We start from the raw sequence: 112865 nt of genomic DNA on the forward strand, positions 1-112865 counted from the left end.
TCCAGATCGGCCGCCCAGTCGTCGACGGCGGGACCCAGGCCGTCGGGCAGGTCACGAGAGGTCATCCGCTGGGCGGCGCTTACCGAATCCAGTGTCATGTCCTGTTGTTCGGAGCCGACCCTGTCGTGGATACCCCTCACCTCGAATCTTTTCGATGAGATGCGGCACACCGGCGTCCCGCACCCGGAGCCGCTGATGTCCACGGTGTCACACGGCCACACTATCGCGGCCCGGAAATGCACGAAGACCCCCGCTTGTGGCGGGGGTCTCGCGTGCCAGATGATGGATTCGAACCAACGTAGGCATAAGCCGACGGATTTACAATCCGCTCCCTTTGGCCGCTCGGGCAATCTGGCGTGCACCCTTGAAGGCGCTAGGACACGATACAACGCGTGTGACCCCCGGTGCCAAATCGGGGGCCGGCGGGGTGGCCCGGGCGGATGTCACGGCCGGGTAGCCTGGCCGGGATCGTCCCCCACCTCAGAGAAGGAGCGCGTCCATGGCCTCGGAGTCCTCGTTCGACATCGTCTCGGAGTTCGACCGCCAGGAGGTGGACAACGCCCTCAACCAGGCCGCCAAGGAGCTGGGCACCCGTTACGACTTCCGCGGTACCGACGCCGGTATCGAGTGGAAGGGCGACGACGCGGTGGAGATCGTCGCGGCCTCCGAGGACCGTGTGTTGGCGGCCAAGGACGTGTTCATCGAGAAGCTCGTCCGCCGGGGCCTGAGCATGAAGGCGCTGGAGGTGGGCGACCCGATGCCGTCCGGCAAGGGCTTCCGCCTGGTCGGTTCCCTCAAACAGGGCATCGACAAGGAGAACGCCAAGAAGATCACCAAGCTCCTGCGCGACGAGGGCCCCAAGGGCGTCAAGGCTCAGATCCAGGGCGAGGAGATCCGGGTGTCGTCCAAGAAGCGCGACGACCTGCAGGAATGCATGGCGCTGCTCAAGAAGGCCGATCTCGAGGTCGCGCTGCAGTTCACCAACTACCGCTGAGCTGACAGTGTCGCCTCCGGCCGGTAGGGCGACAGGGTTGTCCGCCGACGCAACAGACCCCCGCTGGGCACCGGTCGGCGAGCCGCGCCGCACAGGCGCCTGACGTGAGGACCCCGAGATGACTGCCGTGTACACGTGGGACGTCTTCTGCACCCTCGACGGCTACGGCTCCTTCGGCCCCCAGGGTGACTGGGGTGGTTACTGGGGCAAGCAGGGCCCCGAGCTCCTCTCCCACCGCGCCTCCCTGTTCGACATCGAGCAGCGGATGGTCTTCGGGGGCACCACCTTCCGGGAGAACGCCGCCATCCTGATGCCCGGCGACGATCCGCACAGCCGGGACGAGTGGAACCTCAGGATGCTGCGCACGCCGGCGACCGTCATCTCCTCCACGTTGCGCGACACCCTCGGCTGGCCGGACGCGACGATCGTCAGCGGCGACGCCGTAGACATCGTCGCCCGGCTCAAGGAGGAGTCGGACCTGCCGCTGCGCTCGCAGGGCAGCCTGTCGCTCAACTGGGCACTCCTTGCCGCGGGCCTGGTTGATCGCCTGCAGGTGACGATCTTCCCCGTCATCTCCGGGCGCACCGGCACCTCCCCGATCCTCGCCGGCGCCGGCGACCTCGATCTCGTGCTGCTGGAGAGCCGCGTACTCGACGGGCACACCCAGGAACTCGTCTACTCCCCCTCCGGCCATTGAACTGCCAGCATCCGGACCGAATTTCGGGCCGCCCGGTGGCGCGTCTGTTCCGCACCGCGCCTGGTGTCCGGGTGGTGGCGGCGGCCGTCGGACTGTCACTGCTCGCGGGATGTGCGCCCGCGGGCGACCGCGACGAGGCGTCGCAGCTGCTAACGGTCTTCGCCGCCGCCTCGCTCACCAGCGCGTTCACCCGCATCGCCGAGGACTACGAGCGTCAGAACCCCGACGTGGAGGTACGGCTGTCCTTCGACGGATCCTCCGGGCTGGTCGACCAGATCGCCGGCGGCGCGCCCGCCGACGTGTTCGCCTCGGCGGATGCCGCGAGCATGGACCGAGCACTGGCCGAGGGACTGATCTCCGGTGAGCCGGCGGTGTTCGCGATCAACACGCTGACCCTCATCACCCCGCCCGGCAACCCCGCCGGCATCACCGGCCTGGACCGTTCTCTCGACGGCACCCGGTTGGTCGTGTGCGCTGACGGTGTGCCCTGCGGCGAGGCTGCACGCGCGCTGGCCGCGGCAGCCGGGGTGGAGTTGCGACCGGTGAGCGAGGAATCCAAGGTCACCGACGTGCGCGGCAAGGTCACCTCCGGGGAGGCCGATGCCGGGATCGTCTACGTCACCGATGCTCTCGCCGCCGGGGACCGAGTGGAGCAGATCGCGATCCCCGCAGCGCGGACCGATCCCAACCGCTATCTGATCGCGGAGATCGACCGACCCGGCCGCAGCGGCGCGGAGTCCGATGCGGCCCGGCGCTTCCTCGACGCGGTCACCGGGGACGCGGGCCGCACCGTGCTCGCCGACCACGGATTCGGTCCGCCGTGACCCGCCCCCCGCTCCCCCGGTGGCTCCTCGCGCTGGCGGTGGTAGCAGTGGCCCTGGCCGCGGTCCCACTGCTGGGCATGGCCGTACGCATCCCGTGGGCGGCCGTGCCCGCCCTGCTGACATCGGAAGCGGCCCGGGAGGCCACTCTGCTGAGCCTGCGCACGTGCGCGGTCTCGACGCTGCTGTGTGTGCTGCTGGGCACCCCCCTGGCGGTGTTGCTGGCACGCAGCGACGGCCCGCTGGCCGCGCTGGCGAGGACGGTCACCGCGCTGCCGATGGTGCTGCCGCCCGTGGTGGCGGGGCTGGCCCTGCTCACCACCCTCGGGCGCACGGGAGTGGTCGGTCGGCCCCTGTCCGTGCTGGGGATCGAGATCGGCTTCACCACCGCGGCCGTGGTGGTAGCCCAGACCTTCGTGGCCATGCCGTTCCTGGTGATCGCCGTGGAGGGCGCACTGCGGTCGGTGGACGCCCGGCTCGAGCGCACCGCCGCCTCCCTGGGCGCGTCACCCACCCGTGTGCTCGCCACGGTCACGCTGCCGCTGGTCCTGCCCGCCCTTCTGGCCGGCGCCGCGATGTCCTTCGCCCGCGCGCTCGGGGAGTTCGGCGCCACCCTGACCTTCGCCGGGTCCCTGCAGGGCACCACGCGCACCCTGCCGCTCGAGATCTACCTGAGCAGGGAGGCCGACACCGACTCCGCCCTCGCGTTGGCGCTGCTGCTGATCGTCGTGGCCGCGCTGTTGATGGCAGTCTCGGCGGTCGTGGCGCGACGGGCGGTGGTGGGCCGTGGCTGAGCACCCGCCCGCTCATCACCCGCTGCCCGGGGGGCCTCGGGGCCGATCCGTGGAGACGGGGTCCGCCACCGGCCCGGCTGCCGCGCTCGACTGCCGCGTCGACCACCGGGAGGTCGAACTCCGACTCGAGGTGCCCACCGGCCGCCGCCTGGCGATCGTCGGCCCCAACGGAGCGGGCAAGTCCACTGCCCTGGCGCTGCTGGCCGGACATCTACGCCCCGACTCCGGCCAGGTGCGGCTGCACGGCGGGACGGTCAGCTCGCCGGGACTCCACGTGCCCGCGCATCGCCGCCGGGTGGCCTCGCTCGAGCAGCGGCCCGGGCTCTTCCCCCACCTGTCCGCGCTGGACAACGTGGCGTACGGTCCCCGGGCCCGCGGCGTGCGCAGGCGCTCCGCCCTCGATCGCGCCCGCGCCGAGCTCGAGGCCGTGGGCTGCGCCGGCCTCGCCGACCGCAGGCCCCACGAGCTGTCCGGGGGGCAGGCCCAGCGCGTCGCACTGGCCCGGGCCCTGGCCGTGGATCCCGAGCTGGTCCTGCTGGACGAGCCTCTGGCGGCACTGGACGTCGAGGTCGCGCCCGGGATCCGGCGACTCCTCGCGGACCGGCTCACCGGCCGCACGGTGGTCATGGTGACCCACGATCCTATGGACCTGTGGGCGCTGGCGGACGACGTCGTCGTCGTCGCCGGGGGCCGGGTCGTCCAGTCCGGCACGGTCGAAACCGTCCTGTCCCGCCCCGGGTCCGACTTCGCCGCGCGACTGGCGGGGGTGTCGCTGGTGGAGGGCACGGTGGTCGACGACGACGAGCTGCGCACCCCCGGCGGCGACGCCGTCACCGGCTACCGCCCGGACGCGGAGTCCGGAGAGGTGCCGGGCTGGGTGACGGGGAGTCGCGCGATCGCGACCGTCGATCCACGAGCGGTGGCCGTCCACGCGGACGGATTCGCCCCCCGCGACCTGTCCAGCCCACGAAACGCCTGGCCGGCGCGCGTGGTGGGGCTCGCCCCGTCGGGGGCGCTCACCCGGGTGACCACCGAGCTCCGCGACGGCCAGCGCCTCGACGCCGAGGTGACCAGTCGATCGGCCGCGGAGCTCGCACTCGCGCCGGGAGTGGACGTGACGCTGGTGGTCAAGGCCGCGCAGGTCGCTCTCTACCCGCGCGGCTGACGTCGGGCACGACCTCGCCCCGCAGCCGTGCGGGTCCGCAGGCGCGGGTGCCCGGCGCGGCGGTCAGCTCACGCGGTCGACGGTGAACCGGACCAGCCGCCGCAGCGCCTCGTTCGCGGGACCGGCGGGCAGCGCGTCCAGCTCGCGCATGGCATCCGCCACGTACTGCTCGAGCGTGGCCCGCGCGCGGCGCATGCCCTCGGAGGCGCGGAGGAGGTCGAGCGCCTCGTGGACCTCGGAGTCGTCGGTCAGCGGCTGCGCCAACAGTTCCCGGAGGCGCTCGCCGTCGGTGGAACCGGCCTCGAGCGCGTAGATCATGGGCAGCGTGTGCACGCCCTCGCGCAGGTCGGTGCCGGGGGTCTTGCCCGAGTCGGACGACGGCGAGGCGATGTCGATGATGTCGTCGGCGATCTGGAACGCGATCCCCACGGCGTCTCCCAACCGTCGCAGACTCTGGATCTGCTCGTCGGAGGCTCCGGAGTACTCGCCACCGAACTGGGCGGCTGCCGCGATCAGCGACCCGGTCTTCTCCCAGATCACGCGGAGATAGTGACCGGCGGCATCGGCGGCGTTCCCGCCGTCGCCCGGACCGACCGTCTCCCGCATCTGTCCGGTGACCAACTCCGCGAAGGTCTGGGCGATGAGCTGGACCGCGGCCGGGCCGAGGTCGGCCAGGAGCATGGAGGAGTGGGCGAAGAGGAAGTCCCCGGCGAGGATCGCGGTGGAGTTGTCCCAGCGGCTGTTGGCGGACTCCACGCCGCGGCGCACGGCCGCCTCGTCCATCACGTCGTCGTGATAGAGCGTGGCCAGGTGGATCATCTCGCACACCACGGCGGCCTTGACCAGGCGCTCATGGTCGGGTTCCGGACCGAGCTCGCCGGTGAGCAGGGTGACGACGGGCCGGAAGCGTTTCCCGCCGGCGGTGACCAGGTGCAGGGCGACCTCGGTGAGGAAGTCCTCCCCGCTCTCGAGTCGGCTCACCAGGAGTTCCTCGACCTCCATGAGCCGGGCCCTCAACAGGGCAGCGAGGTCCGCGTCGCCGACGTCCACGCCCGCCACCACATGGTCGGGCGCCGTCTCAGCGGTGCCGGTCGTCACAGAATCGCTCGACATCCTCATTCGTCCTCGTCGCCTGGTGCGGACCGGCATCGACCGACCCTGACGACAGACTACGGTCCCCACCCGGGGGCTGCGGCACCCCACCCCGGCCGAGGTCGGCGCCGACCGGTCCGGCGCGGACCTGCCACCATGGAGCGCATGGACCCACGGCCGCGCCCTCCCGCCTCGACCGATGTCCTCGTGGTCGGCTGCGGCCCCGCCGGTTCGGCCACCGCCACGTGGCTGGCGCGGGCCGGACGCGAGGTCACCGTGCTGGACGCCGCGGAGTTCCCGCGGGACAAGACCTGCGGCGACGGCCTGACCCCGCGCGCGATGGGAGAGGTGGACCGGCTGGGTCTGGGCGACTGGGCGCGCGACCGGATCACCATTCAGGGCCTGGAACTGCGGGGCTTCGGCCACGAGCGGCGCGTGCCGTGGCCGGCCGGGGATCACGGCGGGGCCGCCTCGGCGGTGCGCCGCACGGTGTTCGACGACCGCCTGCGAGAGACCGCCGTCGAAGCCGGGGCGACGGTGGTCGACGGGGTGCGCGTGACCGACGTGGAGAAGGGCGACGACGGCGAGGTGGTCGCGGTCCGGGCCGGGGCCGACCGCATCGCGTGCCGGACGCTCGTCCTCGCGGACGGTGTGCGCTCGCCCGTGGGTCGGTTGCTCGGCCGGACCTGGCACCGCGACTCGGTGTACGCCGTGGCGGCCCGGTCGTACGTGCGTTCGTCCAGGCACGATCATCCGTGGATCGGATCCGATCTGGAACTCCGTGACGAGGCGGGGACCATTCAACCCGGCTACGGCTGGGTGTTCCCGCTGGGCGACGGTGAGGTCAACCTCGGTGTTGGAGCCCTGGCCACGTCGTCGCGGCCGGCGAACGTCGCGGTCAAGGACCTCCTACGGCACTACGCCCGTAGCGTCCGCACCAGTTGGGCCCTGGAGGGCGACCCGCGCGCGGTGACGTCGGCACTGCTGCCGATGGGCGGCGCGGTCTCGGGGCTGGCCGGGCGGAACTGGGCGGCGGTGGGTGACGCGGCGGCCTGTGTCAACCCGCTCAACGGGGAGGGCATCGACTACGCCCTCGAGGGCGGTCGGCTCCTCGCGGACCTGATCGTCGCCGGCGGCCCGGGCGGTGACCTGACCCGGGCGTGGCCCGAGGTGCTGCGCACCAACTACGGGGAGGCGTTCGCGATCGCGCGGGACGCCGCCCGGCTGCTCACCTACCCCCGGTTCCTGCCGTTTGCCGGGCCGGTGGGGATGCGTTCGCAGACTCTGATGTCGGCGGCCGTGCGGTGTATGTCCAACACGGTGGCGGAGTCGGATCGCGACATCGTCGCCCGCGGCTGGAGGGCCGCCGGAGCGGTGGCCCGCAGGTTCGACCGCCGCCCGCTCTTCGCCGACTGACACAGGCCCGCGGAGAACGACGAGCCCGCGCAACCGGCGCGGGGTGCTGGTGTGCGGGGCGGGCGGGTCAGGCCGGGCGGCGGGCCAGGTGGATCGCGGCGATCCCGCCGGTGAGATTGGTGACGCTGCAGCGCTCCCAGCCGCTGGACTCCACCAGCGAACGCAGGGCCTGCTGGTCCGGCCAGTCGCGGATCGACTCGGCGAGGTACACGTACGCATCGGGGTTCGAGGACACGCTGGTGGCGATCCTGGGCAGCGCCCGCATCAGGTAGTTCATGTAGACCGCACGGAAGGGCGGGAAGACCGGGGTGGAGAACTCCACCACGGCCAGCCGCCCGCCCGGCCGGACGACCCGCGCCATCTCGCGCAGGCCCGCCGCGGTGTCCTGCACGTTGCGCAGTCCGAAGCTGATGGTGGCGGCGTCGAAGGACTCGTCGGCGAACGGCAACCTCATGGCGTCGCCGGCGACCTTGGGCACGTCCCGCCCGGCGCCGGCACGGAGCATGCCGAGCGAGAAGTCGGCGGCGACGCACCATGCGCCGGACTTCGCCAGCTCCACCGTGGAGACCGCGGTCCCGGCGGCCAGGTCGAGGATGCGTTCCCCGGGACGGGGTGCGAGCAGCGACCGGGCCCGGCGGCGCCACACGTGGTCCATGCCCCCGGAGAGGACGGTGTTGGTCAGGTCGTAGCGCTTCGCCACACCGTCGAACATCGACGCGACGTCGCGGGGCTGTTTGTCGAGATCGGCACGGGACACGCCGTCGACGCTACCCCGCTGCGGGGCGGCGGACCGGCTCAGGCCACCACTCGCGTGGCTCGTCCGGTGCCGACCCCGCCGGAGGTCGAGCGGGCGCCGGCGGCACGGTAGTGGTCGAACAGCTGGCCACAGACGGCGTCCCAGGTGCGTCCCACGACGGTCGCCCGGGCGTCCGCCGCCAGCCGCGCGTGGTCGGCCAGCACCAGATCCACGGTCCGGGAGATCTCCGCAGCGTACCGGCGGGGGTCGAGGAGATATCCGTTGACCCCCGACCGGACCAGATCGCGCGGACCACCCTGGTCGGGGCCCACCACCGGCACCCCGGAGGACTGGGCCTCCTGGATGGACTGGCAGAACGTCTCGAACTCACCGGCGTGGCAGAACACGTCGAGGGTGGCGTAGGCCTGCCCGAGCTGGTCACCGTGGAGTTCGCCGGTGAAGATCGCGTGGGGCATGGCGGCCCGGAGCGCAGGGCGGTCGGGACCGTCTCCGACGATGACCAGCCGGAGGTCCCCGTCCGGGCCCGACCTGTCGGCGAGTGCCTTGAGCCGCTCGACGTGCTTCTCCGGGGCCAGGCGCCCGACGAATCCGACGACGGGCCGCCCGTCCGGGGACCAGAGATCGTGGAGGGCCTGGCTGCGGTGGGAGGGGGAGAACCTCTCCGAGTCGACGCCCCGCCCCCACCGGTACAGCCGCGGGACGCCGTGCGCCGCCAGGTCCTCCATCGCGGCGGTGGACGGGGCCAGGGTGCGGTCGCAGGTCGAATGGACGGCCCGGGTCCACGCCCAGGCCGCCTCCGCCATGGCGCCGATCCCGTAGGAGGTGGAGAACCCGGCGACATCGGTCTGGTAGACCGCCACCGACGGGACGTCCAGCGCGCGCGCCGCGGCCGCACCGGCCGCGCCCAGGACGAACGGCGAGGCCAGGTGGACCACGTCGGGCGAGAAGTGCCGGAGGGCGTTGTACACGCTCGGGCTGGGCGCGCCCACGGGGAGCGAGGACACCACCGGAACCCTGACGGCGGTGACCCGGTGGACCGGATAGCCGAGGTGGTGGTCCGGTCCGGGCGCTCCGGCCGTGCCGAGCAGGGGGGCCATGGCGCTCACCAGCGGGTGGGCCCGGACCGCATCGGTGGCCCCGCGGCGCAGGCCGACGTTAGCGGACGGCGCGACCACCAGACAGTCGTGGCCGTGCCGACGTGCGTACTCGAGGACCCTCAGGACGGAATTGGTGACGCCGTTGACGCTGGGCAGGAACGATTCGGTGACGATGGCTACGCGCACACCGTCACTGTCTCCCGCCCGGACCACCGGACGGTGATCAGCGCGGGTCGGTGCGGGGAACTCGTGGTGTCAGCCGGTGAACCCCTGGTGACGCGACGGCATACGCGAGCGCGGCGAGCGGGACGGCCACCGCGGGGATGGACAGGGCGGGCAGCACGGCGACCGTCCAGCTCCGGCCCGAGACGCGCACGAGGTCGGGGTTCGCGCGCCGGAACTCGACCTGGACCCGCTGGCCCTCGATCAACCCGACCGGGTAGAACACCCCCGTCACCGGGCGGACGTGGTGGCCGCCACCGGCGTCGAACTCCACCGCGGCCCGGCGATCGGTGACCTCGGTGACGGTGGCGGTGGCACTGCCCATGTCCCGGTCGATGCGCTGGTCGTTGACGAAGCAGGCCAGCAGGATCAGCGCGGCCGTCAGCAGCGAGAAGGCGGCGGTGACGACGGCGGTGGCCCGCACGATCCGCCGGGTCCGGACCGCACGGCGGGCCCGCCTGGCGGCGACCGTCATGCTCACCCGTCGTCCCCCGGACCACCGGGCTTCGGGGCCTGCGTCACCGGGGACCCCTGCGGAGCCGACAGCGCCTCGTCCCGCATGGCCCCGTGGAGTTCGCGCAGGCCGGCGCGGTCGGTGGCCACCCGGACGACCCGCAGCCCGGCGGGCACGATGTCGCGGTGCGCGACGGCCGCCTCGGAGAGCAGCACCTCGAGCCCGGCCGGGTCGGTGTCGGTGAAGGGCACCCCGAACCCCGCGCAGAGGGCGGCGAGATCGGCCCCGTGCGGGGTGCCGAACACGCGCTCGAAGTCGGTCGCCAACCGTGGATCGCCCTGTTCGAGCAGGGCGAAGATGCCGCCACCGTCGTCATCGGCCACCACGATGGTCAGGTCGTCGGGGTGCTTCTCCGCCGGCCCGAGCAACAGCCCGGACACGTCGTGGAGGAAGGTCAGGTCGCCGAGCAGCGCGATCGTCCGCCCCGGCGCGGACAGCGCGACCCCGATCGCGGTGGACACGGTGCCGTCGATCCCGGACGCGCCCCGGTTGGCGTACACGGCCACGTCCGGGTCCAGCGGGCCCACCAGCGACAGGTCACGGATCGCGTTGGAGGCACCCACCACGAGATTGTCGCCGCCCCGCACCCCGCGGGCCACCGCCCGGGCCACGTGCAGGCCGGTGGGCGCCGCGGTCTCGAGGTGGCGGTCCAGGATCCGGTCGACGGCGTCCCGCGCGCGGGCGTCGGCGCGCCCGGTGACGGCCGTCCACGCGTCGTCGACGCCCCATCCGGTCAGCACGGAGTCCGCGAGTTCGGCCGCACTGCCGGTGGGGTTGGGGGCGTGCGGACCTGCGTCGAGGATCACCAGGTCCACGTCCGGGTCCGAGAGCAGCCGGGTGACAGAACGGTGCAGGGTCGGCCGCCCGGTCACCACCACCTGGTCGGGCCGCAGCCCGGGGACCGCCAGGGGATGCACGGGGTGCAGCGGGACCGGGGCACCGGGTTCCGCCACGGTCGGCACCCCCACGAGTCCGGCCACCGGCCCGGCCCCGGCGCCCGAGACGACCAGCGTGGGGCGGGTGAGGTCCACGGCCACCGCGGAGGCGGCGGGTGCGGAGTCGACGCCCGCGCCCGCCCGCTGGACCCAGGGTCGACCGTCCGGACGGCCGGGCGGGAGTCCGCCCGACCTCCCGTCGGGGCCCGCCTCGTCGTCGTCGCCCGGGTCCGTCCCGCCCGCACCGCCCACGACGTGGTCCTCGTCGCCCTCGGCCGGGACCAGCGGCTCGCGGAACGCGATGTCGACCTGCACCGGACCGGGGTGGCCCGGGGCCGTGGCGGTGAGGATGGCGCGGCCGATCGCGCTGCGCCAGTGGCGGTGCTCGACGTCGGGGTCGCCGGCCGCGCCCAGCTCGATGACGGCGCGGGCGTGCGGGCCGAACAGCCCCACCTGGTCGATGGTCTGATTGGCTCCGGTCCCGCGCAGCTCCGGCGGGCGGTTTGCGGTGAGCGCGAGGATCGGCACGCCCGAATGGGCGGCCTCGACCATGGCCGGGTGGAGATTGGCCACCGCGGTGCCGGAGGTGACGACGACGGGGACCGGTCGCCTGGAGCCCGCGGCCAGCCCCAGTGCGGTGAAGGCCGCCGCACGCTCGTCGATCCGCACGTGCAACCGCAGTCGACCGGTCCGCTCGGCGGCGGCGAGCGCGAGCGCCAGGGGTGCGCTGCGCGAGCCGGGGCACAACACCGCGTCGGTGACCCCGTGGCGGATCAACTCGTCGACGACGACGCGGGCCTGCGCTGTGCTGGGGTTACTCGGGCCCGGGGTGCCGGCGCGCGGCGTGCCCGGGGTGGCCTGGCTGGGGTTCATCGCCTCCAGCCTAGTTGCCGCCCCCGGTGGTCGCCGGGCGGTCGTGGTCGGGTTCCACCGGACCGGCCGCGCGGGCCAGCCGTGCCGCGATCGCCGCGAGATGGCCGCGCAGCGAGTCCGGGGACTCCACGACGAACGGCCCGGGCAGCCGCCCCAGGTACCAGGCCAGCTCGTCGAGCTCCGATGCTCCGGTCTCCAGTCGGCAGGCCGGTCCGTCGGGGTGGTCGGCGGGCCGCAGCTCCGTCACGGTGCCGTACGTGGGCGGGAAACACTCGAGCACCTCCTCGGCGGGCGCGTGGACCACGACGCTCGCGAGATGCTCGTACGGCGCGGTGGTCACCGAGTGCTGGACGTGGGTGGCCGGGTCGGGCACGTCCGGGCGCGGGGTGAAACGCCAGCGACTGCGGTGCACCGCCCGGATACGGTCCAGTCGGAAGGTCCGCCAGTCCGCGCGTTCGAGGTCGTAGGACAGCAGGTACCAGCGTCGGCCCAGCACGACGATCCGGTAGGGCTCGACCCGGCGTTCGGTGTCGCGGCCGGCGCGGTCACGGTAGTCCAGCCTCACCTGCTCACTCCCCCGCACCGCGTGGCCGAGCTCCATGAGCAGCTCCGGCTCGACGGGGGTGTCGGTGCCGGGGACGGCCACCATCGACTCGCTCACGTCGGCGACCTTCTCCCGCAGCCGTCCCGGCATGACCTGGTCGAGCTTGGTCAGGGCGCCCAGTGCGTGCTCACCGACGCCGGCCACGGCGCCCCCGGCCGCCAATCGCAGGGCGATCGCCACGGCCACGGCCTCGCGGTCGTCCAGCAGCAACGGCGGCAGCCGGCGGCCCGATCCCAGCCGGTACCCGCCGCCCGCGCCGCGTTCGGACTCGACCGGGTAGCCCAGGTCGCGCAGGCGGTCGACGTCCCGGCGCACCGAGCGGGTGGTGACCCCGAGCTCGGCCGCGAGTTCGGGCCCGGTCCACACCGTGCGCCGCTGCAGCAGGTCGAGCAGTCCCAGCACGCGCTGGGTCGTCGGCATCTTGTCCTCGGTCACGTCGTCCACTCTCGCACCGGCAGAGGACACGATCTGTCCTGATCACCTGAGAGTCTGCTGTCGGACCGCGAGAGAGCGGTCCGACCGTCGGCCGACCGCCCCCACCACCGGGAGACCACCATGACCACAGCCCGCACCATCGACTGGACCGACCAGCTCGCCGACCAACTCGACTACCACTGGAACGGCCACCTCCGGCCGCGCCTGGAGGGACTGACGGACGACGAATACCACTTCTCCCCCGCACCCGACGACCGGACCTGGGGCGTGCGCCCTCGGGGCACCGGTTCCGCGCAGGTGCAGGCCGGGAGCGGCGACTTCACGATCGACTTCGCCTACCCCGAACCCCGGCCCGCACCGCTGACGACCATCGCGTGGCGGATCGGCCACGTGGTCGTGGGAGTGCTCGGGGCCCGGTGGCACGACCACTTCGGCGGCCCGCCCCACGACTACATGACCCACGAGTTCGCCGGTGACGCCGAGGGCGGACTCGCCCAGCTCGACCGCACCTACGCGGGCTGGATGGAGGGGGTCCGCGGGCTCGACGACGATGCCCTCGCCGCGCCCGTCGGGGAGGCCGAGGGCCACTGGTCCTCCGCCCCCATGGCGACCCTCGTCCTGCACATCCACCGCGAGGTCATCCACCACGGCGCGGAGCTGTGCCTGCTCCGCGACCTGTACGCCCACACCCGCCCCTGATCCGCGGGCCGCGACACTCCGGCCCGAACCCCTGAGGAGAAGCCATGCCACTGTTCCCCGCCACCCACCCCACCGAGCGCGAGACCCTGCTCGAGTGGATCGACGACGCGCTCGTCAACGCCCGCTCCATCGTCCACGGACTGACCGCCGACCAACTGCGCACGCGCCCGGTCGAGTCGAGCGACCTCACCCTGGGATGGCTCATCCTGCACATCGGCCAGGTCGCCGAGGGCTGGCTGGGCCGGGCCGCGGCGGCGCCGGACCCCCTGGAGACGGGACGCTCGCTGCCGGAGGCCTTCGAATGGGCCGAGGCCGTCAACCGGGTCGACCCCGACGCGACCGCCGAGGAGATCCTCGCCGAGTACGACCGCCGGTGCGCCGCGGGACTCGCCCATCTCCGCGACGCCGATCTGGACGCGCGGGTCCCCGTCCCCACCGAGATGCCGTGGTTCCCGTCGGACCTGGCACCGTTCAACGGCCGCTGGTGCGCGCATCACGTCCTGACCGAGATCAACCGGCACAGCGGGCACGCCGACCTCCTGCGCGAGGCGGTCGACGGGCGCACGATGTACGACCTGATCGCGGAGGACCAGGGCATCGACATGTCCTACATCGGAGCGTGGTTCGCCGCGCACCCGGAGGTCCCGGCGCCGGCGTGGTGAGGCGGACCGATTCCGCGGGTGTCGACGCGCCGGCCGATCAGTCGCCTTCGTGCCAGCCGGCGAACGTCGCGAACTTGTCCTCGATCATCCCGGCCACCTCTCCCGGCTCGGGAACGAGTTCCGCGTCGGTGGCGATGCCCACCGAGACCGTGCCGTTGTAGCTGAAGATGCAGATCCCGAAGGCCTGGTCGCCGCTCATCGGAACCCAGCCGAGTATCCCCTCGACGGGAGTACCGGCGATCCGAACCGTGGAGACCGGCCCGGGGACCGACGTGAGCTGACCGACGGTCTTGTTGGCGAGCAGGTCGACCACCGCGTGCGCCACCGGGCCGGGAGTGACCGCCACGCCGAGCATCGTGGCGAAGTTGACGTGCGGTTCGAACGAGTAGCGCACCCGGGACATGGACGTGGCGATCGCGTCGATGAGCTCGTCGGCGTCGTCGATCCCCAGCGGCAGGCGCATGAGGATGATCGTGAGGTGGTTGCCCAGCTCCTCCGGCAATTCTTCGCCCACCGGCTCGATGGACATCGGCACCATGAGGTTGATGTCCGAGACCCGACGATCGCCGTGGGCGTCGAGGTACTCGGTGAGCGCCCTGGACACCGCCGCGAGCATCACGGTGGTCACAGTGGTGCCGTGCGCCGTCGCCACCCTCTTGATCGCAGCGAGGTCCAACCCGGAGATCCAGGAGACCTTCTTGCGGACATGGGCGTGACCGCTCCAGGACAGCTCGGGCGATCTGGGTTCGAACAGCAGCCGGAAGGTCGAACGATAGGTGTTGGACACCCTGTTGGTGGGGTCGACGTTGTCGGCGAGGGATTCCACGACCCGCGTGGGCACCCGGGTGAGCCCGCGGCCCGGGGCCACCACGTCCCTGACCAGCCGCGTGAGGGTCCACGGGAACGTCACCGTGGCGCCGAGGAGACCGCGGGCGATACCGAACGAGTCCCTGACCACCCCCACCCCGGCGCTGCCGACCGTCCCGAGGAACCCGCCCCCTCCAGTGGAGAGGGGGCGGCCCACCGGGGGGAGCGCGGTGTCGCCGTCGCTGTCACACAGACCGAGCACCAACTGGGTTAGCCGGACGCCGTCGACCATCCCGTGCTGGACCCGGAACAGGACCAGCGCACCCTCCCGCTCGGCCTCGTGGCCGTGGTAACCCTCGAGCAACTCGGCACGCCAGAGTGGGCGGTCGTCAGGGAGCTGGATGCTCATCTGCTCGGACACGTACTCCTCGGCTTCGGCCCGCCCGCCCGGCGCAGGGAGCCGCCCGCGGATCAGATGGTGGGAGAGGTCGAAATCGAGATCGTCCTCCCAGTACCACCGCCTGCCCTCGCGCACCGGGACCCGACGGAACACCGGGTGGGGGTCGACCATCCGGGTGGCGACCGCCTGGGTGACCGCGTCCCAGTCGGGGATCTCCGCGAACCACACCAACGACGTGATGTACATGAGGTTGTCGGGGCGGTCCATGTGCAACCACAACTGATCCCGCAGCGGGATCCTGACTCTCGCCGTCTCCCCCATCGTCCCGACGCCTCTCCCGTGGCCGCGCTCGCGCACCGGGTCATGCGCTCATTTACAGGCTAGAGCAGGAATGACAGAGATCAGATGAGTTTTCCCGGTTCCCCACGTCTGCCGGGGTCACCGCGCCCGCGTGGTGAGGCGCGACGAGAAGGAGAGGCGCGACGACGGCGACGGCGGTCCTCAGACCCGGGCCTCCCAACCGTCGAACGTCGCGAACTGCTCACCGATCATCCGGGCGACCCGGCCCGGGTCCGGCACGAGCTCCGCATCGGTCGCGATGCCCACGGAGACCTCGCCGTCATAGGAGAAGATGCAGATGCCGAGTGACTGGTCTCCGCTCATCGGGACCCATCCGAGCATCCCCCCGACCGGCGTGCCTCCGAGCCGCACCGTCGACGCCGGCCCGGGAACGGACGTGAGCTGACCGATCGTCTTGTTGGCGAACACATCGATCACCCCGCGGGCCACCGCCCCGGGGACCGCCGCCATCGCGACCAGCGCGGCGAAGGTGACGTGCGGTTCGAAGGAGTGACGCGCGCGGGTCATGGACGTGGTGATCTGGTCGAACAGCTCGTCCGGGTCGTCGATCCCCAGTGGCAGGCGCATGAGGATCAGGGTGATGTGATTGCCCAGTTCCTCGCTCGCCTCGTCCCCGGCCGGCGCCACGGACACCGGGACCATCAGGTTGATGTCCGAGACGCGGGGGTCGCCGTTGCCCTCCAGGTACCGGGTGAGCGCCTTGGACACCGCGGCGATCATCACCGGGGTGACCGTGGTGTCGTGCACGGAGGCGATCCTCTTGATGGCGGCGAGGTCTAGCCCGGAGACCCAGGAGACCTTCTTCCGGGACTGCGCGCGGCCGCTCCAGGACAGATCCGGCGTACTCGGTTCGAACAGCAGTCGGAAGAGGGAGCGACAGGTGTTGACCACCTGGTTGGTCGGGCTGATGTGGTCGGACAGCGACTCGACGACACGCGTCGGGACCCGCGTCATCCCCCCTCCCGGGGCCGCGACGTCCCGGGCCAACCGCGTGAACGTCTCGCGTGGCTTCGCCGTGGCACCGGCGAGTCCGCGGACCACACCGAACGAGTCCTTGGCCACCGCGGCGCCCGCTCTCCCGACCGCCCCGAGCGCCCCGCCGCCCCCCGGGGACAGGTCGCGGCCCACGCGCGGCGGCGCGCTGTCCTCGTCGTGGTCGCACAGTCCCAGGACCAGCTGGGTCAACCGGATGCCGTCGACCACACCATGCTGGACGCGGAACAACAGCAGTGCGCCCTCGCCCTCCGACTCGTGACCGTGGTAGCCCTCGATGTACTCGGTGAGCCAGAGGGGGCGGTCGTCCGGCAGTGGCTGGCCCATCCTCTCGGCGACATGCGCCTCGGCCTCGGCACGCCCGCCCGGGGCGGGGAGACGGCTGCGGACCAGGTGATCGGCGATGTCGAAGTCGGGGTTGTCCCGCCAGTACCAGCGACGGCCCTCACGGACCGGGGTCCGACGGAACACCGGGTGGGGCTCGACCATCCGGGTGGCGATCGCCTCGGTGACCTGGTCCCAGTCGGGGACCTCGGCGAACCACATCAGGGAGTTGATGTACATGAGGTTGCGGGAACGGTCCAGCCGCAACCACAACTGATCCCGAAGCGGGATCCTGGCTTCTCTCTCGCTCATCGTCCCCGACCCCCGTCGCTCGACCCGCCCATCGTCCGCGCCATGTGTGCGCCGCTCCAGGCTAGAGCAGCTATGACCGGGATCACACCTCCATCTCGGGGTGGCAGCACGGACCCGGCGTTCGCGGCCGCAGCGGGTGCCGGGGCGGGCTCAGAGCAGGCCGTGGCAGCGGCGGACCCGGTCCAGCCACCACCCCCACCGGTCCGGGCTCGCCTGCAGGCCCTCCAGCCTCGCCCGGTCCGGGACCACCTCCACGACCGGGAAATGGCCTTCCACCAGTTCGAACACGCCGGGGTCGACCACGTCCTCGAGGAAGAACCCGCCGGTGCCCAGTCCGGCGGCGGGGATCTCGTCGTCGTCATCGGGCAGCGCCGCGGCCGCCGCGACCCCGGCCGCGACGCCCACCGCCGAGTCCAGCGCGCTCGACACGGTGACCGGCACTCCTAGTTCCGCGGCCACGGCCAGCAGACGACGCGGCCCGCCCAGCGGCGCGACCTTGACCACGGCCCGGTCGGCACCTCCGGCGCGCACCACGCGAAGCGGGTCCTCGGCGCGGCGGATGGACTCGTCGGCGGCCACGTCCACGTGCACCCCGTCCGCCGCCAGCCGGGCCCGCAGCCGCACGAGTTCCTCCACGGTGGCGCACGGCTGCTCGACGTACTCCAGGCCCTGGCCGTCGAGGGAGACCGGCCCCGTGCCCGGGGCGCGGGTGCAGTCGACCGCGCGGACGGCCTGGTCCAGGACCCGGACGGCATGGGCGGCCTCGGCGACCGTCCAGGCCCCGTTCGCGTCCACCCGGATGCGGGCGTCGGGGCGGGCCTGCAGGACCGCGGCGACCCGCGCGACGTCGTCGACGAGTTCCTGCCCGGTCTCCGCCACCTTGACCTTGACCGTGGTGCACCCGGGGAAGCGGTCGAGGATCCCCGCCACCTCGCTCGCGGCGACCGCCGGGACGGTGGCGTTGACGGCGACCCGCGACCGCAGGGCCGGCGGCGGCCCCTGCCACGCCATCTCCAGGGCGGACTGCAGCCAGTGGGCGGCCTCGGGGTCGCCGTACTCCGGGAAGGCGCCGAACTCACCCCACCCCGCCGGCCCCTCGACCAGCGCCACCTCCCGCTCGGTGACGCCGCGGAAGCGGACCCTCATCGGCAGGGCCACCACGTGGACGCGGGCGAGCAGATCGTCGATCGACTCGGGGCCCGGTACGGATGTCATGGCTCCACGCTAACGTCGAACCCATGACCGAGAGCAGCGCAGCGCAGGGCGAGACCGGTAACCCGTTCGATCCGACCCAGTGGCGGGAGGTCGAGGGCTTCCGGAACGGCGAGGACCTGACCGATCTGACCTACCACCGCCACGTGGGCGAGGGCCGGGCCAACGGGATCGTCCGGATCGCCTTCGACCGCCCCGAGGTCCGCAACGCCTTCCGCCCACACACCGTGGACGAGCTGTACCGGGTGTTCGACCACGCCCGCCGCTCTCCCGACGTGGGCACCGTGCTGTTCACGGGGAACGGACCGAGCGCCAAGGACGGCGGCTGGGCGTTCTGTTCCGGTGGCGACCAGCGCATCCGCGGCCGGTCCGGGTACCAGTACTCCACGGAACATGACTCGGACGTGGCCGGTGCGACCGCCGACAAGGTCGACGAGGCCCGCGTCAAGGCCGAGGGCGGCCGGCTGCACATCCTCGAGGTCCAGCGGCTCATCCGCACCATGCCCAAGGTCGTGATCTGTCTGGTCAACGGGTGGGCGGCCGGTGGCGGGCACTCGCTGCACGTGGTGAGCGACCTGACCCTGGCCTCCCGCGAGCACGCCCGGTTCAAGCAGACCGACGCCGACGTGGGCTCCTTCGACGCCGGTTACGGCAGCGCGTACCTGGCCAAGCAGGTGGGGCAGAAGTTCGCACGGGAGATCTTCTTCCTGGGTCAGGCGTACACGGCCGAGGAGATGTTCCAGATGGGCGCGGTCAACCGGGTCGTCGACCACGCCGAGCTGGAGAACACCGCGATCGAGTGGGCGCGACAGATCAACGGCAAGTCGCCCACCGCGCAGCGGATGCTCAAGTTCGCGTTCAACCTCACCGACGACGGACTGATGGGTCAGCAGGTGTTCGCCGGCGAGGCCACACGCCTGGCGTACATGACCGACGAGGCGGTCGAGGGCCGGGACGCGTTCCTGGAGAAGCGGGCCCCCGACTGGGACGACTTCCCCTACTACTACTGACGGCGTCGGCCCCGCCCGTGCCCGCCACCCGCGACCTGCGCACCCTGCCTGTCCCCGGCGGCCCGGCCGTCACCGCCCTGTTCCCCACGTTCGAGCAGCTCCTGACCGGCCGTGGCCCCGCGCTGCTGCCCGTTCCGGCCGACGACCCCGCTCGGACGCGCCTGCTCGTCGACGCCATGCGCCCCGGCGAGCCGATCGACGACCGGGCGGCTCTGGTGGTGAGCACCTCCGGCTCGACGGGCACTCCCAGGGGAGCGATGCTGTCCGCCGCCGCGTTGGCCGCGTCGGCGTCCGCCACCGACGCGTTCCTCGGCGGACCGGGGCGCTGGCTTCTGGCGTTGCCCGGGCACCACATCGCGGGACTGCAGGTGATCCTGCGCAGCCTGAGGGCCGGTCACGAACCGGTGGTGATGGACGTGTCGCGCGGGTTCGACCCCGCCGCGCTGCCCGACGCGGTCGCCGCCTGCACGGATTCGCAGACCAACGCGGGCGGGACCGCGCGCGCCTACACCTCCCTGGTCCCCGGCCAGCTGACCAAGGTCCTCGACGAGGGTTGTCCCGACGCCGTGGCCGCCCTGGCCTCGCTCGACGCCGTGCTGCTGGGCGGGGCCGCGGCCGCCCCGGAGCTGCTCGCCCGCGCGGCCGATGCCGGCATCCGCGTGGTCCGCACCTACGGCATGAGCGAGACGGCAGGCGGGTGCGTCTACGACGGTCTGCCGCTCGACGGGGTGGAGATGGAGATCAACAACGACGAGGGGCGCGTCTGGCTGGCCGGCCCGCAGCTGGCCCTGGGGTACCGGAACGCACCCGGCCACCCGGCGTTCGCCCGCGAGGGGTGGTTCCGTACCGACGATGCCGGGCGGATCGGGAAGGACGGCAGACTGCGCATCCTCGGCAGGCTCGACGAGGCGCTGAGCGTGGGCGGGCTGACCCTCCTCCCCCAGGCGGTGGAGGACTCGCTCCGCCGGCACCCCGCGGTGGTCGACGTGGCCGTGGTGGGGATCCCGGATCCCCGACTCGGCACCCGGCCCGTCGCGGCGGTCACCCTGCGGTCCACCGCGACGCCGGACGACCTCCGCGCGCACGTGACCGCGCGACTCGGAGCGCACTCGGCGCCCGCCGCGGTGGCCGTGGTTGACGCGCTCCCGCTGCTCCCCGGTGGCAAGGTCGACCGGCGGGCGGTCGCGGCGCGGTTCCTCGATGGGACAATCGGGGGATGACCCGCGAGACCGACTTCTCCGACGCCACCGAGCCCGCCGAGCCGCCTGCCCGCCCCGGCGGCGCCACCCTGTCCGACTGGCTCGAGGGGGCGCGTCCCCGCACGTGGCCCAACGCGTTCGCGCCGGTGCTGGTGGGCTCGGCGGCCGCCGCCCTGGCAGGGGGGTTCGTCTGGTGGAAGGCGCTGCTGGCGCTGGTGGTCGCGTGGTCGTTCATCGTGGGCGTCAACTTCGCCAACGACTATTCCGACGGCATCCGCGGCACGGACGACGACCGCGTGGGCCCGCTGCGTCTCGTGGGTTCGGGACTCGCCCGACCCGGGGCGGTGAAGTGGGCGGCATTCGGATTCCTCGCCCTGGGCGGTCTGGCCGGGGTGGTCCTCAGTGTCACCTCGACGCCGTGGCTCATCGCGGTGGGCCTGCTGTGCATCCTCGCCGCGTGGTTCTACACGGGCGGCAGGTCCCCCTACGGCTACCGCGGCCTCGGTGAGGTGGCGGTGTTCGTGTTCTTCGGCCTGGTGGCCGTGACCGGCACTCAGTACACCCAGCTCGGCTCCGTCACCTGGTACGCGGTGATCGCGGCCGTGGCCGTCGGCAGCTTCTCGTGCGCGGTCAACCTCACCAACAACCTGCGGGACATCCCGTCGGACACCGAGGCGGGCAAGATCACGCTCGCCGTCCGCCTGGGGGATTCCCGGACGCGGGGCCTGCACGCGGTGCTGGAGTTGTTGGTGCCGCTCCTGGCCACGGTGGCGCTGGTCCCCGCGACGCCGTGGGCGCTCCTGGGTCTGCTGGCCATGCCGGTGGCGTGGAAGGCCAACGCACCGGTGCGGGCGCGGGCCACGGGCGCCGGTCTCATCCCCGCGCTCGCGGTGGCCGGGCTGGCCATGCTCGCGTGGAGCGCGCTGGTCAGCGCAGGGCTGCTGATCGCTTCGCTGTAGTCCCGTAGGTGGGCCGGCTACCCGGTCTACTTGCCGAGCGAGCCGTCGGGCACGGTGTTCCAGGCGGCCTGGATGCCGTCGTTGATCGCCAGCGCGGCGCCGCGGAGGGCGTCCTTGACCGGCTCGGGCAGGGGCAGGCCCTCGATATCGGCGATGGTGATGGTGCCGGGCGCCGGGGCCGCTACGGGCGCCGGGGCGGGTGCCGGAGCGGGAGCAGGCGCCGGAGCCGGGGCCGCGGCTCCGCCGCCCGCGCGCCCGGTGATGGTGACGGTGGTGGACTCGGTCCGCACGGGGATGCCGCCGATGTAGGCGGTGGCCACGGGCCGGTAGACACCCGGGGTGGTGGGCACGCCCTTGATGGCGGTGGTCCGAGGATCGTAGGTCAACCCCGGGGGCAGGCCCTGGAACTGCAGGGTCGCACCGGGCGGAAGGGTCACCTGGTCACTGACGCGGTTCTCCGTGTAGACGCCCACCGGGAAGGTCAGCGACGGCAGCGCGGCCGGGGCCAGCTCCGTGGCCTCCACCACCACGGGGGCGGCATCAGGGGAGTCGACCTGCCCCGACGCCACACCGATCGCGGCCATGGCGGAGAGGGCGGCGGCGGAGGCGGCGACGGGACGGGAGATACGCATGCATGCCTTTCGGGGGTCACTGTGGGAGCCGGGTGGGGACCCGGCCACCGTAACCCACGAATGCACGTCACCCCGAGGCCTTCTCATCATGTGAGAGGACCTCGGGGTGGACGTGGTCACCGGCGACCTGCGCGGCCGCCGGGAGTTCGTGGGCCTCAGCCGCGGCCGTTGGCGACCGTCGGACCCGGGGCCTGGACGGTGCTGGGGGCGCCCGCCGCGACGGTCGGGGCCGTCGAGCCGAGGGATCCGCCCCCGGTGTCACCACCGTTGCTGGAGCCGCCGGTGGACGTGCCCGGCAGTGCCGGCAGGAACGAGGTCGAGCCCGGGATCGACGATCCGCCGCCGAGCGCCAGGCCGAGTCCGGCCAGGCCGAGCAGGGCGATACCCGTGAAGGCGAGCCCGGGGGCCAGGTCCCCGAGGGAACCGGTGTCCACGGGCGACGACGAGCCCGGGACCTCGACCTGTGCGACGGTGTTCAACCCGCCGCCGGTGGTGAGGTCACCTCCGGTGGTGGTCTCACCGTCGGTGGTCGAGCCGGTCTGACCGCCGGTGTCGAGCAGCGAACCCAGCGGCCCCAGGCTCTGGGTGTCGAGCCCGCCGGTCACCTCGCCGGCTGCTTCTCCGCCGGCGTTCCCGGTCGAGCCCGACTGGACCGGTGATCCGGTGTCGGGGGTGTTGGTGCCGCCGTCCGGGGAGCCGCCGGCCAGGCTGCCGAGGTCGATCTGCCCGTTGGCGTCGCTGCCGATCGGCGCGGAGGGGGTCTGTCCCGGAGCATCGGGGGCCGTCTCGCCTGTGCCGAGCGACCCGGTCACCATCTCGGCCGCGGAACCCCCACCGAGCGAGGTCACGATGCCCACGACGGCTCCGAGGATGGCATCGGTGCCGGCGGAACCCGTGGTGATCTGACCGCCGGCCTGGGCCTCGCCTCCGAGGCTGCCCTCGACACCGGCCGCCGAGCCGGCCTCGGCGCCGACCGGGGCGGTGCCGTCGGGGTTGTTGACCGTGAGGGTCACCGGAATCGTGACGACCTGGCCGCCGAGTGTTCCGACGACCGACACGGTGTACACACCCGCGGCCACGGCGGTACCGGAGATGATGCCGTCCGCGTAGGTCAGCCCCTCGGGAAGCCCGTTGACCTCGGTGATGACGATGCCGCTCCACTCCCCTGCCCCGACGAGGCCCTGGATGTCGAACGAGTAGGAGGCGCCGGCGTTGAAGGCCGGGGCGGAGACGGCGACGGTCTGGACGTCACCGCGGACGGTGGGGGCATCGGGGGCGGCGACGACGACGCCGCCCACCAGGGCGACCGCCGCTGCGGCTGCGACGGGGGCGACAAGGCGACCCCGGACGATACGACGAGGGCGGGCGAGGCGAGCACGCATCGGCTGGTTCCTTCCGGAGGGGTTCGGATCGCTCACTCCCCGGATATGGGAGCGCAGACCATTTCTAGAGTCACTCTAACCTCATGCACATCAAGTGTCTACTCCTGTCGCAATTGTCACAGAAATCTCTGTAGTATCACTGGTAACACACCCCAGGGGTATTTACGGCACTGTGGGCGCCCGTTTAGCGACACCCGCTTGGCGGGTGGCGGTTCCGGCCCGCGGGACGACTACGGCCCGGCCCCCGTCAGGGGACCGGGCCGTAGGGCTCGGGAAGGGCGGGGGTCAGGCGCCGGGAGTCGGAACGCTGGTCGGCAGCGCGACCGCGCCGGTCCCCGACTCCGTGCCGCCTCCGGCCGCGACGGAGACCGGGCTGGAGCTCTGGGTAGAGCTCGGGGTGGACGCCTCCGCGCCGCTGCCACTGCCGCTGCCGCCGATGCTGCCGGTACCGGTGCCCCCGGGGGCGACGGTGCCGGTGACGGTCGTGACGGGGTTGCCGTCCCCGTCGACGATCACAGTGACCGGCGGCAGCACCATCTCGCCGCCGAAGACGGACGTGCACAGCGGCTCGGTGAGCGACCCGGTCTGCCCCACCAGGTTCGCTCCCCCGCCGGGTCCCGCGACCACGTCGAGCAGGTTGGGGAAGGTGCCCAGTGCGGAGGTGACGAAGTCGAGGACCGCGGTCGGCACACCCGAGATCCCGAACAGCGGATAGAACTTGGCGACCGACCCGCCGAGATCGGGCAGTTCGCACCTCGCCTCCGACTCGGGCACGAGATCGCCGACGCTGGTGTCGTCCGCGCTCGAGGTGTCGAGGCTGCCCTCGTCGCCGGCACTGCCGTCGCTCGAGCCGGCTTCCCTGGACCCCGCCGCGCCGGAGCTGCCCGTGTCGCCCCCGGACCCCTCGCCGCTCCCGCCGGGAAGGCTCCCGCTCTCGCCGCCGCCCATCAGGCTGCCGGCGTCCAGGCTGCCCGTCGCGGAGCCCGAGGGCCCGTCGTCTCCGACCTGGGCGCTGACGATCGGTACGGAGAGTGCGGCCGCGATGAGTGCGGCGGCGGAGGCGGTGACGACCCTACGGGTGGACATGGCGTGGGAACCCCTTAGATGGCGACGGACCAGAGTGCGACGGACGCTGTCACGCGCCACCACTGATCAGCGGCGCCTGCTGTCGACATCAGGACTGTATCCCGCCCGCCCGTCCGCCGTGGGGGCTTCCGCGGTGCGTCTACCGGTCAGTCTCCGAGACTGCCGGCACCGGTGGTGAACATCCCGAGCAGCGCGGACGGGGCACTGCCGAGCGCCTCGCCTCCCGTGGCCTCGGTGTCGGTGTCGCCGAGGGACTCCCCGCCCAGCAGCGACGGCGAGAGGGTGCACAGGAACTGTCCGGCCGATCCCAGGTTCTGCATCGAGCCGCTCTCGCCGAGAATCGACGGCAGCATGCCGACGACGGCGTTGACCAGGACCAGGAGCAGTCCGGAGGACGCGGAGTCCTCGTCACCGGTGAGCGCCGGCAGCAGGGTGGCCAGGGAGGCGCCGTCCATCTCGCCTTCACCGAGAACCGCGCAGAGGTCGGGGGTGGTGCCCACCTCGTCGTCGTCACCTGTCGGGTCGAGGTCGGACCCGTCGGGCTCCACGGCGTCGGCCGCCGGGGAGCCGGGAACGGCCGAGAGGGTGGGGTCGGGCTGCGCGGTGGTGGTCGCGGTGGTGGTCGCGGTCGCCGGAGCGGTCGTGGTGGTGGGATCGGTCATCGGGTCGGGATCGATGGCCTCGTCATCACCGGAGGTGCCGTCCGCCCCGGCCTCGTCGCCGGATTCCGCGGTGGTGGTGGCGGTCGCCGCGGCGGCGCCGGACGGATCGACCACGGTGACCGTGAGCTTCTCGGATTCGGAGACGGCGCCGTTGGAGACGGTGACCAGCACGTCGTAGTCGCCCGCGCGGGTGGGCGTCCCGGAGATCACCCATCCGTCCTGGGTGAGGCCGTCGGGCAGTCCCGTGACCTGGATGGTGGTGCCGGCCGGGATCGCTCCCCCGGCGGCGCGGGCCACCACGGGCTCGAGGTCGAGGTTCACCGGGACCCCCAGTTGCATCTCCTGGGTCGTCGCGTCCTGGGCCGTCTCGTCCTGTCCGGTGGCGTTCTGCGCCAGGAGGATGTCGCCGGCGGCGACGTCGGTCGGTGCGGACACGGCGACGACGGTCCCTCCCCCGACCACGGCGAGGGCGGCCAGGGCGCCACCCAGAGCCAGTGAACGGGTGCGGGGGGCGGGGCTGTGGGGGCGGCGCTTGAACATGGATTCACCTTGTCGTCCGGGGGGCGGGGCACGACCGGGGCAGCCCAGTCACTAGAGCACCATACGTCACATCAGTCACACGAGCCACAGGTTCGGCCGGGGTGTCGGCCGGTCAATACACTCATCGGCGGATGCCGTGGCCGACGAGGCCGGGGCCGTGCTGGATGGAAGGACCCCCGTGACCCCACCCCCCGAGATCGCGATCCGGGCCCACGGCCTGCGCAAGACCTACTCACGCGCCTCCGTGGAGGTCCGGGCTCTCGACGGCGTGGACGTCGCGGTGGACAAGGGGCGCTGGACCGCCGTCATGGGACCCTCCGGCAGCGGCAAGTCCACCCTCATGCACTGCCTGGCCGGTCTCGACACCCCGGACCACGGCTCGGTGTCGATCGGGTCCACCGAGGTCACGCGACTGGGCGACGCCGGCCGGACGCGCCTTCGACGTACCCGGGTCGGGTTCGTGTTCCAGTCCTTCAACCTGGTCCCCTCGCTCTCGGTGAGCGAGAACATCGTCCTTCCGGTCCGGATGGCGTTCCGCCGCCCGGACCGCGCGCGGCTCGACGGCCTGGTGGGCGAGCTCGGGATCGGCGACCTGCTCCGCCGACGGCCGCACGAGCTCTCGGGCGGCCAACAGCAGCGGGTGGCGATCGCCCGCGCCCTGCTGCCCCGGCCCGACGTGGTCTTCGCCGACGAGCCCACCGGCAACCTCGACTCCGAATCCGGTGAGGCGGTGCTCGCACTGCTCGGAGCCTGTGCGCGCGAGACCGGTCAGACGGTGGTCATGGTCACCCACGACACCCATGCCGCCGCGTACACGGACAGGGTGCTGGTGCTGGCCGACGGGCGGATCGCCGACGAGGTCGACTCCCCGACCCAGGACACCATCGACGCCGCCATGCGCACCCTCGCCGGCCGCCGCGCGGCCACCGCGTGAGCCCCCGGCTGATCCTGGGCCAGCTCCGCGCGAACGCGGGCCGCTACCTGGGCACCGTCCTGGCCATCGCCGTCGCCGTGGGGTTCGTCCTGGCCTCGGTGGGAGTGCTGCGCACGATCTCGGCCAGCGCGGACGCCACCTTCGGCCTGCGCTACGCGGCCACCTCGGTGCTCGTGCAGAACCTCGGCGACCGCACCTCCGCCGGCACCGACGCCGGCCGGGAGGAGGCCGCCGAGGCGCAACGGCTCGGCCTGGAGGCCATCGCCTCCACGCCCGGGGTCCGCGCGGTCACGGTCGACACGCAGTCGTACGTCCGGGTCCGTGTGGAGGGACGGGCCCAACAGATGACGACGGCGACGGCCCTGGCCACCGACGACGACCTGCGCTGGCAGAGGCTAGTATCCGGGCGCCTGCCCGCCGGGCCCGGCGAGGTGGCCGTGCGCGCGGACTCCGACGTGCCCCTGGGTGCGACGTTCGAGGTCCAGCCGTCCGGTCGCGCCGACCCCGCCCCCGTCACCGTCGTCGGTCTGTTCGACCTGTCGGGCCAGCCGGACCTCGAGGCGGCGTTCCCGCTGTACACCGTCGACGAGCAGGTCCAGCAGTGGTCCACGTCGGGGGCCGGCGGGGACGTGCGCGTGGCCGGGGACGGCTCGGTGCCCGACACCGTCCTCGCGGGGCGGGTCACCGAGCGACTGTCCGACGTCCCGGGCACCTCGGCCGTCGAGGTCTCCACCGGCGCGGCCGAGGCCGAGGCGCTCGCCCGGTCGTTCGTCGGTGGCCGCGACGTCTACACGCGCGCCCTGCTCGCCTTCACCGTCCTGGCCGTGGCGGTGGCCGCGCTCGTGATCGGGACGACCTTCGCGGTGGTGTTCGCGGCCCGCGTCCGCGAGACGGCCCTGCTGCGGTGCCTGGGCGCCTCGCGGCTGCAGCTGCGACTGTCCGGGGCCGCCGAGGCACTGGTGGTGGCCGTGGTCGCCACCGCGGCCGGGCTGGCACTGGGCCGCGCGGGCGTCTCGGCGGCCTCGGATCTGGCTCCGCGGCTCGGGGTGACGATCCCTCTGCAGGAGGTCACCGTGCCGCCGGGCGCCTTTGCGCTCGCCGGGGCGGTCGGGGTGGGGATCACCCTGCTCACCGCCCTGCCCGCGCTGTGGCGCGCCACCTCGGGCAGCCCCCTCGGAGCGCTCAGACCCGCCGATGTCCGCCCCGACCCGTGGTGGCGTCGACTCGCGATGGTGGTGGCGGGCTCCGCCGTCGCGGTGGCCGGATGGACAGCGATGCGATCCGCGGTGGACTCGCGCTCGGTGGTGGAGGCCGGCGCCTGGGGCGTGCTCACGTTCCTGGGCGTCCTGGCGGTGACGGCAGGGGCCCTGCCCACCCTGCTCGGGATGATCGGCACGGTCATAGGACCGGTCCTCGGGCCCGTCGGCCTGCTCGGCGCACGCAACACCGCGCGCAGTCCGCGCCGCACGGCCGCCACCTCGGCCGCCGTTCTGGTGGGCGTGACCCTCACCTCGACCATGGTCACCGGGATCGCCCTGCTGGGGCCCGCCATCGAGTCGCGGCTGGTGGACCGCGTCCCGCTGGACGTGGCCGTGACCGCACCCGACGGGATACTGCCCGCCGGGCTGTCCGAGCAGCTGGCGGGTCTGGACGGGGTGGCGGACTCCCTCGTCGTCGTCGACATGTACGCCCGCGACGACGACGGAAGGCGCACGGTCCTGCGCGTCGCCGACCCGACCCGGGTGGCGCAGCTGATGCGCCGCGAGGTCACCCTCCCCGGCCCGGGCGAGATCGTGCTGCCCGAGTCCTCCCCCGTCGCCGCGGACGCGCGCGACGGCGACACCGTCCGGTTCCGCTTCTTCACCGACGACGACGGACGGGACCTCGTCGTGCGCCGATCGTCCGACCAGTGGGCCCTCGCCGCCCCGGGCAGCGTGCCCGAGTGGCCCGTGGCGCAGCTGCCGGACGGATCCCCCTGGCCGGAGGGTCAGGAGATACCGCAGCAGTTCGTCCCGCGCACCGAGCAGTGGCTCCGGATGGACGACGGCCTCGAGGGCGAGCGACTGGAGAACGCGCTCGACGGCGTGAGGTCGGCGGTGGTGGACGCCGACCCGTCGCTGGCGGTCACCGAGACGTTCGCCTCCCGCGAGCAGATCGCGGGTGCCGTCCGGACCGTGCTCACGTCCAGTTCGCTCCTGCTGGCCGTGGCGGTGGCACTCGCACTGGTGGGAGTGGTCAACACGCTCACGCTCGCTGTCCGGGAGCGGGCGCGCGAGATCGGGTTGCTCCGCCGCGTGGGCGTCACCCGGACCGGCGTATGGCTGATGCTCGTGCTGGAGACCGCGCTGGTGTCGGCGAGCGCCTCGGCGCTGGGGGTGCTCCTGGGTGCGGCGTTCGGCAGGCTCGGCGCGGTCGCCATGGTGGGCCCCGGGAACACCGGTAACATCGCGCTGCCGGTGACCGATCTCATCACCGTGGGGATCGGTGGCGTCGGGGCCGCCGTCCTCGCGGCCGCCGTGGCCTCACTCGGCGCGGTCCGTACGCGGGCGGCCGACATCTGACCCCCGGTATGACGCTGTCCACAGCGTCGACCGGTAGCCATCCTTTGACGGAACTGAGACACTATTGTTATGCAAATTCGGGTGCTCTTGTCCGCCGGCGCGATTGCGCTGGTGGCGGCGTCGTGCGCACAGCCGGATCCGCAGGTCCTCTCGGAAGCCCCGCGGTCCGCCTCTGCCACCGAACTGACCTCCGCGGCCGAGCCGACCGAACGGGAGACCCAGCCGGGCCGGTTCATCGCCCGGTGCGCGACCGAGGCCGACGGCGGCACCCCGGGGATGACCGTCTTCACGGACGGCAGCCAGAGCGTCACCGACCACTGCCTCAGCCGGTACTACATCGGAGTCCAGCCCGCACCGGGTGCGCTGTACGTCGCCGACGACGAGACGGGCACCTATGCCCCGCCCCGCCAGCCCGAGGCGGTCACCCCGACCACCCAGTGGACTCCGGCCCAGCCGCGGACGGACGTCGGCGTGCAGGATCCGTGGTTCGACGCCGACCAGCCCGACGAGGACCCGGGCGAGCCGACGGAGAACGGGCCGGGCGACGGCACCACCGAGGAGACGACACCGGGCACACCGGTGACCCCGCCGGAGGGGACGACCCCGCCGACCACCTCACCGACCAGCCCGCCCACCTCTCCCGGAGGCACGGAGCCCTCCGCCCCGGGCGAAGTCGAGACCACGACCGAGGGACAGGTCAGCCAACCCACCAACGGATCAGCGGAACCGACGCCGACAGAGGTGCCGACCGGGACCGGGACCGTCGAGCCCGAACCCCCGGCGCCCCAGAACTCGGTCCTGCCTCCGTTCGGGTGGAGGGGATCGTTCGGCTCGGAGCAGCTCCCGGCGCTACCCTGGCCCGCTCCGGCCAGCTAGGTCAGGCCCGGAGCAGGTCGACCCTGGTGTAGGTCAGGCCTCGTCCATCCGACGACGCAGGTCCTCGCGCTTGGCCCGACGGTCGGCGTCGACCGCCGAGATGTCGGAATTGATCTCCGCGCGCAGGCGGGTGAACAGGATCATCGACAGCGGGAGCGCGACCACCACGGAGAGAATCGCCGCGACGAGCACCGGGACGTCCACCCCAGCGAGGCGGCCGATCCCGATGATGACCAGGGTCAGCGCCACGACCATCAGCAGTCTCAACACGGTGTAGAACATCATGTTGCGGGCCAGTCGTGCGCCTGGCCTGGTTCCGGTGGGCGCCTGTGCCGGGATCGCTGACTCGTCTCGCTCGCTCATGAACACCAGGATACGTATCGTGGTGTGAAGGAGGTTCGAGTGATCTGGCTGTTCGCACTCATCGGTGTGGTGACCGTGGCAATCCTGCTGTGGCGGGCCTTCGGGCCCGGTTCACGGCCGGCCCCGCCGCGCGTGATCGCCCCGGACGACGACCCTGATTTCCTACGGGATCTCGACGGGCGTAAACCACTGGACCCCTAGCGGGCCAGGAGATCGACGATCGAGTCGACCGCGTGGCTGATCTGCGCCCCGGTCCGGTCGAAGACCTCGGGCTCGCGGCCGATCGGGTCCTCGATGTCCCACGCCGGGTCGTCGGTGTCGACGCCGAGTCGGGCCCGCGCCAGGCCCGACCGGGTCAACGCCCGGTCGGCGTCCGCCAGGTGGGCAGCCTCCAGCAGCGTGTAGGTCTTCTTCCACAGCAGCGGGGCCATCTCCTGCACGGCGTCGCGGTGGGCACGTGTCGCGGTGAGGACCAGGTCGTGGCCCTGCAGGAGTCGCGGCGTGAGCAGACGGGAGGCGAATCCCTCGGCGTCGCCGCCGTGGGCCTCGAGTACCCGACGGGTCTCGGGATGGATCGCCACACCGTTGACCGCCCTCGTCCCCGCGGAATCCACGACCACGTCGACCGACGCGTGCGCGGCTCGCGCGGCGAGCAGTCGCTCGGCCAGCGGTGACCGACACATGTTGCCGGTACAGACCGTCATCACCGAGATCGCCATGGCGCAGATCCTAGTGCGGGTCCCCCACGAGGGCGGTCCGGCAGGTCACCGCGCGGACCATCCTGGCGGGTGTCACTCGCCGCGCCAGTGCGGGGCGCGCTTGTCCAGGAACGCGGTCATGCCCTCCTGGGCGTCGCACGTGACCGCGTTGGTGGCCATGGTCTCGGACATCTCGCGGTACGCCTCGCCCTGCTGGAGGTCGATCTGCCGGTAGAAGGCCTGCTTGCCGATCTGCAGGGTCAACGGGCTGGCGTCGGCGATGCGGGTGGCCAGCTCGTCGACACGGGCCCGGAGCCGGTCGGCGGGGACCGCCTCGTTGACCAGGCCCCACTCGACCGCGGTGGCGGCGTCGATCGTCTCACCGGTCAGGAGCATCTGGAGTGCGCGCTTGCGGCCGATGTTGCGCGAGACCGCCACCATGGGGGTCGAGCAGAACAGGCCGATCTTCACGCCCGGGGTGCCGAACCTCGCGGTGTCGACGGCCACCGCGAGGTCGCAGGTCGCCACGAGTTGGCACCCGGCGGCGATGGCGTGACCCTGCACCTCCGCGATCACGGGCTGCCGGATGGCCTGGATCGACTCCATGAGCTCGACGCAGGTGTCGAAGACCTCGCGCTCCTCGTCGAGGGTGCGGTCGACCATCTCGCCGATCTCGTGCCCGGCGGACAGCGCCGGGCCCGACCCCGTCACCACCACCACGCCGCACGACGGGTCGTCACCGAGGTCGCGGATGGCGGCCGTGGCCTCGCGCATCATCTGCAACGAGAGGGGGTTGCGGCGCTCGGGCCGGTCGAGGGTCACGCGTGCGATCGGGCCGCTGCGCTCGACGAGGACGTACGGGGTGCTCACTGGGGCCTCCGGGAGGGACGGGAGTGCGTGTCCCCCGGTTCTACCCCGCCGGACGGGTCCGTGGCGCAGGAGTGGGGACCGACGCCCCCGATGGAGGTCGGGCCCGCGGCGTCCTCGCCGGGACTACCGGGCCGCGGCCGGGTGCTCGCCGTCGCACCATTTCTCGGCGGGCACTGCGGCCTTGACCTGGTCGACGTGCTGACCACAGCCGTCCCAGGTGGTCTTGCCGCAGACGGGACAGGCGACGGCATAACACATGGCGTCCTCCTTCACAGGGGTTGTCGACCCGACAAGGTGCCGTTCGATACCCCCTAGGGTATGTCAATCGGCGTCCGGGCGCCACACCTCGTCGACACGCGCGGTGGCCTCGCGCAGACGCTCCACGTGCGCCTCGCAGTCCTCCCAGCGCGGTAGACGACCCGAGGCCGCGACGTCGAGCAGACCCGGGGCGTCGCGGTCCTTCTGGCTCATCACGTGCGTGATCGGGGTGCCGTCGAGCGCCACGGAGGGCCAGTCGATCGCGAGATGCGAGTCGAACGCGTCCACCGCGTGCTCCGCACCCGGTCGCCACCCCTCCGAGCACAGGTACATCACCGTGGACTGCGGCTCCAGCGAGAGGAATCCGTGCGCCACGCCCTCGGGGACATAGATCGCCCGCTGGTCGCTCGAGTCGAGGATCACCCCGGACCACTCGCCGAACGTGGGCGAGCCCACCCGCACATCCACCACGACGTCGAACACCGTTCCGGACGGGCACATCACGTACTTGGCCTGCCCGGGCGGCACATCGGCGTAGTGCAGGCCGCGCAGGACGCCCTCACCCGAGACCGATACATTCACCTGCGCCAGGTCGAATCGGTGCCCGGTCAGACGGCGGAAGGCCGGGTCGGTGAACGCCTCGTGGAAGACCCCGCGGTCGTCCGAGATCCGGCGGGGGGTGATCTCCCACGCCCCCGTCACGCTCAGCTCGCGTAGCTGCACCGGCGGTCCCGCCTTCCTGGTCACCTGACTTCGATCCCGCCCACCCTAGCGGGACACGCCGTAGCCGCCCGAGTGCGTCAACCCCTCATGGCGCCGACGATCTGGCCTGCCGTCCACTCGCCGATCAGCAGGCAGTCCATCGCCGAGTCGTGCAGGGCCGCGTCCTCGCGCCACCCGGTCACGACGAACTGGAAGACATAGGTCGCCTCGTCGTCGCTCCATCCCACGATCAGGCTCGAGGTGGCCATCTCGCCGGGCTCGGCCGTGTAGGTGCCGCGGAGGTAGCGGTAGATGCTGCGTACGGCGCCGGCGTCCTCGTCCCCCTCGCCCGCGACCTCCTCCAGCACCGTCCAGTCGGACAGGACCTCCGCGGTGGCGACGATCATGGTCACCGCGTCGTCGGTGGACATTGCGGGCGCCACGCGGGCGCAGGTGGCCACGGCGTTGGGCGAGAAGCCGTCGCGGTGGGCCCCCGGGTCCACGTAGATCACCGCCGACGGCTCCGGCGACTCGATCCGCTGCCACGGCGGGTTGTCCACCCACGTCAGCGGTTGCGCGGCCACCGCCATCGGGGGGCTCGCCTCGAGCGAGCGGCCGGTCGAGGCGCAGAACTCCTGGATGGAGGCCATGTCAGCCCTGCAGTCCCGCGCCGACGATGTGCGCCCCGCCGTCCACGACGAGCGTCTGCCCGGTGATCCAGTGGGCGTCGTCGGAGAGCAGGAACGACACCGGGCCGGCGATGTCGTCCGGCACCCCCAACCGGCCCGCCGGCAGTGCCGCGGACATCTGCTCCTCGCGGCCGGAGTAGAGGGCCTCGGCGAATCGTGTCTTGACCACCCCCGGCGCCACCGCGTTGACGCGGACGGCGGGGCCGACCTCCACCGCGAGTTCCTGCGTCAGGCGCATGACCAGTGCCTTGGTGGCGCCGTACCACCCGATGCCCGGCGAGGGTGCCAGTCCCGCGATCGAGGCCACGTTGACCACCGCCCCGCCGCGCTCACCGAGACCCGAGTGATAGACCTTCTGCGTCCACGCCAGGGTGCCCAGCGCGTTGACCTCGGTGATCTTGCGGGCGGCCGCCAGGTCCACGTCGACCGTCCGACCGAAGACGGGATTGATGCCGGTGTTGTTGACCAGCAGGTCCACCGGCCCGAACGCCTCCTCGGCCCGGGCCACCACCTCGCGCTGGTGATCCTCGTCGTCGGACTTCCCCGCCACCGCGAGCACCCGGTCCGGCGCACCCAGTTCGGCGACCGCCTCGTCGAGGCCCTCCTGCCCGCGGGCGGTGATCACCACGGACGCACCCTCGGACAGCAGTCGCCGCGCGATCCCCAGACCGATCCCACGGCTCGCGCCGGTGACTAGAGCGGTCCTGCCCGCGAAGCGGTCGGGGACGACGGGGCCGGTGCGGGGGGCGGGAAGGGGGGAAGGGCTCACGTGTCGTCTCCTGGTGCGGTTCGGGGCTCTCGGGTGTGCACTGCCAGCCTAGAGGCCGTGTCCCCGTCATACGTTCACGGGATTTTCTCAGCCCGCCCCCAGGGAATACCGGCCGACGGGCGGGACGGGAGTTACAGTCGTCGTCAGGACTCAACCGGCCGTCACGCACGGCGCAACTACCCCAGGGCGTGCCCATGTCACCACTTGATCCACGCGGTGCGGCGGACACCCCCGTGTGCTCGATCCTCGACATCCCGGGGCCCCGCTGGTTCCACCCGGGCGACCCGATCTGGCGTGTCCACGGCGACGCGGCCACCCCGATCGGCGTGACCACCGGACTGCTCATGCTGGCCGCCAACCCCGCCTTCGCGGCCGCGCTCACCGCCGCTGACGCGGTCGAGAACCCCTGGTCCGCGGACGGCTACCTGCACGACCTCATCGAGATCACCACGTTCGGCACGGTCGACGACGCCATGGTGACGATCGAGAACTCACACCGCGACCGCTCCACCTTCTCCGGCACCACCGAGCACGGCCAGTACTACTACGGTTCGGATCCGGAGCTCATGGAGTGGGCGCACGCCGCCATCACGTGGGCACTGCTCGCCGCGTACCAGCGCTTCGCGGCGCGGCCGCTCACCCCGGCCGAGTCCGACCGATACGTCAGCCAGACGGCCGGCATCGGGCACCTGCACGGCTGCCGCGTCTCGCCCACGACCGTCCGCGAACTCGAGCAGCTGCTCCGTTCCTCCCGGGACCGCGCCCGTGCGACCTCCGCTGGTCAGCGGGCCGCGACCCGGCTCCGCGAGACGGCTCGCGCGTGCAAGGGGCTCGTCGGAACGTCAGTCACGGCCCACCGCTCGTGCATCACGGTGGTCCACGCCGCCGCCAGTCTCGTCCCCTCCGACGTGCGTCGGGCTCTCGACCTGCCGCACCGCCCCATGGACCGCACCGCCGTCTTCGGCCGGATCTCGAGGGCCCACGAGGGGCTGGGGGCTCCGATGCTCACCACCCGCGCACCCATCGCCGCGCCGTCCGCCATGCGAGCGCGACCCGCCTGACCCGCGACCCGGCCCGCGCACTGGCGCCATCTACGGCCGCCAACAACGGCCGCCACCAGTCGCCGCTACCAGTGACCGTTGACCCGGCCCTTGGCGAACCCCGCGATCTCCCAGACCAGGTGCACCGGGAGCATGGGCCAGTCGATGCGCTCGATCGGCGTCATCCGCACCTCCATTCCGGTGGCGGCGCGCATCCACCGACCGGCCCGCAGTGTGTGCGGACGATTGGTGACGACGAGGATGCGCTCCCAGCCCCGGGCCCGCGCGATCGCGGCCACCGCGTGGGCCTCCCCCCACGTCGTCCGTGGCTCGGGGGCGAAGCACACCACCTCGGCCCCGTCGGGGCGATCCGCGCCGGTGCACAGCCGGCGGGCCCTGCGCTCGGAGTCGCCACCCGGGTTGGACACCAGCAGCGTGTCGGCGTACCCCGCCTCCACCAGGTCTCGGGCATAGGCGTGCCGTCCGTCATCCGCGCCGGCGAGCATGACCACGGCGTCGGCGCGGACCGGATCCTCCCCGCGGGGCTGCAGCAAATACACACCCCAGGCGGTGAGGGCGAGGGCGGCGGTGAGGCCGATCGCACCTGCCGCGAGGGCCGCGCGGCGGAGATGCCGGCTCACCTCGGAGCGTCACCCTCCGGCGCGGGACGGTGCGGTTCCGACGACGAGGTGTGCCCCTCCGGTCTCGTCGCCCAGTCGCGGGTCGATACGAGATAGCTCATCCCGGGAACGAGATCGCGTCGCCAGTCCCTGGTCGGACTCAGCCCCAGTTCCCTCCAGGTCCGATCGGCGAGAACGGAAAACTCGGGGCGCGGCGCCGGCCGGGGGAACTGCTCGCTCGTACAGGGGCGCACTCTCTCCGGGTCGGCCCCGAGCTGCCGGAAGACCGTGCGGGCGAGTTCGAACCATGTCGCCCGCCCGCCGCCCGTGGCGTGGTGTGTCTGACCGCGGCGGTCGACTGTCCCCCCTTTCTCGGCCGAAAGGAGACAGAGGAGTTGCTCCGAAAGGGACCCGACCGAGGTGGGTGAGCCCCACTGGTCGTCCACGACCTCGATCGTGTCTCGCTGTGATTCCAACCGGATCATGGTGGCTACGAAGTCACTGCCGGGAATCTCGTCGAGCACCCGCCACGGGCCGGTGTACAGCCACGCCGTGCGCACGACGGTCGTCTCCGGGTACACCTCGAGCGCGGCCCGCTCCCCCGCGAGCTTGGTGCGACCGTAGACCGTCACCGGCTCGGTGGCGTCCGTCGGCTCGAGTCCGCGTGCGGTCGCCGGATCCGAACCCTCCGGAATGGCGCCGGAGAAGACATAGTCGGTGCTGATGTGGAGGAGCCGGATCCCGCGATCCCGGCAGGCCACCGCCAGGTCGCGAACGCCGTCGGTGTTGACCGCCCGCGCACCCGCCTCATCGGCCTCGGCGCCGTCGACATCGGTGTACGCAGCCGCGTTGATGACCACCTCCGGCGCGTACCGGTCCAGCGTCGCAGCGATCGAGTCGGGCGCGGTGAGGTCGAGCTCAGTGCGTGCTGGAGCATCGGCCACACGGGACAGAGCCCGCCCGAGCTGCCCGCCTCCGCCGGTGACGAGGATCCGCGGCAGCCCGGCGGGGCGGAAGGGCTCACGCGCCCCCTCTGCATCCGCTCCCCCCGATGCACTCCCGCGTGCACCGCTGCTCAGGCGGGCGTGCATCGGGGGGAGCGGCTGTGCAGGCTGATCGCCCGGAGGGCCGCCGCTCACCACTGCCGACCCTTTTCGCGGCGGAGCACGTCGAGCAGGTAGGCCCCGTACCCCGATTTCCTGAGGTCGTGGGCGCGGTCGGTGAGCTCGTCGTCGTCGAGATACCCCATCCGCCACGCCACCTCCTCCGGGCAGCCGATCTTCAGGCCCTGCCGGTCCTCGATGGTCCGGACGTAGTTGCCCGCGTCGAGCAGAGAGTCGTGGGTGCCGGTGTCCAGCCAGGCGGTTCCACGCGGGAGCACTTCGACCTGTAGGCGGCCGGCCTCGAGATAGTGACGGTTGACGTCGGTGATCTCGTATTCCCCGCGCGGCGACTTCTCGAGGTTCCGCGCCACCTCCACCACGTCGGCGCTGTAGAAGTAGAGGCCCGGGACGGCGAAGTCGGAGGACGGGTTCTCGGGCTTCTCCTCGAGGCTGATCGCGCGGCCGGCGGCGTCGAAGTCGATCACCCCGTAGTCGCCCGGGTTGGACACGCGGTAGGCGAACACGGCGCCGCCGTCGAGGTCGGCGAACCGTCGAAGCTGCGTACCCATCCCGGGGCCGTAGAAGATGTTGTCGCCCAGGATCAGCGCCACCGGATCGTTGCCGATGTGGTCCGCACCCAGGACGAACGCCTGCGCCAGCCCCTCGGGGGCGGCCTGCTCGACGTAGCTCAGGGTGATGCCGAACTGGCTGCCGTCGCCCAGGAGCCGCCGGAACTGCGGCGCGTCCTCGGGCGTGGTGATGAGCAGGATGTCGTGGATGCCCGCCAGCATGAGCGTGGACAGCGGGTAGTAGATCATCGGCTTGTCGTAGACCGGCATGAGTTGCTTGCTGGTGCCCAGCGTGAGCGGGCGCAGACGGGTGCCGCTGCCGCCGGCCAGGACGATGCCCTTCACAGCACCTTCTCCGTCCGGGCGTACTTCGCCTCGACGCGCTCCTTGACCGGCTCCCACCAGTCGCGGTTCTCGCGGTACCACTCGATGGTCCGGGCCAGCCCGTCCCGCAGGTTCGTGTGCTGCGGCTCCCACCCGAGCTCCTCGCGGGTGGCGGTGGCGTCGATCGCGTAGCGCAGGTCGTGGCCGGGGCGGTCGGTGACGTGGTCGAAGCCGGGGTCGCCGTCGGTGGCGGTGGCGCCCATCAGCTCGCAGATCATCTGCATGACCTGCAGGTTGGAGTGCTCGCCGTCGGCGCCGATGAGGTAGGTCCGCCCGATCTCACCTCGTGCCAGGATCCGCAGGACCGCCGAGTTGTGGTCGTCGACGTGGATCCAGTCCCGGACATTGGCACCACTGCCGTAGAGGCGAGGGCGCTGCCCGGTGAGAAGGTTGGTGATCTGCCGCGGGATGAACTTCTCGACGTGCTGGTAGGGGCCGTAGTTGTTGGAGCAGTTGCTGATCGTGGCGCGGACACCGAAGCTGCGGACCCACGCGCGCACCAACATGTCCGCGCCCGCCTTGGTGGCCGAGTACGGGCTCGACGGGTTGTACGCGGTGGCCGGGGTGAACCTGTCCGGATCGTCCAGCTGCAGGTCGCCGTAGACCTCGTCGGTCGAGACGTGGTGCAGGCGCACGTCGTGGCCGCGGCAGGCCTCGAGCACGGCGTAGGTGCCCACGATGTTGGAGTGCACGAACGGCCACGGGGTGGCGAGCGAGTTGTCGTTGTGGCTCTCGGCGGCGAAGTGCACCACCGCGTCGTCAGGCCCCGTGAGCTGCGCGACGAGCCGGTCGGTGACGGCGGGGTCCGCGCAGTCGGCCTCCACCAGCTCGACCCGATCCGACGGGAGTCCGGCCAGACTCGCGCGATTGGCGGCGTAGGTCATGGCGTCCAGCACGGTGACGTGGGCGTGGGGGTGCTCACGGACCACGGTGTGGACGAAGTTGGCGCCGATGAACCCGGCTCCCCCGGTGACGACGAGGCGCATGCGGCCAACCCTACCGTCGTGGCGGTGCCGCTCCGGTCGTCTCCCCGGCCTCGGCATCCGCCTCACCGGCCGCCACCTCATCAGCGGAGGTGTCGACGTCGACGAGGGCCGGATCCCGGCGCAGTTCCCGGTAGTCGGCGAGCATCGTGGCCCGCCGGCGCGCGAAGAAGTCGCTGGCCGTCGTGTCGCGCGGGGTCACCTGCACCGTCTCCTCGGCCGGAATGCCGGCCCGGAGTTGGCGGATACGCAGCACCTCGGTGTCCAGTCGCGCGCCGTAGAGCACCGCCATGTTGACCAACCACAACCACAGCAGGAACACGATGATCCCCGCCAGCGATCCGTACGAGCGGTTGAAGTTGCCGAAGTTGGAGACGAAGAAACCGAAACCGGCGGTGGCGACACCGATGATGAGCAGGGCCGCCGCCGCACCCAGCGAGACCCAGTGGAATTTGCGTCCGGCCACGTTGGGAGCGAACCGGTAGAGGATCGCCAACGCGAGGATGGCGGAGATCAGGGCCCCCGGCCACTTGGCCACACTCCACACGGCCAACGCGGTCTCGCCGAGGCCGATCCACCCACCCACGGTCTCGGCGATGGGGCCGGTGAACACCAGCGCCAGGCCCCCGACGGCCACGAGGACGATGAGCAACGCCGTGAGCAGCAGGCCGACGGGCAGCAGCCGCCACGGCGGCCGACCCTCCTCGACGCCGAGTATCAGGTTCATCGCTCGACCCAGTGCCCAGACGTAGCGGGACGCGGTCCACAGCGCGATGGTCGCGCCCACCACGAGCGCCGTCCCGGCGGCTTGCGTGGTGACGACCGCCTCGACGGGTCCGCGGATCGGGTCCAGGACCTCCGGCGGGGCGATGTCGGAGAGCATCTCCATCATGGCGTCGACCGTTCTCTCCCCCTGTCCGAACACGCCGAGCAGCGAGACCACCACCAGGAGCGCAGGAAACAGCGAGAGCACCCCGTAGAAGGTGAGCGCCCCCGCCTGGTCGGGGCCCCGGTCGCGGAAGAACTCGCCCACCGAGCGCTCGAGGACCAGACGAACGGTGCGCAGACGTCGTCGTGCGGTCGACGCGGTCCCGCCGGAAGTGGTCATCCCCCGATTGTGGCCGGTCGACCGCGCGTGGCGCCTCCCGCCGCGCCCACAGACCGATCACAGGTCACCCGCGGCGGGAGTTACGCCTGAGGATCACCGCCCGACGCCCCGCCAGCAGGTAGAGCCCGACGCCCGACGGCCCGCTCGGCGACGCCCGACTCAGTGGGGGTGACGCGCCTGCTCCGCCTGGGCCTCGCGGCGGACGTCGGCGGCGTCGTCGATGGTCTTCTGCCGCTTCTCCTCGGCCTTGTCACTGGCGGTGGTGTCGCGCGGCGGGAGCTGGATGGTCTCCTCGGCGTGCAGTCCGGCCTGCAGCTCGCGGGCCCGCTCCACCTCGGCGTCGACCTCGGCCCCGAACAGCAGCGCGTTGTTGGTGATCCAGAGCCAGAGCAGGAAGATGATCACGCCGGCCAGCGATCCGTACGTGGCGTTGTAGCTCGAGAAGTTGGACACGTAGAACACGAACCCCGCCGTGGCGACCGCCCAGACCAGCAGCGCCACGATCGCGCCGACGGAGACCCACCGGAACCTGGGTTGCTTGACGTTGGGCGAGAACCCGTAGAGCACGGCCAGGATCACGACGACGACGAGGACCAGCGCCGGCCACTTGGCGATGCCCCACACGGTCACGGCGGTCTCGCCGAGGCCCACGAGGTCACCCACCCAGGCGGCGATCGGCCCGCTGACGACCAGCATGAGCCCGGCAAGGCAGACGAGGAGGAGGAGCACCGCGGTCAACAACACCATGGCGGGCTTGAGCTTCCAGAAGGGGCGACCCTCCTCGACCTCGTAGATGCGGTTCATGGCCCGCCCGAAGGCGCCCACGTACCCGGACGCCGTCCACAGCGCGCCCAGCAGACCGGTGACGAGGGCGAGTCCGGCGGCGGGGGTGTTGACCAACGATTCGATGGGACCCCGTAGCGCGGCGAGGGTCTCCTCAGGCGCGGCGCCCTCGAACAGCTCCATCACGGCGTTGACGGTCTCCTGCCCCTGCCCGAACACGCCGAGCAACGACACCACGGCCAGGAGCGCCGGGAAGATCGAGAGCACCGCGAAGTACGTGAGCGCGGCGGCCAGGTCCGTGCACTTGTCCTTCGAGAACTCGGCGGCGGCACGCTTCAGGCCGACCTTCCAGGTCCCGGATTTCAACGAGGTGGGCGACTCGGGTTTCCCCGAATCCGGGTCGGCGTCCGGGTCAGGCTTGTCGGTGATGTCGCGACTGCTGTTCGGGCTCATGGAAGTGACTGTCCCACCGGCGGCCCGTGCGCGCATCCTGTGGGGTCGATCTCCCCGGGGGTGGAATGCCCGACGTGTGCGTTACCCTCCTGGGTGTCACATCACCAAAGAGTCACTTCACCTGTGTCGCAGCACTCGCGACCCCGACCCCCACAGGAGCACCCATGAGCCTGTCCAACGCCATCCTCCGCGGAGTCACCGGCGCGTTCGTCCTCAACTCGGGACTGTCCAAGCGCAACCTGCCCACCGAGGCGGCCCAGGGCCTACAGGGATTCGCCGCCACCGGCGTCCCGCAGGTCACCAAGCTGGAGCCGGACACGTTCGGCAAGTTCGTCGCCTACTCCGAGATCGGGATCGGCGCGGCACTGCTCACGCCCGTGGTCTCGCCGCGCCTCGCGGGCGCCGCGCTGGGCACCTTCTCCGCCGGCCTGCTGGCGATGTACTTCCGCAACCCCTCGATGACCGAGTCCGACGGCATCCGCCCCTCCCAGGAGGGCATGAGCCTGGCCAAGGACGCGTTCATGGCCGCCATTGCCGGAGCCCTGGTCACGAGCAGGTGACCCGCCCCGGGGCCTGACCCCTCACGCCGAGGCGATGGCCTCCAGGATCGCCTCGGCCAGGTCCGCGCGGCACACCACCAGATCCGGCAGGTAGGTCTCGGCCACGTTGTACTCCAACGGGGAACCGTCCACGCGCACCGCGACGAACCCCCTGGCCAGGGCCACCCCGGCCGGTGCGGCCGAGTCCCACTGGTACTGCCCACCGGCGTGGATGTAGGCGTCGGCCTCCCCGCGCACCACGGCCGCGGCCTTGGCCCCGGCAGACCCGAGCGGCACCAGGTCCCCGCCCACGGACTCGGCCACGGCCTCCGCGAACGCCGGCGGGCGGGATGCCGAGAGCACGATCCTCGGTCGTGGGCCCGAGCGGGGCGGGAGGAGGCCTCCCCCGTCCACGCCGCCGTTGCCCACGGGTGCGGCGTAGACCTCGTCGTCGTCGGTCCCCAACACCACCCCGAGAGCCGGCAACGAGACAGCGGCGGCGGTGAGCCGCGACCGCGCCGGATCCCCGGCCCGCTCCCACAGCGCGACGTGGACGGCCCAGTCAGGACGATCGCCCAGACCGTACTCCCGCGTGCCGTCGACGGGGTCGATGATCCACACCCGATCCGCGTCGACGCGGGCGAGGTCGTCGCTGGACTCCTCTGACAACACCGCGTCCCCCGGCCGCTCGGCGGCGAGCCGCTCCAGGAGCAGGGCGTTGGCGCGGCGGTCACCGAGATCGCCCAGCGCGCGCTTGGTGGGGCCCGAGGTCCGCAGCTGCACCAGCAGGCGACCGGCGTCGGCGGCCAGTTCGGCGGCGAGCTGTTGATCCGTGGAGCGCGTGGGGGCTGTCATGCCCTCCACACTAGGAGGCCCGGCGCGAGAGCGAACACCAGACGCCTATCGCCGGCGCAGGCGCAGGCCTCTGCGCCGGCCGCTGCCGTAGCCCCGGACCACACGGGCCGGCTCATCCGGGCAGCGGTGGGCGTCGGCCGCGACCCGTGCCGCCCCGCGCGAGGGCAGCACCCCGCTGGTGGCCCCACATCGATGACACCCCCAGGTCGCGCCGTCGGCGGCCTCCTGGACATAACACGACCGTTCGCCGACCCCGTCCATCCCGCCCCCCAGCGCAGAGCACCGACCCGGAGCCGGTGCGAATGCCGCAATTGTGTCACAAAATTCTCATCTTGACACGACATCTTCATCACCTCGGCACCGCGTAGACAGATCGGTCTGGACTTGCCGCCCAGTTAATGTCTACTGTGTTGGTCTACTTAATCCACACACAAGATAATCGGAGCACTCGTGAAGACACTGATCGTCCTGGGCGTCGTCGGCGCCATCGCCCAGCTCATCGACGGCTCCCTGGGGATGGCCTACGGCGTCACGTCCACGACGCTGCTGGTCGCGGCCGGGATCGCGCCCGCCGCGGCCTCGGCGTCCGTGCACTTCGCGGAGATCGGCACCACCCTGGCCTCAGGCATCTCCCACCACAAGCTGGGCAACGTGGACTGGCGCATCGTGTGCATCCTCGCGGTCCCCGGCGCCATCGGGGCGTTCGCCGGCGCCACCATCCTCACCAACCTCCCGGCGGACGTGGCCAAGCCGGTGGTCGGGGCGATCCTCCTGACGCTGGGCCTGTACGTGCTGTACCGCTTCCTCGCACTGGGTGGGCGTCGTCCGGAGTTCAAGGGCCGCGTGCGGACAGGGTTCCTGGTCCCCCTCGGACTGGTGGGCGGCACCCTCGACTCGCTCGGCGGCGGCGGGTGGGGCCCGGTCGGCACCACCTCGTTGCTGTCCTCGGGCCGGGTCGAGCCGCGCAAGGTGGTCGGCTCCATCGACACCTCCGAGTTCGTGGTGGCCGTGGGTGGCTCCCTCGGCTTCCTCATCGGCCTGGGCGCGGCCGGCATCGACTGGGGCTACGCCGCCGCACTGCTGGTCGGCGGCGTGATCGTGGCACCACTGGCGGCCTGGCTGGTCAAGCACCTGCCCGCGCGCGTGCTCGGCACCGCGGCCGGAGGCCTGATCGTGGTGACCAACTCGCGCACCCTTCTGGTGTGGGCCGAGGTCCCGTCCTCCACCACCACCCCGCTCCTGCTGACCCTGGTCGCCGTGTGGATCGCCCTCGTCGCCTGGGCCGTGCGTGCGGAGAAGGCGCTCCGTGACGACGACGAGACCCGCGATCCCCCGGCCGGGCCCGCCGTGGCCCACGACCCCGTGCCCGCGCGGGGATAGGGGGCCCGCCCGGCGCCCCTCGCCACTCCCCCGCCCGGCGCGCGAGGCGCTCTGGGAGACTGTCCCCATGAGGGTCACCGCGAAATCGGACTACGCGCTGCGGGCGCTCGTCGAACTCGCGAACGCGCAGCGGGATCACGGTGGCGACGGCCCCCGCGAGAACCCGATCAGCGCCGAGGAACTGGGGCGGCTGCAGGACATCCCGCACGGGTTCCTCCAGTCCATCCTGTCGGACCTGCGGCGGGCCGGCATCGTGGCCAGTAGGCGGGGCAAAACCGGCGGCTGGACGCTCGCCCAGGACGCGGGGGCGGTCACCGTCGCGGACGTCCTGCGCGCGGTCGACGGCCCCCTCGTCAGCGTCTACGACGTACGCCCCGAGGCGGTCGACTACAACGAGCGCGCCGCTGTCCTCCAGCACGTGTGGATCGCCTCGAGGGCCTCCCTGCGGCGGGTCATGGACGCGGTGTCGCTCTCGGATCTGGCCGAGGGCCGGCTGCCCCCCGACGTCCACGCGCTCACCCTCGACGACGACGCCTGGGAGCCCCGCTGACGGACGGGGCCCGGATCCGCTGACTCACCGGTGGCTCCCACCGCGGTCAGATGTTAATGTCTACTGAACAGCTCGGTTTAATGCCTTAATGGCCGGAGGGTCTCTCCCTCCGCCCGACAGGCGGCCACCGGGAGTGACAGTGTCATCGACCGACGTCGGAGGATCCCCCCGTGCCCACCCTGATCGTCCTCGGCTTCGCCGGACTCCTGGCCCAGCTGGTCGACGGCTCGCTCGGCATGGGATACGGCGTCACCTCGACGACCATCCTCGTGGCAGCCGGGATCGCCCCCGCCGCCGCGTCCGCCGCCGTGCACTTCGCCCAGATCGGCACCACGCTCGCCTCGGGGATCTCGCACCACAAGTTCGGGAACGTGGACTGGCGCATCGTCGCGATCCTCGCCGGACCGGGTGCGGTGGGTGCCTTCATCGGCGCGACCGCGCTGACCCGGCTGTCCAGCGCGGCGGCCAAGCCCATCGTCGCCTCGCTCCTGCTCGTGCTCGGCTTCTACGTCCTCTATCGCTTCCTGCGACTCGGCGGCAGGCGACCCCAGTTCTCCGGCCAGATCTCGGCGCGCTTCCTCGTCCCACTCGGCTTCGCCGGCGGAACCCTCGACGCGTTCGGTGGCGGCGGATGGGGCCCGGTGGGAACGACCACCCTGCTCTCGTCGGGTCGGGTCGAGCCCCGCAAGGTGGTCGGCTCCATCAGCGCCTCGGAGTTCGTGGTGGCGGTGAGCGCGTCCATCGGCTTCCTCTTCGGCCTCGGAGCCGCCGGCATCAACTGGGCCTTCGCGGCCGCGCTGCTGATCGGCGGCGTGATCGCCGCGCCGTTCGCCGCCTGGATGGTGCGCCACCTGTCGCCGCGGGTCCTGGGCACTGCCGCCGGCGGGCTCATCATCATCACCAACACGTTCACCCTGCTCAGCGCCGCCGACGCGTCGGCCATCGTGATCGCCCCCGTGCTCGGGGCGCTGTTCCTGGTGTGGATCGCACTGGTGGCCCACGCCGTCCGGGCGGTCCGCCGTGAGCGGACCCCCGATCCGGTGCTCATCACGACCACCTGAGCAGACCGCCGGGCACGACCCCCACACAGCAGAATCGGGACTGGTGGTGTGGGGCGGGATCGGTCAGACTCGGGACCGGGGGCGCGCGGTCGGCTCATCGAGGTGCACCGAGTACCTGCGCACCAGCGCCCGCCACACCAGCGGCCCCACCGTCACCAGCACCAGCGCGATGGCGCCGATCAGGGCCGGCGACGCCCCGAGCATCGCCGAGGCGGTGACCGCCAACACGATGGTGATGCCCCGCCGGACCAGGCCCTGCGGCACCCGGCCGGCGAACTTGGACCCGAAGAACGTCCCGATCGCCCCGCCGATCAGCAGGGGCACCAGCAGGTTCCAGTCGACGCCGGTCACCATGACGTGCCCGATCGCCGCCGCGATCACCAGCGGGACCGCCTGCACGAGGTCGGTGCCCACCAGCCGCAGCGCGGCCAGGGTCGGGTACAGCAGCATGATGCACATCATGATGACCGTGCCGGAGCCCACCGAGGTGATGCCCACCATCAACCCGCCGATCACACCGACCAGCAGGGTGATCAGCGGCTTGACGGGCGGATTCGGGTCGCTGCCCGTACGGATCTTGCCGGCCATCTCGAAGAACGCGCGCAGGAAATAGGCGGAGGACGCCACGATGAGCGTGGCGCCGATGGCCTTCTTCAGCAGCCCCTGGACGTCGTCGGCTCCCACCGCGTGGACCAGCCAGGCCCCCAGGTACGCGGTCGGGACCGAACCCAGGATCAGCCAGAACGCGATCCTGAGATTGGGTTTGCCGTGCTTCCAGTGCACGCCGGCGCCGATGACCTTGTTCACCGCGTTGACCACCAGATCGTTGGCCACGGCGGCGGTGGGCGGGATCCCCACGAGGATGAGCGCGGGCGTCATCAACGCCCCGCCGCCCATCCCCGTCAGGCCTATGACCACGCCGATCACCGCGCTGACGACCAGCAGACCCAGCGAGTCGTAGGTCCAGAGCGCCTCGGGCACCGTCTCAGACCCCGAGGATCGAGGTGACGATCCGCTGTGCCACCTCTTCCGCGGTGCCGTCTTCCGGCCGGATGTGCAGGTCGGGGGTCAGCGGCGGCTCGTACGGCGCGGAGACGCCGGTGAACTCGAGGATCTCTCCCGCCCGCGCCTTGGCGTACAGCCCCTTGGGGTCGCGCGCCTCGCACTCGGCCAGCGGGGTGTCCACGAACACCTCGGTGAAGGGCAGGTCGGCCGCGGCGTGGACGCTGCGCGCCTTGTCGCGGTCGGCGCGCATCGGCGAGATGAGGGAACAGATGACGACGACGCCGGCGTCGGCGAACAGTGCCGCCACCTCCGCGGTGCGGCGGATGTTCTCCGCCCGGTCGGAGGCCGAGAACCCGAGGTCGGCGTTGAGGCCGTGCCGCAGGTTGTCGCCGTCGAGGATGTAGGCGGGGTGCCCGGACTCGATGAGCAGCCGCTCCACCTCGGAGGCGACGGTGGACTTGCCCGAGCCCGACAGGCCCGTGAGCCACAGCGTGCGACCCTGCCCCCGGTCTCCGCGCTGGACGGCGCCGGCGTGCCAGACCACGTTGGAGCCGGTGGTGGCGGGCCCGATGATCATGCCCGCGCCCACGGTGTTGCCGGTGAGCTCGTCCACGAGGATGAACGCGCCGGTGTCGCGGTTGCGGCGGTAGGGGTCGTACATGAGCGGTGTCTGCGTGCGCAGGCCGATGCGGCCGATCTCGTTGAGCCCCAGCTCGGTGGAGTCGGGGTCGCGGTGCAGGGTGTTGATGTCGAGCCGGTACTCCAGCCCCGTGACGATCGCCTTGGTGTCGCGGGTGGTGTGCTTGACGACGTACCGCCTGTTGGGCGTGAGCGTGGAGTCGTCGGCGAACCAGCAGACCATGGCCTCCAGCTCGGTGCCCTGGTGCGGGCGGTTGCCGGGTCGGGCGATCATCTCGCCGCGGACGATGTCGATCTCGTCGTTGAGCGCGATGGTCACCGCGGCCGGCGCCGCCGCCTCGTCCAGTTCCGCACCGCCCGGGCCCCAGATCGCCTTGATGGTGGACTGCCGACCGGACGGCATGACCACCACCTCGTCGTCGACCTTCATGATGCCCCCGGCGACGGTGCCGGCGAAGGAACGGTGGTCCAGCCCGTCGGCGCGCTGGGGGCGGATCACGTACTGCACCGGGAACCGGACGTCGGTCAGGTTGCGGTCCGAGGCGATGTGCACGTTCTCGAGATGGTCGAGCAGAGCGGGCCCTGTGTACCAGGGCATGGAGTCGGTGCGGTCGACCACATTGTCGCCCTTGAGCGCCGACAACGGCACGAACGTCACGTCGTGGACCTCGAGCTTGGCGGCGAAGTCGGTGAACTCGGAGCGGATGGCCTCGTAGGTGGCCTCGTCGTAATCGACCAGGTCCATCTTGTTGACGGCCACCACCAGGCGCGGGATGCCCAGGAGCGCGGACAGGAACGCGTGCCGGCGCGTCTGCTCCAGCACCCCCTTGCGGGCGTCGACCAGGATGATCGCCACGTCGGCCGTCGAGGCACCGGTGACCATGTTGCGCGTGTACTGCACGTGGCCCGGGGTGTCGGCGATGATGAACTTGCGGCGCGGGCTCGAGAAGTAGCGGTAGGCCACGTCGATCGTGATGCCCTGCTCGCGCTCGGAGCGCAGCCCGTCGGTGAGCAGCGCGAGGTCGGTGTACTCGTCGCCGCGCTTGGCCGAGGTGGCCTCGATCGAGGCGAGCTGGTCCTCGAAGATCCCCTTGGAGTCGTAGAGCAGTCGCCCGATGAGGGTCGACTTGCCGTCGTCGACCGAACCCGCCGTGGCGATGCGCAGCAGCTGGGCGTGCTCGGACATGGTGCTCAACTGCTCCGGGGTGAGAGTCGATGCCGTGGTGGCGGTGCTCATCAGAAGTAGCCTTCCTTCTTGCGGTCTTCCATGCCGGCCTCGGAGATCCGGTCGTCGGCACGGGTGGCGCCGCGCTCGGTGACGCGGGTCCCCGCGACCTCGGCCACGACGGCGGCGTTGTCGGCGGCATCGGACTCCACACAGCCGGTGCAGGTGGCGTCGCCGACGGTGCGGAAACGGACGAGCTCGGTGCGCGCCTCCTCGCCCGGGAGGGTCTCGAGGAACCGGGTCTTGGCCAGGAGCATCCCGTCGCGCTCGATCACCTCGCGCTGGTGCGCGTAGTAGATCGGCGGCAGGTCGATGTCCTCCCGCTCGATGTACTGCCAGATGTCCAGCTCGGTCCAGTTGGACAGCGGGAACACCCGGATGTGCTCGCCCTTGCGGTGGTTGCCGTTGTACAGCTTCCACAGCTCGGGGCGCTGAGCGCGCGGGTCCCAGGCGCCGAACGCGTCGCGGAAGGAGAACACACGCTCCTTGGCGCGGGCCTTCTCCTCGTCACGGCGGGCGCCGCCGAACACTGCGTCGAAGCGGTTCTCCTGGATACCGCGCAGCAGGGCGGCGGTCTGGAGGCGGTTGCGGCTGGTGCCGACGCCGGCCTCCTCGACCACGCGGCCCGCGTCGATGTCGTCCTGGACGTACGACACGAGTAGCTGGACCCCGGTCTCCTCGACCACCCGGTCCCGGTACTCGATGACCTCGTCGAAGTTGTGCCCGGTGTCGACGTGCATGAGCGGGAACGGCATGGGCGCGGGCCAGAAGGCCTTGCGGGCCAGGTGGAACATCACCACGGAGTCCTTGCCGCCGGAGAACAGCATCCCCGGGCGTTCGAACTGCGCGGCTACCTCGCGGAAGATGTGGACGGACTCGGCCTCGAGTGCGTCGAGGTGCGAGAGCGTCACCGCCGTCCTCGCTGTCATGCGACCTCCAATGTCGTGGGCTCCTCCGGCGTGACCGGACAGCAGACCGCAGACAGGTCTGTCTGCGGTCCGGCTCGGAGACCATCGTGCGCCCCCGGGGCCCCGATTTCCATCTCGGAGAGGGCAATCCCGGGCGGTTCGTCCGCATATCGACATAGGGTGTCGGATATGCGACACGAACCCACCCATCGCGTGCTCTCCGTGATCGAGGCACTGTCGATCGAGGGCCCCCCGTTGCCCCTCGCCGAGATCGCCCGGGCCACCGGGGCCAGCCGATCGACCCTGCACGCCGTGCTCGCCGAGATGCAGGACGAGCAGTGGGCCGAGAAACTCGACGGCGGGTGGCGAGCCGGGCCCCGGATGCGCCTCGTCGCCGCGTCGCTGTCCGCCGAGGTCGACCTGGCGCGGGCCGCCAGGCAACCGCTGGAGCGGCTCGTCGACGCCACGGGCATCGCCGCCGTGGTCTTCGAGACCTGCGACGGCATGAGCGAGGTCGTAGACGCGGTCGGGGCGGGCATGCGCACCGCCTCGCGACCGGACATCGCCGTCGGTCACGTCGTCCCGGTGCGGGCACCCTTCGCCCGCGAGCTCGTCGCCCGGCTGCCCCTGGTCGACCAGCGGCGGTGGCTGTCGGACTCCGGCGGGCTCACCGGGGCGGCGAGGGAGCGGTTGGAGGTGGTGATGCCACAGATCGCGCGGCGCGGCTGGTCCATCGAGCGACTCACCCCCGCGCGCCGCGAGCTGTTACGGATGGCCGACTCCCTGGAGTCCTCGGGCGTGGGGGCCCTGGTGCGCGACCGCGTCTCCGAGCTGTTCGTGGAGCTGTCCGAGATCGACGTGACCGACGCCGAACTCTCCTCCGCCGCCGACCTCGCGGTGACCTCGGTGGCCGCCCCCGTGCTGCGGGCCGACGGCCGGGCCGTTGGCTCGGTGGCCGTGACCCCGGGGCGCCGCATGACCGGCCGGGCCGTCGCGCGCGCGGTCGAGGCCGTGAGCAGGTGCGCGGGCGAGGTCTCCTCCCGCCTCGCCGCCCATCCGCGTCCCGCCCGCGCGCCCGGGCTGCCCGCGCACCTGGTGCATCCGGCCCACGCCGCCCGGAGCAACTGAGCCACTGAGCCACTGAGCCACTGAGCCGCACGAGCCCTGGGATCGCACTGCCGACCGCTTGCGTATGGTGTGAGTCACACCCCTCATCCGGCCGGAGGTGCCCCGTGACCCAGACAGTCCACTCCTCCCCCGTCGCGCCCGGCGAGGACCCGGTGGACCTGTCCTGGCGCCGGTCCGCCTCGTGCGGACTGACCCCGAAGAGCGCGCGCCCCGGCGCCCCCGATCCGCACGCGTCCCGGTCCCACCGACTCGCCGAGGCCGCCCGCCCGGTGATGGACGACCTCGACGAGGTCCTCAAGGACACCGGAGCCATGCTCCTGCTCGCGGACCGCGAGGGCCGGGTCATCCGCTCGGTGCGCGACAACGCCCGGATCTCCCGCATGCTCCTGCGGCGGGGAGTGGACGACGGGGCCACCCTCACGGAGGACGCGGTGGGCAACAACGGCATCGGCACGGCGCTCGAGACCCGCGCCGGGGTGTTCATCCACGGCGAGCAGCACTTCGCGGAGGTCCTGCGCGACTTCGCCTGCTACGGGCACCCGATCGTCGACCCGCTCACCCGCCGCCTGGTCGGGGCGGTGGATCTGACGGGCATGAGCGCCGACGCCTCCCGCATGTTCGCCCCGTTCGTGCGGAAGATCGTCGCGGACATCGAGGCCCGCTACGTCGACACCGCCCGCGCGGACGACCGCGAACTCTGGCACCGCTTCGTCGAACGCACCCGATCCTCCGACACCGCCACCTGCGCGTTCGGCGACGAGGTGGTCCTGGCGTCGCACTCGAGCCTGGAACGTCTGGCCTCCCGGGACATCGCCCGGCTCCGGCGACTGGTGGAGCAGGACGAGGTGGGCGACGTCGTGGAACTCTCGGTGGGCACGGTCGGGGTGCTGTCCAGCCGGGTCGGCCGCCGCGGCCACCTGCTCGACCTGACCTTCCCGGACCAGCACCCCGCGCCCACGCTGCGGAGCACCTCCACCCCGCGCGCCGGCTCCACCCCGAGCTCCGCCCCGGACTCCATTTCCACGCAGGGCACCACGTCCGCGCCCGGTTCCACGAGTCCGGCGGGTACGTCGGGTCCGGTGGCCGGTGTCGGCACCGAGGGTGCCACCGCCCGATCCCACGCCGTGGTGGGTCCGTCCGGATCGGGGCGGTCGACGACGGCGAGGGAGCTCGCCGGCCCGGACAGCGTGCACGTCCGGCTCGCGGAGGCAGACAGCGCGGACGCGGCATGGCGCGAACTCGCGGTGCCCGCCCTGCGCGAACAGAGCCGCCCCGAAGTCCCGCGCGGCGGGGGCGACACGGGCAGGTCGCTGATCCTGGACGACATCGACCTCCTCGACGACGCCGACCTGCGCCGCCTGGCAGCCCGCCTGGGGTCAGCGGGGGCCGGCCTCGTCGTCGTCACCACTCGCGAGGACCCCCGCGCGGCGGTGACGGAGGTACTCGACGCCTGCGGGGCGAGGACGGTCCTGCGCCCGTTGCACGAGCGCGGTTCCGAGAGCGGCGAGATCGTGCGCGGGATGGTCGCGGAGCTGGCCGACGGGCGCGGGGTCGGGGCGCCGACCGTGACCGTCCGGTTCGTCGACGCCGTCTGCGCACTGGACCTGCCCAACGGGCTGGTGTCATTGCGGTCCGTCCTGGGCGACTGCCTCACCCAGACCACCAGGCGAGGGTCGGCAACCCTCGACGTGGACTCACTGCCCTCCCGCGCCCGTTCCGTCCGGCCACCGCGCGCCGGTGAGCTCGCGCGGGGCGAGTACGACGCGATCGTGGCCGCGTTGGCGGACTGCGACGGCGTCCGGTCCCGCGCCGCCAAGCGATTGGGCATCAGCCGGACGACCCTCTACGCGCGGATGCGGGAGTTCGGGCTCTCCTAGAAGGTGTCCAGAAACTGAACACTCCGGGCCCCGTCCACGACCCCATGATGGGTTGTGACCGGCCTCACACCTGAGCCGGTCGGGATTCTTGGAGGACACAATGACCGGCACACTCTCCCGGGACACCGGCGCCACCACCCAGGTCGACGAGCGACTCGGCGCCGAGGCCCGCGACTTCCTCGGCCGCCCGCACCAGCTCTTCATCGACGGGCAGTGGGTCGACGCGGCGGACGGCCGCACCTTCGGCACCTACGACCCCGCCACCGGCGCCGAGATCACCCAGGTCGCGCACGGCGGACCCGAGGACGTCGACCGGGCCGTCGCCGCCGCGCGCCGCGCCTTCGACGACGGCGCCTGGGCGACCATGAAGCCCAACCAGCGCGAGCAGATCCTGTGGCGCATCGGCGACCTGCTGGACGCCAAGGCCGAGCTGTTCGGGCAGATCGAGGCACTGGACAACGGCAAGTCCGTCGCGATCGCCACCGCCGTGGACGTGGCGTGGGCGGCCGACGTGTTCCGCTACTACGCCGGCTGGTCCACCAAGATCGAGGGCTCCACGGTCAACGTGTCGATGCCGTTCGCGGGCGACAAGCAGTTCCACGCCTACACCCAGCGCGTCCCCGTGGGCGTGTGCGGGCAGATCATCCCCTGGAACTTCCCGCTCCTCATGGCCGCGTGGAAGCTCGCCCCCGCCCTGGCCACCGGCAACACCCTGGTCCTCAAGCCCGCCGAGCAGACGCCGCTGACCGCGCTGCTGCTGGGCGAGGTCATCGCCGAGGCCGGCGTGCCCGCCGGCGTGGTCAACATCGTCACCGGTTTCGGCGACGCCGGCGCCGCCATCTCCGCCCACGACGACGTGGACAAGGTGGCCTTCACCGGCTCCACCGAGGTGGGCAAGCTGATCGTCGACGCCGCCAAGGGCAACCTCAAGAAGGTCTCCCTCGAGCTGGGCGGCAAGAGCGCCAACATCGTCTTTGCCGACTGCGACTTCGACGCCGCGGTGGCCGGGTCCGTGGCCGCGTGGATGTTCAACCACGGCCAGGCCTGCACCGCCGGTACCCGCCTGTACGTCGAGGACTCCATCTACGAGAAGTTCACGCAGGCCGTCGCCTACGCCGCCGCCCAGGCCACCATCGGCCACGGTCTGGACCCCGCCACCGAGCTCGGCCCGCTGGTCGACCAGGACCAGTTCGACAAGGTCTCCTACTACCTGCGCGCCGGTATCGAGGACGGCGGGCGGGCCCTGACCGGCGGCGGCCGACACGGCGACACCGGTTACTTCGTCCAGCCGACCGTGTTCGTGGACGTCGAGCCCGACCACCGGGTGGTGACCGACGAGATCTTCGGCCCCGTCGTCTCGGCCCTGCGCTTCACCGACGTCGACGACGCGGTCCGGCAGGCCAACGACTCGATCTACGGCCTGGCCGCCGGAGTGTGGACGAAGGACATCTCCAAGGCGCACAAGGTCGCCAGCCGCCTCCACGCGGGCTCGGTCTGGGTCAACCAGTACAACGGCTTCGACACCGCGATGCCGTTCGGCGGGTTCAAGCAGTCCGGCTGGGGCCGCGAGCTGGGCCAGGGTGCCCTGGACCTCTACACGCAGACCAGGTCGGTCAACATCCAGCTCTGACCTGGTCCGGTCCGGACTCCCTCCGACCCGGACTCCCTCCGACCCCGCGACCGGGACCCGGCGTCCTCGTGCCTCTTCCGGGGACGCCGGCGACTCCCCTTCTCCGCGACATCTCCTGACGTCCCACACCCCTTCTCTCCCCCCCCTCCCCGCCCCCTCCACACCCCCTCTCCACTTCCGCTCACCCGCTCCCCGAAAGGAACACCGCCGTGAAGACCAAGGCAGCAGTACTGTTCGACCTCCACCAGCCGTTCGAGATCATCGAGCTCGACCTGGACGATCCCGGCCCCGGCGAGGTCCTCATCAAGTACACGGCCGCGGGCCTGTGCCACTCCGATCTGCACCTGTCGGACGGCTCGCTCCCGCCGCGCTTCCCGATCGTCGGCGGGCACGAGGGCGCCGGCGTCATCGAGGCGGTGGGCGTGGGTGTCACCAAGGTCAAACCCGGCGACCACGTGGTGTGCTCCTTCATCCCCAACTGCGGCACCTGCCGGTACTGCTCGACCGGGCGACAGAACCTCTGCGACATGGGTGCCACGATCCTCGAGGGGCACATGCCCGACGGCACCTTCCGCTTCCGCTCGGGCGGCAAGGAGTTCGGCGCCATGTGCATGCTCGGCACCTTCTCCGAGCGCTCGGTGATCTCGCAGCACTCGGTGGTCAAGGTCGACGACTGGCTGCCGCTCGACAAGGCCGTCCTGGTGGGCTGCGGCGTGCCCTCCGGCTGGGGCACCGCCACCTACGCGGGCAACGTGCGCCAGGGCGACACCGTGGTGATCTACGGCATCGGCGGGCTCGGCATCAACGCCGTCCAGGGCGCCGTCCACTCGGGGGCCCGCCACGTGGTGGTGGTGGACCCCGTCCAGTTCAAGCGCGACGAGGCCCTCAAGTTCGGCGCCACCCACGCGTTCGCCGACGCCGCCGAGGCGCACGCCGAGGTGGAGAAGCTCACCTGGGGCCAGATGGCGGACCAGGCGCTCATCCTGGTGGGCACCGTCGACGAGCAGGTCGTCTCGAGCGCCTTCGACGTGATCGGCAAGGGCGGCACCGTGGTGATCACGGGCCTGGGCAACATGACCGACAAGACCGTCCAGGTCAGCGGCACCGTGATGGCGCTGTTCGGCAAGACCATCACGGGCACCCTGTTCGGTTCGGCCAACCCGCAGTACGACATCGTCAAGCTGCTGCGCCTGTATGACGAGGGCAAGCTCAAGCTCGACGAGCTCATCACTACGACCTACTCGCTCGAGCAGGTCAACGAGGGCTACCGGGACCTGCAGGACGGCAAGATCATGCGCGGCGTGATCATCCACGACGCCTGACCCGCCCCCCCCCGGCTCAGCCCCGCGGCTCAGCCCCGCGGCTCAGCCCCGCGGCCGCAGCCATCGACAAGAGCGTTCCGAACACATCGCCCGAGAGACAGGTGTTCGGGACGCTCTTGTCGTTGCGCCGAGGGCGGCCGGGGTCGCGCGCCCGCTAGGTGTACTCGGCTAGGGCGTGGGCGCTCCGCCGGTCACCGAGAGCGTGTTCCCGGTGGTGTAGGAGGACTCGTCGGAGGCCAGGTACACGTACGCCCCCGCCATCTCGACCGGTTGTCCGGGCCGGCCCAGCGGGTTTTTGTGCCCGAAGGTCGGCAGCTTCTCGGGCTTCTGCCCGCCGCTCACCTGGAGCGCTGTCCAGAACGGACCGGGCGCGACGGCGTTGACGCGGATGCCGCGCGGTGCGAGCTGCTGGGCGAGCGACTTGGACATGGTGTTGACGGCCGCGCGCGAGGTGGCGTAGTCCACGAGCCCGGGTGACGGGGTGTACGCCTGCACCGAGGACGTGAAGATCACGCTCGACCCGGGCTGCAGGTGGGCGAGCGCCTCCTGCATCATCCAGAACGGCGCCGAGATGTTGACGTTCATCGTCTCGGCCCACTGCTCGGAGGACAGGTCCTCCAGGTGCTCGACGAAGGTCTGCCTGGCGGCGTTGAGCACGAGCACGTCCAGTCCGCCGAGCCCCGCGACGGCGTCGCGGACGATCCCTCGCGCGACGGCCTCGTCACCGACGTCGCCGGGGAGCAGGACGCAGGTCCGGCCGGCCGCGCGCACGAGCGCGGCCACGTCATCGGCATCGGACTGTTCCGAGGGCAGGTAGCCAATCGCCACGTCGGCGCCCTCGCGCGCGTAGGCGATGGCCACGGCGCGGCCGATCCCGGAGTCGCCGCCGGTGATCAACGCCCGCCGCCCGGTGAGCCGGCCGTGGCCCACGTAGGTGTCCTCCCCGTGGTCGGCGGGAGGGTCCATCTCGGAGGCCAAGCCCGGAACCGGTTGCTGCTGGACCGGCACCTCGATCTCATACTTGGTAGTCGGGTCGACGAGCGGGGAATGCCCTGGCTGGTCAGAGGACTGAACTGTCGGATCGGTGGTCACGGATGCCTCCCTGGTCGTCTGGACTCCCGACCGTACGCCCCCGGCGACCGGATGCGAGTGGGCGCTCGATCCCCCAGAATGCGGACACGACAGACGTCACCCGAACCGAAGGAGTGGGTATGCCCCGTTACCGCGTGATCGACCCCGAGCAGAACGTTATCGATGAGAAGGAGTTCGCCGACGACACCAAGGCCTACGACTGGTTCAAGACGGTCGAGGTCCCCGACGACGCTCTCGGTTACGCCATGGAGGTCGACATGGACGGTAAGTGGACCCGCTTCGAGATCAACGACGGCGGCACCAACACCTCCCCTGCGGCCGACGAGGGCACGGGCGTCGCCTGACCCGCCTCAGAGGAACTCCGGCCTCATAGCCGGGCCCGACGGGCCTGCTCCCCACCGCATCGAACCGGGGGGAGTCGGCCCGTCGTCGTTGTGGGCAGCCCGTCGGGGCCAGTCCTCGTAACCGGCCCGCGTGGCCGGCCCGCGTGGTCAGCCGGTCGGAGCCGATCGGGCGAACTCGACCACCGAATCCAGGTCGTAGCTGCCGGCGGTGGTCCCGAGCCCCTGTGCCACCTGCGCCGCCACCGCGCAGCCGAGGACGGCGGAGCCCCTCAGGTCGCGACCGAGATGACGCCCCACCAGGAACCCGGCGGAGAACGAATCCCCGCAGCCGGTGGTGTCGACGACGTCGATCGGGAAGGCGGGTACCGCGATGGTCTCGTCCGGCGTGACGACGAGCGCACCGTCGGCGCCCGCGGTGAGCGCCACGCACGCGACCCCGCGCTCGATCAGCATGCGCGCCCCCTCGGCCAGCGAGTCGGCACCGGTGAAGCCGCGGACCTGGTCGTCGTTGGGCAGCAGGTAGTCCACGTTCGGCAGGGCGTCCGCGATCCACTCGAGCATTCCCGGGTCGCCGTCGGCGAGGATGTCGACCGACGTGGTGATCCCCTGCCGCCGGGCACGGGCGAGCAACTCTCCCGCCGCCGGGCCGCCGAGGAACTCCGGCCCACCCAGGTGTAGATGTGTGAGCCCATCGAGAGCGTCGTCGTCGATGTCGTCCAGGGTGAACACCCCGTTCGCACCGATGCAATGCCACGCCGGCCGGTCCCCGTTGGGGCGCACGGGGATCACCGAGGCGGACGTCTGGGCGTCCGCCTTGGTCACCAGGCCGCCGGTGTCGACCCCCTCCCCGCTCAACAGGGTCGTGAGGGTGCGTCCGATCGAGTCGGCGCCGACCGCACCGATGCTGCGGACCCCGGCCCCGAGGCGGCTGAGCACTACCGCGGTGCCCCCGGCGGTCCCGGCCGGCGAGAAGGCGATGGTGTCCACGAGGGCCCCGGCGGAGCCCTCCGGGATGGAGTCGATCCCGATCGCGTGGACGTCGAGGACGTGCACTCCGACCGTCGCGATCGTCATGGTTGAGATGTCGGTCATTGCGGGCTCTCCTTGGTGGTTCCGTACTCGAGGGTGATCGCCTGGACGACCGCGTCGTGTTGCTGGGCCTCGGTGAGGGGTCGCGGCGTGCCCACCCCACTCGCACGGACGTGCAGGGCCGCCAGCCACTCCAACAGGAGTGCGTTGTCGAGGGCATTGTCGAGGGAGGACCCCACCGCCACCGAGCCGTGGTTTGCCATCAGGACCGCCTGCCGGTCGCGCAGGCCGTCCACCACGAGGTCGGCGAGTTCGGGGGTTCCGAAGGTCGCATAGGGCGCCACCCGGATGTCCCCGCCCAGCAGCAACTGCTGGTAGTGCAGCACGGGCAACGAGTCCATCCCGGTCACGCAGGACACGGCGGTGGAGAACGGGGCGTGGGTGTGGACGATCGCCGCGGACGGGGTGCGGGCGTAGATGCCCAGGTGCAGTCCGAGCTCGGAGGTCGGCGCGAGCCGGCCGTCCACGTGCTCTCCGGTCGCGCTCACCACGGTGACGTCCTCGGCACGGCAGTCGGCCAGGACCACCCCGGTGCCGGTCACGGCGATCCGCCCGTCGTCCACCCGTGCCGAGACGTTGCCGGCGGTGCCGATGAGCAGGCCCTCGGCCGCCAGTCGCCGGGCGGTGGCGGCGACGTGCTCGCGTGCACCTGACGGCTTCGTCGTCGTCATTCCCCACCCACCTGGTCGATGCCGCGTTCGGCGTGCACGACGCTCTCGAGCGTGGCCATGGACCGGCGGAACTGGCCGGCCAGCGACTTCTCGAGAACCGGTGCGATGAGGCGGCCGAGCGGACCGAGACCGACCCGGCAGTCGACCCGGTACGTCATCAGGGTGGCCTCGGTGCCCAGCGGTTCGAAGCGGAAGGTGTTGACCATGTCGTGCAACGGCGCGAACCCGGTGCCGGAATCGACCCGGAGAGACCGCGGTTCGACCTTCCCCACCGTCCACACGGACCGCGTCGTGAGCGGTCCGATTGTCCGGTTCCGCTCGGAATAGGTCTCGCCCACGGTCGCCGCACCGTGGTGGGCGGTGACCTCGAGGGCCCCGTCGACCCACTCGGCGTACCGGGAGGTGTCGTCGATCACGGCCCAGATGTCCTCGACCGGGGCTGCGAGTCGCTGCTGTACGGAGACGGTCAGACGTGTCACGGATGTCCTCCTGAGTGTGCGATCACGGCGCGGGCGGCGGTCTCCCCGGAGCGGACCGCACCGTCCATGTAGCCGTTCCAGTAGTCGGAGTGTTCGGCGCCGGCCCAGTGGACGCGGCCGAGCGGCCGGTCGCGCCACTGACCGAGCGTGGTCAGGACGCCGGGGCCGAGGACCGCGGTCGGGCCACCACGGGTCCAGCGTTCCGCGGTCCAGTCCTTCTCGAAGTATCCGACAGGTGCCAGCGCAGCGGGCCCGACCACCCGGGCGAAACTCTGCAGAACCGCCCCGCCGCGCTCCCGGGCGGGACGCGGCGCCCACTTCCGCCACCCCGCTCCCCCCACGAAGCCCATGAGGATCCCGGGGGAGCCGCTCGGCGGGGTGTTGTCGAACATCGAGCACACCGGGGTGCCGCCCCCACGGAAGACGCCTTGGCCGGAGAGTCCGTCCTCCCGCCAGAACGGGCGCTCGTAGATCGCCTCACACTTCATGAGCGTGCCGAACGTCATCCTGCGGAACAGGGCGTCCTGGTGGGCGGGCAGCAACGGGCTCCACTCGATTTCGGCGGCGAGGTGGGGTGGCGCGGTGACGATCACCTGGTCACCGTCGAAGGTCCCCGCGTCGGTGGTGACAGTGACCCCCGTGGCACGGTGCTCGATCCGCCGGACGGGGGCGCCGAGGGTGACATCGTCACCCAACTCCTCGGCCATGCGTTGCGAGATCACCTGCGAACCGCCGACGACGCGGGACTCCTGGGCCCCGCCGGTCACACCGATCATCCGGTCCAGCGTGCCGCGGTGGATCTCGTCACCCGCACCCGCGATGTACGCCAGGGCGGACAGCGCGGAGGTCTCGGACGCCGCCGCCCCGAATGCCGACCCGAGGAGGACCTCGACCAGCTCGACGCCGCCGGAACCGATCGCGCCGCGGCGCAGCCAGGTGGCGAGGCTCTGCTCGTCCAACCGGTGCGCGTCGGGGTGCGCCCACGGTGCGGCCACATCGATCTCGCCACTCGTGCGGCCCAGTCGGGTGGTCGCCAGGGCAATGTCGGGCAGTGCCAGGCGGTCCGGCGGGATGTCACCGCGGAACCGTCGACTGCGCGAACCGTGGACGTAGACCGTGTCACCGATCGTGTGGGCGGGGAACGTCGTCACCCCGAGCTCCGCGGCGAGCCCCAGCACGTGGTCCTGGGTGGGTCCGACGAACTGCCCTCCCGCCTCCACCACCTGCCCGTCGTCGAGCACGTGGTTGAGCGTGCGTCCGCCGACGCGGTCCCGGGCTTCGAGCACCCTGACCGTGCGACCCGCCTCGACGAGCCGACGCGCGGCGGTGAGCCCGGCCAGTCCCGCACCGACCACGATGGCGTCGACCGTGGCGCTCACCGGCGGTCGCCGGGAGTCGGGTCGGTCGCGGTCGCGGGTTCGGTCGCGGGGGCGGGGGCGATCCGGGCGACCAGCCTGGTGTGGAGGACGCCCACCGCCTCGAGGAGCGCGTCCCGGGCGGCATGTCCCACTCCGGTCGCGTTGATGAGTCCGTGCACGTGACCGCTGTGTCGACGGAGGGTCACGTCGACCCCCGCCTCGGCGAGGGCGGCCGCATAGCGTTCGCCCTCGTCGCGGAGCACGTCGAATCCGGCCACCACGACGTAGGCCGGGGGCGCGTGGCCGAGTTCGCCGGCGAGCAGTGGCGAGACCCGCGGGTCCCGGGCCTGGCCGGGATCGGCGAGATAGTGGGATTTGTACCAGTCCATCTGCGCCTCGGTGAGGAAGAATCCTCGTCCGAACAACTCGTACGAGCGGTGCTTGGTGGACAGGTCCGTGACCGGGTTGAACAGGACCTGCATGGCCGGCGGGGTCCATCCGGGGGCGCGGTGCAGGGCGACCACCGCGGCCAGGTTCCCGCCCGCGCTCTCGCCTCCGATCGCGATCGCCCGTGGGTCGAGGTCGTACTCCTCGGCGTGCTCGACGACGTGCTCGAACGCCGCGAGGGCGTCGTCCAGGCCGGCGGGGAACGGGTGCTCCGGCGCCAGCCGGTAGTCGATCGAGATGACGGTCAGCGGGGTGTGGGCGGCGAGGAAGCGGGACACCGAGTCTCCCGAGTCGAGGTTCCCCAGGACCCAGCCGCCACCGTGGAGGTACACCAGGGCGGCGCTCGGCCCCTCGATCCCCGCCGGCCGGTACAGGCGCGCCGGGATCGGGCCGTTCGGACCGGGGATGGTGAGGGAACGGACGGTCTCGACGGGGGTCTGGTGACCGAAGACGAAGGCCTCGCCCGCGATCTGGTCCCGTCCCTGGTCCAGCGGCAACTCTTCGAAGGTCTTGGACACCCCGAGGTTCAGCAGTCTCGTGCCGACCTGCGCTTCGAGGCCGAGCTGCTGCCCGTCGACCCGGACCGGGGGGCCGGCGATCACGCGCTGGATCGGGGCGGGTGCCGCCCCGATGAGGCGGATGACGCGGCGGAGCACGCGTTCCGCGAGGGGTCTGTGCGTAGGACTCATCTGGGTATCGATTCTGCGAGGTCGAACTGGAGGTGCGACCACCGTATGCCGAACTTGGACGCACGTCCAGTACTTCCTGGAAAATCCCGGACCCGCCCTCCCACACCCGCACCGGACGCCGCCGATCGGACCCCGCCGATCGGACCCCGCCGATCGGACCCAGAAACTGGACGCCCGTCCTAGACTTGACGCCATGAATCGAGGCCCACAGGGGCGCGCGGACGACGCCGATGTGATCGTGATCGGCAGCGGGTTCGGTGGCGCGGTCAGCGCCCTCCGGTTGGCCGAGCAGGGGCTCACGGTCCTGGTGCTCGAACAAGGTCGTCGTCATTCCCCCGACGATCTCCTGGCCGCCCGCAGGGACCCGCGCAGGTACCTCTGGATGCCCGAACTGGGCCTGCGCGGCTTCTTCTGGCAGCGGGTGCTCCGGCATGTCGGCATCATCGGCGGCGCGGGGGTGGGCGGCGGCAGCATCGTGTGGGCCGGCGTGCTGCTCGAGCCGAAAGACGAGTTCTTCACCGACCCGGCCTGGCCGGCGTCCACCACCGGCTGGCGCGATGAGCTCGCCGGGCACTACCGGACCGCCGCGCGCATGCTCGGCCGCGAGACCACCCGCCACGTCGGTCAGATGGATCTGCACCTGCAGGCCACCGCCCGATCAATGGGTGCGGGCGGGACCTACGGCCCCACGCCCATGGCCGTCTGGTTCGGCGAGGAGGGGGTGACCGTACCGGACCCGTACTTCGACGGCGAGGGGCCCGACCGCACCGGCTGTCGCCTCTGCGGGGCGTGCCTGATCGGCTGCCCCTACGGAAGCAAGAACACCCTGGACCTCAACTACCTGTGGCTGGCCGAGAGGCGCGGTGCCCGTATCCGACCCGAGACTCGGGTGGAGGCGATCGCGGAACTCCCGGGCGGCGGCTACGAGGTGCGCGCGGCCGGCGGTGAGAGGTTCCGCGCGGGAGAGGTCGTCCTGGCCGCCGGTGTCCTGGGCACGGTCGAACTGCTGTTCCGCTCCCGCGAGCAGGGCCTTCTCCCCCGCGTCTCACCACGGCTCGGCGAGCGCGTGCGCACCAACTCCGAAGCCATCACCGCCGTCCTGGCCGACGACCCCCGCACCGATCTCACCCGCGGCCCCACCATCTCCAGCGAGTTCTACCCCGACGCGGCGACCCACGTGACGCAGAACCGCTACGTCGGGGGATGGCACATGCGCTTCCAGCTGGGCCCACTCGTCGACGGCGAGGACCCGGCCAGGCGGCGGCGGGCGGCGCTGACCCGGCTCGCGCGAGCGCCGTGGCAGCAAGTCCGGCTGATGACCGCACGCAACTTCATCGCGCGCCTGAGCGTGTTCACCGTGATGCAGAACGTGGAGAACGAGATAGGGCTGGTGTTCGACCGCTCGCCGGTGCGCCCGTGGCGGCGGGTGCTCCGGTCGCAGGCCTCGGGCAGCCCGCAGGCCCCGAGCTACCTGCCGCAGGCCAACGAGGTCGCGCGCCGGTTCGCGGAGTCGGTGGGCGGGCGGCCGCTCAACCTGCTGCTGGAGAGCGTGGGCGGCAAGTCGATCACCGCGCACGTCCTCGGCGGCGCGTCGATGGGCGAGTCGGCGGCGGACGGCGTGATCGACACCGATCACCGGGTCTTCGGCCATCCCGGGCTGTACGTGGTGGACGGGTCGGCGATTCCCGCGAACGTGGGCGTCAACCCGAGCCTGACCATCACCGCGATGGCCGAGCGCTTCGCCTCCCGCTACCGCGCCCGCCGCGCCGCGACCTCGCCGTCACCCGGGCCCTCCCAGACGATCGGAGCCTCATGACCCAGCCCCCTCCCCCCGGACCCGTGCCGGCCTCACCCCTGCCCGACTCACCACTGCCCGCCTCCCTCGGCGCACTGCGCGCGGCGTTCTCGCGGGCACCGGCCCCGGCGGGGCTGCCCGAACCGGGGGACTACCTCATCAGCTTCCTCGGCCCGGCCCCACTCAGGACGGTCGCGCCCCGGGCCATCGCTCTGGGCGGGATGCCCGGGTGGCGCGGAAAGCGCATCGCCGCCGACGGCGCGGCGGTCAACCTGCTCGACGACGGCCGCGGATCCCTGCGCGAGGCCCTGCCGATGCGGGCCACGGTGGAGACGTCGTGGCTGGACGGCCGGCCGACGATCGTCTGCTCCTACGGCTCCGACGGGCCCGTGCCGTGGCGCTGGGTCCGCGACGAGTTCCGTGGGCTGGACGACCGTCGGCTCCTGGGATTGACGTTCATCGGTGGCCCGTGGTCCCGGATCGCCGCAGCACCGCTGCTGCTCACGCGCGGCTAGCCCGCGGCGCGCTGCCGGGTTCTCAGCGGTCCGACTCGTACTTCGCGGCCAGGCGCGAGAGCGTCTCGGTGATCCCGCCGGCGTTCTTCTCCGCCATGCCGACGCGCTCCATGACCGGCCCGAGCTTCGACTCACGGATGTCGAAGCTCTCTGTGACCTCGGTCCGCCCGTCGGCGGTCGGGGTGAACTCCCAGCGCCAGCGGTGCCCGGCGGGGTGGGCCCACTCGACGACCTTGAACTCCGGGGTGTCGACATGCTCGGTCACGGTGGAGGTGATGCGGTACGGGACGCCGTACATCCGCATCTTCGTGGTGAACTTCGCGCCCTCGGACAGGGTGGCCGGCCCCTTGACGTTGTCGCGGACCGTCCCCGACCCGTCGACGACGCCGTGCATTCCGGGGTCGTTGACCAGCGCGAACAGCTCGTCCGCGGGGGCGTTGACGGTGACGCGCCGGGCGACGACGCGCGGTCCGCGGTCGACTGTGGTGATGGAGGTCATGAGTGGACTGGTCCTTTCGAGAAGACGTCGAGGACGGCTGAGACCACGAGGTGGCTCGGGTCAGTGGGCCTGCCTCCGGACCACCGTACGCCCGAGTTCCGCCACGTTCCCGGCGACCGCACCGAGGCCGGCGCCGATGACCAGGCCCGGGGCCAGGCCGGTCGGGCCTGCGACCGCGAGCCCGATGATCAGGCCGACCCCGGCCCCGTAGACGAGTCCCAGGCCGACCAGTGGTCCGCCCGCATGCGATCTCATCACCTCACCGTAGACCCCGGTGGCACGGCGGTGAGGCGGTGAGGCGATCACGCAGCGGTCTTGAGCCCGACCACTCCGCCGATGATCACCAGGAGGAAGACCACCTTGGCCGGTGAGACCGGTTCCGCACCGGTGGCCATGGCGTACAGGACGGTGAGTGAGGCGCCGATGCCGACCCACACCGCGTAGGCGGTTCCCACCGGGAGGCCTCTCATCGCGTAGGCCAGCCCGGCCATGCTCACGACCAGGGCGACGCCGAACACCACGGACGGGACGAGCCGGGTGAAGCCCTCGGATCTGCCCAACGCGGTCGCCCACACCGCCTCGAGGATCCCGGACAGAATGAGTACGAACCACGCCATGACAGCCTCCGGCGGGCCGTCTTGTCGCGCTCCGGGTACGGCGCCCCTCGTCCGGGAGACCCCTCTACGGGACTCTGGGGTCCATGCTGGCACAGGAACGGAACGGGCCGACCGACCCGGGCTCCGACGACAACCGGCGAATCCGTCTCGCCACCCGACCGACTGCGGCATCATCCCCGGTGCGCCACCGTCCGGACGACCGGACCGATCACCCCTCGAAAGGACCCCCCTTGATCACCCTCACCGTCCTCTACGGAACTCCCGACGACGTCGAGAAGTTCGACGAGTACTACGACGGGACCCACATCCCCCTCGCCCGCGCGGTCCCGGGCCTCGACGATGCCAAGGTCACGCGCTTCCTGCCCGGCCCGGACGGCTCCGCGCCCGAGTTCCACCTCATGGCCCAGTTGTTCTTCGCGGACGCCGAGGCGATGGGTGCCGCGCTGTCCACAGACGAGGGCCGGGCACTGGTGGCGGACGGAGCGAACCTCGGGATCACCCCCACGATGCTCGTGGGCTCCACCGGGTAGCCGCCGGGCACGCGCGACCGCGGAGATGACGTGGGTACGGTGAGGCCACCATGCCCCCTCCCCACCTCTCCTCCGGGCCTGCGCGACCGAACCGGGCGTCCGTCCGCCCGCTGGCGGTGGCCGTGATCGGCGCCGGTGCGATCGGGGCGGCGGTGGCCGACGCGCTGTCGGGCGGCGACGTCCCCGGCGCGCGGCTGTCCGCGGTGCTCCGCTCGAGCAGTACGCGCGAGGAGGTCGACGCGGCCGTCGATGCCGCCGACGTCCTGGTCGAGGCCGCCGGGGTCGAGGCCGCGGAGGAGTTCGTGCCGCGCGTCACCGGCGCCGGCAAGGACGTGATCGTGTGCTCGTGCGGGGTGTTCGCGCGGCACGAGGACCCGCGCGACCTGATCGGGACAGGCCCGGGCCGCGTCCTCGTCCCCGCCGGGGCCGTGGGCGGACTGGACATCCTCGCGGCGGCGTCCAGGTCGGGCACCGATCAGGCCTCGCTCCGTCACGTCACCATCAAGAGCCCCGCGGCCCTGGGGGTCGCGGGGCCTCTCGACGCCCCACTCGAGGTCTTCCGCGGGTCCGCGCGGGAGGCGGCGCTGGAGTTCCCCCGCACCTCCAACGCCTCCGTGGCGCTCGCGCTCGCGACGCTCGGCCTGGACCGGGTGGAGGTGATCGTGAGGGCCGACCCCGAGGTGCAGCGCACCCGACACGTGGTGGAGTGGGAGTCCCCGGTGGGCCGCTACGACCTGCGTTTCGAGAACGCGGTGGACCCGGACTCCGGTGGCCGCACCTCGGCGATCACGGCGTGGTCGGTGGCCGGGGTCCTCACCTCGATCAGGGCGGGGGCCGGGCCCGGGGTGGTGGTCGTGGGCGCGGCCCGACCGGTGGAGGGTGTGCGGCTGACGCCATAGCGTGGAGGGCCCAGCCGCTACGAAAGGTGTCCCATGACCCACGCACGGCCCTCCGACCCCGATCCGAGTCAGAGCCCCGATCTCGACAGCGGCGGCTCACCCGACGGTCCGCAGACCCCGGACTCCGATTCCACGTCCATGCAGTCGGACAGCGCCACGGAGAAGCAGAGCCCGACGCAACGACAGAGCCCGACCCCGTCCCCGTCCAAGAAGGGGGCGTACATCCCGATCGTCATCATCGTCCTCGTCGTCCTCCTCCTGGTCATCGGGCTCGCGGGTTACGCATTCGAAGTGTTCTGATCATGTCCGCCGCGTTCGACACCGTGATCATCGGAGCGGGCAACGCCGGGGTCTCCCTGGCGGCGCGCCTGCGCCGGGACGGCCGGCACAACATCGCGCTGGTCGACCCGAGTCCCGTGCACCGGTACCGGCCGATGCTCAACTACGCCGCCACCGGCCTGGCACCGATGAGGCGGTACGAGCGCGCGATGACGGACGTCGTCCCCGCCGGCGTCCAACTGCTCCCCCACCTGGCCGGGCGGGTCGACACGGACGCCCACACCGTCACCCTCGGTCCGCGTGAAGAGGGCCCCACGGTCACGTACGAGAACCTGGTCGTGTGCCCCGGCCTGACCCCTCGGTGGGATGCGATCCCGGGACTGGACAAGGCCTACGTCGCCGGGTGGGCGGCCTCGGCCCACGTGCCCGAGTACGCGGGTCGCGCGTGCGCCGCGCTGGTCCGCCTCCGCGAGGGGACCGTGGTGTTCTCGGTGCCACCCGAACCCGCCTCCTGCGGCGGTACCGTGCTCAAGGCCATGTTCCTGGCGTGCGACCGCTGGCGGCGCGAGAAGGTGCTCGATCGTATCGACGTGCACCTGGTGACCCCGTTCCACGGACTGCTCGGACTCGACACGTGCGATTCGCGGCTGCAGCCGTACCTCCGGGAGTACGGCATCACCGTGCACGAGGGATCCGAGGTCGCCGCCGTGGATCACCACGCCCGCACCGTCACTCTCGACGGTCCGGTCCCCACCACGATCGAGGACGTCGAGCTGGCCTACGTCACGCCTCTGAGCCGCGCGCCGAAATTCATCGCCGACGCCGGGTTGTCCGACGGCGGTGACGCCGGACTCGTCGAGGTGGACCCCCGGACCCTGCGCCACGCGCGCCTCGACTCGGTCTGGGGCCTGGGCGACGCCGCGACCGTCGACACCCGCCCGTCCGGAGGGGCGCTGAGATCGCAGGTGGCGGTGGTCGCCGACAATCTGCGCGCGGCCCGGGACGGGGGCCCCGGGACGCGGTACGACGGCTACACGATCATCCCGATCGCCGTGAGCCGCGACCGGCTGATGCTGGTCGAGCACGACCGGGACGGCCGGCCCGCACCGTCGGTCCGCGGGATCGATCTGACCAAGCCCAGACGCTCGACCTACGCGTTCGACCGGTATCTCCAGCCGGTGGTCTACTTCCGGAAGCTGCTCCGCGGGCGGGTGTGACAGCGGGTCAGTCCCGCGACCCGGTACCTACCCCGGCCCCGGCCCCGGCACGCAGTGCGGCCTCGATCATGTCGTAGAGGTGCGCCACGACCTCCTCGAACCGGGCGTTGACCACCGAATTCCGGGCGTCCCGGCGGTCCTCGTAGACCGCCAGCGCCCCGGTGAACATCTGGGTGGCCAGGTCGATGCGTTCGAACGCCACCCGCCGCGGCAGGTGGGAGAGCACGTCGATCAGCCGCACCACCACGTCGTCGGTCGCGGTCCGCAGATCCGCTTCCGGGATGCCGGGAGCCATCACCGGCCCGACCCTCTGCAGGAACCGCGCGTAGTGCGTGGCCTCGGGGTGGGCGCGGAGGAGCTCGACGATCGGTTCGAACAGCACCCCGACGAGGGTGTGCAGGTCGTAGCCCAGACCCTGTTCGTCGGCCGTGGCCAGCCGCGCCTTCCGGGCGGAGTCCAGGGAGATGATGCGGCGGCGCAACACCTGCAGGATCAACCCGTCGCGGCTGCCGAAGTGGTACTGGACCGCGGAGTTGTTGCGTTGACCGGCGGCCGTCGCGACGTCGCGCATCGAGACGTCGTCCAGCCCCCGTTCGCTGATCATCTTCTCGGCGACCTCGATCATCGCCGTCTTGGCGTCCTTGGCCTCGCGGGAATCGCCTGCCTCCCCGGGGTTCCCGGTCTCCGCGGGGGCCTCGGCCACGTCGGCTGCGCCCCCCTCGGCTGAGGTCTCATCAGATCTTCGCTGCACCGGGACTCCACTTCCGACCTGCCGCCTCGCCCAGCTGATTGAAACTGAGCACCGTCAGGAATAGTACGACCGCCGGGACCCCGACGAGATACGGGTATCGCTGGAAATCGGCCTGACCGGCACTGATCATGTTGCCCCATGTCGGTTCCGGCCGGGGAATGCTCAGCCCCAGGTAGCTCAGCGAGGCCTCGGCCACGATCAGCACGGCGACGAGCATGAAGCTGTACGAGAAGACCGGTTGGACGATGTTCGGGGTGACCTCCCGCAGCATGATCCGTATTTCGCCCGCCCCGAGCGACCTCGCCGCGGTGACGAACTCCCGGCCGGCGAAGCTCATCGCGTTGGCCCGTACGAGTCGCGCGTAGGCCGGGACCACCATGATCCCGAGGGCGAGGGTGATGTTGGGCAGAGTCGGGTCGAGCACGGTGACGATGGCGATGAGCAGGATGAGCGACGGGAACGCCAGCAGGGTGTCGGTGATGATGGAGACGATGCGGTCGGTCCACCCGCCCCGGTAGCCGGCCACCAGGCCGAGCGCGCCACCGACCAGGGCCCCGATTAGGACACCGCCGATACCCACGACCAGTGAGACCCGGGCGCCGTAGAGGAGACCTCCCAGGATGTCCAGGCCCTGACCGTCCGTGCCGAGGGGATGCTCGGACATCAGGTCGGGGGCGAGTGTCGACGGCGTCATCAGCGCGAGGGACGGGTCCCGTGCCTCGGCCAGCGGCAGGAAGTCCACGAACAGTGCACCCAGGACGATGACGATCGTCCAGCCCAGGGCGAGCGCGGTGCCGAGTCCGGACATCCGGGGCATCCTCGGTCGGCGGCGCACCGGGGTGGCCGCGACCACGATGGGATCCGCGACGACGGCAGGGCCGGCGTTGACGGCGGGATCCGCGACGGGCCCGGACGCAGCGCGGGTGGAGTCGGCGCGGGTGGAATCGGGGCGGGTCGGGTCGGTGTCAGCCACGGCGGATCCTCGGGTCGATGAGTGCGTACGTGACGTCGACGGTCATGTTGACCAGGACGTAGAACACGGCGATCACGATCACGCCGCCCAGGACGACCGGCAGGTTGTCGTTCTGGACGGCGTCGACGATCATGCTGCCCATCCCGGGGAGGTTGAACAGCCGCTCGACCACCACCGTCCCGCCGATGAGCCGGCCCAGGCTGATCCCGGCCAGGGTGATGATGGAGACCGTGGACGGGCGGAGCGCCTCCGCGACCAGGACGTGCCGGGTGGGCATGCCCTTGGCGCGCGCGGAGAGGACGAAGTCCTGCTGGAGGGTGGAGATCATGTCGGTCCGCAGGACGCGGGTGAAGATCGCGACCTCCATCAGGGCGAGGGTGATGGCCGGCAGGGCGATGCTCCTCAGGTTCTCACCCAGTCCGTCGGCCAGCGGAACGTAGCCCTGACGCGGGAACTCGGGGAGGAACAGGGCGAGCAGGGCCAGTACCGCGCCCACCGCGACGCCACCGATCAGGGCCCGGCCCCACATCACCCCGGGTGACCCGGGGCCGCCCCGCCTGCCGAGCGGGGACAGCGCCACCGCGAGGCCGATCACCACCGCCGCCCCGAGGATCAACTGCTGCGCCAACGAGTGGTTGAACACCAACAGGTAGATCAGCAGCAGTCCGGCCACGAAGCTGGGCACCGAGATGAACGCGAACGCCACGATCGAGGCCACCTGGTCGAACACCCCACCGCGCCGGTATGCCGACCACACGGCGACCGGCACCGCGATCGCCAGCGACAGGATGATCGACAGGAACGCGAGTTGCATGGTGACCGGCAGCGCGTTGCCGATCATCTCGGACACGGACTGGTTGGGCGGGACCAGTGAGTTCCCGAGGTCGCCGGAGGCCACGCCCCCGACCCAGTCGGTGAACCGGGTCCACACGGGGTCGTCCAGCCCCAGTTCCTCCCTCGCCAGCTGGTATTGCTCCGCTGTGGCCCCCGGGCCGACGGCCGAGGCCGCGGAGTCGCCCGGCACCGCCTCCATGAGGAAGAACGCGCCGGTCGCGGCGAGTACGACGACGACGACCGCGTGCAGAGCGCGTTCGCCAATGAACCTGAGCACGTAGAGACCCTTCGATTGAGACACCGCCTGAGGCGGTTACTTAGTCGTCTTGACGTAGACACCATATGCCGTGATACTCGTCACAGCAACACGTTCTAAGTAGTTGACTTAAACCGGACCGTCACACCGAGGAGGCCGTCATCGCCGCCGCACCACCCCGCCGACCCGCGTCGCCGAACGACCGGGACGACCTGCTGCTCGAGGTCCGGGATCTCCGCACCCACATCGACACCCCCTCCGGGCGCATCACGCCTGTCGACGGGGTCGACATCTTCCTGCGCCGCGGCGAGACGATCGGCATCGTCGGCGAGTCCGGCTCCGGCAAGTCGATGCTCGTCCGCTCGATCATGGGCATCGCCCCCACCACCGCGCGGGTGGATCCCTCCTCGACGGTCCGTTTCGACGGCCGGGACGTCCTCGCCCTGTCCCAGCGCGAGGCGCAGAGGTTCTGGGGACGCGAGATCGCGATGGTCTTCCAGGACCCGCTCACCTCGCTCAACCCCATCCGGACCATCGGCCGGCAGATCATCGACCCGCTGCGGCACCATCTGGGCCTGGGTCGCCGGGAAGCGGCCGACCGCGCGGTCGAACTCCTCGAGCGGGTCCGGATCCCCTCCCCCCGCGCCCGCCTCACCGAATACCCCCACCAGCTCTCCGGCGGCATGCGCCAACGCGTCGGGATCGCGATCGCCCTGTCCTGCTCGCCCAAGCTGCTCATCGCCGACGAACCCACCACCGCGCTCGACGTGACGGTGCAGCACGAGATCCTGGACCTCCTCCACGGGCTGCAGGCCGACGGTGACATGGCGATGATCCTGGTCAGCCACGACCTCGCCGTGGTCTCGCAGCACACCGACCGGATCGGGGTCATGTACGCCGGTCGGTTCCTCGAGGTGGGCGACACCCGGGCGCTGCTCGACGAACCCGCGCACCCCTACACCGGCGCACTGCTGGACTCGATCCCGCGGCCGGACCTGCCTCCGCACACCCGGCTCACCGTGATCGAGGGGCGCCCGCCGAACCTGCGCGAGATGCCTCCGGGATGCCGGTTCGCCCCCAGATGCCCACGGGTGGCGGACGACTGCCTCGTCGTCGACCCCCCTCTCGAGGACCTCACCACAGGCTCCACATCCCACCCCACGGCGACCACCGTCCACCGCGTCGGATGTCTCCACCCCACCGTCCCCGTCCACCACCGCACCAGCAGCGAGGCCTCATGACCGGCTCCAGTCAGCACGTCGCCGACGCGCCCACCCCGCCGGACGCGGGACGGCCCGGTGACGCCAAGCTCGTCGTGGATCACGTGACCGTCGAGTACCGCACCCGCAAGGGGACGGTCCACGCCGTCTCGGACGTCTCCCTCGACGTCCCCCGCGGCAGGACGCTGGCACTGGTGGGCGAATCCGGCTGCGGGAAGTCCAGCCTCGGCCGCGCGTTGCTCCAACTCCCCCGTCCCACCTCCGGGCGGGTGATGGTGGACGAGACCGACCTGTGCTCGCTGTCCGGGGCCTCCCTCACCCGGGCACGGAAGCTGATCCAGATGGTGTTCCAGGACCCCGTCTCCTCGCTCAACCCCCGCCGCAAGGTCCGGGACATCGTGGCGGAGGGACTGGAGATCCAGGGCGTCGACGGCGGCCGGGAGGAGATCCGGCGCCGGGTCGACGCGGCCCTCGAGGCGGTGGGCCTGGACCCCGAACACGCCGGTGGCCGGCGCCCGTCCGAGTTCTCGGGCGGTCAGTGCCAACGCATCGCGCTGGCCCGGGCGCTGGTGCTCGAGCCCGAGGTGCTGGTGTGCGACGAGCCGGTCTCCGCACTCGACGTCTCCGTTCAGGCGCAGATCCTCAACCTGCTCGAGGAGATGAAGGAGCGCTACAGGCTGACGATGGTGTTCATCTCCCACGACCTGTCGGTGGTGCACAACATCGCCGACCAGGTGGCCGTGATGTACCTCGGCACGGTGTGCGAGGTCGCCGACACCTCCTCGCTCTACCGCGCGCCCGCCCACCCGTACACGATGCTGCTGATCTCGTCCGCGCCGACGCTCGGCGGGACACTCGCCGACACGCTCGGCGAGTCGCCGATCACCGCCACGAGTTCGGAGCTGCCCTCCCCGCTCGACCCCCCGTCCGGTTGTCGCTTCCGTACCCGGTGCCCCCGGGCCACCGAGATCTGCGCCGCCGAACGCCCACAGCTGACCGTCATCGCACCCGGCCACAAGGTCGCGTGCCACCACCCTCTCGAGGAGAACCGATGAAGCGCACCACCAGCGCACTGGCCGTACTAGCGGCGGCCACCCTGACCCTGACCGCATGTGGCGGGGGCGGAGACGACTCGACCGCCGCGGCCGGTGGCGAGGGCCTCGCGCCGGACCAGTCCGAGCGCTGCACCGAGGACCGCGCCGGCGGCACTATCACCGTGGGCGAGTTCTCCATGCTCCCCAGCTTCGCGCCCGGCCAGGGCCAGTACGGCGTCCGCGGCGGCGCCCAGTCGGCGGCCGTCTACGACCGACTGATGGTGTGGAACCCGGAGGCCGAGGAGTTCGAGCCCAAGCTGGCCGAATCGCTGGAGTCCAACGACGACAACACCGTGTGGACCCTGACCCTGCGCGACGGCGTGACCTTCTCGAACGGCGACCCGCTCACCGCGGAGGACGTCGCGTTCACGGTGGGCCTGCACAAGGACCCCGCCACCCGGTCGGTCGCGATGACCGAGGCCATGGAGATCCAGGACGCCCGGGTCGTGGACCCGCTCACCGTCGAGTTCACGCTCGCCGACCCGTGGGCGGGCTTCCCCATCACGCTCGCCGGAACCGTCGGAGAGGTCATCCCGCGGGAAGCCTACGAGGCCGCCGACCCGCAGGAGTGGGCCAGCAACCCGATCGGCGCCGGCGCGTTCACCGTCGCCGACTTCACGCCGGACCAGGAGACCGTGCTCGAGCCCAACCCCGACTACTACGGGGGTCCCGTCTGCCCGACCCTGAAGTTCATCCGCATCCCCGGATCCCAGGGCACCTACGACGCGTTCCAGACGGGCGAGGTCCAGGTCGGGTTCCTGCGCGGCGCCAAGTTCGTCAACATGGCCCAGGACGATGAGGTCCGCGGCTTCGAGGAGATCATCAGCTCCGGCTCGGTGATCAACATGAACTCCGGCAAGGCCGGATACGACGGCGTCCTGACCGACGTCCGTGCCCGCCAGGCCGTCGCCGCCGCGCTGGACCGCGACCTGTGGAACCAGCGCCTCTACAACGGTGAGGGTCAGGCCACCTCCGCACTGGTCGCCGACTCCTCCCGCCTGTACGACGGCCAGGAAGGGCCGGCGTACGACGTGGAGGCGGCCCGGGCCCTGGTTGAAGAGGTCAAGGCCGACACCCCGGACTGGGACGGCACCCTGCGCATGCTCATCGGCGACGGTCCCGAGAACATCGAGGCCGGGGTCGTGGCCAAGGCGCTGTTGGATGCGGCCGGATTCACGGTCGTGATCGACAACGCACCGGTCTCCCAGGTCACGGCACGTCAGTTCACCGGGGACTTCGAGATCGTGATCGGCGGACTGGCCACCTCGGATGCCGATCCGGCGGCCGCCTTCGCCAGCGGCATGCTCCCGACCGGGGCGACCAACATCACCGGGATCGACGACCCGGAGCTCACCGCGGCCATCATCGACCTCAAGGCCGCCGCCGACCTCGACGCCCAGAAGGAGGCGCTGAACCGCCTGCAGGAGGTCTTCAACGAGGTGCAGCCGTTCACCGTGATGGCCAACGCCGAGCAGTACGTCGCGATCTCCGACACCGTCGGCGGACTCACCCCGACCCTCTCCTCGACGGTGCTCTACGACGGGGCCTTCGTTCAGGAGTGACGCTCTTCAGGAGTGACCACCGCCGGCCCTGGCGGGCCGGCTCCACTCCGCCCCCACGCACACGGGCCCCGGGCTCCCGCCCCACGGCGAGGCCGCCCGGGGCCCCGCCCGTGTCCCGGCCGGATCCAGGAATGATCGCCCGACTCTCTCCCGCCCACAGCCGCGCGCGACCATGACGTCGCGCGTGTACCGGGGCGCGGGCGAGACGTCATGCGTGCAGGCGGCTGTAGTCGACACGTGCGGGCGCGGGAGCGGATGAGCGGGCACGGGTGCGGATGCGCCGGGCGGGTCACCGCCCGGCGCGCCCGCGCGTCACCACCTCGCGAATCCCGGGGCCACCGCCGGCCACGGTGCGGCCGCCTCGAGCTGACCGGCCAGCCGCAGCAGCAGGTCCTCGCGCGCGTAGTCGGCGACCAGTTGCACCCCCACCGGCATGCCGCGGGCGTCGACGCCGGCGGGCAGGGAGATGGCAGGCTGGCCGGAGACGTTGAACATGCCTGTGGCCGCCGAGAACATCGACGACCTCGTCCACATGGACTGCGGGTCGGTGACGTCGAGGAAGCCCAGTTCAGGCGTGGTGGCCGGCAGCGTCGGCAGGAGGATCACGTCGAACCCGCCGGCGGTGAACACGTCGGCCACCTGCCACCCGATCCGCTGGGCGGTCTGCAGTGCGCGGGCCACGGCGGGTGCGGTGAGCGAGGCGGCGTTGTCGAGGATCGCCACGGTCCAGGGCTCCAGGTCGTCGGCGCGCAGTTCGCGTCCCAGCGCGGCGAGCCTGTCCTCGATGCTCGCGCGCAGGCTCGCGCCCATGATGTCGCCGACGGTCCTCATCGCCTCGATCACGTCGATCCCCAGGTCCAGCTCGTCCAGCTCGTGCCCGAGTCCGGCCAGGTGGTCGGTGGTCCGGTCCACGGCAGCGGTGCATTCGGGGTCGGTGGGGAACGGGCCCGGGGCGGTGCGCAGGACGCCGATCCGCAGGACTCCGGGCTCGCGCCCGACCTCGTCGAGGAACGGCCGCCGGGGTGTCGGGGCACCGTAGGCGTCGCCGGGCACGTGCCCCGCCACCGCGTCCAGCAGCGCGGCGCTGTCACGAACGGTGGTGGTCACCGCGTGGTGGTAGGAGATCGGCGCGGCCAGCGCGGCGGGATGCGGCCAGCTCGGGACCCGTCCCCGACTCGGCTTGAGTCCGACCAACCCGCACATGGCGGCGGGGATGCGGATCGAGCCGCCACCGTCGGTGGCGTGCGCGACGGGCACCATGCCCGAGGCGACCGCCGCCGCGGAGCCGCCGCTGGAACCGCCGGTGGAATAGGCGGTGTCCCACGGGTTGTGGCAGGGGCCGTGCAGGAGGGACTCGGTGGTGGTGGTCTTGCCGAGTTCGGGCACGTTGGTGGTGCCCAGCACGATCATCCCGGCGGCCTTGTACCGCTGGACGACCGTGCTGTCGACGGTCGCGACGACGTCCGCGAACAGCCGCGAGCCGTCCGAGGCCGGTTGGCCGGCGACCTCGGTGCCGAGGTTCTTGATCACGATCGGCACCCCGCGCAGGGGCCCGTCGGGGAGCCCGGCCGCCACCTCGGCGCGGGCCTCGTCGAAGCGGGTGGAGACCATGGCGTTGAGCGCGGGGTCCAGGGCCTCGATCCGGGCGACGGCGGTCTCGAGCACCTCGGCGGGGTCGGTGATGCCGGCGCGGACGTCGGCGGCGAGCGCGACCGCGTCGCGGCCGGCCGGGATGGATGTGTCGGTCATGGTGGGCCTTTCCACGGCGAGGGTGGGGGCGGGTCGGTGTCGCGCGGCAGGGCTCGCGCCGGTGATGACGACGACGAGGTCAGCCCCAGCGGGACTGGCCGCCGTCGAGGGGGATGGTCGCGCCGCTGAGGTACGAGGCCTCGGCCGAGCACAGCCAGGCCACGGGGCGACCGATGTCGGTCAGGGGGTCGCCCACGCGGCCGGCGGGGATGCTCGACACGAACTCCTCCGCCTCCTCGGGGTTGTTCTCCATCCACCAGTCCAGTCCCGGGCTGTGGGCGTGCGGCGCCACGTTGAGGGCGCGGGTGCCCTCGGCCGCCCACTCGTAGGCGGCGGCGCGGGTCAGGGCGCGGATGGCCTCCTTGACCGCGGCGTAGACGCCGTAGTTCGCGGCGTCCCACCGGACGGCGGCGGCGGTCACGAGGTTGATGATCGTGCCCCCTCCGCGCTTGGCCATCTCGGGCCGGGCCAGCTTCATCAGGGTGAAGGTCACGCGGGGGCCACCCTCGAAGGCCTTACGGAACTCGTCGTCCGGGTAGTCGGACAGCGGAAGCGGCATGGCCATGTTGGCGTTGTTGACCAGGATGTCGACCCCGCCGAGCTTCTCCACGGCGGTCGCGATGATCGCCTCGGGGGCGCCGTCGGTGATGATGTCCACGGCCAGGCACTCGGCCGTGCCACCGTTCGAGCGGATGATCTCGGCGACCCGCTCGAGCTTGCGCATCCGACGCCCGACCAGCAACAGCGCGGCGCCGGATTCGGCCAGGCCGAGCGCGATGCCCTCCCCGACCCCCTGCCCGCCGCCGGTGACGATGGCGACCTTCCCGGCCAGTCGGTTCTCCCGTCCGGTGCCGGCGTGCTCGGTGTGCTGCACGGTGGTGTCGGCTTGCACGGTGGTGTCGGTCTGCGCGGTGCTGTCGGTCATGGGGTCCTCCGGGGTCGGTACGGGAATCTGTGGAAGTGGGAACGGGGCGCCACGGCGGTCACGCGGTGGCGATGGTGACGAGGCCGGCGATCACCACGAGGGAGATCACGGCGGAGCGGAACACGTGGGTGGGAAGTCGCATGGCGATGCCGATCCCGAGCTGGTTGGCCAGCACGCCGACGACGGTGCAGGCCAGGATCATGGGCAGCAGGCCGGGCAGGTCGACCTCGGTGCCCGACCACAGCAGTGCGAGGGAGACCAGGCTGGTGATGACGAAGTACCCGGCGAGGTCGGCGATGAAGCCCAGCGGCGGCAGCCTGGCCCGGCTGAGCAGCAGGACGACCGGCGGTCCGTTGAGCGAGGTGGTGGTGGAGAAATACCCGCTGATCACCCCGGTGACCGCGGTCGCGGTCCTCGAGGGCGGTCGGGTCGTCCTGGCCGCGGGCAGTGCCATCGCGACCCCGCACAGGACGGTGATCGCACCCGCCGCCGGCTTGAGGTGCTCCTCCGGCAGAAAGGCGATGGTCTGAACGCCCAACCAGGCGCCCGGCACGCTCGCCAGACCCAGCACCGCCACGCGCGGCCAGGTGATGTGGTCGCGCAACTGCACGGTGACGCCCACCCTGGTGACCAGGGCCACGACGAGGTTCACCACCACCGTCTCGGCCAGTCCGATCCCCGCCATCAGCATCAACGGGGTGGCCAACAGGGACGTGCCGAACCCGGTGGCACCGCCGATCACCGAGGCCGCCGCCACGCACAGCGCGGCGATGACGATCAGTTCCACGCGTCACCGTCGCCGCCGCCGTCACCGACTCGCCGAACAGAGTTCGCACCGTCCGCCCGCGCCCTCACTGCCCGCCGGTGGGAGCGAGGTGGTTGTCGGTGAGCTGGAAGCTCGGGATGTCCTTGAGGTTGAGCATCGCCTCGTAGGTGCGCTTGTAGCCGGTGCTCGTGATGACCCAGCGCCCGTCCTGGCGCGCGTAGGTGTCCTCGTAGAAGGCGCTTCCGATGATCATCGTGTCGAAGGCGGGCACGATCACCCGGTCCTGCAGGTACCAGCGGCCGGTGGCGGTGTCGCCGTCGACCTCGATCTCCGGGTGGTGGGCCTGGTGTTCGGTGATGACGTCGTCGGTCATCTGCTCCCGCAGCCCGGCCACCACCTCGTCGCGGCCGGTGTAGGACAGGCGCTTGCCGTAGGAGGCCGAGACCTCGGGAGCGAGCGTCTCGGCGAGCTCGTCCCACAGTCGCAGGTCCACACAACGCAGGTAGCGGTACTTCAGGGACTTGATCGCGTCGATGTCGTCGCGGCGGTCGGTGGTGGTCATCGTCGGCCTTTCACACGAGGGGCGGGGCGCGCTAATCCACACCCGTCAACCCGACTGTAGTCAATTGTGTACAGTTTGGGAATGGAAAGTGAGAACCGATCCGACGACGACGAGGACGGCCTCCCCGGACCGACCCCGCCCGATTCCGCGCCCACCCGCGGGCACGGCGCCCCGCGACCCCGCCCGACCGGTCGCGACGAGGTCCGCTCCGCCGTCCTACGCGAGGCCCGCAGACTGCTCTCCGAGCGCGGGCCGCACGTGCCGTTGCGCGATATCGCGGACGCCGCGGACGTCAACCTCGGACTGATCCACCGTCACGTCGGCCGGAAGGACGCCCTGCTGACCACCGTCATGCAGGAGGCGGTGCGGCTCGGCGCCGCGCGGCTCGAGCACCTGGACGACGCGGGCGAAGCCGTGCGCGGGATGCTGCTCGGCGCCACCGCGCACCCGGAGATCAGTCGCCTCCTGGCCTGGTTGGCCCTGGACGGCGAGGCGGCGTTCCCGCCGATGGTCGACCCGGCCGAGCGACCGGCCGCCGCGCTGAGGCGCATGACCTCTCCCCCGCCGGCCGGGGACGTCGAGTTGCTCCTGGTCTTCACCGCCGTCTACGCCTGGCCGGTGCTGCGGGGCGCACTGCTGGACACCCTGGACATCCCCGCCGACCAGCGCGGGGAGATCGACGAGCGGCTCGCCGACCTCCTCGCCCGCATGGTGACGGGCCACCGCGACGGCGGGGACGGGACGGACTAGACGACGGGCCCCGTCGGGACGTGCCCGACCGGCTCCTCCGGACCGTGGCCGACCGGCTCCTCCGGCCCCTGGTCCAGGCGGAACGGCGGGTACTCGTCACGCAGGAGCAGGACGTACGAGCCGACCCGGTACACCCAGCGGTTCAGTCCCACGATCAGGTCGAAGAGCCCGGGCAGGTAGCGGCCGGTGAACAGCAACCCGATCGCGGCGATCAGCACGAGCAGGCCCACCAGCGAGATGTTCCACTCGGCGCCCCCGTTCGCCGAGGCGCTGTTCAGGGCCGCCCCGCCGCCGGTGAGGATGCCCACGATGAACAGGTGCGGGATCACGAGCAGCCACCACTTGACCAGCACCAGACCGCGCGAGAGCCGCTCGGGGTAGGCCACGTCCAACTCGGCCGGGTAATCGGCGGGTGCCAGCGAGAAGGGCGGGTACCGGTCCGTGCCGAGCACGGAGTAGGCGTAGAACCCCACGCGCCAGTTCCACCGCAGCACACCGACGCTGTACATGAACCACGACCTCGGATAGCGACCGGTGAACAGCACGGCCAGGCCCGCGGCGATGGTGGTGATCACCAGCGCGAACCACAGAAGGGCCATGACGATGTAGTGCGGGATCGCCAGCAACCACTTGATCAGCCACATCGCGCGCGAGACCTGCGGGTCCGGCAGCCCGGTCAGACGCAGCGGGTCGGGACCCGCGCCGGCGGCGTGGATACCCGCACCGGGCCCGGGGTCGATGTCGCGCCCCAGCCCGGCGGCCCCCAGGAGGATCAGCGGCAGGCCCAGCACCAGCGCCACGATCCCGGTGACCAGGACCCCGGGAGCGGCGAGCCCGAACAACTCTGTGTGCGCGCCCACCTGCACGTCGACCCACACCGGTCGGGTGCCGTCGGCGTTCATCACCACGACCACCCAGTCGCCGGACCGCAGGTCGACGGTGAGGGTCTGCTGGGCGCCGCCCGTCGCGGACTGGGCCCAGAAGTCCTGGTCGGCCGGTGGCTCGGGGGCGCGGGTGCCGGGCACCTCGTCGAGCTCGGCGTCGGCGCGGTACCCCGAACCCCATTCCATCGGGGTGTCGACGGTGTACCCGGTGTCCCACGGGTCGTCGCCGAACACCGCGTGGGGGACGTCGCTGAGATAGGCCGAGACATCGGACGCATCCGCGATGCCGATGAACACGTCCTGATCGGGGACCACCGGCGTCGCGCGAAGCTGGATGCTGATCAGGTCGTCGAGACCGAAGGTGCCGACGGTGGCGCCCTCGTCGACGTGGACCTCCAGGGGCGAGGTCGTGATCGCGTGGCCGACGGTCTGGAGTCGCTCGGTGTCCGAGTAGGCGTATCGACCGTCGCGCTGGGACGCCTCGGCCACCACGAGGGCTGCGCCGGTCGCGGTCATCCCGAGGCCGAACACGGCCAGGAGGACCCCCGCGACGAGCATGACCCAGTTCACCGGGCGGGTTCGATTGGGTTCGTGGATAGAGGTGGAGGACGGCCCGGACGGGGAGGCCTGTGGAGTTGCCATGATGAATCCTCGTGCAGTGGGGTGCGGATCCGCCAGCGACGGCGCATCCGCCTACATCGGGTGACATTACTCTTATGTGAGCAGTGTGACGCCCACTCACCCGGGCCTCCAGCCCCGATTCCGGCCCCGGGCCACCCCCGTTCACAGAAGGCGCCCCGCCGCGGGACCTCAGGGCCGCGGCGTCAGGGCCGGCGCGCGGAGAACCCCGTCGCGGGCAGCGAGTGGAACCCGCGGGTGAACGGCGAGAGCGCCCGGACCGCGGAACCCTGATCGACCCCGACGGCCGGGTGCGCGGCGTAGAGCTCCTCCACGGCGATCCGCGCCTGCAGACGCGCGAAGTGCGAGCCGATGCAGAAGTGCGGGCCGCGGGCGAATCCCAGGTGCCCGGTGATCTCGCGGGTGATGTCGAGTTCTCCGGCGGTGGGACCGAACTCGCGCTCGTCGCGGTTGGCCGAGCCGTAGAGCATCATCACCTTCTCCCCCGCCGGTATCGTCACCCCGCCGACCGTCACCTCGCGGGTGGTCGTCCGGGCGAGCGCCTGCACACTGGACTCGAAGCGCAGACACTCCGAGAGCGCGCCGGGGATCAGCCCCGGGTCCGCCACGAGCAGCTCCCGCTGCGGCGGGTGCTCGTCGAGGAGTGCGACGGTGTGCGAGATGAGATTGCCGGTGGTGTCGTTGCCGCCCGCCACGATCACGAAGCAGAACCCGAGGATGTCCCAGTCGTCCAGCCGCTCGCCGTCGATCTCGGCCTGCGTCAGCGCGGAGACGAGGTCCTCTCCCGGGTTCTCGCGTCGCTCGGCGATCAACTCGCCGAAGTAGGCGAACATCTCGGCCACCGCGTCCACCGCACCGCCCTCGAGGCCGGCCGGGCGGAACCCCTCCTCCTGCAGGGTCGTCAGCGCGCTGACCCACGGGCCGAACCGCGGGCGGTCCGCGGCGGGCAGGTCGAACAGCTGCGCCAGCACGAAAGTGGGGATCTGCGAGCTGAAGTCCCGGTGCAGATCGACCACCTCGTCGTCGTCGTACCTCTCGGCCATCTCCGCCAGGCGCCCACGGACGAAGTCGCGGATCTGCGGCTCGGTCTCGGTGACCCGCTTCGGCGAGAACGCCTTGGCCAGCAGCCGGCGCTTCCCGGAGTGCTCCGGCGGGTCCATCATGACGATGGTCGGTGCCAGCCCCAGCTTCTCGATCTCGTCGCGGTAGAAGGTCAGTCCGCTGGCCGAGGAGAACGCCTCCGGGTCGCAGACGGCCGCGTCCACGTCGGCGTAGCGGGACAGCGCCCAGAAATCCGGGCGGGCCGCGGTGCCGTCTCCACGGTGGAGGTGGACCGGGTCCGTCTCGCGCAACCTCCGGTAGCCGGGATAGGGGTCGACCAGGTGCGCGGGGTCGAACGGATCGAAGGCCGGCTCGGTCGGTGCCGGCTCGCGGATGGACTGCACTGGGCGGGTCATGGCCACATTTAACACGTACTGTTAGACAGTGGGAAGAGGCGATCTAGACTCGGGCGGGTGCCCCGCTCCACCGCGATCTCACGCCAGCCCCGATCGACCGCCACCCGGGAGGCCCTCTACCAGGCCGGACTGCGCCGCTTCGCCTCCGACGGCTGGCGGACGGCGAAGATCCGCGACATCGTCGGCGACGCCGGCCAGGGCAACGACTCGGCGATCAACTACCACTTCGGGGGCCGCCTGGGCCTGCTGGAGAACGTGCTGCTCCGCGGGGTCCTGCGCATGGAGGACGAGCGTCGGGACGATCTGCAGCGGTGGGCGTCGTCGACCCCCGACCTGACGGAGATCGTCCGGGCGGTCGTGTCACCGTTGGCGGACCTGTTGGACGACGACGAGGGCCGCTGCACACTCCGCGTGATCGCCCAGGTCGGGGCGCTCGCCGAGGTCGGACGGACGGTCACCGGCGGACCGGTCGCCGACACCGCGCTCCAGGACCAGCTCGAGATGCTGGTGTCGGCCGCGGCCGACCGCTGCGGCAGGGAGTTCGCCGGGCACCGGGTCCGGCAGCTCATCGTGATGCTCACCGCCGAACTCGCGGTGCGGGCCTGCGACCCCCCGGAGGCCGGCCCGCCCCACCACGAGTACGTGGCCGACCTCGTGGACTGGCTCGCGGGGGGACTGGACCGGCCCGCGCCGCGCTGACCGGCCCGCGCCGCGCTGACCGGCCCCACCGCCCGGCCCGCGGCATCGTCAAGAGCGTTCCGCACACCTGCCTCTCGGCCGATGTGTGCGGAACGGTCTTGACGAGAGGGGCCCGGCCGCTCAGATCGCCAGCGCGGACGTGACCTCGTGGGCGGCGGTGTCATCGGAGGCGCCCGAGTGGGTGACCCGCCCCGACTCCACCACGTAGAACACGTCCGAGGCCCGCAGCGAGAACCCCACGTGCTGCTCGACCAGCAGCACGGACAGGTCGCCGCGCGAGGCCAGGTCCACGATGATCCGCTCGATCTCGGCCACGACGTTGGGCTGGATGCCCTCGGTCGGCTCGTCCAGCACCAGCAGCCGCGGCTCGGTGATGAGCGCCCGGGCGATGGCCAGCTGCTGCCGCTGGCCACCGGAGAGCAGCCCGGCCTTCCGGTCCAGCAGCTCCTTGAGCGCCGGGAACAGGTCGAGCGACTCGTCGATGAGCGCCTTCCCCCGCTTGCGCCCGTCGGCCACGACCCGCAGGTTCTCGGCGGTCGTGAGCTGGGTGAACGACTGCTGCCCCTGGGGTACGTAACCGATACCCAGCGCCACTCGGCCATGCGGTTTGAGTCCGGTGATGTCCTGGCCGTCGAAGGTGATCGTGCCGGCCTTGCACGGCAGCAGGCCGACGGCGGCCCGCAGCAGGGTCGTCTTTCCCGCCCCGTTGTGCCCGAGAACCGCGGCCACGCCGCCGGCGGGGACCTCGAGGTCCACCCCGTGGAGCACCTCGGACCCGCCGTACCCGGCGCGGACGCCCGACATCTGCAGTAGTGCGCTCATTCGTCTGACTCCATCTCGGGATCGGTGCCGGTGTCCAGCTCGGTGCCGGTGTCCAGCTCGGTGCCGGTGTCCAGTTCGGTGCCGGTTTCCAGCTCGGTGCCGGTGGCGGCCGCGGTGCCCAGGTACACCTGCTGGACATTGGGGTCGGCCTGGATCTCGGCGACCGTGCCCTCGGCGAGGACCTTGCCGGCCGCGAGGACGGTGACCGAGGTGGCGAAGTCGCGCATGAAGTCCATGTCGTGCTCCACCACCACCACCGTGCGGTCGGCGGCGATGCGCTGGAGCAGCTCGCCGGTGGCCTTGCGCTCGTCCGCCCCCATGCCGGCGACGGGCTCGTCGAGGAGCATCACGTCGGAGTCCTGGACGAGCAGCATGCCGATCTCCAGCCACTGCTTCTGACCGTGGGCCAGCACCCCGGCCTTGGTGCCGGCCAGGTGCTCGAGGCCGATGGTGTCCAGCGTCTCCGCGACCACGGTCGCGCGGCCCCTGCGACGGCGCAGCAGGGTCATCCATCCCCGACCGGAGCCGGCCGCGATGTCCAGGTTCTGCTCCACCGTGAGGTCCTCGAAGATGCTGGCCGTCTGGAAGGTCCGGCCGATCCCCATCCGCGCGATCTTGTGGGTCTTCATCCCCAGCACCGGTTGGCCGGTCTTGTCGACCGTCCCCGTCGCCGGGACCAGCCCCGTGATGGCATCGACGACGGTGGTCTTGCCCGCGCCGTTGGGTCCGATGAGGAACTTGAGATCGCCCTGGATCAGCGTCAGGTCCACCCCGTCGACGGCGCGGAACCCGTCGAACGAGACGGTCAGACCGCGGACCTCCAGGTAGGTCCGTCCCGTCGAGGCGCCGGTCCGGCCGCCTCCGGCCCCGGTCGAGCCGGTGGCCACAGCGGTGGGGGTCATGAGTTCTCCTCTGGGGTGGTGGCGGACTCGGCGGACCTGCGGCGCCGGCGGATGACGAACAGGCTGGCCAACCCGCCGGGCAGGAAGCCCACGACGACGATGAAGAGCACGCCCTGCAGGTAGGTCCACTGCGACGGATAGGCCTCGGAGAAGGTCGTCTGCGCCCAGGCCACTCCGATCGCCCCCAGGACCGGGCCGAGCAACGTGGCCCGGCCGCCGATCGCGACGCCGATGAGGAACGCGATCGACGGGGCGATGCCGATCGCCGAGGGCGAGATGATCCCGACGATCGGGACGAACAACGCCCCCGCGATCCCGGCCGCGAAGGCGGCGACCGCGTACGCCAGGGACTTGACCAGCGCCGGGTCGTAGCCCAGGAAGCGGACCCGCTCCTCCTGGTCGCGGACGGCCACGAGCAGCTCACCGAAGCGCGACTGCATGAACTGGCGCACCAGCAACACCACGCCGATGAGCGCGCCGCCGGTGATGAAGTACAGCATCTGGCGGTTGGCCGGATCCGACAGGGCGAAGCCGAAGAACCCGGTGAACCGGTTGAGCCCGTTGGAACCCCCGAGCTCGGGTCGGCTGACCAGGAAGATCGCCGCGGCGGCCGCGAGGGCCTGGGACAGGATCGCGAAGTAGGCGCCCTTGACCTTGCGGTTGAACACGAGGTACCCGAAGCCGAAGGCCAGCAGGGGTGGTAGCAGCAGGATCACCACGAGGGTGAAGATCGGCGAGGCGAACGGCTCCCAGTACCCGGGCAGCGACCGCATCCCGGCGATCTGCATGAAGTCCGGCAGGGCGTCGGGACCGCCGCGGTCGCGGGCGTCGGCCAGCTTGAGGTACATCGCCATGGCGTACGCGCCGACGCCGAAGTACACGCCCTGGCCCAGCGTGAGCATGCCGCCCCGCCCCCACGCCAGGCCGATCCCGCTGGCGACGATGCCGAAGCAGAAGAACTTGGCCAGCAGGTTGAGCCGGAACTCGCTCAGCAGCGCGGGTGCGACGCCGAAGATGAGGATCGCGGCGACGGCGAGCGCCACCCAGAACACCCAGCGGGGTCGTTCGCCCTCCGTGGTCAGCGCACCGGGCAGGGGCAGACGAGGTGGCCGGCCCCGACGACCCGAGGCCGGCTCGGCCGGGTCCGGGGTGGTGGTGCCGATGGTGGCGGTGTCGGTCATGCCAGGCTCCTGGTCTTGACGGCGAACAGACCCTGCGGGCGGATCTGGAGGAAGACGATGATCGTCACGAAGACGAGCACCTTCGCCACGGAGGCGGTCGTGGAGTATTCGAAGAACGAGTTCAGGATCCCCAACGCGAAGGCGGCGATGACGGCGCCCCGCAGCTGACCGAGGCCCCCGACCACCACCACGAGGAAGGCGTCAATGAGGTAGGACTGCCCGATCGTGGGACTCGTGGACCCGATGAGCGTCAGCGCCACGCCCGCCACCCCTGCGAGACCGGAGCCGATGAAGAACGTGGTCAGGTCACTGCGGCGCGAGTTGATGCCGGAACTCTCGGCGAGATCACGGTTGAGGGTGACGGCCCGGATGCGCCGCCCCATCGGGGTGAAGCGCATGGCCGACATGAGGGCGGCGACGCAGGTGATGGCCAGAAGGAAGATGAAGACGCGCGTGTACGGGACGGACGCCCCGAACAGGACCAGGTTCCCGCGCAGGAACCCGGGCACCTCGACGTTGACGGCGGGGGCGCCCCAGATGTCGCGCGCGATCTGCTGCAGCACCAGCCCGACGCCGAAGGTGACGAGCAGTGTGTCGAGCGGTCGGGCGTACAGCCGTCTGATGAGCAGCACCTCGAGGATCACCCCGAGCAGGCCACCCACCACGAACCCCGCCACGAGGGAGATCGCCAGCCCCGCCCCGGAGGCGGCGACGAACTGTTGGATGACGTAGGCCGTGTAACAACCGGCCATGATGAACTCGCCGTGCGCCATGTTGATGACGCCCATCTGCCCGAAGGTCAGGGACAGGCCGAGCGCTGCGAGCAACAGGATCGAGCCGATGCTCAGTCCCGTCGCGAGTTGACCGATGATGACGTCCACACCGGCTCCTTTCTCCTGCGTGCGCCCGCCCGCGGCGGCCCCGGTGACCGGGACCGCCGCGGGGGGCGGTGGACTCGGACTGGGTCAGTTACCGGACAGGTCGCCGGCCCAGTCGTAGCCCTCGAGGAAGGGGTCCGGCTCGATGGGCTCGCCCGAGCTCCACACCTCGTAGATCAGGCCGTCGGGGCGGATCTCCCCCACGAGTGCGGTCTTGGAGATGTGGTTGTTGTCCCCGTTGATCGTCACGGTGCCCTCCGGGGCGTCGAAGCTGACCCCGCCGGCGTTCTCCTGGATCTCGGCGACGTCGAAGCTGCCCGCCTTCTCGACCGTGTTCTTCCACAGGAACAGAGAGGTGTACGCGGCCTCCATCGGGTCCGAGGTGACCCGGTTCTCGCCGTACTTGGCCTTGAACGCCTCGACGAACGACGTGTTCTCCGGGCTCTCGATGGTCTGGTAGTAGTTCCACGACGTGAGCTGACCCTCGATGTTGTCCGCGCCGATGCCCTGGACCTCCTCCTCGGCGATCGACACGCTCACCACCGGGGTGTCCTCGGCGGTGAGGCCGGCGTTGGTGTACTCACGGAAGAAGGCCACGTTGGAGTCGCCGTTGAGGGTGTTGAACACGGCGTCCGGGTCGGCGGTGCGCACCTTGTTGACGATGGTGGAGAAGTCGGTGGACCCGAGCGGCGTGTAGTCCTCACCGAGGATCTCGACGTCGTTGGCATCCGCCCACGCCTTGATCACGCGGTTGGCGGTCTGCGGGAAGACGTAGTCCGAGCCGACGAGGTACATCGACTCGACACCCTGCTCCTTGAGGTACTCCAACCCCGGGACGATCTGCTGGTTGGTGGTGGCGCCGGTGTAGAAGATGTTCTCCGACGCCTCCAGCCCCTCGTACTGCACGGGGTAGTACAGCAGCGCGTTGTTGTCCTCCACCACCGGCAACATGGCCTTGCGGGAGGAGGAGGTCCAGCCACCGAAGATCGCGGCCACGCAGTCGCTGGTGATGAGCTTCTGCGCCTTCTCCGCGAACACGGCCGGGTCGGAGGCCCCGTCCTCGACCACGGTCTCAATCTGCTTGCCCATCACTCCGCCGTCGGCGTTGATCTGCTCCACGGCGAGCTCGACGGAGTCACGCACGGTCCTCTCGGAGATCGCCATGGTCCCCGAGAGGGAGTGCAGCGACCCGATCTTGATGGTGTCACCGGAGGTGTCCACGCACGATTCCGCGGAGGCCGCGGCGGTGTCCGAGGTGCGGTTGCCGCAGGCGGTGAGGGCTCCGGCCCCCAGGACCACGAGGGCGGCGGCGGCAGCAGTGCGTCTGGAGATGGATTTCACTCGGGTTCATCCTTGCCGTGGGCGGGCGGTCGGTGGCCCCCGCTTCTCGGGGATCGACGCTCGATGAACGCAAAGTTATGAGTTTCATGTGAGCCGCACGGTTCCACAGTGTTTCGTCTGTGTTGCCTCAATCCACCTGCAGTGAACCCTGTGTTTCTCAGCCCTTGCGAAGATCCGGCGCCGGGGCCCCCAGCACGTGCCCACGCGCGGCGGACCACACCGCGCGCACAGCGGCCTCCACCGCCTCCGGGGTGCCGCCCACCACCCGGGCCCACGCCCCGCACCCTTCCGGCAGGGTGCTCACGCCACAGCGCACCTCACCCCAGCGCACGCTCTCGGAGGAACCGATGGCCGCCCGCATCGAGACCGCCAGGTCCGTCGCCGGCCCCGGCGCCAGGACGAACAGCGTGCCGACCGCATCGGACCCGCCGGTGACCATGTCGTCGTCGGGACCCACTCCACCCTCTCCACCCACGATCCGCGTGGTGTCCACCACCACCGGGGTGCCGTCGGGTCGACTGAGCTCCACCTGGGAGACCAGCGCGTCCACCGCCCACCGCTCGCCGCGTGCCACCCGGCCGGCGGTGAGCACGTCGGAGACCACCAGCACCGCGTCCTCGGGGACGGTCGCCCGCAGTCGCTGCTGGAACCGACTCCCGGCGTACGGGATGAGGGGGTCGGGAACCCACTCGCACACCGAGCCGGATCCCAGCGTCAACGCGACGTTCTGAGTGGCGAAGCCGGCGTCCATGCGATGGATGCGCGTGGCGGCCTGGGTGGTGATCACCGCGTGGGCCCCATCGGCCAGCCGGACGTCGATATCCAGCCGGTCGCCGCCCACCACTCCCCCGCCGGTCGACATGAGATAGGTTACCGGCACGTGGGGCAGCACCGGGTCGACGTACAGCGAGCGCATCACCTGTAGAGGCGACTTCTGGTAGCGGCCGGCCAGGACGGTGCGCCCGGCGGCGTCGACCCGGTAGTCCAGGTCCAGCACGCCGACCTTCCCCGGGGATCCCACGGGCAGCGACCCGGCCGCGTACGCCGGACCGGCCGCCACGACGGCCGAGACGTGGCCGGGATCGGCCGCGCGCGCCAGCCGGTCGGCCCGGGACACGGGTGCGGTCACGCGCTCGGCAGCAGGTCCGCGCGACGCGACTCGAAGTAGTCCAGCACCTCGTCGACGCCGGTGCCGCTGAGGCAGTCGGTCAGCACGACCGGCTTGCCGGAGCGCACGCGGTCGGCGTCGGAGCTCATCACCCCCAGGTCGCAGCGGACGTACTTGGCGATGTCGATCTTGTTGATCACCAGCAGATCGCACTCGGTGATCCCGGGGCCCCGCTTGCGCGGCATCTTCTCACCCTCGGCGGTGTCCAGGACGAAGAGGAACAGGTCCACCAGCGCGGGCGAGAACGTCAGGGTGAGGTTGTCCCCGCCGGACTCGAAGATCAGGGTGTCGACGTCCGGGTGGGCCTCCAGCATCTCGGCGCCCACGGCCAGGTTCATGGTGGGGTCGTCGCGGACGGCGGTGTGGGGGCAGGACCCGGTCTCCACGCCCACCACCTTGGCGGGGTCCAGGACCCCGGCCAGTGTGCGGCGGACGTGCTCGGCGTCCTCCTGGGTGTAGATGTCGTTGGTGATCACCGCGGGGGCCCGGCCGCGCTCGATGAGCAGGGGCACCAGCGCCTCGATCAGCGCGGTCTTGCCCGAGCCCACGGGCCCGCCGATCCCGATGCGCAACACGTTCTGTCCCTCGGTCATGTGCGTCCCTTCCGTCGTGGCGTTCCGTGTGGGTGGCGTGCGTGTGGGTGTGTGTCAGCTGGCGAAGAGCCGGGCGTCGGAGCTCTCGTGGTGGCAACTGGCCAGGTCCAGCACCGGCGCGAACCCGCCCAGATCCTCCAGCACCGTGCCGACGGCCGCGTCGGCGACCTCCTCGATGACGGGCGCCGCACCGCGGACCAACGCCTGGGCACTGCGGTGGTCGGCCAGCCGGAGGCGCAGTGCGGCGCCGGCCAGGCTGATCACCACGGCGGTGAGGTCGGCGGCCACGGCGTCCCGCTGGTCCAGCCCCCCGCGCGCGTAGACCACCCCCATCACCACGGACTGGGACCCCGGCGACCGGCGGGCCCTGACGTGCGCGTTCCAGGCGCTGACCACCGGGTCGTCGAGCAGCTCGGCCGCCAGGTCCAGTACCTGCTTTCCCGTGCGGGTGGCGCCGTCGCGCAGTTCCCGCGTCAGCCGGGTGGCGTGCAGTCGTCGGTCGATGCGGGTCACCGCCTCCAGCAGTGCGTCCGTGTCCTGGCCCCCGTGCTCGCGGGTGGCCGCCCACGCGAGCGCGAGCGCGACCGAGTCGGCCGGGCCGATGGCGTGGCGCAGCATCGAGTGCAGCACCTCCGGGAGGCGCCGGGCGTCGACCTCACCGCGCTGGGCGAGCCCCTCGAGCCCGTGGGACAGGGTGTACATCCCGGAGGGGAAGGACGAGTCGGTGAACTGCAACGCGAGCAGCAGCCGCGACAGATCGGTGCCGCTCATGCCAGGTAGTGCAGCTGGGCCAGCGGCAGCGTGGTGGCGGGGGCGATGGTGGCGGGCTCGCCGTCGACGGTCACCACGTACGTGTCGGGGTCCACCTCGATCCGCGGGCAGCGGTCGTTGCGGACCATGTCCTTCTTGCCGATCCCCCGGCACCCGCGCACGGGCAGGCACTGTGAGGTCAGGCCCAGCTCCTCGGGCACGCCCGCCTCGATCGCCGCCGCGGACAGGAACGTCACGCGCGTGGACTGCATGGCCCCGCCGTACGCGCCGAACATCGGGCGGTAGATCACCGGCTGCGGGGTGGGCAGGGAGGCGTTGGGGTCCCCCATCGGCGCCCACACGATCATTCCCCCCTTGATCACCAGCGAGGGCTTGGCGGCGAACGAGTCGACCGGCCACACCACCAGGTCCGCCAGCTTGCCGGGTTCGATTGACCCCAGGTGATCGGCGATTCCCGCGGCGATGGCGGGGTTGATCGTCATCTTGGCGACGTAGCGCAGGACCCGCTCGTTGTCGTTGCGGTCACTGTCCTCGGGCAGCGGCCCGCGCTCGACCCGGCAGTGGTGGGCGGTCTGGAACGCCCGCTGCCATGACTCCCCGATCCGTCCCATGGCCTGGGAGTCGGACGAGAAGATCGAGATGATGCCCTCGTCGTGCAGCACGGTCTCGGCGGCGATGGTCTCGGCCCGCACGCGGGAGTCGGCGAAGCTCACGTCCTCGGGGATGTCGTGCGACAGGTGGTGGCAGACCATCACCATGTCGAGCAGCTCGTCGACCGAGTTGACCGTGTACGGCAGCGTCGGGTTGGTGGAGGCGGGCAGCACGTTGGGCTCGCCGCACACCCGCAGGATGTCGGGCGCGTGGCCGCCGCCGGCGCCCTCGGAGTGGAAGGTGTGGATGGTCGAGTCGCCGAATGCCGCGCGGGTGTCCTCGTAGAAGCCCGACTCGTTGAGGGTGTCGGTGTGGATCGCGACCTGCACGTCGTACCGGTCGGCGACCTCCTGCACGCAGCGGATGGCCGCCGGGGTGGTCCCCCAGTCCTCGTGGATCTTCAGCCCGGCCGCCCCGGCCACGATCTGCTCGACCGCCGACTCGGGCTGGGAGGTGTTGCCCTTGCCCAGGATCCCGATGTTCACCGGGAGCCCGTCGGCGGCCTGCAGCATCCGGCCGATGTTCCAGGCGCCCGGCGTGCAGGTGGTCCCCTTGGTGCCCTCGGACGGGCCGGTCCCGCCGCCGAACATGGTGGTCACCCCGTTGGACAGGGCCTCGTCCACCTGTTGTGGGGCGATGAAGTGGATGTGCGTGTCCACTCCCCCGGCGGTGACGATCTTGTGTTCGCCCGCCACCACCTCCGTACCGGGGCCGATCACCAGGTCGGGGTGCACGCCGTCCTGCAGGTGCGGGTTGCCGGCCTTGCCCACGGCCACGATCCGGCCGTCGCGCACCCCGATGTCTCCCTTGACCACCCCGATCACCGCATCGAGGATCGTGGCCCCGGTGATCACCAGGTCGAGTGCGCCCGAGGCCCGCGTGCCGGCCGGGTCCTGCGCCATGCCGTCCCGGATCGCCTTGCCGCCGCCGTAGACGGCCTCCTCGCCGTAGCCGGATGAACCGTCGGCGGTGACGGCGTTGTGATCGGCGGCGATCTCGACGGTCAACACCGTGTCCGCCAACGTCAGCCGGTCGCCGACCGTGGGTCCGTAGATGTCGGTATAGGTCGCGCGCGGGAGCACGGTCGGGGGGCCCTCGGCGACGGGCACACCGTCCGGGTCGTCGCACAGGAACCTCCCGTCGCGCATGCGGGCCATCGCGCGTTCCCGCACGACCGGGTCGTCGAGGGGACCGTCGACCAGCCCGGAGAAGCCGTGGCAGACGCGTTCGCCCGCGTAGTCCACTAGCCGCACCGTGCGGGTCTGTCCGGGTTCGAACCGCACCGCCAGGCCCGCGCCAATCGCCAGGTGGCGCCCGTAGGCGGCCGGCCGGTCGAACCGGAGCTCCCGGTTGGCCTCGAAGAAGTGGTAGTGCGAGCCCACCTGGACCGCGCGGTCGCCGGTGTTGGTCACCGCGAGCTCGACGGTCGCGCGCCCGGCGCCCAGCGTGATGTCGCCGTCGCCGTACTTGTACTTCCCGGATCCGGACATCGCGCTCCTCGGGGTTGGTGGGTGTGCCTAGTGGGAATGGGTGTAGACGCTGCCGTCGGCCGCCACGTGGGAGTGGGCGTAGCCGTGGCCGTCCTCGGCGTCGAGCGCCGGGTCGATGCCGTCAGCGCCAGCCGGACCATCGGCGCCGTGGTCGAGCCGGTGGACCGCCTCGCGCACGCGGGTGTCGATCACGCTGCGCAACACCGCCGGGCCCATCAGGTACTCGCCCTCACCGGGCAGGCGTCGTCCGATGACCGGAGCCGGGGCCAACGTGGCGCTCACGACCATCGGACGCTCCGACCCGAGCGCATCCAGCCGCGCGAGCCCTCCGGCCAGGTCGGGGTCCGGCTCGGTGCCGCCGTGGAACGCGACCTCGACCAATCCTGGCCGGCCGTACTGCCGAGCGAGACGGGCCAGGCGGAACAGCTCGGCGTCGGCGAACGGGTCGATCGCCGGACTCACCACGAGCACCGAGTCGGCTGCGGCGTCTCCGAGCTCGTGCCGTCGGATCGCGGCGCGCAGGCGGGTGACCAGCATCGTGGCATCGCCCAGCGGCGCGGTCAGCGCGAGCCGCGCGCCGCCGGTGCGGCCCCGGACGTCACGGAGGGTGCGGGCGCAGTCGGCGATCACCGTGGGTGCCCGGCCGAACGTCATGGGGACGACGACGACGAGGTCACCCGACTGGCCCTCCGCCGCCACCAGGTCCGCCAGTCCACGCCCTGGCGCGGCCGACGGGAATCCGAGATCGGGCATCTGCTCCGATTCCGGACCCAGCGCCGCGACGACCCTGGCGGTGGCCGGGTCTGTGTGCTGGTGGGCGTGCTCGTGCACCGGCGAGTGGGCGGTCACGCCTGCTGCTCCGCCGGGCCGACGGGATCGTGCACAGTGACCAGTTTGGAGCCGTCCGGGAAGGTGGCCTCCACCTGGATCATCGGCAGCCGCTCCACCACTCCGGCCATGACCTGTCCGGCGTCGAGGACCCGACGTCCGAGGTCCATGCACTCGGCGACGGTGCGACCGTCGCGGGCGTGCTCGACGATCTCCCACGAGATGAGCGCGGTGGCCTCCGGGACGTTGAGCAGCACCCCACGCTCGAGCCTGCGCCGCGCGACCTCCGCCGCGGTGAACAGGGTGAGCTTGTCCAGCTCGCGGGGGGTGAGCTTCATCCTCTGAGGTCCTCTCGTGCTCGGGCATCAGCGCGCCGGGTGGGTGCACGCCGGGGCTGTTGACCACGCTAATACCGCCGTGTGTCGGCTGTGTTACGCCGACACGGAAGGCCGCGCGTACCCCTGACCTGCGGTGCCCTGCGGGCGTCGATCAGGGCACCGCAGGTCAGAGCACCGGGCCGTCGGGAGCCCCACCCCCACTGCCGCAACCCGCTGACCTGCGGCGCCCTGCAGAGGGCGATCAGGGCACCGCAGGTCAGGGCCCCGGGCCACGCGGGCGAGAGCACGGGCGGGGCCACTCGGGGCGGCTCCGGCGGCACTGGTGTTACGGCGCGTTACGACTCCCGCGTCGCCCGTGATCCGGGCCCTCCCGGCTGCCATGATGAGCCGATGGCACCGAACACCACCGCGATGACGGCGACCGACGACCCCGCCCTGCGCGGCTTCGACACCGCACCCGCGGACGACCTGCTGCCGGTCCTGACGGAACTCTCGGGTTCGGCCGGATGGGCACAGGCGGTGCTGGAGGGTCGTCCCTACCGCTCGCGCGAGGCCCTGCACGCCGCTGCCCGGCGGGTGCTCGCCGAGCAGAGCGACGGCGATGTGTTGGTCGCGGTCGACGCGCACCCGCCGATCGGGGCGAACGTGGGTGCGGGCGCCGAACCGGTCGGGGACGCCTCGGCCCGGGAGCAGAGCGCGGCGGCGACCGGTGATTCCGAGCTGGCCCGGCGCCTGTCCGAGGGGCAGCGCCGCCACGCCGAGCACTTCGGCCACGCGTTCCTCGTCTGCGCCACCGGGTTGTCCGCGCGGGAGATCGTGAGCGAACTCGACAGGAGGATCGCACTCGGCGCGGCCGAGGAACTCGCGTGCACACGCGAGCACCTGGCGAGGATCAATGCGCTGCGGCTGGACCGCCTGCTCGACACGGGCGCACTGTGAGGAGCGCCTGATGTCCCTGAGTACCCACGCATTGGACACGGCCACCGGGACTCCCGCCGCCGGGTTGACCTACCGGCTCACCGACTCCGCCGGAGCGGAACTGGCCGCCGGGACCACCGACACCGACGGACGGGCGCCGGAACTGGGTGGGGTCGAGATCGGGGCCGGGGTGTACCGGCTGCATTTCGATACCGGGGCCTACCACCGCGCGCAGGGGCTCCGCGGCTTCTACCCGGAGGCGGTGGTGTGCTTCGAGGTCACCGATCCGGCCGCCCACCACCACGTGCCGCTGATCCTCTCGCCGTTCGGCCACAGCACCTACCGTGGGTCCTGAGACACGGACCTCCCCCACGCTCTAACCTCGGGTGCCCTGCACCGGCTTCGCAGGGCGCCCCAGGTCAGCGGCCGATCCCCCTCCATGTGCACTGCTCGCGCAGGTCCGCGGCCAGCCCCTGCTCCTCGGCGGTGACGAGCTCAAAGTCCCGCACCACCACGCGGCCGCCCACCACCACGTGACGCGGCCGGCGTCCGGGTGAGGCCCACAGCAGCCCTCGGACCGGATCGGCCACGCCGGCGTCTGCCACCCCGGAGACGTCCCACACCACCAGGTCGGCCGCTGATCCCGGGGTCAGCCGTCCCAGCTCCGGCCGACCCAGTCCGTCCGCTCCGCCGGCGGTGGCCATGGTCAGAGCCTCCACTGCGTCCAGCGGCCGCCCGGCCAGGGGGGCGACCTGCATCGCCAGCCGTGCGTCGGCGAGCAGGTGCCCGGCGTCGTTGCTGCCGCCGCCCGAGGTCCCCAGTCCGACGCGCACCCCGCGGTCGAGCAGTCGCGCCACGGGGGCCACTCCCCACCCCATCGGCAGATCGCAGGCCGGGGCGTGGGTGGCGGTGGCTCCACTCCCCGCGACCAGCGCCACCTCGGAGTCGGTGATGTCGCACAGGTGGGCCAGGGTGACATCCGGGTCGAGCCACCCCCACTCCTCCAGCAGCTCCAGGGGCCGCCGCCCGTACTGCTCGACGGCCCGGGTCACGTCGACCTGCTCGTTGGCCTGGGTGCGCCGGCGCAGCCCGAGGGCCCGCGCGACCTCGCCGAGCGCGGCGAACGTGGCGGGCCCGTCGGCGTGGATTCCCGACGGCCCCACCGCCAACTGGCGCATGCCGTCGCCGGTGACCCCACTCCGCGCACCGGGCAGGTGCGCCGCGTGCACCTCCGCCACGGACGCCGCGGCCGCGTACGGGTCGCACCCGGCGGTTCCGCGAACGAAGGCCAGACGAGCGCCCACGTCGCCGGCGGCGTCGAAGGCGGCCCCCGCGACCTGCACAGGGTCCACCCCGGGCGGCCAGGTCAGGTGGTGGTCTGCGACGGTCGTGACCCCGCACAGCAGCGACTCCGCCAGGGCCACCCGGGCGGCGAGCCACACCAGGTCGGGGTCCACCCGGGCGGCGGCGTAGGCCTCGCGCATCCGCCCGAGCCAGACCGACATCTCCACCCCGCGCGTGCCGGGCAGCGTCCGGAACGCACTCTGCAACAGATGATGGTGCGCGTTGACCAGGCCCGGGGTGACGACGCCGCCGCGGGCGTCGAGGGTCTCGACCACCGCGTCGGCGGAGCCGGTGGCAGTCGGACCAGCGGCAGTCGGACCATCGGCAATCGGACCATCGGCGATCCGCCCGTCCACGCACTCCACCGTGGCGGCGTCGGCGAACTCGCGTCCCGGGGACCAGATCGCGCCGGCGCCCGTGACCCGCAGGACCCGCGCGCTCACGCGACGACCCCGGTCGCCGACCCCGCGAACGACCGCATCCACACCCGGTCCGGCGTCAACGGGATCGAGTCCTGCCGCACCCCGGTGGCCCGCCGGACGGCGATCCCCACCGCCGCGGCGACCGGGCAGTAGGGCGCCTCCGACATGGATTTGGCGCCCAGCACGCCCTGCGGTTCGACGGTGTCGGCGAAGAAGACCTCGGTGCGCGGCACATCACCCATGCGGGGCGGGTGGTAGTGGCGCAGGGTCGCATTGGCGACCGCTCCGGTGTCGTCGAGCAGCACCTGCTCGTACAACGCCGCCCCCAGCGCCTGCGCGACGCCGCCCTCCACCTGGCCCCGCAACTGCTGCGGGTTGAGGACCCGCCCGGCGTCCACGGCGTGGACGCTGTGCAGGATCTTCACCGTCCCCGTCTCGGGGCACACGGCCACGCGCACGCCCTGGACGGTGAACGCCGCCTGCCGACCGAACCCGTCGGCCGACCCCTCGGCGGACACGGGAAGGTGGGCCCCGGCACGCAGCAGGTCGGCGACCCGGGTCGCGGCCCGGTGCAGGGCGCGCCCGCCCACCACGGTCCCGGCGGACCCGAACGCACCGGTGTCGTGGGTCAGCTGGGCGGTGTCCGAGGCGTGCAGCACCACCGAGTCGGAGGGCACCGCCAGCACCTCGGCCACGATCTGCGTGTGCACGGTGGCGGTGCCGTTGCCGAACTCCGCGGTGCCCACGTAGGCGTGCACGACGCCGTCGGCGTCGATCTCCACGCGGGCCGAACCGTGGTGCCCCCCGGGCGGGTTGGTGGCGATCATGCACAGCGCGACCCCCGTCCCCTCGGACCATCCGGGTGGGGCCGACTCCCCTCGCCCCGACTCCAGCGCCCCGGCGACCAGGTCCAGGCAGTCGTCGAGTCCGTAGGAGGACAGGGCCAGCTCGTCGTCGTCGCCCGCCGAACTCACCAACCGGTCACCCGGGCGCACCACGTTGCGCCGCCGCAGTTCCACGGAGTCGATCCCGGCGGCCTCGGCGAGCTCGTCCAGCGCGCTCTCGAGCGCGAAGCCCACCTCCCCCAGCCCGTACCCGCGGAAGGCCCCGGACGGCACGGTGGTGGTGTAGACGGCCTCCGCCGACACCCGCTTGGCCGGGCAGCGGTAGAGCTCCACCGACTCGGTGATGGAGTGGAACATCACGCCCGGCGAATGCCCGCCGTAGGCGCCCGCGTCGGAGAGCACGTCCAGGTCCAGTGCGGTGAGCCGGCCGCGGGCATCGCACGCGACCGTCGCCGTCACGCGGTAGGGGTGGCGCACCGTGGCGGAGGTGAACTGCTCGGCGCGGCTGTACTCCCACACCACGTCGCGACCGGTCCGCAGGGCGGCCAGCACCGCGAGGTCCTCGACGATCATCTCCTGTTTGGCGCCGAATCCCCCGCCCACGCGGGCGGCGTGGACGCGCAGGTCGTCCCGCTCCAGGCCGAAGATCCACGCCAACTCGTCGCGGACGAGGAACGGCACCTGCGTGGACGAGCGGATGTCGAGCGCGCCCCCGCACCGGGGCCCGCCGTCGACGTGGCGGACGATCACCGCGTGCGTCTCCAGGTGCGTGTGCTGCACCCGCGAGGTGCTCCAGGTGCCCGTGACCGCGTGCGCGGCGCGGGCCACCCCGGCCTCGACGTCCCCCACCGCGCCGCGCCAGCTCGCCACCACGTTGCTCGCGGGGTCGGCGATCCGGGACGCGGGGCCCTTGTCCCCGTGGATGGCCGGCGCCCCGGGCTTCCGCGCGGCGTCGGGGTCCAGCACCGACGGCAGGACCTCGTACCGCACGACGATCTCCTCGCAGGCCAGGCGGGCGAGCTGTGGGGTCTCGGCCACCACGACGGCCACGCGTTGACCGTGATAGCGCACCACCGGGTCCAGCACGCGGGTGTCGTCGGGGTCGTCGGTGCGCCGCTGGTGGCGGGCGGTGGAGAACAGTACATCGGGGTCGTCGTGGTGGGTCAGTACGGCCACCACGCCGTCCATGGCCAGGGCGCGGGTGGCGTCGATCTCCACGATCCGGGCGTGCGCATGCGGGGAGCGCAGCACCGCCAGGTGGGCGCAGCCGGTGAGCTCGGTGTCCAGGGTGAAGGGTTCGGCTCCGCGCACCACGCGCTCGGTGGCGGGCGCGGCGACGGGGCGGCCGACGCCCCCGGCCGGGCAGGTGTTCGCGGCACCGTCGAGCGCGTCCTCGATCGCGCGGTAGCCGGTGCAGCGGCACAGGTTGCCCTTCATCGCGGCGGTCCGCGTGGCCGGACCCCCGTCGCGAGAACACGGCGCGTGGTCCAGTCCGGTGACCGTGGTGACCATCCCCGACGTGCAGAACCCGCACTGGAACCCGGCGGCGCGGGCGAACGCCGCCGGGACCTCGTCGGGCACCCCGGCGGCCGTGCGCACATCGGCGCCCTCGGCCCGGTGCGCGGGCAGGACGCAGGAGTGGGTGGGCACGCCGTCGACCAGCACCGTGCAGGCGCCACAGTCGCCGGTGTCGCAGCCCTTCTTGACCGCGAACTGGCCGAGCTCTCGCAGCAGCGTCCGTAGGCACTGGCCGGGGCGCGGGGTGGGCGCGTAGTCGCTCCCGTCGATCGAGATCTTCATGTCTCCTCCTCCTGGCCGGGGTGGGTGCCGGGGTGGGTGCCGGGGTGGGTGCCGGGGTCGCCGCCCAGTTCGACGACGACGGCGAGGGCCGCGATCCCCGCGACGTGGCGGCGCCAGCTCGGGTGGCCCTGGGGGTCGTCGTGCCAGTGGGGCAGGTCGCGGACCGCGGCCGCGGCGACCTCGGGCGGGGGCGCGGCGTCCCACTCGAGGATCTGCGGGGCCGGCACCGCGGCGGTGACGACCAGTGTGCAGCGGCCGTCCGGGTCCAGACGGCCGGTGACCACTGACCCCGAGCGCCCGCTCGGCACCAGCGAGTGGCGCCGGACCGCGTAGCGCGCACGCCCCGCCGCGGCGGGGATGCCCAGCGCCCGCAGGATCTCCCCCGGGCCCAGGGACGTCCGGCCCGGTCCGGTCACCACGTCCGCGGCGGGGATCGTGCGGGTGCCACCGTCGGGGGTCCAGATCTCGGCGGTCGCCCCGAGGGTGCAGGCGGCCGCGGTGCCGGCTCCGGCGGGCAGGGCGGCGCAGAGGTTGCCTCCCCAGGTGGCGCGGGCCCAGATCTTCCACGACGCGAGCAGGCAGGAGAACGCGTCGTGCAGGAAGGGCCGGAGCTCCGCGGTGAGCGGGTGATCGAGCACGGTCCGCAGCGACGCGGTCGCCGCGACCCGCAGGCCACCGTCGGGCAGCGCCTCGACGTCGGGCCAGCCCAGGTCGAGCAGGTCCACCAGAGCGGTGACCGGGGTCGTCTCCCCCGGCGGGGCCGCGGCGCCGGCGGGGTGGAGGTGCGCCTCACCGTACAGGGCGGTCCCTCCGGCGAGGGGCACCGCCCCGGCCAGGAGCGCCTCGTGCGCCTCGTCGCGGGTGCGCGGACGGTGGAGTCCGGTGACGGACACGAGATCCATCGCAGCTCACCCGGCCCTGGCCAGCAGGCGACGACGAGCGGCCACGACGTCGCGGGCCACGGCATCGGTGTCCACGGTGAGCACCCGGCCGTCCGCGACCACGCGTCGGCCCTGCACCCACACCCCGGCCATGGGCGGCCGGGAGCCCAGGACCAGCGCGGCCACCGGGTCGTCGATGCCGGCGTGCGCGGGGGTGTCCAGGCGCCACAGTGCGACGTCGGCCAGGTAGCCCGGTGCGAGGCGGCCGATCTCGTCCTGGCGGCCCAACGCCCGGGCGCCCTCCACGGTGGCCATCCGCAGTGCGGTCCGCACGTCCATGGCCCGCGGGCCCCGGGTGGCCCGGGCCAGCAGAAGCGCCTGGTGCATCTCCTCCCACAGGACGCCCGACTCGTTGCTGGCGGCGCCGTCGACGCCCAGCCCCACCGTCACTCCCGCGGCCAGCATGTCGGGTACCCGCGCGATCCCGGCGCCGAGCCGACCGTTGGACACCGGGCAGTGCGCGGCCGCCATGCCTCCGGCGGCCATCGCGGCGATCGCCGGGTCGTCCAGGTGCACGGTGTGGGCGAACCACACGTCGGGGCCGGTCCAGCCGACGGACTCCATGTACTCCATCGGGGTGCTGCCGAACCGCTCACGGCAGAACACCTCTTCGTCGTCGGTCTCGGCCAGGTGTGTGTGCAGGCGCACTCCCCGCTCGCGGGCCAACTCCGCACTCTCGCGCAGGAGGTCGCCGGTCACCGAGAACGGCGAGCAGGGGGCCACGGCGATCCGACACATCGACCCCGGCGAGGCGTCGTGGTGCCGGTCGATCACCTCGGCCGTGCCCGCCAGGATCGCGTCGATGCCCTCCACCACCGAGTCCGGCGGCAGTCCGCCGTCGCTGCGTCCCAGGTCCATCGACCCGCGCGAGGGGTGGAAGCGCAGTCCCACCGTGGCGGCGGCGGAGATCTCGGCGGCGAACACGTCACCGGCGTCGGCGGGCACGACGTAGTGGTGGTCGGTGGTGGTGGTGCAGCCACCCAACGCGAGGTGCGCGAGCCCCCCGAGCGCCGCGGTGCGCACGTCGTCGGCGTCGATGCCGGCCCACACCGGATAGGAGGCGGTGAGCCACTCGAAGAGCGTGGCGTCTGCCGCGAGCCCGCGGGTGAGCCACTGGTACAGGTGGTGGTGGGTGTTGACCAGGCCCGGCGTGGCCAGGCAGCCAGTGCCGTCGACCCGGTCCGCACCGGCGGGTACGAGCGCCGGGTCGCAGGGCCCCGCCCCGACCGCGGTGATCCGGCCACCGATGAGCAGCACGTGGCCACTGGCATACTCGCCGCCGCGGTCGTCCATGGTCGCGACCGCGCAGTTCTCGATCAGGACGGCGTCGCCGACCCCCGCCGTCACGAGCGCACCCCCACGGCTGCCGTGCGCATGTAGGCCGGGATGAACCCGCGCGCCCGCGCCGAGCGGACCATCCGCTCGGTGAGCTGGGCGTCGGCCTCGTCCGCGAGCGGGTGCAGGCTGCGCGCCCCCTCGGCGACCAGCCTCCCACCCACGTACACGTGCGTGAGATTGCGCAGCGAACAGGCCAGGACGTACGTGGCCACCGGGTCCCAGATCGGCCCGGTGGCCGGCGCGGTGGGGTCCACGACCAGCAGGTCGGCGTGCTTGCCCACCTCGATGCTGCCGATCCTCCCCGACAGACCGAGCGCCTCCGCGCCACCGAGTGTGTGCATCCGCAGCACCTCGTGCGCGGCCAGGACCGAGGCGTCGGAGTGCACGGCACGCTGGGTGTAGAGGCCGATGCGCATGTTCTGGAACGGGTCGGAGACGTCGGTACAGGACTGGTCGTCCAGCCCCATCCCCACGCGGATGCCCGCGGCCCGGTACCCGGTGACGTCGGCGATACCGGACCCCAGCCGGCCGTTGGAGGTGGCCTGCCAGATCACCGCGGAGTCGGTCTCGGCCACGCGGCGGACCATGTGCTCGGTGGGGTGGACGAAGTGGCCGAAGGAGAAGTCCGGGCCCAGCACCCCGGCGCGGTCGTACCAGCCGAACTTGGACCGCTGCACCTCGAGGTGCTCGGCGGTCTCCACGAAATGCGCCTGGTTACCCACGGCGTGGGTGTCCATGGTGTGCCGTTCGCGTTCGGCGGTGACCGGCGACGACGACCACTGCACCGAGCCGAACACCGACCCGCCCAGGTCCAGGTCCCGGGGGACCGTGCGCCGGCGGTGCTCGGTGACGTGGGCGAACGCCTCGAAGCACTCGGCCTCGGGGAGCTGCTCGTCGTCCAGACGGGTCGAGGTGACACACCGCAGCCCCGAGTCGGCCTGCGCGTCGATCTGTCGCGTGAGGAAGTCGACGTCGTGGACCCGCTCCGCGACCAGGGTCGAGGTGGCGTGGTCGAACACCGCCACCACCCGGCTCTGGGTGAAGTTGTAGGCGCTGGTCACGCCGTTGCGCAGGAAGTCCAGGCAGCCGGCGAGGGTGAACCAGTACAGGTCCTCGGCCTCGGCCCCGACCATCATCTCGCCCATCCGTGAGACCCACCCGTAGAGCGTGTCGTCGGGGGCGATGCCGCGCATCCCGGCGGTGAACAGGTGGCTGTGCGCGGAGACGAACCCGGGAGCCAGGATCGACCCACCCAGGTCGTGGACTGTCCCGGGCAGACCGGGCGGCGGGTCACCGGGACCCAGCCCCGCGATCAGCCCGTCCCGGTCGACGTGGACCCAGCCGTGGAACCACCGCGGGGCGTCGGCCGCGGTCGTCGTCGCGGTCGTCGTCGCGGTCGTCGTCACGGGGATGACGAGCGCATCGGTGAAGGTGATCATGAGGGGTCTCTCGTTCTGGGGGCGGACGGACGGGACGACGTGTCAGCCCGGGAGGTCCTCGGCCAGCCAGCCGCCGGGACGCAGGTGGAACCGACGGCGGTGTGAGGGCGCGTCGGGCTCGCCCCGCCAGAACGTCACCGTCTCGGGCCGCAGGCGGTAGCCGGTCCAGGTGTCGGGCGGGTCCTGCGGGGTGGGGCCGTGCCGGGCGACGGCCTCCGCCCACACCTGCCGGCGTGCGGACGGGGGCAGGGCCGCCGTGGCGGGAGTGTTGGTCCAGGCCAGGAGCTTGAGATACGGGGTCCGGTCGCGATAGGTCCGCAGTTGCTCGTCGTGATCCGTGGGCGACGCGGGGCCGGTCATGGTGAGCTGGCGGGTCCGGTCGGAACTGAGGACCACGAGGGTGGCGCGGGGATTCGCCGCGAGGTCCACCACCTTCTGGGATCGCGAGTCCGTGTGGAAGGTCGGCCCGTCGGGGGTCACGCCGGAGATCAGGAGGTGCCGGCACCGCGGCGTCCCGTCCGGGTCGACGGTGGCCAACACGCCCAGGGGCGGGTCGAGGGGGTCGACGGCCAGCCAGGCCACCATCGCGACCAGTGGATCATCGCCCGGCTCCGGCATGGTGGTCTCCACCGCTTCGGGTTCCTCGCCTGCCCGGGTCTCGGGCAGTTCGGCGGCCGTCATCGCGCACCTCCCCCTGCGGCGACGGCGGAGAGGTCGGCGCCGGGGCCCCCACGCGCCGGGTCGAAGACCGCGATCTCCGCGAGCGCGCCGACCACGGTGTCCACGTGATCGGCCACCAACCGCGCACCGGTGTCGGGATCGGCGCCGGTGGGGTCGCCGATCACCCCGGTGTCGGACAGGTCGTCGGCCAGCCAACCGAACTTCACGGGGCCGGTGAAGCCGATGTGCTGACACCCCGCGAGCCCGGTCGGGACCCTGGCCTCGGCCACGGACATGTCGACGAGGTCCGGGCGCAGGTGGAGCATCATCGACGTCTCGGCCCACCCGGCGTGGATCCCCATGCCGAGTTCTGTGGGGCCCGGGACGGCCCTGCCGGCGTAGAGGAAGGTCCGCAGGCCGCTGCGTCTGCGCAGTTCCCGGAGCGCCACCTCCAGCAGGGCGGAGTTGCCGCCGTGGCAGTTGACGAAGAGCACGCGGCCGAACCCGCTGGCACGCAACGCCGAGCCGAGTTCACGGACCTGCGCCAGCAGGGTGTCCGCGGTGATCCACATCGCCCCGGGGAACGAGGAGTGCTCGTCGCTCTTGGTGTATCCGAGGGCGGGCATGAGCCAGGCGTCGACCCCTGCTGCGGCGGCCACCGCCCGGGCGGCCACCTCCTCGGCCACGATCAGGTCTGTGGCCAGGGGCAGGTGGGGGCCGTGGGGTTCGATCGCGCCGGCGGGGATGACGGCGACGGGATCGCCCCGGCCCACCCGAGCGGCCTCGACGGTGCTCAGGTCCGCGTAGCGGCGAGCGGGCCCGATCATTCCTCCCACCGCCCGGGGTTGAGCAGGCCGTAGGGGTCTGTCCGGGCGGCCAGCTTCCGCACCTCCTCGGTGCCGTGGTCGACCCGGTACTGGTGCGGGGAGTGCACCATCACGCCCAGGTCCTCCAGGACCGGTACTCCCGCGTAGGCCGCCTCCGGGTCGGTGTAGTGCCCGTTGAGCATCCCGAACATGCGGCCGTGGCCGGCCTCGAGGTGCAGGGTCCCGCCCGGGTAGACGGCCTCGACCTCGTCCAGTCGCTCCACCAGGGCGTCGCCCTGGCATTCCATGTGGAACCACGTGTCCGGTTCCGCCTTCTGCAACCAGTGGGTGGGGTGGTTGTAGGACAGGGTCGAGACCTTGATGGACTCGTTGACCCCCTGACGCACCGCCTCGACGACTCCGCCGGCCCCGGTGACCATCGCGCGCACCTCGTCCACCACGGACGCGTCGACGATCGCACGCAGGCTCGCCCTTCCAGCGGGGATCGCCTCGTCCGCGGGCAGACACGATGCCACGTGGGCGCCATCGGCCGAGCACAGTCGCGGAGCCGGGTCGAGCCGGTGGATATGCGGGACAACCGCGAACGCGTCGTGGTGGTCGTCGAAGCTGGCGTAGACGCAGCGCCAGTCCTGGAGGGGCTCGATCCGCACGCTGGCGCGGACGATGATCCCCGCGACCCCGTAGGTGTGCACGAACGGCTGGGCGTCCTCACCGCTCAGGTGCACGATCTCTGCGTCGGGGTGGGCGTAGACCACGTCGAGCGCCTCGACGAACCCCTCGTGGTTGCGACCGTGGACGATCGTCCCGGTTCCGGCGGACCCCCCGGCCAGGAAGCCCCCCAGGGTGGACTGCACGGTCGAGGGGTACATCCACAGCTGCGACCCGTCGCGTGCGAGGCGCTTCTCCAGACTCATCATGCGCACGCCGGCCTCGGCGGTGACCGTCCCGGCCTCCGGATCCACCCGGTCGATCCCCCGCAGGGCGGTCAGGTCCAGCACGAGCCCCCCGTGCAGCGGGACCACCTGCCCGTAGTTGCCGGTGCCCTTCCCCCGTGAGGTGATGGGGACACCGCGGCGGACCGCCGCGCGGACGATCGGCGGGACCTGCTCGACGCTCGTCGGCCGGGCGACCACCTCGGGGCGGCCGATCGGCCACTGCGCTCGCAGGATCGGACTGAGGTACGAGCCGTCCTGGGACGCCTTGTCGAGACTGCGGTCGTCGGTGAGGACGAGTTCCGGTCCGAGCAGGTCGCTCAGATCCTCGACGAGTCCGGCCACGTCCGGGGCCGTGGGAGCCGTCGGCGACGCCGTCTGGGTCTCGCTCACTGGGGTGCCTTCCTGTATCGGGTGGTCACTGGGGGGTCAGTTCATCCCGATGGCCGGGTCGATGAACCGGTTGGTCGCGATGGTCTCCGGTGCCACGTCCTCGGCGATCGCGACGTCGGCGGCCTCGTAGATGCCCGTGACCATTCCGACGATGTCGGCGAGGCGTTCCTCGTCGAAGTTGCCGACCGTCGAGTCGGGGCCGTTGCCGACGATCTCGCGGTCGAGCATGGCCTCGACGGCGAAGTCGGCCAGTTCGGCGCTGTAGACCCACCCGGTGTTGAACTGCTCGACGGCGTCGACGATCACCGCGTTGGTGCGGTCCGGGTCCGCGAAGTAGTCGACCTCGGCCTGCTGCAGGACCGGGACGAGCTCCTCCAGGCAGGCGGAGTTGTCCTCGAGCTCGGCCGAGCGCACCGCCATCATGGACTTGTAGATCGGGTATCCGGTGTCGTGGAGCAGCTCGTAGGCCACCGGCTTGCCCCACTCGGCGACCTCGTTCTCGTAGATGAACGGCTCGGCGCTGGCGTAGCCCTGCTGCGCGACCGCCCCGCCCGCCGCGACGAAGTTGGAGGGCGAGCCGTCGTAGCTTCCGTCGACCTGCGCGGGATCCAGGATGCCCTCACCTGTGAGGTAGTCCATGTACGCGTTGCCCTCGAAGTACAGGACGCGCGTGCCTTCGTCCTTGAGGTCGGCGATCCGCGCCACGTCGGGGTAGGTCTCCGGGTCCCACATGATCATCTGCGGATTGATGTCGAGCGGGGCGAACACCCCGACCGTCGGGTTGTTGAGGGAGTTCTGCACGGCCTGGTCGGAGTCCACGTACCCGAGCATGATGTCGGTGTCCTGGTACATCTGCGCGGTGACCTGCTGGAAGCCGATCGCCGGCCCGCCGGTACGGATCTCCACGTCCACACCCGTGTACTCGCCGGAGGCGAAGAGTGGACCCGAGACAGCCTTGGCTCCGGCGTCGATCGTCGGATCCGGCCCCAGCAGTTCGTAGAGATGGCCGTGCTCGGCCTCCGGGTTCCAGTCGGTCTGGACCACCACGGTGGCGGGACAGCTCTCACTGAGATCCACCGCCCCGATCTCCCCGCTGTAACCGGAGGCGGCCTCGGTGGACTCGGAGTCGGAGCCGCAGGCGGTCAGCGTGGCGGCTCCGAGGGTGCACAGGGCGGCCACGGAGAGCACGGTCCTGGTGGTGTGGGTGCGGCGCATGGGGGTCTCCTCCCGGGGACCGGATCCGGCCTCCCGTATTGACGTGATCAATATCTATAGTGAAGCGGTGCTTCGTTTCCGTTGTGTTGCCGCTCGGGCAGATGTGGGTTAAGGGCGCAGTGATACTCCCGGCATCACCGCTGGTCGTCGGCGTTGTACCACCGGCCCACCACCTTGCGTGAGAGCAGCCCGAAGGCCAGGAACACGGCCACACCGAGCAGCGAGGCCAGCAGGATGGAGGCGAACAACTCCGGCGACTGCAGCCGGGCCCGATAGGTGTCGATGAGGATCCCGATCCCGGGGTCCCCCTGCTTGAAGAAGAAGTCGCCGACGATCGCTCCCACCACCGACAGACCGGCGGCCACCCTCAGGCCCTCGAACAGAGCGGGCAGTGCGGCCGGCGCCTCGAGTTTGCGCAGCACCGTGAGCCGACCGGCGTGGTGGAGCTTGAACAGACGCCGCAGCCCCGGGTCCACCGACTTGAGTCCGAACAGGGTGTTGGACACGATCGGGAACAGGGCGATCAGCACGCAGACGAACACCCGCGCGGTGAAACCGAACCCGAACCAGAAACCGATGAGCGGCACCAGCGCGAGGATCGGGATGCACTGCAGCACCACGGCGTAAGGGAAGAGCGAACGTTCCGCCCAGGTCTCCTGGCTCATCACGATCGCCCACACCACCCCGATCACGAAGGCGATCGCCAGGCCCGTCAGCGCCACCACCGTCGTCCGTCCCAGCGCATCGAGCATGGCCGGGAGGTTGGGGCCCAGGAAACCGTCGGTGATGACGACGTGCGGAGCGGGCATCAGGAACCGGCGCGAAGGCTCGAGCACCACGTAGCTCACGACGTACCAGAGCCCCAGGACCAGGGCCAACACGACGAGCGGGCCGCCGATCCGCACCAGCGCTCCGTCGGCGGAGATCCGCAGTCGCGGGTTCCTCGTCGTCGTCGCACCCTGGGACCCCGCGCCTCCGGTCCCCGCGCCGTCGTCCGGAACCGGCTCCTCTCCCGGCGCGGCCGGGACAGGAGCGGCCCGACCCGCTCGGAGAGCCGGCATGGCGGTGGTGGTGTTGTCCATCAGTGTGCCTCCTCGAGTGCCTGGGAAACCTCGCCGACGAGGTTGATGTATTCGGCCGAGTAGCGGACCTCGGGGTCGCGGGGGACGTCGAAGGGCACCTCGACGGAGTGGACGATGCGCCCGGGACGGCCGGACATCACCACGACGCGGGTCGACAGGTACACCGCCTCCGACACCGAGTGGGTGATGAACAGGCCGGCGAACCGCTTGGCCGCGAACAACCCCAGCAGCTCGTCTCCGAGGCGCTGGCGGGTGATCTCGTCGAGCGCCCCGAACGGCTCGTCGAACAGGAACAGTTCTGGTTCCAGCGTCAGCGACCGGGCCAGCGACACCCGCATCTTCATGCCGCCGGACAGCTCTCGCGGCAGGGACTGCTCGAAGCCGGACAGGCCCACGAGGTCGATCGCCTCCTGCACCCGCTGTCGCCGCTCTGCCTTGCCGATCCCGTCGAGCTCGGCCAGCATCTCGACGTTCTGGGCGACGGTGCGCCAGGGCAGCAGTGTGGCGTCCTGGAAGACGTACCCCACGCGGTCCGTGCCGGTCTGCATATAACCGTCGGTATGGGTCGCCAGGCCGGAGGCCAGACCCAGCAGCGTGGACTTGCCGCAGCCGGAGGGTCCCACCACGCTGACGAACTCTCCGGCCCCCACGCGGAGATCCACGCCCTCGAGCGCGCGGGTGCCGTTGGGGTAGGTGACCCCGACGTCGGAGAAGCCGAGTATCTCGGTTCCGGGCCGGAGGACGGGGCGGGCCGGGATCGTCATGGTGCCTCCTGGAGGTCGGGCGGGTGGGTCGAGGTCTGTGTGAGGAAGGGGTCGACGACGACGGACGCCCTCGCGGACACCACACGACCCGCGCGCAGCACGATCCGGTCCACCGGCGCGTCCGCGATCACGTCGTCGAGCCCGCTCGCGCGCACGAGCAGCAGATCCGCACGACGACCGGGAACGGGGCCGGCGGCCGGGAGGCCCATCACCTCGCGCGCGCCGTCGGTGACGAGGTGCCATGCGGTGTCCATGTCCAGGTGGGCGGCGACCACCAGCAACATCGCCGTCTCGATCGCGTCGGACCGGCCGACCGGGTTGAACGGGTCGCGCACGTTGTCCGCCCCCGCGCCGACGGTGACGCCGCCGTCCAGCAGGGCCCTCACGGGGGGCAACCCGCGCGGCGTGGACGTGCACTCCGCCCGCCCCTGGAGGTAGAGGTTGGTGACGGGCAGTGTCACCACCCCGACATCCGCGCCGCTCAGCGCGGTGGCCGCGGCAGCCTGCCCGGTGGCGTCCATCGCGCCGATCCGGCAGCAGTGGCCGGCCGTCCGGATCCGGCCCGGCTCCCACGACGCCACCCGATCGGTGAAGGCCGTGAGCATGCCGTGGTCGCCGTCGAGGAACTCGTCGACGTGCAGATCGACACCCACCCCGAGCTCCTCGGCCAGGTCGATCAACCTGTGCGTCTCCGCGGCGGTGTCGGGGGCGATGTGCGGCGCGCCGCCGATGAGGTCGGCCCCGGCCGCGATCGCGTCGCGGGCCCGCTCGGCGGGGTCCTCGTCCCGGACCATCACCGCGATCTGCAGGTCCAGCTCGTCCGCGAGTTCGTCGCGTACCCGGACCAGGGCCCGGACCCCGCGCAGAGGGTCACCCTCGCTGTGCAGATCCACATGGGTGCGCACCGCCGTGGTGCCGCTGGCCACCAGTCGCCGCGCCGCCGCCAGTGCCCGCCCGTGGATCTCGTCCTCGCCCACCGTGACCGCAAAGGCCCGCCACGCGTCGATCGCGGCGCCGAGATCGCAGCCCGGCGGGCGGGTCGCGCTCCAGCTCAGGGCCTTGTCCAGGTGGGCGTGCGGTTCGGCCGGCGCCGTCAGGGCCAGATAGCCGCGACCGTCGATCACCGCAGATCCCGCCGATCCCGACCCCCCGGTGACATCGACTCCCGCGTCACCGGCCCGGGTGACGGCCTCGGTGACGGCCACGACCACACCGCCCTCGATGTCCACGTCGACCACCCGGCCGTCGAGCAGCCCCACCCCGGCGATGCGGTCGACCTGCCTCACGGCGGTGCCGTCTGGCCTACCGGCGGTGCCGTCTGGCCGCGAGGCGGTGGCATCAGGCCCAGGGGCGGTGGCGCCCGGCTCCGGGGCCCCGTCACCACGCTGGCGGGAAAGTGTGTCCACTGACTGGGTTCTCCTGCTCTGCCGGATCGTCCCTGACCGGGTCGGCGTGGTGCCCTTGCGCTTTCGACCAGGACGCGGGATATTGACCTCGTCAATACAGATCAGTGTCACGGGTGGGTGTTTCGCCCGGATTACCTCGCCGGATCTGATCTGTAACCGCTCACGAACGATGGGAGCCACCGGTGTCGGGGTTACGTGAGGACGGGCTCGCCCGCCTGGGTGCACGCATCCGGCACCACCGTCAGCAGCTCGGCCTGACCCTGGTGGAGGTGGCCGGCCACGCCGGAATCTCGCAACCGTTCCTCAGTCAGATCGAGCGCGGCAAGGCGGCACCGAGCATGTCGACGCTCGAGGGGCTCGCCCACGCCTTGGGTACCACCCAGGCGCACCTACTGGAGGCGGTCGACGCCGTCGATCCGACGCCCGGAGGCCCCGACGGACCGGCGGGGGACCCGACCTCGACCCAGGGCTCGCCGACAGCGGCGGGCGAACACGTCGACATCCGTCGCGCCTCGGAGGGCGCCATCCTCACCCGTGCGGAGGGCACCGTCGGCGGGCACACCCGGCTGCTTCCGGGCGGACCCAACGACACCCAGTTCCTCGAGTTCGTGGAGACCAACCACGTGCCGGGTCGGTTCTTCGAACACCCGGGCCGCGAATGGGTGTACGTCACCAGGGGCACGGTCCTACTCGAGGTGGGCGAGTCGCTCAGCCGCCTGGAGGCCGGGGATGTCGCGCGGTACGACGGCACCCTCCCCCACCGTTGGTACGTGCCCGAGGGCGGGCGGGCCTGCCTGATCGTGGCACGACCGGGCTGAGTCGCCCCGCACCCGCCCGACCTGGGGCGCCCTGAACGGACCCGGCAGGGCACACCAGGTCAGGACCCGCACACCCTCACCTTCCGTCTCCGCCCCTCCGCACCCCGCTGACCTGCGATGCCCTGAACGCCACGTGCAGGGCATACCAGGTCAGGCCGAGGGAGTCGGCGCATCCACATCGTGTCGGACCTCGAACATACGATCGAATCATGACCTCCACACCGCCCCCTGGTTCCGACGACGTCGACCCTCCCGAGGCGCTCATCCCGCCTGCCGGATTCACCACCTCCACGGGACCGGCGCTCCCCGTCCTGGTCCCCGAGGCGTTCGCCCGGTGGGACCCGGGTCAGCAACGCGGTTACCTCGCCCAGAGGACGATCTACGCGGCCGAGGGTCGGACGCTCGCCTATGCCTACGACTGCGTCCGTTCCGCCACTGACCGTTTCGCCACCGAGAACGACCGCCACCGCGATCCGTGGGAAGCCGCCGCCACGATGATCGGCGCTTCCATGGCGCTCTCACGCCACGGTGCTTCCCGCCTGGTGACCACCGCGGTCGAACTGACCGAACGGCTCCCACGGACGGCGGCGCTCCTGGCGACCGGATGGATAGGAATCCTCGCCGCGCACACCATCGCCGAGGAGACGGCCCTGGTGGACGATCACCTCATGCCCGAACTCGATCGGCGGATCAGCGACGGGTTGGCTCCCACCAGGCGCCGGACCCACCCGCCGAGACTCGGTCCTCTGCGCAAGATGCTCATCAAGACCGTCGCGGCCTGCGATCCACTCGGTGCCGATGCCCGCGCCCGGCAGGCGCGACGTGACCAGGACGTGGAGCTGGTCCCCCTACGTGACGACCGGGCGATCATCACCGCCACGCTCACCGCCGAGGACGCCCTGGAGATCGCGGATCGTATCGAGGCCCTCGCCCGCACAGCCCCGGCCGACGATCCGCGCCCCCTCGGCCAGCTCCCCGCCGCCGGATTGCTGGCACTAAGCCGCGGCTGGACCTGCCTCCCCGACCCGCGAGGAGAACACCCCACCGACCCGGAAGCCAGGCCTGCGGCCCGCCGAGTCATCATCCACGCCTACGACGACGGCACCCCGGACGATCGCGGCATCACCCTCGCCGGCTACGGGCCGGTCACCGGGCACACCGCTGACGAACTGCAGCGGGAAGCCAGGCGGAGGATCACCGCGCTCTCCGACCTCGCGGACCCGGACACCGCCGCCGCCCGGCGCCACACCCCGTCCGAGGCCCTGGCCCGCTTCTGCCGGGGACGTGACGGTACGTGCGTCTTCCCCGGTTGCCAGACACCCGCCGAGAAGTCCGACCTCGACCACATCGTCCCCTTCGACCACGACCACCCCGACCAGGGCGGACCGACGACGTGCGACGACCTCGGCACCCTCTGCCGCTTCCACCACAGACTCAAGACCGACGGGGTGTGGGCCTACTACCGAGATTCCGACGGTTCGTACGTGGGTGAATTCCAGTGGTCGGTGCAACACGGATCGTGGAGGTCGTGTTGTGACGTTGTCGGTGTTGGTGCATGCCAGGTGCGTGAGGTTGCTGCT

113 protein-coding genes, 1 tRNA gene and 1 riboswitch (1 of these 115 running past the window's edge) are annotated in these 112865 nt (G+C 71.8%); of the genes, 40 read left to right on the forward strand and 74 right to left on the reverse strand.

All coding sequences use genetic code 11. The features are described 5' to 3' along the window. Window positions 1-65, reverse strand: partial view of a polyprenyl synthetase family protein gene (locus ABIE38_RS15080; RefSeq protein WP_354057614.1) — the 5' portion only. 952 nt of this gene lie to the left of the window's left edge; the window shows 65 of its 1017 coding nt (coding positions 1-65); it begins with the start codon at window positions 63-65; the stop codon falls past the left edge of the window. A 208-nt stretch (window positions 66-273) separates the two neighbouring features. Beyond that, window positions 274-356, reverse strand: a tRNA-Tyr gene (locus ABIE38_RS15085). Window positions 357-499: 143 nt separating this feature from the next. Between ABIE38_RS15085 and ABIE38_RS15090 the strand changes: the two genes are divergently transcribed. The 5 genes from ABIE38_RS15090 (at window position 500) to ABIE38_RS15110 (ending at window position 4471) form a co-directional block, all read left to right on the forward strand. Next, window positions 500-994, forward strand: coding sequence for a YajQ family cyclic di-GMP-binding protein (locus ABIE38_RS15090; protein ID WP_354057616.1), 495 nt, complete (start codon window positions 500-502; stop codon window positions 992-994). A 118-nt stretch (window positions 995-1112) separates the two neighbouring features. After that, complete coding sequence (locus tag ABIE38_RS15095; protein ID WP_354057618.1) at window positions 1113-1691, forward strand: dihydrofolate reductase family protein; 579 nt, start codon at window positions 1113-1115, stop codon at window positions 1689-1691. Window positions 1692-1726: 35 nt separating this feature from the next. Next, window positions 1727-2515, forward strand: a complete 789-nt coding sequence (gene modA, locus ABIE38_RS15100; RefSeq protein ID WP_354057620.1) for a molybdate ABC transporter substrate-binding protein — start codon at window positions 1727-1729, stop codon at window positions 2513-2515. Then, the gene (locus ABIE38_RS15105; RefSeq protein ID WP_354057622.1) at window positions 2512-3306 is read left to right on the forward strand and encodes an ABC transporter permease; all 795 of its coding nucleotides are present in this window, start codon (window positions 2512-2514) and stop codon (window positions 3304-3306) included. The genes modA and ABIE38_RS15105 overlap by 4 nt, the downstream gene beginning before the upstream one ends. Window positions 3307-3355: 49 nt before the next feature. Then, window positions 3356-4471 (forward strand): sulfate/molybdate ABC transporter ATP-binding protein, encoded by a 1116-nt coding sequence (locus ABIE38_RS15110; protein ID WP_354057624.1) that lies wholly within the window; start codon window positions 3356-3358, stop codon window positions 4469-4471. 63 nt (window positions 4472-4534) lie between these two features. Here ABIE38_RS15110 and ABIE38_RS15115 read toward each other — a convergent pair whose 3' ends face one another. Then, the gene (locus tag ABIE38_RS15115; RefSeq protein ID WP_502914792.1) at window positions 4535-5590 is read right to left on the reverse strand and encodes a polyprenyl synthetase family protein; all 1056 of its coding nucleotides are present in this window, start codon (window positions 5588-5590) and stop codon (window positions 4535-4537) included. A 129-nt stretch (window positions 5591-5719) separates the two neighbouring features. Between ABIE38_RS15115 and ABIE38_RS15120 the strand changes: the two genes are divergently transcribed. Continuing rightward, window positions 5720-6979 (forward strand): geranylgeranyl reductase family protein, encoded by a 1260-nt coding sequence (locus tag ABIE38_RS15120; RefSeq protein ID WP_354057628.1) that lies wholly within the window; start codon window positions 5720-5722, stop codon window positions 6977-6979. 67 nt (window positions 6980-7046) lie between these two features. Here the strand turns inward: ABIE38_RS15120 and ABIE38_RS15125 are convergent, their stop codons facing one another. From ABIE38_RS15125 to ABIE38_RS15145, 5 genes are read right to left on the reverse strand one after another with little or no spacing between them, the layout of a single operon-like run. Then, window positions 7047-7736 carry a demethylmenaquinone methyltransferase gene (locus ABIE38_RS15125; protein WP_354057630.1) on the reverse strand — a complete coding sequence of 230 codons (690 nt, stop codon included), beginning with the start codon at window positions 7734-7736 and terminating at the stop codon, window positions 7047-7049. Between the two features lie 38 nt (window positions 7737-7774). After that, complete coding sequence (locus ABIE38_RS15130) at window positions 7775-9019, reverse strand: glycosyltransferase family 4 protein (protein ID WP_354057632.1); 1245 nt, start codon at window positions 9017-9019, stop codon at window positions 7775-7777. Between the two features lie 37 nt (window positions 9020-9056). Next, window positions 9057-9530 carry a DUF3592 domain-containing protein gene (locus ABIE38_RS15135; RefSeq protein ID WP_354057810.1) on the reverse strand — a complete coding sequence of 158 codons (474 nt, stop codon included), beginning with the start codon at window positions 9528-9530 and terminating at the stop codon, window positions 9057-9059. 2 nt (window positions 9531-9532) lie between these two features. Further along, the gene (gene menD / locus ABIE38_RS15140) at window positions 9533-11377 is read right to left on the reverse strand and encodes a 2-succinyl-5-enolpyruvyl-6-hydroxy-3-cyclohexene-1-carboxylic-acid synthase (protein ID WP_354057634.1); all 1845 of its coding nucleotides are present in this window, start codon (window positions 11375-11377) and stop codon (window positions 9533-9535) included. A gap of 10 nt (window positions 11378-11387) precedes the next feature. Continuing rightward, window positions 11388-12401, reverse strand: coding sequence for a helix-turn-helix transcriptional regulator (locus ABIE38_RS15145; protein ID WP_354057812.1), 1014 nt, complete (start codon window positions 12399-12401; stop codon window positions 11388-11390). A 135-nt stretch (window positions 12402-12536) separates the two neighbouring features. Between ABIE38_RS15145 and ABIE38_RS15150 the strand changes: the two genes are divergently transcribed. Continuing rightward, a complete protein-coding gene (locus ABIE38_RS15150; protein ID WP_354057636.1) occupies window positions 12537-13115 on the forward strand; it encodes a DinB family protein in 579 nt (192 codons plus the stop codon). A 44-nt stretch (window positions 13116-13159) separates the two neighbouring features. Further along, entirely contained in the window at window positions 13160-13777 is a 618-nt protein-coding gene (locus tag ABIE38_RS15155; RefSeq protein WP_354057638.1) for a mycothiol transferase, read from the forward strand. Between the two features lie 37 nt (window positions 13778-13814). Here the strand turns inward: ABIE38_RS15155 and ABIE38_RS15160 are convergent, their stop codons facing one another. The 3 genes from ABIE38_RS15160 to ABIE38_RS15170 all read right to left on the reverse strand — a co-directional run bounded on the left by ABIE38_RS15160 (window position 13815) and on the right by ABIE38_RS15170 (window position 18188). After that, entirely contained in the window at window positions 13815-15305 is a 1491-nt protein-coding gene (locus ABIE38_RS15160; RefSeq protein WP_354057814.1) for a WS/DGAT domain-containing protein, read from the reverse strand. 180 nt (window positions 15306-15485) lie between these two features. After that, complete coding sequence (locus ABIE38_RS15165; RefSeq protein WP_354057640.1) at window positions 15486-16973, reverse strand: WS/DGAT domain-containing protein; 1488 nt, start codon at window positions 16971-16973, stop codon at window positions 15486-15488. A 150-nt stretch (window positions 16974-17123) separates the two neighbouring features. Next, a complete protein-coding gene (locus ABIE38_RS15170; protein WP_354057642.1) occupies window positions 17124-18188 on the reverse strand; it encodes an o-succinylbenzoate synthase in 1065 nt (354 codons plus the stop codon). 23 nt (window positions 18189-18211) lie between these two features. Here ABIE38_RS15170 and ABIE38_RS15175 point away from each other — a divergent pair, with 23 nt between their 5' ends. From ABIE38_RS15175 to ABIE38_RS15185, 3 genes are read left to right on the forward strand one after another with little or no spacing between them, the layout of a single operon-like run. After that, entirely contained in the window at window positions 18212-19195 is a 984-nt protein-coding gene (locus tag ABIE38_RS15175; RefSeq protein ID WP_354057643.1) for a 1,4-dihydroxy-2-naphthoyl-CoA synthase, read from the forward strand. A gap of 17 nt (window positions 19196-19212) precedes the next feature. Next, on the forward strand, window positions 19213-20415 hold the full coding sequence (gene menE / locus ABIE38_RS15180) for an o-succinylbenzoate--CoA ligase (RefSeq protein WP_354057645.1): 1203 nt from the start codon (window positions 19213-19215) through the stop codon (window positions 20413-20415). Continuing rightward, entirely contained in the window at window positions 20412-21353 is a 942-nt protein-coding gene (locus ABIE38_RS15185) for a 1,4-dihydroxy-2-naphthoate polyprenyltransferase (protein WP_354057647.1), read from the forward strand. The genes menE and ABIE38_RS15185 overlap by 4 nt, the downstream gene beginning before the upstream one ends. A gap of 26 nt (window positions 21354-21379) precedes the next feature. Here ABIE38_RS15185 and ABIE38_RS15190 read toward each other — a convergent pair whose 3' ends face one another. The 4 genes from ABIE38_RS15190 to ABIE38_RS15205 form a co-directional block, all read right to left on the reverse strand. Beyond that, entirely contained in the window at window positions 21380-21985 is a 606-nt protein-coding gene (locus ABIE38_RS15190) for a hypothetical protein (RefSeq protein ID WP_354057649.1), read from the reverse strand. Window positions 21986-22140: 155 nt separating this feature from the next. Then, window positions 22141-23367, reverse strand: a complete 1227-nt coding sequence (locus tag ABIE38_RS15195) for a hypothetical protein (protein WP_354057651.1) — start codon at window positions 23365-23367, stop codon at window positions 22141-22143. Window positions 23368-23652: 285 nt separating this feature from the next. Then, a complete protein-coding gene (locus ABIE38_RS15200) occupies window positions 23653-24453 on the reverse strand; it encodes a hypothetical protein (RefSeq protein WP_354057653.1) in 801 nt (266 codons plus the stop codon). 146 nt (window positions 24454-24599) lie between these two features. Continuing rightward, window positions 24600-25655, reverse strand: coding sequence for a hypothetical protein (locus tag ABIE38_RS15205; protein ID WP_354057655.1), 1056 nt, complete (start codon window positions 25653-25655; stop codon window positions 24600-24602). Between the two features lie 178 nt (window positions 25656-25833). Between ABIE38_RS15205 and ABIE38_RS15210 the strand changes: the two genes are divergently transcribed. The 3 genes from ABIE38_RS15210 (at window position 25834) to ABIE38_RS15220 (ending at window position 30026) form a co-directional block, all read left to right on the forward strand. Then, entirely contained in the window at window positions 25834-26589 is a 756-nt protein-coding gene (locus tag ABIE38_RS15210) for an ABC transporter ATP-binding protein (protein ID WP_354057657.1), read from the forward strand. After that, window positions 26586-29150 carry an ABC transporter permease gene (locus ABIE38_RS15215; protein ID WP_354057659.1) on the forward strand — a complete coding sequence of 855 codons (2565 nt, stop codon included), beginning with the start codon at window positions 26586-26588 and terminating at the stop codon, window positions 29148-29150. Before ABIE38_RS15210 ends, ABIE38_RS15215 begins: the two co-directional genes overlap by 4 nt. Before the next feature lie 81 nt (window positions 29151-29231). Continuing rightward, entirely contained in the window at window positions 29232-30026 is a 795-nt protein-coding gene (locus ABIE38_RS15220; protein ID WP_354057661.1) for a hypothetical protein, read from the forward strand. Between the two features lie 33 nt (window positions 30027-30059). On the opposite strand, the gene ABIE38_RS15225 is transcribed toward ABIE38_RS15220, so the two are convergent. Continuing rightward, window positions 30060-30389, reverse strand: coding sequence for a DUF4229 domain-containing protein (locus ABIE38_RS15225; protein WP_354057663.1), 330 nt, complete (start codon window positions 30387-30389; stop codon window positions 30060-30062). 39 nt (window positions 30390-30428) lie between these two features. Between ABIE38_RS15225 and ABIE38_RS15230 the strand changes: the two genes are divergently transcribed. After that, the gene (locus ABIE38_RS15230; RefSeq protein ID WP_017837921.1) at window positions 30429-30590 is read left to right on the forward strand and encodes a hypothetical protein; all 162 of its coding nucleotides are present in this window, start codon (window positions 30429-30431) and stop codon (window positions 30588-30590) included. Here the strand turns inward: ABIE38_RS15230 and ABIE38_RS15235 are convergent. From ABIE38_RS15235 to ABIE38_RS15260, 6 genes are all read right to left on the reverse strand, one after another. Next, a complete protein-coding gene (locus tag ABIE38_RS15235) occupies window positions 30587-31108 on the reverse strand; it encodes an arsenate reductase/protein-tyrosine-phosphatase family protein (protein ID WP_354057665.1) in 522 nt (173 codons plus the stop codon). The two genes, ABIE38_RS15230 and ABIE38_RS15235, sit on opposite strands and share 4 nt — an antisense overlap. A gap of 72 nt (window positions 31109-31180) precedes the next feature. Beyond that, window positions 31181-31957 (reverse strand): enoyl-CoA hydratase, encoded by a 777-nt coding sequence (locus ABIE38_RS15240; protein ID WP_354057667.1) that lies wholly within the window; start codon window positions 31955-31957, stop codon window positions 31181-31183. 123 nt (window positions 31958-32080) lie between these two features. Continuing rightward, window positions 32081-32215, reverse strand: a complete 135-nt coding sequence (locus tag ABIE38_RS15245; protein ID WP_354057669.1) for a DUF8730 family Cys-rich protein — start codon at window positions 32213-32215, stop codon at window positions 32081-32083. Between the two features lie 63 nt (window positions 32216-32278). Then, window positions 32279-32938: a dTDP-4-dehydrorhamnose 3,5-epimerase family protein gene (locus ABIE38_RS15250; RefSeq protein WP_354057816.1), complete on the reverse strand. Its 660-nt coding sequence runs from the start codon at window positions 32936-32938 to the stop codon at window positions 32279-32281. 77 nt (window positions 32939-33015) lie between these two features. Next, window positions 33016-33567, reverse strand: coding sequence for an LpqN/LpqT family lipoprotein (locus ABIE38_RS15255; protein ID WP_182609381.1), 552 nt, complete (start codon window positions 33565-33567; stop codon window positions 33016-33018). Window position 33568: 1 nt separating this feature from the next. Beyond that, on the reverse strand, window positions 33569-34375 hold the full coding sequence (locus ABIE38_RS15260) for an SDR family oxidoreductase (RefSeq protein WP_182617353.1): 807 nt from the start codon (window positions 34373-34375) through the stop codon (window positions 33569-33571). 194 nt (window positions 34376-34569) lie between these two features. On the opposite strand from ABIE38_RS15260, the gene ABIE38_RS15265 reads away from it, so the two are divergent. After that, window positions 34570-35436 (forward strand): oxygenase MpaB family protein, encoded by an 867-nt coding sequence (locus ABIE38_RS15265; RefSeq protein ID WP_187702356.1) that lies wholly within the window; start codon window positions 34570-34572, stop codon window positions 35434-35436. Between the two features lie 65 nt (window positions 35437-35501). On the opposite strand, the gene ABIE38_RS15270 is transcribed toward ABIE38_RS15265, so the two are convergent. From ABIE38_RS15270 to ABIE38_RS15295, 6 genes are all read right to left on the reverse strand, one after another. Continuing rightward, window positions 35502-36056, reverse strand: a complete 555-nt coding sequence (locus tag ABIE38_RS15270; protein WP_354057672.1) for a YdcF family protein — start codon at window positions 36054-36056, stop codon at window positions 35502-35504. Further along, on the reverse strand, window positions 36053-37126 hold the full coding sequence (gene rfbD, locus ABIE38_RS15275; protein ID WP_354057673.1) for a dTDP-4-dehydrorhamnose reductase: 1074 nt from the start codon (window positions 37124-37126) through the stop codon (window positions 36053-36055). Before rfbD ends, ABIE38_RS15270 begins: the two co-directional genes overlap by 4 nt. 44 nt (window positions 37127-37170) lie before the next feature. Then, complete coding sequence (rfbA, locus tag ABIE38_RS15280) at window positions 37171-38052, reverse strand: glucose-1-phosphate thymidylyltransferase RfbA (RefSeq protein WP_354057675.1); 882 nt, start codon at window positions 38050-38052, stop codon at window positions 37171-37173. Beyond that, window positions 38049-39077: a dTDP-glucose 4,6-dehydratase gene (gene rfbB, locus ABIE38_RS15285; RefSeq protein ID WP_354057677.1), complete on the reverse strand. Its 1029-nt coding sequence runs from the start codon at window positions 39075-39077 to the stop codon at window positions 38049-38051. Before rfbB ends, rfbA begins: the two co-directional genes overlap by 4 nt. A gap of 10 nt (window positions 39078-39087) precedes the next feature. Continuing rightward, the gene (locus ABIE38_RS15290; protein WP_354057678.1) at window positions 39088-40182 is read right to left on the reverse strand and encodes a YihY/virulence factor BrkB family protein; all 1095 of its coding nucleotides are present in this window, start codon (window positions 40180-40182) and stop codon (window positions 39088-39090) included. A 159-nt stretch (window positions 40183-40341) separates the two neighbouring features. Next, window positions 40342-41418, reverse strand: coding sequence for a YihY/virulence factor BrkB family protein (locus ABIE38_RS15295; protein WP_182653862.1), 1077 nt, complete (start codon window positions 41416-41418; stop codon window positions 40342-40344). Window positions 41419-41582: 164 nt separating this feature from the next. On the opposite strand from ABIE38_RS15295, the gene ABIE38_RS15300 reads away from it, so the two are divergent. Next, entirely contained in the window at window positions 41583-41978 is a 396-nt protein-coding gene (locus ABIE38_RS15300) for a hypothetical protein (protein ID WP_179523225.1), read from the forward strand. A 21-nt stretch (window positions 41979-41999) separates the two neighbouring features. Here the strand turns inward: ABIE38_RS15300 and ABIE38_RS15305 are convergent, their stop codons facing one another. Next, on the reverse strand, window positions 42000-42812 hold the full coding sequence (locus ABIE38_RS15305) for a 3'(2'),5'-bisphosphate nucleotidase CysQ (protein WP_354057679.1): 813 nt from the start codon (window positions 42810-42812) through the stop codon (window positions 42000-42002). 450 nt (window positions 42813-43262) lie between these two features. On the opposite strand from ABIE38_RS15305, the gene ABIE38_RS15310 reads away from it, so the two are divergent. The 3 genes from ABIE38_RS15310 (at window position 43263) to ABIE38_RS15320 (ending at window position 45803) form a co-directional block, all read left to right on the forward strand. Beyond that, complete coding sequence (locus tag ABIE38_RS15310) at window positions 43263-44192, forward strand: sulfite exporter TauE/SafE family protein (RefSeq protein ID WP_354057681.1); 930 nt, start codon at window positions 43263-43265, stop codon at window positions 44190-44192. 67 nt (window positions 44193-44259) lie between these two features. Further along, a complete protein-coding gene (locus ABIE38_RS15315; protein ID WP_179523228.1) occupies window positions 44260-44742 on the forward strand; it encodes an RrF2 family transcriptional regulator in 483 nt (160 codons plus the stop codon). Window positions 44743-44912: 170 nt separating this feature from the next. Further along, the gene (locus ABIE38_RS15320) at window positions 44913-45803 is read left to right on the forward strand and encodes a sulfite exporter TauE/SafE family protein (RefSeq protein ID WP_354057683.1); all 891 of its coding nucleotides are present in this window, start codon (window positions 44913-44915) and stop codon (window positions 45801-45803) included. 63 nt (window positions 45804-45866) lie between these two features. Here the strand turns inward: ABIE38_RS15320 and ABIE38_RS15325 are convergent, their stop codons facing one another. From ABIE38_RS15325 to cysD, 3 genes are read right to left on the reverse strand one after another with little or no spacing between them, the layout of a single operon-like run. Beyond that, window positions 45867-46784 (reverse strand): sulfite exporter TauE/SafE family protein, encoded by a 918-nt coding sequence (locus ABIE38_RS15325; protein WP_354057685.1) that lies wholly within the window; start codon window positions 46782-46784, stop codon window positions 45867-45869. Window positions 46785-46788: 4 nt separating this feature from the next. Then, window positions 46789-48684: an adenylyl-sulfate kinase gene (gene cysC, locus ABIE38_RS15330; protein WP_354057687.1), complete on the reverse strand. Its 1896-nt coding sequence runs from the start codon at window positions 48682-48684 to the stop codon at window positions 46789-46791. After that, window positions 48684-49601, reverse strand: coding sequence for a sulfate adenylyltransferase subunit CysD (gene cysD / locus ABIE38_RS15335; RefSeq protein WP_354057689.1), 918 nt, complete (start codon window positions 49599-49601; stop codon window positions 48684-48686). The genes cysC and cysD overlap by 1 nt, the downstream gene beginning before the upstream one ends. 168 nt (window positions 49602-49769) lie before the next feature. On the opposite strand from cysD, the gene ABIE38_RS15340 reads away from it, so the two are divergent. From ABIE38_RS15340 to ABIE38_RS15355, 4 genes are all read left to right on the forward strand, one after another. Further along, window positions 49770-50708, forward strand: coding sequence for a helix-turn-helix domain-containing protein (locus ABIE38_RS15340; protein WP_354057691.1), 939 nt, complete (start codon window positions 49770-49772; stop codon window positions 50706-50708). A 104-nt stretch (window positions 50709-50812) separates the two neighbouring features. Further along, complete coding sequence (locus tag ABIE38_RS15345; protein WP_354057693.1) at window positions 50813-52585, forward strand: helix-turn-helix domain-containing protein; 1773 nt, start codon at window positions 50813-50815, stop codon at window positions 52583-52585. A gap of 100 nt (window positions 52586-52685) precedes the next feature. Beyond that, window positions 52686-54215: an aldehyde dehydrogenase family protein gene (locus tag ABIE38_RS15350; protein ID WP_354057695.1), complete on the forward strand. Its 1530-nt coding sequence runs from the start codon at window positions 52686-52688 to the stop codon at window positions 54213-54215. A gap of 209 nt (window positions 54216-54424) precedes the next feature. Then, window positions 54425-55537: an NDMA-dependent alcohol dehydrogenase gene (locus tag ABIE38_RS15355; protein WP_179523234.1), complete on the forward strand. Its 1113-nt coding sequence runs from the start codon at window positions 54425-54427 to the stop codon at window positions 55535-55537. Window positions 55538-55705: 168 nt separating this feature from the next. Here ABIE38_RS15355 and ABIE38_RS15360 read toward each other — a convergent pair whose 3' ends face one another. Continuing rightward, complete coding sequence (locus tag ABIE38_RS15360; protein ID WP_354057697.1) at window positions 55706-56629, reverse strand: SDR family oxidoreductase; 924 nt, start codon at window positions 56627-56629, stop codon at window positions 55706-55708. A gap of 119 nt (window positions 56630-56748) precedes the next feature. Here ABIE38_RS15360 and ABIE38_RS15365 point away from each other — a divergent pair, with 119 nt between their 5' ends. Next, window positions 56749-56973, forward strand: a complete 225-nt coding sequence (locus ABIE38_RS15365) for a hypothetical protein (protein WP_179523236.1) — start codon at window positions 56749-56751, stop codon at window positions 56971-56973. 147 nt (window positions 56974-57120) lie between these two features. On the opposite strand, the gene ABIE38_RS15370 is transcribed toward ABIE38_RS15365, so the two are convergent. The 5 genes from ABIE38_RS15370 to ABIE38_RS15390 are packed head-to-tail and all read right to left on the reverse strand — an operon-like array spanning window position 57121 to window position 61706. After that, window positions 57121-58065 (reverse strand): carbohydrate kinase family protein, encoded by a 945-nt coding sequence (locus ABIE38_RS15370; RefSeq protein ID WP_354057699.1) that lies wholly within the window; start codon window positions 58063-58065, stop codon window positions 57121-57123. Next, window positions 58062-58733 (reverse strand): class II aldolase/adducin family protein, encoded by a 672-nt coding sequence (locus ABIE38_RS15375; protein WP_354057701.1) that lies wholly within the window; start codon window positions 58731-58733, stop codon window positions 58062-58064. The genes ABIE38_RS15370 and ABIE38_RS15375 overlap by 4 nt, the downstream gene beginning before the upstream one ends. Next, the gene (locus ABIE38_RS15380) at window positions 58730-59212 is read right to left on the reverse strand and encodes an SRPBCC family protein (RefSeq protein WP_354057703.1); all 483 of its coding nucleotides are present in this window, start codon (window positions 59210-59212) and stop codon (window positions 58730-58732) included. The genes ABIE38_RS15375 and ABIE38_RS15380 overlap by 4 nt, the downstream gene beginning before the upstream one ends. Continuing rightward, on the reverse strand, window positions 59209-60591 hold the full coding sequence (locus tag ABIE38_RS15385) for a flavin monoamine oxidase family protein (protein ID WP_354057705.1): 1383 nt from the start codon (window positions 60589-60591) through the stop codon (window positions 59209-59211). The genes ABIE38_RS15380 and ABIE38_RS15385 overlap by 4 nt, the downstream gene beginning before the upstream one ends. Then, a complete protein-coding gene (locus ABIE38_RS15390; protein ID WP_354057707.1) occupies window positions 60588-61706 on the reverse strand; it encodes an alpha/beta hydrolase in 1119 nt (372 codons plus the stop codon). The genes ABIE38_RS15385 and ABIE38_RS15390 overlap by 4 nt, the downstream gene beginning before the upstream one ends. Window positions 61707-61899: 193 nt before the next feature. Between ABIE38_RS15390 and ABIE38_RS15395 the strand changes: the two genes are divergently transcribed. Together ABIE38_RS15395 and ABIE38_RS15400 are read left to right on the forward strand one after the other, a co-directional pair. Then, window positions 61900-63522: a GMC oxidoreductase gene (locus tag ABIE38_RS15395; protein WP_354057709.1), complete on the forward strand. Its 1623-nt coding sequence runs from the start codon at window positions 61900-61902 to the stop codon at window positions 63520-63522. Continuing rightward, window positions 63519-64016 carry a hypothetical protein gene (locus ABIE38_RS15400; RefSeq protein ID WP_354057711.1) on the forward strand — a complete coding sequence of 166 codons (498 nt, stop codon included), beginning with the start codon at window positions 63519-63521 and terminating at the stop codon, window positions 64014-64016. The genes ABIE38_RS15395 and ABIE38_RS15400 overlap by 4 nt, the downstream gene beginning before the upstream one ends. 22 nt (window positions 64017-64038) lie before the next feature. Here ABIE38_RS15400 and ABIE38_RS15405 read toward each other — a convergent pair whose 3' ends face one another. From ABIE38_RS15405 to ABIE38_RS15415, 3 genes are read right to left on the reverse strand one after another with little or no spacing between them, the layout of a single operon-like run. Next, complete coding sequence (locus ABIE38_RS15405; RefSeq protein ID WP_354057713.1) at window positions 64039-64515, reverse strand: SRPBCC family protein; 477 nt, start codon at window positions 64513-64515, stop codon at window positions 64039-64041. 60 nt (window positions 64516-64575) lie between these two features. Further along, complete coding sequence (locus ABIE38_RS15410; protein ID WP_354057715.1) at window positions 64576-64770, reverse strand: hypothetical protein; 195 nt, start codon at window positions 64768-64770, stop codon at window positions 64576-64578. Between the two features lie 47 nt (window positions 64771-64817). Continuing rightward, on the reverse strand, window positions 64818-65132 hold the full coding sequence (locus ABIE38_RS15415; RefSeq protein WP_354057717.1) for a DMT family transporter: 315 nt from the start codon (window positions 65130-65132) through the stop codon (window positions 64818-64820). Between the two features lie 10 nt (window positions 65133-65142). Then, a riboswitch (guanidine-III (ykkC-III) riboswitch) is annotated at window positions 65143-65210 on the reverse strand. 152 nt (window positions 65211-65362) lie between these two features. On the opposite strand from ABIE38_RS15415, the gene ABIE38_RS15420 reads away from it, so the two are divergent. The 4 genes from ABIE38_RS15420 to ABIE38_RS15435 are packed head-to-tail and all read left to right on the forward strand — an operon-like array spanning window position 65363 to window position 68057. After that, on the forward strand, window positions 65363-65662 hold the full coding sequence (locus tag ABIE38_RS15420) for an EthD family reductase (protein WP_179523246.1): 300 nt from the start codon (window positions 65363-65365) through the stop codon (window positions 65660-65662). A 50-nt stretch (window positions 65663-65712) separates the two neighbouring features. Beyond that, the gene (locus ABIE38_RS15425) at window positions 65713-66561 is read left to right on the forward strand and encodes an aspartate dehydrogenase domain-containing protein (RefSeq protein ID WP_354057719.1); all 849 of its coding nucleotides are present in this window, start codon (window positions 65713-65715) and stop codon (window positions 66559-66561) included. Window positions 66562-66594: 33 nt separating this feature from the next. Beyond that, window positions 66595-66861, forward strand: coding sequence for a hypothetical protein (locus ABIE38_RS15430; protein ID WP_354057721.1), 267 nt, complete (start codon window positions 66595-66597; stop codon window positions 66859-66861). Window positions 66862-66863: 2 nt separating this feature from the next. Beyond that, window positions 66864-68057 (forward strand): FAD-dependent oxidoreductase, encoded by a 1194-nt coding sequence (locus ABIE38_RS15435; RefSeq protein WP_354057723.1) that lies wholly within the window; start codon window positions 66864-66866, stop codon window positions 68055-68057. 7 nt (window positions 68058-68064) lie between these two features. On the opposite strand, the gene ABIE38_RS15440 is transcribed toward ABIE38_RS15435, so the two are convergent. The 4 genes from ABIE38_RS15440 to ABIE38_RS15455 all read right to left on the reverse strand — a co-directional run bounded on the left by ABIE38_RS15440 (window position 68065) and on the right by ABIE38_RS15455 (window position 71247). Next, entirely contained in the window at window positions 68065-68808 is a 744-nt protein-coding gene (locus tag ABIE38_RS15440) for a TetR/AcrR family transcriptional regulator (RefSeq protein ID WP_354057725.1), read from the reverse strand. Continuing rightward, window positions 68792-69781 carry an ABC transporter permease gene (locus ABIE38_RS15445; RefSeq protein ID WP_354057727.1) on the reverse strand — a complete coding sequence of 330 codons (990 nt, stop codon included), beginning with the start codon at window positions 69779-69781 and terminating at the stop codon, window positions 68792-68794. The genes ABIE38_RS15440 and ABIE38_RS15445 overlap by 17 nt, the downstream gene beginning before the upstream one ends. Beyond that, entirely contained in the window at window positions 69774-70892 is a 1119-nt protein-coding gene (locus tag ABIE38_RS15450; protein ID WP_354057729.1) for an ABC transporter permease, read from the reverse strand. Before ABIE38_RS15450 ends, ABIE38_RS15445 begins: the two co-directional genes overlap by 8 nt. Window positions 70893-71013: 121 nt before the next feature. Next, window positions 71014-71247, reverse strand: coding sequence for a hypothetical protein (locus tag ABIE38_RS15455; protein WP_354057731.1), 234 nt, complete (start codon window positions 71245-71247; stop codon window positions 71014-71016). On the opposite strand from ABIE38_RS15455, the gene ABIE38_RS15460 reads away from it, so the two are divergent. The 3 genes from ABIE38_RS15460 to ABIE38_RS15470 are packed head-to-tail and all read left to right on the forward strand — an operon-like array spanning window position 71192 to window position 74747. Beyond that, on the forward strand, window positions 71192-72112 hold the full coding sequence (locus ABIE38_RS15460) for an ABC transporter ATP-binding protein (RefSeq protein ID WP_354057818.1): 921 nt from the start codon (window positions 71192-71194) through the stop codon (window positions 72110-72112). The two genes, ABIE38_RS15455 and ABIE38_RS15460, sit on opposite strands and share 56 nt — an antisense overlap. Next, a complete protein-coding gene (locus ABIE38_RS15465) occupies window positions 72109-73146 on the forward strand; it encodes an ABC transporter ATP-binding protein (protein ID WP_354057733.1) in 1038 nt (345 codons plus the stop codon). Before ABIE38_RS15460 ends, ABIE38_RS15465 begins: the two co-directional genes overlap by 4 nt. Beyond that, a complete protein-coding gene (locus tag ABIE38_RS15470; RefSeq protein WP_354057735.1) occupies window positions 73143-74747 on the forward strand; it encodes an ABC transporter substrate-binding protein in 1605 nt (534 codons plus the stop codon). Before ABIE38_RS15465 ends, ABIE38_RS15470 begins: the two co-directional genes overlap by 4 nt. Window positions 74748-75059: 312 nt before the next feature. Here ABIE38_RS15470 and ABIE38_RS15475 read toward each other — a convergent pair whose 3' ends face one another. From ABIE38_RS15475 to ABIE38_RS15490, 4 genes are all read right to left on the reverse strand, one after another. Beyond that, window positions 75060-76496, reverse strand: coding sequence for an amidase (locus tag ABIE38_RS15475; protein ID WP_354057737.1), 1437 nt, complete (start codon window positions 76494-76496; stop codon window positions 75060-75062). 79 nt (window positions 76497-76575) lie between these two features. Further along, entirely contained in the window at window positions 76576-77421 is an 846-nt protein-coding gene (locus tag ABIE38_RS15480) for an SDR family NAD(P)-dependent oxidoreductase (RefSeq protein ID WP_354057739.1), read from the reverse strand. 58 nt (window positions 77422-77479) lie between these two features. Continuing rightward, window positions 77480-78208 (reverse strand): sulfite exporter TauE/SafE family protein, encoded by a 729-nt coding sequence (locus ABIE38_RS15485; protein ID WP_354057741.1) that lies wholly within the window; start codon window positions 78206-78208, stop codon window positions 77480-77482. A gap of 64 nt (window positions 78209-78272) precedes the next feature. Further along, window positions 78273-78749: a nuclear transport factor 2 family protein gene (locus tag ABIE38_RS15490; RefSeq protein ID WP_354057743.1), complete on the reverse strand. Its 477-nt coding sequence runs from the start codon at window positions 78747-78749 to the stop codon at window positions 78273-78275. Between the two features lie 81 nt (window positions 78750-78830). Here ABIE38_RS15490 and ABIE38_RS15495 point away from each other — a divergent pair, with 81 nt between their 5' ends. Further along, entirely contained in the window at window positions 78831-79499 is a 669-nt protein-coding gene (locus ABIE38_RS15495; RefSeq protein ID WP_354057744.1) for a TetR/AcrR family transcriptional regulator, read from the forward strand. Here the strand turns inward: ABIE38_RS15495 and ABIE38_RS15500 are convergent. Further along, window positions 79496-81025, reverse strand: a complete 1530-nt coding sequence (locus ABIE38_RS15500; RefSeq protein ID WP_354057746.1) for a DUF4389 domain-containing protein — start codon at window positions 81023-81025, stop codon at window positions 79496-79498. The genes ABIE38_RS15495 and ABIE38_RS15500 overlap by 4 nt on opposite strands. 182 nt (window positions 81026-81207) lie before the next feature. Beyond that, on the reverse strand, window positions 81208-82479 hold the full coding sequence (locus ABIE38_RS15505; RefSeq protein ID WP_354057748.1) for a cytochrome P450: 1272 nt from the start codon (window positions 82477-82479) through the stop codon (window positions 81208-81210). Between the two features lie 57 nt (window positions 82480-82536). Between ABIE38_RS15505 and ABIE38_RS15510 the strand changes: the two genes are divergently transcribed. Next, the gene (locus ABIE38_RS15510) at window positions 82537-83178 is read left to right on the forward strand and encodes a TetR/AcrR family transcriptional regulator (RefSeq protein WP_354057749.1); all 642 of its coding nucleotides are present in this window, start codon (window positions 82537-82539) and stop codon (window positions 83176-83178) included. Window positions 83179-83298: 120 nt separating this feature from the next. Here ABIE38_RS15510 and urtE read toward each other — a convergent pair whose 3' ends face one another. The 11 genes from urtE to ABIE38_RS15565 all read right to left on the reverse strand — a co-directional run bounded on the left by urtE (window position 83299) and on the right by ABIE38_RS15565 (window position 94141). Beyond that, a complete protein-coding gene (urtE, locus tag ABIE38_RS15515) occupies window positions 83299-84000 on the reverse strand; it encodes an urea ABC transporter ATP-binding subunit UrtE (protein WP_179523259.1) in 702 nt (233 codons plus the stop codon). After that, on the reverse strand, window positions 83997-84902 hold the full coding sequence (gene urtD / locus ABIE38_RS15520; RefSeq protein WP_354057751.1) for an urea ABC transporter ATP-binding protein UrtD: 906 nt from the start codon (window positions 84900-84902) through the stop codon (window positions 83997-83999). The genes urtE and urtD overlap by 4 nt, the downstream gene beginning before the upstream one ends. Further along, complete coding sequence (gene urtC / locus ABIE38_RS15525) at window positions 84899-86083, reverse strand: urea ABC transporter permease subunit UrtC (protein WP_354057753.1); 1185 nt, start codon at window positions 86081-86083, stop codon at window positions 84899-84901. The genes urtD and urtC overlap by 4 nt, the downstream gene beginning before the upstream one ends. Beyond that, the gene (gene urtB, locus ABIE38_RS15530) at window positions 86080-86964 is read right to left on the reverse strand and encodes an urea ABC transporter permease subunit UrtB (protein ID WP_354057755.1); all 885 of its coding nucleotides are present in this window, start codon (window positions 86962-86964) and stop codon (window positions 86080-86082) included. Before urtB ends, urtC begins: the two co-directional genes overlap by 4 nt. Before the next feature lie 84 nt (window positions 86965-87048). Beyond that, window positions 87049-88302 (reverse strand): urea ABC transporter substrate-binding protein, encoded by a 1254-nt coding sequence (gene urtA / locus ABIE38_RS15535; RefSeq protein WP_354057757.1) that lies wholly within the window; start codon window positions 88300-88302, stop codon window positions 87049-87051. A gap of 157 nt (window positions 88303-88459) precedes the next feature. Continuing rightward, the gene (locus tag ABIE38_RS15540) at window positions 88460-89431 is read right to left on the reverse strand and encodes an urease accessory protein UreD (RefSeq protein WP_354057759.1); all 972 of its coding nucleotides are present in this window, start codon (window positions 89429-89431) and stop codon (window positions 88460-88462) included. Further along, the gene (gene ureG, locus ABIE38_RS15545; protein WP_179523264.1) at window positions 89428-90063 is read right to left on the reverse strand and encodes an urease accessory protein UreG; all 636 of its coding nucleotides are present in this window, start codon (window positions 90061-90063) and stop codon (window positions 89428-89430) included. The genes ABIE38_RS15540 and ureG overlap by 4 nt, the downstream gene beginning before the upstream one ends. Before the next feature lie 54 nt (window positions 90064-90117). Further along, window positions 90118-90834, reverse strand: coding sequence for an urease accessory protein UreF (locus ABIE38_RS15550; RefSeq protein WP_354057761.1), 717 nt, complete (start codon window positions 90832-90834; stop codon window positions 90118-90120). After that, on the reverse strand, window positions 90831-92975 hold the full coding sequence (gene ureC / locus ABIE38_RS15555; protein ID WP_354057763.1) for an urease subunit alpha: 2145 nt from the start codon (window positions 92973-92975) through the stop codon (window positions 90831-90833). Before ureC ends, ABIE38_RS15550 begins: the two co-directional genes overlap by 4 nt. Window positions 92976-93002: 27 nt before the next feature. Beyond that, a complete protein-coding gene (locus ABIE38_RS15560; RefSeq protein ID WP_354057765.1) occupies window positions 93003-93824 on the reverse strand; it encodes a sirohydrochlorin chelatase in 822 nt (273 codons plus the stop codon). Next, window positions 93821-94141: an urease subunit gamma gene (locus ABIE38_RS15565; protein ID WP_354057767.1), complete on the reverse strand. Its 321-nt coding sequence runs from the start codon at window positions 94139-94141 to the stop codon at window positions 93821-93823. The genes ABIE38_RS15560 and ABIE38_RS15565 overlap by 4 nt, the downstream gene beginning before the upstream one ends. Window positions 94142-94531: 390 nt before the next feature. Between ABIE38_RS15565 and ABIE38_RS15570 the strand changes: the two genes are divergently transcribed. Both ABIE38_RS15570 and uraH read left to right on the forward strand, forming a co-directional pair. Further along, window positions 94532-95080, forward strand: a complete 549-nt coding sequence (locus ABIE38_RS15570; RefSeq protein ID WP_354057769.1) for a 2-oxo-4-hydroxy-4-carboxy-5-ureidoimidazoline decarboxylase — start codon at window positions 94532-94534, stop codon at window positions 95078-95080. Window positions 95081-95090: 10 nt separating this feature from the next. Then, window positions 95091-95414, forward strand: coding sequence for a hydroxyisourate hydrolase (gene uraH / locus ABIE38_RS15575; protein ID WP_354057770.1), 324 nt, complete (start codon window positions 95091-95093; stop codon window positions 95412-95414). A gap of 64 nt (window positions 95415-95478) precedes the next feature. On the opposite strand, the gene ABIE38_RS15580 is transcribed toward uraH, so the two are convergent. From ABIE38_RS15580 to ABIE38_RS15635, 12 genes are all read right to left on the reverse strand, one after another. Continuing rightward, a complete protein-coding gene (locus tag ABIE38_RS15580) occupies window positions 95479-96846 on the reverse strand; it encodes an amidohydrolase family protein (RefSeq protein WP_354057772.1) in 1368 nt (455 codons plus the stop codon). Beyond that, window positions 96843-99470, reverse strand: coding sequence for a molybdopterin-dependent oxidoreductase (locus ABIE38_RS15585; RefSeq protein ID WP_354057774.1), 2628 nt, complete (start codon window positions 99468-99470; stop codon window positions 96843-96845). The genes ABIE38_RS15580 and ABIE38_RS15585 overlap by 4 nt, the downstream gene beginning before the upstream one ends. Next, complete coding sequence (locus tag ABIE38_RS15590; protein ID WP_354057776.1) at window positions 99467-100372, reverse strand: FAD binding domain-containing protein; 906 nt, start codon at window positions 100370-100372, stop codon at window positions 99467-99469. Before ABIE38_RS15590 ends, ABIE38_RS15585 begins: the two co-directional genes overlap by 4 nt. A gap of 6 nt (window positions 100373-100378) precedes the next feature. Next, window positions 100379-101758 carry an 8-oxoguanine deaminase gene (locus tag ABIE38_RS15595; RefSeq protein WP_354057778.1) on the reverse strand — a complete coding sequence of 460 codons (1380 nt, stop codon included), beginning with the start codon at window positions 101756-101758 and terminating at the stop codon, window positions 100379-100381. Continuing rightward, window positions 101755-103188 carry an amidohydrolase family protein gene (locus ABIE38_RS15600; protein ID WP_354057780.1) on the reverse strand — a complete coding sequence of 478 codons (1434 nt, stop codon included), beginning with the start codon at window positions 103186-103188 and terminating at the stop codon, window positions 101755-101757. Before ABIE38_RS15600 ends, ABIE38_RS15595 begins: the two co-directional genes overlap by 4 nt. Window positions 103189-103230: 42 nt before the next feature. Beyond that, window positions 103231-103869, reverse strand: a complete 639-nt coding sequence (locus ABIE38_RS15605; RefSeq protein ID WP_354057782.1) for a pyridoxamine 5'-phosphate oxidase family protein — start codon at window positions 103867-103869, stop codon at window positions 103231-103233. After that, window positions 103866-104675, reverse strand: a complete 810-nt coding sequence (locus ABIE38_RS15610) for a creatininase family protein (RefSeq protein WP_354057784.1) — start codon at window positions 104673-104675, stop codon at window positions 103866-103868. Before ABIE38_RS15610 ends, ABIE38_RS15605 begins: the two co-directional genes overlap by 4 nt. Next, window positions 104672-106000 (reverse strand): FAD-binding oxidoreductase, encoded by a 1329-nt coding sequence (locus ABIE38_RS15615; RefSeq protein ID WP_354057786.1) that lies wholly within the window; start codon window positions 105998-106000, stop codon window positions 104672-104674. Before ABIE38_RS15615 ends, ABIE38_RS15610 begins: the two co-directional genes overlap by 4 nt. Before the next feature lie 36 nt (window positions 106001-106036). Continuing rightward, window positions 106037-107215 carry a substrate-binding domain-containing protein gene (locus ABIE38_RS15620; protein WP_354057788.1) on the reverse strand — a complete coding sequence of 393 codons (1179 nt, stop codon included), beginning with the start codon at window positions 107213-107215 and terminating at the stop codon, window positions 106037-106039. A gap of 134 nt (window positions 107216-107349) precedes the next feature. Beyond that, entirely contained in the window at window positions 107350-108276 is a 927-nt protein-coding gene (locus ABIE38_RS15625; RefSeq protein ID WP_502914796.1) for an ABC transporter permease, read from the reverse strand. A gap of 20 nt (window positions 108277-108296) precedes the next feature. Then, a complete protein-coding gene (locus tag ABIE38_RS15630) occupies window positions 108297-109061 on the reverse strand; it encodes an ABC transporter ATP-binding protein (RefSeq protein ID WP_354057790.1) in 765 nt (254 codons plus the stop codon). Further along, complete coding sequence (locus tag ABIE38_RS15635; protein WP_354057792.1) at window positions 109058-110467, reverse strand: amidohydrolase family protein; 1410 nt, start codon at window positions 110465-110467, stop codon at window positions 109058-109060. Before ABIE38_RS15635 ends, ABIE38_RS15630 begins: the two co-directional genes overlap by 4 nt. A 182-nt stretch (window positions 110468-110649) precedes the next feature. Here ABIE38_RS15635 and ABIE38_RS15640 point away from each other — a divergent pair, with 182 nt between their 5' ends. Continuing rightward, entirely contained in the window at window positions 110650-111285 is a 636-nt protein-coding gene (locus tag ABIE38_RS15640; protein WP_354057794.1) for a helix-turn-helix domain-containing protein, read from the forward strand. Window positions 111286-111494: 209 nt separating this feature from the next. Next, a partial coding sequence (locus tag ABIE38_RS15645; RefSeq protein WP_354057796.1) for an HNH endonuclease signature motif containing protein occupies window positions 111495-112865 on the forward strand: 1371 nt, incomplete at its 3' end.

The organism is Dietzia sp. 2505, from assembly GCF_040546785.1.
Taxonomy (GTDB): domain Bacteria; phylum Actinomycetota; class Actinomycetes; order Mycobacteriales; family Mycobacteriaceae; genus Dietzia.

Coding starts and splice junctions, on each gene's coding strand:
- ureC (WP_354057763.1), bottom strand. CDS start 92,975: ATGTCCGGATCCGGGAAGTACAAGTACGGCGACGGCGACATCACGCTG.
- ABIE38_RS15190 (WP_354057649.1), bottom strand. CDS start 21,985: ATGCGTATCTCCCGTCCCGTCGCCGCCTCCGCCGCCGCCCTCTCCGCC.
- ABIE38_RS15165 (WP_354057640.1), bottom strand. CDS start 16,973: ATGAGCGAGAGAGAAGCCAGGATCCCGCTTCGGGATCAGTTGTGGTTG.
- ABIE38_RS15350 (WP_354057695.1), top strand. CDS start 52,686: ATGACCGGCACACTCTCCCGGGACACCGGCGCCACCACCCAGGTCGAC.
- ABIE38_RS15565 (WP_354057767.1), bottom strand. CDS start 94,141: ATGAAGCTCACCCCCCGCGAGCTGGACAAGCTCACCCTGTTCACCGCG.
- ABIE38_RS15120 (WP_354057628.1), top strand. CDS start 5,720: ATGGAGCGCATGGACCCACGGCCGCGCCCTCCCGCCTCGACCGATGTC.
- ABIE38_RS15265 (WP_187702356.1), top strand. CDS start 34,570: ATGTCACCACTTGATCCACGCGGTGCGGCGGACACCCCCGTGTGCTCG.
- ABIE38_RS15500 (WP_354057746.1), bottom strand. CDS start 81,025: ATGGCAACTCCACAGGCCTCCCCGTCCGGGCCGTCCTCCACCTCTATC.
- ABIE38_RS15160 (WP_354057814.1), bottom strand. CDS start 15,305: ATGGGGGAGACGGCGAGAGTCAGGATCCCGCTGCGGGATCAGTTGTGG.
- ABIE38_RS15370 (WP_354057699.1), bottom strand. CDS start 58,065: ATGACCGACATCTCAACCATGACGATCGCGACGGTCGGAGTGCACGTC.
- ABIE38_RS15570 (WP_354057769.1), top strand. CDS start 94,532: ATGGCACCGAACACCACCGCGATGACGGCGACCGACGACCCCGCCCTG.
- ABIE38_RS15610 (WP_354057784.1), bottom strand. CDS start 104,675: ATGATCGGGCCCGCTCGCCGCTACGCGGACCTGAGCACCGTCGAGGCC.
- urtC (WP_354057753.1), bottom strand. CDS start 86,083: ATGACCGACACCGCCACCATCGGCACCACCACCCCGGACCCGGCCGAG.
- cysC (WP_354057687.1), bottom strand. CDS start 48,684: ATGAGCACCGCCACCACGGCATCGACTCTCACCCCGGAGCAGTTGAGC.
- ABIE38_RS15400 (WP_354057711.1), top strand. CDS start 63,519: ATGACCCAGCCCCCTCCCCCCGGACCCGTGCCGGCCTCACCCCTGCCC.
- ABIE38_RS15590 (WP_354057776.1), bottom strand. CDS start 100,372: ATGGATCTCGTGTCCGTCACCGGACTCCACCGTCCGCGCACCCGCGAC.
- ABIE38_RS15090 (WP_354057616.1), top strand. CDS start 500: ATGGCCTCGGAGTCCTCGTTCGACATCGTCTCGGAGTTCGACCGCCAG.
- ABIE38_RS15585 (WP_354057774.1), bottom strand. CDS start 99,470: ATGAAGATCTCGATCGACGGGAGCGACTACGCGCCCACCCCGCGCCCC.
- ABIE38_RS15175 (WP_354057643.1), top strand. CDS start 18,212: ATGACCGAGAGCAGCGCAGCGCAGGGCGAGACCGGTAACCCGTTCGAT.
- ABIE38_RS15375 (WP_354057701.1), bottom strand. CDS start 58,733: ATGACGACGACGAAGCCGTCAGGTGCACGCGAGCACGTCGCCGCCACC.
- ABIE38_RS15480 (WP_354057739.1), bottom strand. CDS start 77,421: ATGACCGACAGCACCGCGCAGACCGACACCACCGTGCAAGCCGACACC.
- ABIE38_RS15475 (WP_354057737.1), bottom strand. CDS start 76,496: ATGACCGACACATCCATCCCGGCCGGCCGCGACGCGGTCGCGCTCGCC.
- ABIE38_RS15235 (WP_354057665.1), bottom strand. CDS start 31,108: ATGGCGATCTCGGTGATGACGGTCTGTACCGGCAACATGTGTCGGTCA.
- ABIE38_RS15135 (WP_354057810.1), bottom strand. CDS start 9,530: ATGACGGTCGCCGCCAGGCGGGCCCGCCGTGCGGTCCGGACCCGGCGG.
- ABIE38_RS15295 (WP_182653862.1), bottom strand. CDS start 41,418: ATGAGCCCGAACAGCAGTCGCGACATCACCGACAAGCCTGACCCGGAC.
- ABIE38_RS15290 (WP_354057678.1), bottom strand. CDS start 40,182: ATGACCACTTCCGGCGGGACCGCGTCGACCGCACGACGACGTCTGCGC.
- ABIE38_RS15465 (WP_354057733.1), top strand. CDS start 72,109: ATGACCGGCTCCAGTCAGCACGTCGCCGACGCGCCCACCCCGCCGGAC.
- ABIE38_RS15185 (WP_354057647.1), top strand. CDS start 20,412: ATGACCCGCGAGACCGACTTCTCCGACGCCACCGAGCCCGCCGAGCCG.
- ABIE38_RS15620 (WP_354057788.1), bottom strand. CDS start 107,215: ATGCGCCGCACCCACACCACCAGGACCGTGCTCTCCGTGGCCGCCCTG.
- ABIE38_RS15200 (WP_354057653.1), bottom strand. CDS start 24,453: ATGTCCACCCGTAGGGTCGTCACCGCCTCCGCCGCCGCACTCATCGCG.
- ABIE38_RS15605 (WP_354057782.1), bottom strand. CDS start 103,869: ATGACGGCCGCCGAACTGCCCGAGACCCGGGCAGGCGAGGAACCCGAA.
- ABIE38_RS15495 (WP_354057744.1), top strand. CDS start 78,831: ATGGAAAGTGAGAACCGATCCGACGACGACGAGGACGGCCTCCCCGGA.
- ABIE38_RS15255 (WP_182609381.1), bottom strand. CDS start 33,567: ATGGCCTCCATCCAGGAGTTCTGCGCCTCGACCGGCCGCTCGCTCGAG.
- ABIE38_RS15630 (WP_354057790.1), bottom strand. CDS start 109,061: ATGACGATCCCGGCCCGCCCCGTCCTCCGGCCCGGAACCGAGATACTC.
- ABIE38_RS15340 (WP_354057691.1), top strand. CDS start 49,770: ATGCGACACGAACCCACCCATCGCGTGCTCTCCGTGATCGAGGCACTG.
- ABIE38_RS15395 (WP_354057709.1), top strand. CDS start 61,900: ATGAATCGAGGCCCACAGGGGCGCGCGGACGACGCCGATGTGATCGTG.
- ABIE38_RS15115 (WP_502914792.1), bottom strand. CDS start 5,590: ATGAGGATGTCGAGCGATTCTGTGACGACCGGCACCGCTGAGACGGCG.
- ABIE38_RS15300 (WP_179523225.1), top strand. CDS start 41,583: ATGAGCCTGTCCAACGCCATCCTCCGCGGAGTCACCGGCGCGTTCGTC.
- ABIE38_RS15195 (WP_354057651.1), bottom strand. CDS start 23,367: ATGCGTGCTCGCCTCGCCCGCCCTCGTCGTATCGTCCGGGGTCGCCTT.
- ABIE38_RS15455 (WP_354057731.1), bottom strand. CDS start 71,247: ATGCCCATGATCGAGCGGACGAGCATCGACTTGCCGGAGCCGGACTCG.
- ABIE38_RS15550 (WP_354057761.1), bottom strand. CDS start 90,834: ATGAGCGGCACCGATCTGTCGCGGCTGCTGCTCGCGTTGCAGTTCACC.
- ABIE38_RS15365 (WP_179523236.1), top strand. CDS start 56,749: ATGCCCCGTTACCGCGTGATCGACCCCGAGCAGAACGTTATCGATGAG.
- ABIE38_RS15435 (WP_354057723.1), top strand. CDS start 66,864: ATGTCCGCCGCGTTCGACACCGTGATCATCGGAGCGGGCAACGCCGGG.
- ABIE38_RS15600 (WP_354057780.1), bottom strand. CDS start 103,188: ATGATCACCTTCACCGATGCGCTCGTCATCCCCGTGACGACGACCGCG.
- ABIE38_RS15390 (WP_354057707.1), bottom strand. CDS start 61,706: ATGAGTCCTACGCACAGACCCCTCGCGGAACGCGTGCTCCGCCGCGTC.
- ABIE38_RS15205 (WP_354057655.1), bottom strand. CDS start 25,655: ATGTTCAAGCGCCGCCCCCACAGCCCCGCCCCCCGCACCCGTTCACTG.
- ABIE38_RS15315 (WP_179523228.1), top strand. CDS start 44,260: ATGAGGGTCACCGCGAAATCGGACTACGCGCTGCGGGCGCTCGTCGAA.
- ABIE38_RS15505 (WP_354057748.1), bottom strand. CDS start 82,479: ATGACCCGCCCAGTGCAGTCCATCCGCGAGCCGGCACCGACCGAGCCG.
- ABIE38_RS15415 (WP_354057717.1), bottom strand. CDS start 65,132: ATGGCGTGGTTCGTACTCATTCTGTCCGGGATCCTCGAGGCGGTGTGG.
- ureG (WP_179523264.1), bottom strand. CDS start 90,063: ATGACCGAGGGACAGAACGTGTTGCGCATCGGGATCGGCGGGCCCGTG.
- urtE (WP_179523259.1), bottom strand. CDS start 84,000: ATGAGCGCACTACTGCAGATGTCGGGCGTCCGCGCCGGGTACGGCGGG.
- menD (WP_354057634.1), bottom strand. CDS start 11,377: ATGAACCCCAGCCAGGCCACCCCGGGCACGCCGCGCGCCGGCACCCCG.
- ABIE38_RS15410 (WP_354057715.1), bottom strand. CDS start 64,770: ATGAGATCGCATGCGGGCGGACCACTGGTCGGCCTGGGACTCGTCTAC.
- ABIE38_RS15155 (WP_354057638.1), top strand. CDS start 13,160: ATGCCACTGTTCCCCGCCACCCACCCCACCGAGCGCGAGACCCTGCTC.
- ABIE38_RS15225 (WP_354057663.1), bottom strand. CDS start 30,389: ATGAGCGAGCGAGACGAGTCAGCGATCCCGGCACAGGCGCCCACCGGA.
- rfbD (WP_354057673.1), bottom strand. CDS start 37,126: ATGCACGCCCGCCTGAGCAGCGGTGCACGCGGGAGTGCATCGGGGGGA.
- ABIE38_RS15490 (WP_354057743.1), bottom strand. CDS start 78,749: ATGACCACCACCGACCGCCGCGACGACATCGACGCGATCAAGTCCCTG.
- uraH (WP_354057770.1), top strand. CDS start 95,091: ATGTCCCTGAGTACCCACGCATTGGACACGGCCACCGGGACTCCCGCC.
- ABIE38_RS15245 (WP_354057669.1), bottom strand. CDS start 32,215: ATGTGTTATGCCGTCGCCTGTCCCGTCTGCGGCAAGACCACCTGGGAC.
- ABIE38_RS15095 (WP_354057618.1), top strand. CDS start 1,113: ATGACTGCCGTGTACACGTGGGACGTCTTCTGCACCCTCGACGGCTAC.
- ABIE38_RS15430 (WP_354057721.1), top strand. CDS start 66,595: ATGACCCACGCACGGCCCTCCGACCCCGATCCGAGTCAGAGCCCCGAT.
- ABIE38_RS15405 (WP_354057713.1), bottom strand. CDS start 64,515: ATGACCTCCATCACCACAGTCGACCGCGGACCGCGCGTCGTCGCCCGG.
- ABIE38_RS15305 (WP_354057679.1), bottom strand. CDS start 42,812: ATGACAGCCCCCACGCGCTCCACGGATCAACAGCTCGCCGCCGAACTG.
- ABIE38_RS15150 (WP_354057636.1), top strand. CDS start 12,537: ATGACCACAGCCCGCACCATCGACTGGACCGACCAGCTCGCCGACCAA.
- ABIE38_RS15145 (WP_354057812.1), bottom strand. CDS start 12,401: ATGCCGACGACCCAGCGCGTGCTGGGACTGCTCGACCTGCTGCAGCGG.
- ABIE38_RS15625 (WP_502914796.1), bottom strand. CDS start 108,276: ATGCCGGCTCTCCGAGCGGGTCGGGCCGCTCCTGTCCCGGCCGCGCCG.
- cysD (WP_354057689.1), bottom strand. CDS start 49,601: ATGACAGCGAGGACGGCGGTGACGCTCTCGCACCTCGACGCACTCGAG.
- rfbB (WP_354057677.1), bottom strand. CDS start 39,077: ATGCGCCTCGTCGTCACCGGGGGAGCCGGGTTCATCGGCGCCAACTTC.
- ABIE38_RS15470 (WP_354057735.1), top strand. CDS start 73,143: ATGAAGCGCACCACCAGCGCACTGGCCGTACTAGCGGCGGCCACCCTG.
- urtD (WP_354057751.1), bottom strand. CDS start 84,902: ATGACCCCCACCGCTGTGGCCACCGGCTCGACCGGGGCCGGAGGCGGC.
- ABIE38_RS15425 (WP_354057719.1), top strand. CDS start 65,713: ATGCCCCCTCCCCACCTCTCCTCCGGGCCTGCGCGACCGAACCGGGCG.
- ABIE38_RS15170 (WP_354057642.1), bottom strand. CDS start 18,188: ATGACATCCGTACCGGGCCCCGAGTCGATCGACGATCTGCTCGCCCGC.